104 protein-coding genes and 1 pseudogene (2 of these 105 only partly in view) are annotated in these 115,343 nt (G+C 43.2%); 55 read left to right on the top strand and 50 right to left on the bottom strand.

The genetic code is table 11. The annotated features are described in order from the left end of the window. Positions 1 to 475, top strand: the final stretch of a protein-coding gene (locus AC04MN_RS02770) for an O-antigen ligase family protein (RefSeq protein ID WP_475381658.1). The gene continues 749 nt to the left of window position 1, outside the view; only the last 475 of its 1,224 coding nucleotides appear in the window; its start codon lies beyond the left edge, outside the window; the stop codon is at positions 473 to 475. On the opposite strand, the gene AC04MN_RS02765 is transcribed toward AC04MN_RS02770, so the two are convergent. The 3 genes from AC04MN_RS02765 to AC04MN_RS02755 all read right to left on the bottom strand — a co-directional run bounded on the left by AC04MN_RS02765 (position 464) and on the right by AC04MN_RS02755 (position 3,426). Beyond that, entirely contained in the window at positions 464 to 850 is a 387-nt protein-coding gene (locus AC04MN_RS02765; RefSeq protein ID WP_475381657.1) for a YkgJ family cysteine cluster protein, read from the bottom strand. The genes AC04MN_RS02770 and AC04MN_RS02765 overlap by 12 nt on opposite strands. A gap of 78 nt (positions 851 to 928) precedes the next feature. Further along, positions 929 to 2,092, bottom strand: coding sequence for a polysaccharide deacetylase family protein (locus tag AC04MN_RS02760; RefSeq protein ID WP_475381656.1), 1,164 nt, complete (start codon positions 2,090 to 2,092; stop codon positions 929 to 931). Next, positions 2,089 to 3,426 (bottom strand): GumC domain-containing protein, encoded by a 1,338-nt coding sequence (locus tag AC04MN_RS02755; RefSeq protein WP_475381655.1) that lies wholly within the window; start codon positions 3,424 to 3,426, stop codon positions 2,089 to 2,091. The genes AC04MN_RS02760 and AC04MN_RS02755 overlap by 4 nt, the downstream gene beginning before the upstream one ends. A 238-nt stretch (positions 3,427 to 3,664) precedes the next feature. Here AC04MN_RS02755 and AC04MN_RS02750 point away from each other — a divergent pair, with 238 nt between their 5' ends. Next, the gene (locus AC04MN_RS02750) at positions 3,665 to 4,735 is read left to right on the top strand and encodes a hypothetical protein (RefSeq protein WP_475381654.1); all 1,071 of its coding nucleotides are present in this window, start codon (positions 3,665 to 3,667) and stop codon (positions 4,733 to 4,735) included. 35 nt (positions 4,736 to 4,770) lie between these two features. Further along, positions 4,771 to 5,517 carry a hypothetical protein gene (locus tag AC04MN_RS02745; RefSeq protein ID WP_475381653.1) on the top strand — a complete coding sequence of 249 codons (747 nt, stop codon included), beginning with the start codon at positions 4,771 to 4,773 and terminating at the stop codon, positions 5,515 to 5,517. A gap of 12 nt (positions 5,518 to 5,529) precedes the next feature. On the opposite strand, the gene AC04MN_RS02740 is transcribed toward AC04MN_RS02745, so the two are convergent. The 10 genes and pseudogenes from AC04MN_RS02740 to AC04MN_RS02695 all read right to left on the bottom strand — a co-directional run bounded on the left by AC04MN_RS02740 (position 5,530) and on the right by AC04MN_RS02695 (position 13,351). Beyond that, positions 5,530 to 6,435: a transposase gene (locus tag AC04MN_RS02740; protein WP_475381652.1), complete on the bottom strand. Its 906-nt coding sequence runs from the start codon at positions 6,433 to 6,435 to the stop codon at positions 5,530 to 5,532. Between the two features lie 80 nt (positions 6,436 to 6,515). Next, a pseudogene (rfaE2, locus tag AC04MN_RS02735) lies at positions 6,516 to 6,983 on the bottom strand (D-glycero-beta-D-manno-heptose 1-phosphate adenylyltransferase); the annotation flags it as partial. A 10-nt stretch (positions 6,984 to 6,993) separates the two neighbouring features. Then, positions 6,994 to 7,737, bottom strand: coding sequence for an RDD family protein (locus AC04MN_RS02730; RefSeq protein ID WP_475381651.1), 744 nt, complete (start codon positions 7,735 to 7,737; stop codon positions 6,994 to 6,996). A 14-nt stretch (positions 7,738 to 7,751) separates the two neighbouring features. Then, positions 7,752 to 8,552, bottom strand: a complete 801-nt coding sequence (locus AC04MN_RS02725; protein ID WP_475381650.1) for an RsmE family RNA methyltransferase — start codon at positions 8,550 to 8,552, stop codon at positions 7,752 to 7,754. A 2-nt stretch (positions 8,553 to 8,554) separates the two neighbouring features. After that, on the bottom strand, positions 8,555 to 9,472 hold the full coding sequence (locus tag AC04MN_RS02720) for a 50S ribosomal protein L11 methyltransferase (RefSeq protein ID WP_475381649.1): 918 nt from the start codon (positions 9,470 to 9,472) through the stop codon (positions 8,555 to 8,557). Next, positions 9,469 to 10,074: a hypothetical protein gene (locus AC04MN_RS02715; protein WP_475381648.1), complete on the bottom strand. Its 606-nt coding sequence runs from the start codon at positions 10,072 to 10,074 to the stop codon at positions 9,469 to 9,471. Before AC04MN_RS02715 ends, AC04MN_RS02720 begins: the two co-directional genes overlap by 4 nt. A gap of 82 nt (positions 10,075 to 10,156) precedes the next feature. Continuing rightward, positions 10,157 to 10,456, bottom strand: a complete 300-nt coding sequence (locus AC04MN_RS02710; RefSeq protein ID WP_475381647.1) for a hypothetical protein — start codon at positions 10,454 to 10,456, stop codon at positions 10,157 to 10,159. Between the two features lie 55 nt (positions 10,457 to 10,511). Beyond that, positions 10,512 to 11,420: an EamA family transporter gene (locus AC04MN_RS02705; RefSeq protein WP_475381646.1), complete on the bottom strand. Its 909-nt coding sequence runs from the start codon at positions 11,418 to 11,420 to the stop codon at positions 10,512 to 10,514. Between the two features lie 30 nt (positions 11,421 to 11,450). Then, the gene (locus AC04MN_RS02700) at positions 11,451 to 12,347 is read right to left on the bottom strand and encodes a pseudouridine synthase (protein ID WP_475381645.1); all 897 of its coding nucleotides are present in this window, start codon (positions 12,345 to 12,347) and stop codon (positions 11,451 to 11,453) included. Beyond that, entirely contained in the window at positions 12,302 to 13,351 is a 1,050-nt protein-coding gene (locus AC04MN_RS02695) for a hypothetical protein (protein WP_475381644.1), read from the bottom strand. The genes AC04MN_RS02700 and AC04MN_RS02695 overlap by 46 nt, the downstream gene beginning before the upstream one ends. A gap of 97 nt (positions 13,352 to 13,448) precedes the next feature. Here AC04MN_RS02695 and AC04MN_RS02690 point away from each other — a divergent pair, with 97 nt between their 5' ends. After that, positions 13,449 to 13,955, top strand: coding sequence for a hypothetical protein (locus AC04MN_RS02690; RefSeq protein ID WP_475381643.1), 507 nt, complete (start codon positions 13,449 to 13,451; stop codon positions 13,953 to 13,955). 158 nt (positions 13,956 to 14,113) lie between these two features. Next, the gene (locus tag AC04MN_RS02685) at positions 14,114 to 16,030 is read left to right on the top strand and encodes a methyl-accepting chemotaxis protein (RefSeq protein ID WP_475381642.1); all 1,917 of its coding nucleotides are present in this window, start codon (positions 14,114 to 14,116) and stop codon (positions 16,028 to 16,030) included. Positions 16,031 to 16,080: 50 nt separating this feature from the next. On the opposite strand, the gene AC04MN_RS02680 is transcribed toward AC04MN_RS02685, so the two are convergent. Next, positions 16,081 to 17,910, bottom strand: coding sequence for a protein-disulfide reductase DsbD family protein (locus AC04MN_RS02680; protein ID WP_475381641.1), 1,830 nt, complete (start codon positions 17,908 to 17,910; stop codon positions 16,081 to 16,083). A 59-nt stretch (positions 17,911 to 17,969) separates the two neighbouring features. On the opposite strand from AC04MN_RS02680, the gene motA reads away from it, so the two are divergent. Continuing rightward, positions 17,970 to 18,875: a flagellar motor stator protein MotA gene (gene motA, locus AC04MN_RS02675; RefSeq protein WP_475381640.1), complete on the top strand. Its 906-nt coding sequence runs from the start codon at positions 17,970 to 17,972 to the stop codon at positions 18,873 to 18,875. A 59-nt stretch (positions 18,876 to 18,934) separates the two neighbouring features. Continuing rightward, the gene (locus AC04MN_RS02670; protein ID WP_475381639.1) at positions 18,935 to 19,933 is read left to right on the top strand and encodes a flagellar motor protein MotB; all 999 of its coding nucleotides are present in this window, start codon (positions 18,935 to 18,937) and stop codon (positions 19,931 to 19,933) included. Positions 19,934 to 19,960: 27 nt separating this feature from the next. Here the strand turns inward: AC04MN_RS02670 and AC04MN_RS02665 are convergent, their stop codons facing one another. Further along, the gene (locus AC04MN_RS02665; protein ID WP_475381638.1) at positions 19,961 to 20,650 is read right to left on the bottom strand and encodes a TorF family putative porin; all 690 of its coding nucleotides are present in this window, start codon (positions 20,648 to 20,650) and stop codon (positions 19,961 to 19,963) included. 56 nt (positions 20,651 to 20,706) lie between these two features. On the opposite strand from AC04MN_RS02665, the gene AC04MN_RS02660 reads away from it, so the two are divergent. Beyond that, positions 20,707 to 21,549, top strand: coding sequence for a 3'-5' exonuclease (locus AC04MN_RS02660; protein WP_475381637.1), 843 nt, complete (start codon positions 20,707 to 20,709; stop codon positions 21,547 to 21,549). Here the strand turns inward: AC04MN_RS02660 and AC04MN_RS02655 are convergent. After that, complete coding sequence (locus tag AC04MN_RS02655; protein ID WP_475381636.1) at positions 21,546 to 22,481, bottom strand: signal peptidase II; 936 nt, start codon at positions 22,479 to 22,481, stop codon at positions 21,546 to 21,548. The genes AC04MN_RS02660 and AC04MN_RS02655 overlap by 4 nt on opposite strands. Before the next feature lie 97 nt (positions 22,482 to 22,578). On the opposite strand from AC04MN_RS02655, the gene dacB reads away from it, so the two are divergent. Beyond that, positions 22,579 to 24,003 carry a D-alanyl-D-alanine carboxypeptidase/D-alanyl-D-alanine endopeptidase gene (gene dacB, locus AC04MN_RS02650; protein ID WP_475381635.1) on the top strand — a complete coding sequence of 475 codons (1,425 nt, stop codon included), beginning with the start codon at positions 22,579 to 22,581 and terminating at the stop codon, positions 24,001 to 24,003. On the opposite strand, the gene gloB is transcribed toward dacB, so the two are convergent. The 8 genes from gloB to AC04MN_RS02610 form a co-directional block, all read right to left on the bottom strand. Beyond that, the gene (gene gloB / locus AC04MN_RS02645) at positions 24,000 to 24,698 is read right to left on the bottom strand and encodes a hydroxyacylglutathione hydrolase (protein WP_475381634.1); all 699 of its coding nucleotides are present in this window, start codon (positions 24,696 to 24,698) and stop codon (positions 24,000 to 24,002) included. The two genes, dacB and gloB, sit on opposite strands and share 4 nt — an antisense overlap. Positions 24,699 to 24,778: 80 nt before the next feature. Further along, the gene (locus AC04MN_RS02640) at positions 24,779 to 25,405 is read right to left on the bottom strand and encodes a TetR/AcrR family transcriptional regulator (protein ID WP_475381633.1); all 627 of its coding nucleotides are present in this window, start codon (positions 25,403 to 25,405) and stop codon (positions 24,779 to 24,781) included. Positions 25,406 to 25,536: 131 nt separating this feature from the next. Continuing rightward, positions 25,537 to 26,013 carry a hypothetical protein gene (locus AC04MN_RS02635; RefSeq protein WP_475381632.1) on the bottom strand — a complete coding sequence of 159 codons (477 nt, stop codon included), beginning with the start codon at positions 26,011 to 26,013 and terminating at the stop codon, positions 25,537 to 25,539. A 189-nt stretch (positions 26,014 to 26,202) separates the two neighbouring features. Continuing rightward, entirely contained in the window at positions 26,203 to 27,447 is a 1,245-nt protein-coding gene (locus AC04MN_RS02630) for a M14 family metallopeptidase (protein WP_475381631.1), read from the bottom strand. Positions 27,448 to 27,514: 67 nt separating this feature from the next. Then, positions 27,515 to 27,775 (bottom strand): PilZ domain-containing protein, encoded by a 261-nt coding sequence (locus AC04MN_RS02625; RefSeq protein WP_475381630.1) that lies wholly within the window; start codon positions 27,773 to 27,775, stop codon positions 27,515 to 27,517. Positions 27,776 to 27,869: 94 nt separating this feature from the next. Then, a complete protein-coding gene (locus tag AC04MN_RS02620; RefSeq protein WP_475381629.1) occupies positions 27,870 to 28,379 on the bottom strand; it encodes a dihydrofolate reductase in 510 nt (169 codons plus the stop codon). A gap of 2 nt (positions 28,380 to 28,381) precedes the next feature. Beyond that, positions 28,382 to 29,176 (bottom strand): thymidylate synthase, encoded by a 795-nt coding sequence (locus AC04MN_RS02615; RefSeq protein WP_475381628.1) that lies wholly within the window; start codon positions 29,174 to 29,176, stop codon positions 28,382 to 28,384. Between the two features lie 76 nt (positions 29,177 to 29,252). Next, the gene (locus AC04MN_RS02610; RefSeq protein WP_475381627.1) at positions 29,253 to 30,113 is read right to left on the bottom strand and encodes a LysR family transcriptional regulator; all 861 of its coding nucleotides are present in this window, start codon (positions 30,111 to 30,113) and stop codon (positions 29,253 to 29,255) included. A 95-nt stretch (positions 30,114 to 30,208) separates the two neighbouring features. Between AC04MN_RS02610 and AC04MN_RS02605 the strand changes: the two genes are divergently transcribed. Both AC04MN_RS02605 and AC04MN_RS02600 read left to right on the top strand, forming a co-directional pair. Further along, on the top strand, positions 30,209 to 30,919 hold the full coding sequence (locus AC04MN_RS02605; protein WP_475381626.1) for a pirin family protein: 711 nt from the start codon (positions 30,209 to 30,211) through the stop codon (positions 30,917 to 30,919). Positions 30,920 to 31,093: 174 nt separating this feature from the next. Further along, positions 31,094 to 31,597 carry a hypothetical protein gene (locus tag AC04MN_RS02600; RefSeq protein WP_475381625.1) on the top strand — a complete coding sequence of 168 codons (504 nt, stop codon included), beginning with the start codon at positions 31,094 to 31,096 and terminating at the stop codon, positions 31,595 to 31,597. A gap of 111 nt (positions 31,598 to 31,708) precedes the next feature. Here AC04MN_RS02600 and AC04MN_RS02595 read toward each other — a convergent pair whose 3' ends face one another. Together AC04MN_RS02595 and AC04MN_RS02590 are read right to left on the bottom strand one after the other, a co-directional pair. After that, on the bottom strand, positions 31,709 to 32,131 hold the full coding sequence (locus AC04MN_RS02595) for a cytochrome b562 (protein ID WP_475381624.1): 423 nt from the start codon (positions 32,129 to 32,131) through the stop codon (positions 31,709 to 31,711). 122 nt (positions 32,132 to 32,253) lie between these two features. Beyond that, a complete protein-coding gene (locus AC04MN_RS02590) occupies positions 32,254 to 32,718 on the bottom strand; it encodes a CBS domain-containing protein (protein WP_475381623.1) in 465 nt (154 codons plus the stop codon). A gap of 301 nt (positions 32,719 to 33,019) precedes the next feature. Here AC04MN_RS02590 and AC04MN_RS02585 point away from each other — a divergent pair, with 301 nt between their 5' ends. Further along, positions 33,020 to 33,688 (top strand): hypothetical protein, encoded by a 669-nt coding sequence (locus tag AC04MN_RS02585; RefSeq protein WP_475381622.1) that lies wholly within the window; start codon positions 33,020 to 33,022, stop codon positions 33,686 to 33,688. Positions 33,689 to 33,723: 35 nt separating this feature from the next. On the opposite strand, the gene hpt is transcribed toward AC04MN_RS02585, so the two are convergent. Genes hpt through AC04MN_RS02570 form a run of 3 tightly spaced genes read right to left on the bottom strand, consistent with a single transcriptional unit; the run spans position 33,724 to position 36,073 of the window. Further along, a complete protein-coding gene (gene hpt / locus AC04MN_RS02580) occupies positions 33,724 to 34,254 on the bottom strand; it encodes a hypoxanthine phosphoribosyltransferase (protein ID WP_475381621.1) in 531 nt (176 codons plus the stop codon). An 11-nt stretch (positions 34,255 to 34,265) separates the two neighbouring features. Further along, positions 34,266 to 35,045, bottom strand: a complete 780-nt coding sequence (locus AC04MN_RS02575; protein WP_475381620.1) for a uracil phosphoribosyltransferase — start codon at positions 35,043 to 35,045, stop codon at positions 34,266 to 34,268. 14 nt (positions 35,046 to 35,059) lie between these two features. Continuing rightward, on the bottom strand, positions 35,060 to 36,073 hold the full coding sequence (locus tag AC04MN_RS02570; RefSeq protein ID WP_475381619.1) for a hypothetical protein: 1,014 nt from the start codon (positions 36,071 to 36,073) through the stop codon (positions 35,060 to 35,062). Positions 36,074 to 36,174: 101 nt separating this feature from the next. Here AC04MN_RS02570 and rsmH point away from each other — a divergent pair, with 101 nt between their 5' ends. The 3 genes from rsmH to AC04MN_RS02555 are packed head-to-tail and all read left to right on the top strand — an operon-like array spanning position 36,175 to position 39,425. Beyond that, complete coding sequence (rsmH, locus tag AC04MN_RS02565) at positions 36,175 to 37,119, top strand: 16S rRNA (cytosine(1402)-N(4))-methyltransferase RsmH (protein WP_475381618.1); 945 nt, start codon at positions 36,175 to 36,177, stop codon at positions 37,117 to 37,119. Next, entirely contained in the window at positions 37,079 to 37,471 is a 393-nt protein-coding gene (locus AC04MN_RS02560) for a histidine kinase (protein ID WP_475381617.1), read from the top strand. Before rsmH ends, AC04MN_RS02560 begins: the two co-directional genes overlap by 41 nt. A 1-nt stretch (position 37,472) precedes the next feature. Then, positions 37,473 to 39,425 carry a penicillin-binding transpeptidase domain-containing protein gene (locus AC04MN_RS02555; RefSeq protein WP_475381616.1) on the top strand — a complete coding sequence of 651 codons (1,953 nt, stop codon included), beginning with the start codon at positions 37,473 to 37,475 and terminating at the stop codon, positions 39,423 to 39,425. A 23-nt stretch (positions 39,426 to 39,448) separates the two neighbouring features. Here the strand turns inward: AC04MN_RS02555 and AC04MN_RS02550 are convergent, their stop codons facing one another. Continuing rightward, positions 39,449 to 40,144: an alpha/beta hydrolase gene (locus AC04MN_RS02550; protein ID WP_475381615.1), complete on the bottom strand. Its 696-nt coding sequence runs from the start codon at positions 40,142 to 40,144 to the stop codon at positions 39,449 to 39,451. Between the two features lie 27 nt (positions 40,145 to 40,171). Here AC04MN_RS02550 and AC04MN_RS02545 point away from each other — a divergent pair, with 27 nt between their 5' ends. The 16 genes from AC04MN_RS02545 to AC04MN_RS02470 all read left to right on the top strand — a co-directional run bounded on the left by AC04MN_RS02545 (position 40,172) and on the right by AC04MN_RS02470 (position 59,679). Beyond that, complete coding sequence (locus AC04MN_RS02545; RefSeq protein ID WP_475381614.1) at positions 40,172 to 41,692, top strand: UDP-N-acetylmuramoyl-L-alanyl-D-glutamate--2,6-diaminopimelate ligase; 1,521 nt, start codon at positions 40,172 to 40,174, stop codon at positions 41,690 to 41,692. Positions 41,693 to 41,702: 10 nt separating this feature from the next. Then, complete coding sequence (locus AC04MN_RS02540) at positions 41,703 to 43,136, top strand: UDP-N-acetylmuramoyl-tripeptide--D-alanyl-D-alanine ligase (RefSeq protein WP_475381613.1); 1,434 nt, start codon at positions 41,703 to 41,705, stop codon at positions 43,134 to 43,136. Positions 43,137 to 43,231: 95 nt separating this feature from the next. Further along, positions 43,232 to 44,308 (top strand): phospho-N-acetylmuramoyl-pentapeptide-transferase, encoded by a 1,077-nt coding sequence (gene mraY, locus AC04MN_RS02535; protein WP_475382952.1) that lies wholly within the window; start codon positions 43,232 to 43,234, stop codon positions 44,306 to 44,308. Positions 44,309 to 44,317: 9 nt separating this feature from the next. Then, entirely contained in the window at positions 44,318 to 45,706 is a 1,389-nt protein-coding gene (gene murD / locus AC04MN_RS02530) for a UDP-N-acetylmuramoyl-L-alanine--D-glutamate ligase (RefSeq protein ID WP_475381612.1), read from the top strand. Between the two features lie 25 nt (positions 45,707 to 45,731). Then, positions 45,732 to 46,175: a hypothetical protein gene (locus AC04MN_RS02525; RefSeq protein ID WP_475381611.1), complete on the top strand. Its 444-nt coding sequence runs from the start codon at positions 45,732 to 45,734 to the stop codon at positions 46,173 to 46,175. Between the two features lie 82 nt (positions 46,176 to 46,257). Then, complete coding sequence (gene ftsW / locus AC04MN_RS02520) at positions 46,258 to 47,406, top strand: putative lipid II flippase FtsW (RefSeq protein WP_475381610.1); 1,149 nt, start codon at positions 46,258 to 46,260, stop codon at positions 47,404 to 47,406. Further along, positions 47,403 to 48,476, top strand: coding sequence for an undecaprenyldiphospho-muramoylpentapeptide beta-N-acetylglucosaminyltransferase (gene murG, locus AC04MN_RS02515; protein WP_475381609.1), 1,074 nt, complete (start codon positions 47,403 to 47,405; stop codon positions 48,474 to 48,476). Before ftsW ends, murG begins: the two co-directional genes overlap by 4 nt. Beyond that, the gene (gene murC / locus AC04MN_RS02510; protein ID WP_475381608.1) at positions 48,473 to 49,837 is read left to right on the top strand and encodes a UDP-N-acetylmuramate--L-alanine ligase; all 1,365 of its coding nucleotides are present in this window, start codon (positions 48,473 to 48,475) and stop codon (positions 49,835 to 49,837) included. The genes murG and murC overlap by 4 nt, the downstream gene beginning before the upstream one ends. Further along, positions 49,834 to 50,730: a UDP-N-acetylmuramate dehydrogenase gene (gene murB, locus AC04MN_RS02505; protein WP_475381607.1), complete on the top strand. Its 897-nt coding sequence runs from the start codon at positions 49,834 to 49,836 to the stop codon at positions 50,728 to 50,730. Before murC ends, murB begins: the two co-directional genes overlap by 4 nt. Positions 50,731 to 50,766: 36 nt before the next feature. Next, the gene (gene selD, locus AC04MN_RS02500) at positions 50,767 to 51,828 is read left to right on the top strand and encodes a selenide, water dikinase SelD (RefSeq protein WP_475381606.1); all 1,062 of its coding nucleotides are present in this window, start codon (positions 50,767 to 50,769) and stop codon (positions 51,826 to 51,828) included. Further along, the gene (gene mnmH, locus AC04MN_RS02495; RefSeq protein WP_475381605.1) at positions 51,825 to 52,988 is read left to right on the top strand and encodes a tRNA 2-selenouridine(34) synthase MnmH; all 1,164 of its coding nucleotides are present in this window, start codon (positions 51,825 to 51,827) and stop codon (positions 52,986 to 52,988) included. Before selD ends, mnmH begins: the two co-directional genes overlap by 4 nt. Before the next feature lie 129 nt (positions 52,989 to 53,117). Further along, the gene (locus tag AC04MN_RS02490; protein WP_475381604.1) at positions 53,118 to 54,902 is read left to right on the top strand and encodes a CHASE4 domain-containing protein; all 1,785 of its coding nucleotides are present in this window, start codon (positions 53,118 to 53,120) and stop codon (positions 54,900 to 54,902) included. Positions 54,903 to 54,985: 83 nt separating this feature from the next. Next, positions 54,986 to 55,726 carry a cell division protein FtsQ/DivIB gene (locus AC04MN_RS02485; protein WP_475381603.1) on the top strand — a complete coding sequence of 247 codons (741 nt, stop codon included), beginning with the start codon at positions 54,986 to 54,988 and terminating at the stop codon, positions 55,724 to 55,726. Between the two features lie 181 nt (positions 55,727 to 55,907). Continuing rightward, complete coding sequence (gene ftsA, locus AC04MN_RS02480; protein WP_475381602.1) at positions 55,908 to 57,182, top strand: cell division protein FtsA; 1,275 nt, start codon at positions 55,908 to 55,910, stop codon at positions 57,180 to 57,182. A 53-nt stretch (positions 57,183 to 57,235) separates the two neighbouring features. Continuing rightward, entirely contained in the window at positions 57,236 to 58,927 is a 1,692-nt protein-coding gene (gene ftsZ, locus AC04MN_RS02475; RefSeq protein ID WP_475381601.1) for a cell division protein FtsZ, read from the top strand. 2 nt (positions 58,928 to 58,929) lie between these two features. Continuing rightward, positions 58,930 to 59,679, top strand: a complete 750-nt coding sequence (locus tag AC04MN_RS02470) for a UDP-2,3-diacylglucosamine diphosphatase (protein WP_475381600.1) — start codon at positions 58,930 to 58,932, stop codon at positions 59,677 to 59,679. Between the two features lie 19 nt (positions 59,680 to 59,698). On the opposite strand, the gene AC04MN_RS02465 is transcribed toward AC04MN_RS02470, so the two are convergent. After that, the gene (locus tag AC04MN_RS02465; protein WP_475381599.1) at positions 59,699 to 60,418 is read right to left on the bottom strand and encodes a hypothetical protein; all 720 of its coding nucleotides are present in this window, start codon (positions 60,416 to 60,418) and stop codon (positions 59,699 to 59,701) included. 137 nt (positions 60,419 to 60,555) lie between these two features. On the opposite strand from AC04MN_RS02465, the gene AC04MN_RS02460 reads away from it, so the two are divergent. Then, positions 60,556 to 61,104 (top strand): NUDIX domain-containing protein, encoded by a 549-nt coding sequence (locus tag AC04MN_RS02460; protein WP_475381598.1) that lies wholly within the window; start codon positions 60,556 to 60,558, stop codon positions 61,102 to 61,104. A 37-nt stretch (positions 61,105 to 61,141) separates the two neighbouring features. On the opposite strand, the gene AC04MN_RS02455 is transcribed toward AC04MN_RS02460, so the two are convergent. From AC04MN_RS02455 to AC04MN_RS02430, 6 genes are all read right to left on the bottom strand, one after another. Then, complete coding sequence (locus AC04MN_RS02455) at positions 61,142 to 62,410, bottom strand: acetyl-CoA hydrolase/transferase family protein (RefSeq protein ID WP_475381597.1); 1,269 nt, start codon at positions 62,408 to 62,410, stop codon at positions 61,142 to 61,144. Positions 62,411 to 62,520: 110 nt separating this feature from the next. Next, positions 62,521 to 62,892 (bottom strand): hypothetical protein, encoded by a 372-nt coding sequence (locus tag AC04MN_RS02450; RefSeq protein WP_475381596.1) that lies wholly within the window; start codon positions 62,890 to 62,892, stop codon positions 62,521 to 62,523. 10 nt (positions 62,893 to 62,902) lie between these two features. Then, positions 62,903 to 64,597 carry a DNA repair protein RecN gene (gene recN / locus AC04MN_RS02445; protein ID WP_475381595.1) on the bottom strand — a complete coding sequence of 565 codons (1,695 nt, stop codon included), beginning with the start codon at positions 64,595 to 64,597 and terminating at the stop codon, positions 62,903 to 62,905. 15 nt (positions 64,598 to 64,612) lie between these two features. Next, positions 64,613 to 65,491, bottom strand: coding sequence for an NAD(+)/NADH kinase (locus AC04MN_RS02440; protein ID WP_475381594.1), 879 nt, complete (start codon positions 65,489 to 65,491; stop codon positions 64,613 to 64,615). Between the two features lie 21 nt (positions 65,492 to 65,512). Further along, a complete protein-coding gene (locus AC04MN_RS02435; RefSeq protein WP_475381593.1) occupies positions 65,513 to 67,555 on the bottom strand; it encodes a M3 family metallopeptidase in 2,043 nt (680 codons plus the stop codon). A gap of 219 nt (positions 67,556 to 67,774) precedes the next feature. Next, the gene (locus AC04MN_RS02430) at positions 67,775 to 68,362 is read right to left on the bottom strand and encodes a hypothetical protein (protein ID WP_475381592.1); all 588 of its coding nucleotides are present in this window, start codon (positions 68,360 to 68,362) and stop codon (positions 67,775 to 67,777) included. A 201-nt stretch (positions 68,363 to 68,563) separates the two neighbouring features. Here AC04MN_RS02430 and AC04MN_RS02425 point away from each other — a divergent pair, with 201 nt between their 5' ends. After that, complete coding sequence (locus tag AC04MN_RS02425) at positions 68,564 to 69,094, top strand: hypothetical protein (protein WP_475381591.1); 531 nt, start codon at positions 68,564 to 68,566, stop codon at positions 69,092 to 69,094. A 14-nt stretch (positions 69,095 to 69,108) separates the two neighbouring features. Further along, positions 69,109 to 69,846 carry a hypothetical protein gene (locus AC04MN_RS02420; RefSeq protein WP_475381590.1) on the top strand — a complete coding sequence of 246 codons (738 nt, stop codon included), beginning with the start codon at positions 69,109 to 69,111 and terminating at the stop codon, positions 69,844 to 69,846. 3 nt (positions 69,847 to 69,849) lie between these two features. On the opposite strand, the gene AC04MN_RS02415 is transcribed toward AC04MN_RS02420, so the two are convergent. Together AC04MN_RS02415 and AC04MN_RS02410 are read right to left on the bottom strand one after the other, a co-directional pair. Beyond that, the gene (locus tag AC04MN_RS02415; protein WP_475381589.1) at positions 69,850 to 71,646 is read right to left on the bottom strand and encodes an AMP-dependent synthetase/ligase; all 1,797 of its coding nucleotides are present in this window, start codon (positions 71,644 to 71,646) and stop codon (positions 69,850 to 69,852) included. A 35-nt stretch (positions 71,647 to 71,681) separates the two neighbouring features. Next, positions 71,682 to 73,745, bottom strand: a complete 2,064-nt coding sequence (locus AC04MN_RS02410; protein WP_475381588.1) for a protein kinase domain-containing protein — start codon at positions 73,743 to 73,745, stop codon at positions 71,682 to 71,684. A 64-nt stretch (positions 73,746 to 73,809) separates the two neighbouring features. Between AC04MN_RS02410 and coaE the strand changes: the two genes are divergently transcribed. Next, the gene (gene coaE / locus AC04MN_RS02405) at positions 73,810 to 74,418 is read left to right on the top strand and encodes a dephospho-CoA kinase (protein WP_475381587.1); all 609 of its coding nucleotides are present in this window, start codon (positions 73,810 to 73,812) and stop codon (positions 74,416 to 74,418) included. Here the strand turns inward: coaE and AC04MN_RS02400 are convergent. Next, on the bottom strand, positions 74,415 to 74,978 hold the full coding sequence (locus AC04MN_RS02400; protein WP_475381586.1) for a hypothetical protein: 564 nt from the start codon (positions 74,976 to 74,978) through the stop codon (positions 74,415 to 74,417). The genes coaE and AC04MN_RS02400 overlap by 4 nt on opposite strands. Positions 74,979 to 75,030: 52 nt before the next feature. On the opposite strand from AC04MN_RS02400, the gene AC04MN_RS02395 reads away from it, so the two are divergent. Beyond that, positions 75,031 to 76,218, top strand: coding sequence for a PorV/PorQ family protein (locus AC04MN_RS02395; RefSeq protein WP_475381585.1), 1,188 nt, complete (start codon positions 75,031 to 75,033; stop codon positions 76,216 to 76,218). A gap of 68 nt (positions 76,219 to 76,286) precedes the next feature. Here AC04MN_RS02395 and AC04MN_RS02390 read toward each other — a convergent pair whose 3' ends face one another. After that, positions 76,287 to 77,042 (bottom strand): hypothetical protein, encoded by a 756-nt coding sequence (locus tag AC04MN_RS02390; RefSeq protein WP_475381584.1) that lies wholly within the window; start codon positions 77,040 to 77,042, stop codon positions 76,287 to 76,289. Positions 77,043 to 77,204: 162 nt separating this feature from the next. On the opposite strand from AC04MN_RS02390, the gene AC04MN_RS02385 reads away from it, so the two are divergent. From AC04MN_RS02385 to AC04MN_RS02365, 5 genes are read left to right on the top strand one after another with little or no spacing between them, the layout of a single operon-like run. Continuing rightward, complete coding sequence (locus AC04MN_RS02385) at positions 77,205 to 78,296, top strand: PorV/PorQ family protein (RefSeq protein ID WP_475381583.1); 1,092 nt, start codon at positions 77,205 to 77,207, stop codon at positions 78,294 to 78,296. 3 nt (positions 78,297 to 78,299) lie between these two features. After that, entirely contained in the window at positions 78,300 to 79,361 is a 1,062-nt protein-coding gene (locus tag AC04MN_RS02380) for a hypothetical protein (protein ID WP_475381582.1), read from the top strand. Beyond that, the gene (locus tag AC04MN_RS02375; protein WP_475381581.1) at positions 79,354 to 80,475 is read left to right on the top strand and encodes a hypothetical protein; all 1,122 of its coding nucleotides are present in this window, start codon (positions 79,354 to 79,356) and stop codon (positions 80,473 to 80,475) included. The genes AC04MN_RS02380 and AC04MN_RS02375 overlap by 8 nt, the downstream gene beginning before the upstream one ends. Positions 80,476 to 80,477: 2 nt before the next feature. Continuing rightward, positions 80,478 to 83,198, top strand: coding sequence for a PD-(D/E)XK nuclease family protein (locus AC04MN_RS02370; RefSeq protein ID WP_475381580.1), 2,721 nt, complete (start codon positions 80,478 to 80,480; stop codon positions 83,196 to 83,198). Beyond that, positions 83,174 to 86,284: a UvrD-helicase domain-containing protein gene (locus AC04MN_RS02365; RefSeq protein WP_475381579.1), complete on the top strand. Its 3,111-nt coding sequence runs from the start codon at positions 83,174 to 83,176 to the stop codon at positions 86,282 to 86,284. The genes AC04MN_RS02370 and AC04MN_RS02365 overlap by 25 nt, the downstream gene beginning before the upstream one ends. Here AC04MN_RS02365 and AC04MN_RS02360 read toward each other — a convergent pair. The 3 genes from AC04MN_RS02360 to AC04MN_RS02350 are packed head-to-tail and all read right to left on the bottom strand — an operon-like array spanning position 86,253 to position 92,499. Beyond that, entirely contained in the window at positions 86,253 to 86,645 is a 393-nt protein-coding gene (locus AC04MN_RS02360; RefSeq protein ID WP_475381578.1) for a hypothetical protein, read from the bottom strand. The genes AC04MN_RS02365 and AC04MN_RS02360 overlap by 32 nt on opposite strands. 2 nt (positions 86,646 to 86,647) lie before the next feature. Further along, positions 86,648 to 91,576, bottom strand: coding sequence for a zinc-dependent metalloprotease (locus tag AC04MN_RS02355; RefSeq protein WP_475381577.1), 4,929 nt, complete (start codon positions 91,574 to 91,576; stop codon positions 86,648 to 86,650). Positions 91,577 to 91,602: 26 nt separating this feature from the next. After that, entirely contained in the window at positions 91,603 to 92,499 is an 897-nt protein-coding gene (locus AC04MN_RS02350) for a hypothetical protein (protein WP_475381576.1), read from the bottom strand. Between the two features lie 238 nt (positions 92,500 to 92,737). On the opposite strand from AC04MN_RS02350, the gene udk reads away from it, so the two are divergent. From udk to AC04MN_RS02335, 3 genes are all read left to right on the top strand, one after another. Beyond that, positions 92,738 to 93,388: a uridine kinase gene (gene udk, locus AC04MN_RS02345; RefSeq protein WP_475381575.1), complete on the top strand. Its 651-nt coding sequence runs from the start codon at positions 92,738 to 92,740 to the stop codon at positions 93,386 to 93,388. A 64-nt stretch (positions 93,389 to 93,452) separates the two neighbouring features. Then, entirely contained in the window at positions 93,453 to 94,214 is a 762-nt protein-coding gene (rnhA, locus tag AC04MN_RS02340; RefSeq protein WP_475381574.1) for a ribonuclease HI, read from the top strand. Between the two features lie 3 nt (positions 94,215 to 94,217). Next, entirely contained in the window at positions 94,218 to 95,000 is a 783-nt protein-coding gene (locus AC04MN_RS02335) for an SDR family NAD(P)-dependent oxidoreductase (RefSeq protein WP_475381573.1), read from the top strand. Positions 95,001 to 95,026: 26 nt separating this feature from the next. Here AC04MN_RS02335 and AC04MN_RS02330 read toward each other — a convergent pair whose 3' ends face one another. From AC04MN_RS02330 to nadB, 3 genes are all read right to left on the bottom strand, one after another. Continuing rightward, positions 95,027 to 95,632 carry a hypothetical protein gene (locus AC04MN_RS02330; protein WP_475381572.1) on the bottom strand — a complete coding sequence of 202 codons (606 nt, stop codon included), beginning with the start codon at positions 95,630 to 95,632 and terminating at the stop codon, positions 95,027 to 95,029. 13 nt (positions 95,633 to 95,645) lie between these two features. Next, positions 95,646 to 96,500: a lysophospholipase gene (locus AC04MN_RS02325; protein WP_475381571.1), complete on the bottom strand. Its 855-nt coding sequence runs from the start codon at positions 96,498 to 96,500 to the stop codon at positions 95,646 to 95,648. 78 nt (positions 96,501 to 96,578) lie between these two features. Next, the gene (nadB, locus tag AC04MN_RS02320) at positions 96,579 to 98,195 is read right to left on the bottom strand and encodes an L-aspartate oxidase (RefSeq protein WP_475381570.1); all 1,617 of its coding nucleotides are present in this window, start codon (positions 98,193 to 98,195) and stop codon (positions 96,579 to 96,581) included. A 126-nt stretch (positions 98,196 to 98,321) separates the two neighbouring features. Between nadB and AC04MN_RS02315 the strand changes: the two genes are divergently transcribed. Genes AC04MN_RS02315 through AC04MN_RS02265 form a run of 11 tightly spaced genes read left to right on the top strand, consistent with a single transcriptional unit; the run spans position 98,322 to position 110,435 of the window. Continuing rightward, positions 98,322 to 100,421 carry an ATP-binding protein gene (locus AC04MN_RS02315; protein WP_475381569.1) on the top strand — a complete coding sequence of 700 codons (2,100 nt, stop codon included), beginning with the start codon at positions 98,322 to 98,324 and terminating at the stop codon, positions 100,419 to 100,421. Further along, entirely contained in the window at positions 100,418 to 101,899 is a 1,482-nt protein-coding gene (locus AC04MN_RS02310; protein ID WP_475381568.1) for a GGDEF domain-containing protein, read from the top strand. The genes AC04MN_RS02315 and AC04MN_RS02310 overlap by 4 nt, the downstream gene beginning before the upstream one ends. 22 nt (positions 101,900 to 101,921) lie before the next feature. Further along, on the top strand, positions 101,922 to 103,109 hold the full coding sequence (alr, locus tag AC04MN_RS02305; RefSeq protein ID WP_475381567.1) for an alanine racemase: 1,188 nt from the start codon (positions 101,922 to 101,924) through the stop codon (positions 103,107 to 103,109). Further along, positions 103,109 to 103,936 carry an MlaE family ABC transporter permease gene (locus tag AC04MN_RS02300; protein ID WP_475381566.1) on the top strand — a complete coding sequence of 276 codons (828 nt, stop codon included), beginning with the start codon at positions 103,109 to 103,111 and terminating at the stop codon, positions 103,934 to 103,936. Before alr ends, AC04MN_RS02300 begins: the two co-directional genes overlap by 1 nt. After that, a complete protein-coding gene (locus AC04MN_RS02295; RefSeq protein WP_475381565.1) occupies positions 103,936 to 104,694 on the top strand; it encodes an ABC transporter ATP-binding protein in 759 nt (252 codons plus the stop codon). The genes AC04MN_RS02300 and AC04MN_RS02295 overlap by 1 nt, the downstream gene beginning before the upstream one ends. Further along, positions 104,691 to 106,052 (top strand): MlaD family protein, encoded by a 1,362-nt coding sequence (locus AC04MN_RS02290; RefSeq protein ID WP_475381564.1) that lies wholly within the window; start codon positions 104,691 to 104,693, stop codon positions 106,050 to 106,052. Before AC04MN_RS02295 ends, AC04MN_RS02290 begins: the two co-directional genes overlap by 4 nt. 38 nt (positions 106,053 to 106,090) lie before the next feature. Next, positions 106,091 to 107,875, top strand: a complete 1,785-nt coding sequence (locus tag AC04MN_RS02285; protein WP_475381563.1) for a tetratricopeptide repeat protein — start codon at positions 106,091 to 106,093, stop codon at positions 107,873 to 107,875. Beyond that, positions 107,872 to 108,507, top strand: a complete 636-nt coding sequence (locus AC04MN_RS02280; protein WP_475381562.1) for a hypothetical protein — start codon at positions 107,872 to 107,874, stop codon at positions 108,505 to 108,507. The genes AC04MN_RS02285 and AC04MN_RS02280 overlap by 4 nt, the downstream gene beginning before the upstream one ends. Next, the gene (locus tag AC04MN_RS02275) at positions 108,504 to 109,478 is read left to right on the top strand and encodes a 3'-5' exoribonuclease YhaM family protein (protein WP_475381561.1); all 975 of its coding nucleotides are present in this window, start codon (positions 108,504 to 108,506) and stop codon (positions 109,476 to 109,478) included. Before AC04MN_RS02280 ends, AC04MN_RS02275 begins: the two co-directional genes overlap by 4 nt. Continuing rightward, positions 109,465 to 110,001, top strand: a complete 537-nt coding sequence (cysE, locus tag AC04MN_RS02270; RefSeq protein ID WP_475381560.1) for a serine O-acetyltransferase — start codon at positions 109,465 to 109,467, stop codon at positions 109,999 to 110,001. Before AC04MN_RS02275 ends, cysE begins: the two co-directional genes overlap by 14 nt. Then, positions 109,998 to 110,435, top strand: a complete 438-nt coding sequence (locus AC04MN_RS02265) for an Mpo1 family 2-hydroxy fatty acid dioxygenase (RefSeq protein ID WP_475381559.1) — start codon at positions 109,998 to 110,000, stop codon at positions 110,433 to 110,435. Before cysE ends, AC04MN_RS02265 begins: the two co-directional genes overlap by 4 nt. Here AC04MN_RS02265 and AC04MN_RS02260 read toward each other — a convergent pair. From AC04MN_RS02260 to AC04MN_RS02250, 3 genes are all read right to left on the bottom strand, one after another. Then, on the bottom strand, positions 110,416 to 112,230 hold the full coding sequence (locus AC04MN_RS02260) for a methyl-accepting chemotaxis protein (protein ID WP_475381558.1): 1,815 nt from the start codon (positions 112,228 to 112,230) through the stop codon (positions 110,416 to 110,418). The genes AC04MN_RS02265 and AC04MN_RS02260 overlap by 20 nt on opposite strands. A 152-nt stretch (positions 112,231 to 112,382) precedes the next feature. After that, positions 112,383 to 114,962, bottom strand: a complete 2,580-nt coding sequence (hrpB, locus tag AC04MN_RS02255) for an ATP-dependent helicase HrpB (RefSeq protein WP_475381557.1) — start codon at positions 114,960 to 114,962, stop codon at positions 112,383 to 112,385. Positions 114,963 to 114,971: 9 nt separating this feature from the next. Next, positions 114,972 to 115,343: the 3' portion of a hypothetical protein gene (locus AC04MN_RS02250; protein ID WP_475381556.1), read on the bottom strand. It continues 12 nt past the right edge of the window; the window shows 372 of its 384 coding nt (coding positions 13–384); its start codon lies beyond the right edge, outside the window; its stop codon occupies positions 114,972 to 114,974.

The raw sequence follows: 115,343 nt of genomic DNA, 5'->3' as shown, positions 1-115,343 counted from the left end.
CGGAATTTTCTTTGGGCCAATGACCGTCAATTACCTAGAGGGCATTGCCCGAGGTGAGCGTGCTTTAATGGAACGGGAAGCCCAAGACGGAGTTGCATCGCGGATGGAAGAAGTTGAAAGAGGCTGGGAGCTATTTCAGTTAAATCCCTGGTTGGGTTCGGGACTGGCTTCAAAATTTAGTAATGGTGATGAGACATCCGTTGATAAATACAATGCCAACAAAGACCCCCATAATATCTTTGTGAGTGCTGGCGTGATTGGCGGATGGGCTTTTTTAGTGTATTCGATATATGCTGTTATTATTTTGTTGATTGGAACTATGAAAGGCCTTGCTAGTAAAGACTCTTCTCAAAGAATGGTCGCGATTTATTTAGCGACACACCTTCCGATACTCATTATTTATCATGTCCATTTATCCCCAGGAGGCGTTGCCGATAGAATCTACTGGCTGTTATTTGGACTATTAGCCCTTTGAATTTATTTTAACTCCGGGGCAGAAACCGGGGCGAGGCCCAATTTCGGGGAATTTTCGGCAGACATCAGGTCGACGATCATAGACTTTGCAAAGACGCGTTTTAGAGTCTAAGAAATAACAGTCTTCATTGGCTTGTTGAGACAGCATAAATAAGTCGGTGCCCTGCCGATAAGAAACAACAACCTTTTCTTTGATAAGTCTTTTTGCCAATTTTCTGACTGAGGTTGCCGCTTCATCTTCGTCAGTCAATCCCAGGCGAATGAGATCTGAAAGCTTGACCTCGACAGGCATAGTACAGCAATTGCCATAACATCCTTGGCACATACCTTCTTTGTAGTGTTTCCATGTCGATGGACGATCTTTATGAACTTTCATGATTGCTTTTTATAATCTATATTTGAAAAAAAACAAGCCCCGGTTGGAGCTTGTTTTCAACGGACCGTTTAAAAACTCTTAAGGCATCGGACGTTTTTTAACAAGTGGGCTATTTAAACGAGACGTCAGATCTTCGGGCTGAAGCAAAACAATACTGTAGCCACGAGTGTGCAATTCGCGAAGGATTGCAGGTAATGTCTCCGCAGTCTTTCTTTGAATGTCATGGAAAAGCACGATACCGCGACCAAATTTTTCAACTTCAGTGATTACTTTCTTTAAAAATTGCTCGTTCGATTGAGCTCTCCAGTCTTCTGTATCAATATTCCAGCCGAATTCTCCAGTGCCTGTTTCTTTCAACATATTTGAAAGTGCAACAGAAGTCTCTCCGTATGGGAAGCGGAAGAAAGGATCTACCCATCCTAAAGTGTCATAAGCTGCTTGGTGGCCCGCTTTAACTTCAGCAATCGCTTCATCTTGAGTTAAGTTGCGACCATTGCTTTTAGCACAGGCCAAACTTGTTCCCAAGCAGGCATGAGTATTACTGTGCGTTCCGATAGAGTGACCTGCTGCTGCCACTTGTCTTAAGGTATCCGGATTTTGTCTGATGTTTTTTCCCATGGAAAAGAAGACTGCTTTGGCATTTACTTCAGCGAGTGCTTTTAAAATGATGGGGGTATAGACACCGCTAGGTCCATCATCAAAAGTTAGCACAACTTCTTTTTTCTTCACGTCACCGGCCCAAGCTTTGTAGCCCTTGGATACATCGCGTTTTTGAACATTATCGGGAAATTTAAAATTATTTCCCGAGGCACTCCAGTTCATGGCATCGACTGAAACCGGTAAAGACTTTCGTTGAGCTTCAGCATACTTATCTAGGCGAACGATAAGACTCTCTTTACAGGCGGCGATGATACTCTCGTTAATTTTACTGCGAATTTCATTTTCAAATAGAGTTAAATTGGCATCATCAAGATGGCTTAAATCGTTACAGGTGCTGCTTTTTAAATCTTCGCGAGCCTGCTCTGAATTTTCAAGCATCATATTCATTTGAATATTCGCAAAAATTCGAGTTGGGTGCACATCGGAAGTTTCCCATTCAATATGCGACTTGGCGGCCTTATTTGCATCAGACGATTCGTTAATTCTAGTGATAGATGCTTTGTTAGAACACCCCACCAGTGTCGAGCTTGCCAATGCAAATATAAGCACCTGTTTTTTACCAAAAGCTTTGCGAGAAATCATGATTTAGCCTCCGATGAACTATCGTCGATAATGTCAGTGTCCGTTTTTTTAATGTTATTTAAACTAAACTTAATTTTAGAATTTTCGATAATCACGCGCGGATCAAAGCTGTGATCATTGAAGATAACCAGATTTCTTTCGGCTGTGCCTGTGATTGTTTCTGGATTCCACAAGAATCTAAAGTACACAATCAAGCTTCCAATAATCTGAGATAGAATCGCTGCGAGGCCTACTAAAATCATGAGCCCAACCTGGGGGGCTGTTGTCTCAGGAGTGGCTCGTTCTAAAATTTCAAATCGAGTTTCGATAGAAAGTTTTTGTGCTTCTAGGCGGGATTGGGCCTCTGAAAGCTCTTTGAATTTGGCGAATTCAATTTCAGATTTCTTTTTAAGGTCTTGAACCATTTGAGCGGCAAAAGGCATCTGTTTTGTTTGTTTTTTCAATCGATCAATCGAGGCCTGAAGCTGTCCAAGTTTACCCTGCAACATTTTATTTTCGATACGTAAAGCTTCAATACGTCCACCTACTCCGTAAAGTTTGCTTTCACGGCTAGAGGGGCGTCCTTGCGCAAGCATTTCAATCATTTTATTATTTTCTGCAATTTTTAGTTTTAACTCATTTGCGCGGACTAAAAGTTCGGAAACATAGTCGCCCATTTTTGACTGGGAAGCTAAAGGCAATAGGTCTTCATCTTTAGCTTCGTAGTTTGCAAGTTCCTTGCTGATGTTTTTTAGGTTTTCTTCAGCCTGACTTTTTTGAGTCACGATAAATTTATCGACGGTTTGAATGTCAGAAAGTTCACGCTCTTTAAGTTTTATCTGGCTCACTTCCAAGGCCGCGTTCGTTAAGAAAAGGGCAATGTTTTTATCAGCAGATTTAGCAGAAATTTTTATTTGAAAGTCTGAGTCCAATTTTACCTGAATTGAAGCTGCCAAGAATGAAACCGCGCTTTCAGACTTTAAGATATTTTGAACCTTTTTAAATCCATCGACCTCATCAAGTGTGATCTTGGCCGACTGGCCACGTATCATCGCCTTTTGAGCCAAAAGGGAATAGAATTCTTGGGTTTTTAGGTATTCTAAATGTTTGGTTAAAACAGTATTTCCCTTTTTTCCATCTTGAAGGGATTTGTTCATTCCATAAAAGCTCGCAGAAAAAGCCTGAAGTCCCGAGTTTTGGTTGTCATTAGAGATAATCGACCCTGATGCCACATAAGGCACCTTCCAGATGTAAACAGCTAGAGAAACAACTAACAGGCCCAGAAACAAAGCCGCAAAGCTTTTCCACTGGGACAAATAGAGTTTAAGAATATCGCCTGGTTTTAAGGTTTCCATACGGACGGACTTTAAGCAGAAGTTGTGCCAAATTAAGGCAGTTTCTAAGCGTCTACATTTGAGATGGCAAGCGGTGTATGTCTTGGGGATAGACATCTCCTGCCGCAAAAAGGCTCTGAGACTGAAGATTCTTCTAGTTGTTTCTTTTTAAGGCGCTCAAATCGAATTTACCAGGGGCTCTGTATGCCAACTCGGCACGTTCGATGCTTTATATATAGATATAAGCAAGGAGCTCAATATGAGAAACCTAGATAATAAAATCGAATTTGCAATTGGTGTAACAGCAGTCGTGTTGTTTGCCAGCCTAGGTTACTTCTTGAATGGAGTTAAAAGTAAGTCTCCTGGCGAGATTTTAAATATGGTTTATCAGATGCCCCGTCCTTCAAACTATTCGGCGGCAGGTTTTGATTTAAGCGGTCGTGAAGTTGATCGCGAATACGTGAATCCATTTCTAAAGAAGAAGAACGAAGCGAAGGATAAAAAAGCTGATGGGATCAAGAATGTAAATCAGCCTTTGAATGCCTCTAAAGAGGCTGCTGCTAAAAAAGCACAAGCTGCAAACAAAAAGAACGATAAGAAAAAAGGTGAAGTCTCTGTTAGCGTGGTAGAGAAAGACGAAAATGGCTTGTCGGGTTCTGCAGAGGAGAACTTTCAACCTGCAATCGGTAGCAATGTAAAGATGATGGCTCCTCAGACTGCTAATGCAGAAGAATTAGATAATACAAAAAAGAATTTGGATCGTGATAATCAGATGTCGCCTGATCAGTGGAGATCTTTACTAGCGGCGCAGCCGACAGCTAAGAATTTGAATCTTTTGGTCGCAGCATTTAATCAGAAGCAAATTGATGAAGCTGCTTACTTTACAATTATTGCAGATCTACTTTCGAATTCGAAATCCGAAGTTCAAGTTTTAGGTGTGTATGGAGCCAATGCCGTTCCTTCAGCAAAGTCTTTTGCCTTGCTAGCCCAAGCTGAATCGAGTCTGTCTCCAGAGGCGGCGTCACAAGCTAATAAAGTCATGGCGGGTTATTCGAAAAGCGCTCGTCAAAGCGCCATCATGAAAGTGATGGGAAGCGGTGATTCTGTTGTGGTTACTAAAGCGATTTCAGTTCTGATTGCAGGATATGAAAATGCAAAAACAGAAGTGGGCGGAGACCGTGGCGATCGTGGTGAAGTCAGTGAGCAAGCATTGGCGTCATTTTTAAAGTTCGTCCCGGTTTTGCGAAGTCTGCAGGGGAGCTCTGATTCTAAAGTTTCAAGCGCAGCGAATCAGGCTCTAGGTTTGTTTAACGTAGTTGCCGCGAACTAATAGACAGAAATTCCAAATTATCGTTTAATGAACCCATGAAGAATGCGATTTCATGGGTTTTTACTATTTTAATTTTAGGCTCGTCCTATTCTTATGCCGAAACCATTTTACCAGTCAGCTTAGATAAAAGTGATCGTGTGACGATGTTATCTATTTTAGGTTTCGGAACAACGCCAAAGTTGATCTCAAATCCCTATCCCCTAGGCGGATATAAGGGATGGGAACTTGGGCTGAGCTCCGAGTTTTTATCGATGGAAGAAATAGCGGGTTTGGGAGTTGCTCCATCTGGAAAAGTTCTGACCAAGGGAGACTTTAATTTCTATAATCTGAGTTTTTCGAAGGGTCTCTTTGAAAACGTTGATACGACTTTAAGTTTTTTACCTTCTTTGCAAGGAGAGGGCGTATCCGGAATGGGATTCCAGTTGCGGTGGGCTTTTTACGAGTCTCCTTATATGCCGATGGCTTTAAGTACGAATATATACGGCGGCAGTGTTAATATCCAAAGTCTTCTAGGTTCTGATTCTTTGGGAGCTGATTTACTTTGTACGATGTCTTTAGAAGATATCGCTCTGTATTTTGGATTCGGTTACGCCAAGGTGATTGGTCATTTTACAGGTGGAAGTTCGGGAATTACTGACGACAACGAAAGACATGTTGAGGCAGTTAGCAGCAGCCATTCTTTGTTTGGACTTTCATTTCAGGTTTCCAAAATGCTCTTTGCATTTCAGGTCGATCGTTACCGAGACCCGGTTTACGGCGCAAAAATCGGCTTTAGATTTTAAAAAACTGCCCCCTCAGCCTGCGGCTGGCGGAGGCAGAATTCCAAGATTTTGATTGTGATGAACGGCCATCAATGCAAAATGCAAATCTAAAAATTCAGGCCTTTTTGTCGTATTCCAAGTTCTTCGAATCAAGCGACTGATTTTGTATCTGGCCATGGCTGCTGTATGGTTCAATGAAAATAGTGGATCAAAGCCAATTTTTTTAAGTTCTCCCTGGCCCACGACGGCGGACTTTCTTCCTTTATACTCTTGGTGTTTACAGTCTTTGAAAACCCTCTTTATATCATGCGGGTAAAAGGTACTCATATCCGTCTTAATCAAACTCCCTGGCATCACGAACGGACGAATCCGATTAAAAAGCCGCATCCGAGCTGCGGGCCTCTCGTCCTTTCGTTTTCCGTATTTTTTGACAGAGACTTTTGCGAGAAGTCCTTTGGCCGGCATTCGAGCAATTTCAAAACCAAGAATCCGCCGAGTTCCCTCTTCAACCGCTAAGGCAATCGAAATGGGTTTACACTTTGTATGTTCAAAGGTTTCCATGTCATCAAATTGCATCGCCGTGACGGGGCCTAGCTGCCTATTTTGAGTCTCCAAAAGCTCTTTCGCCCTGGCTCCGGTAAAAATCAGTTTCCTGTGAACGGTCTTGCGATTCACCTTAAGAACCCGCGCAGTTTCCCGCATAGAGACTCCACTTACAAGCTGGCGAGCAACCTGTGAATTGATTTGTCTTTTCTTTTGTCGATAGCATTTCCCCAAAGTAGCTCGAGAGAAGTGCTTGTTGCAAACAAGGCAAAAATAGCGCTGCACTGATTTACGATCAGAACTTCGATAGTATTTTCCATCTTTTTTGATCCGAATTTCTGACGAGTTTCGGTTTTTGAATTTAGTGATTTGGCAATATGGGCAATGTAATTTCATAAAAGGAACTAGGCGCAATTGTTGAGCCTAGTTCTTTGAAATAAACGATAGCTTTAATAGGACCAACCCGGGCCGCAGGCTCAGGGGGCAGTTTTAGATTTATTGATTAGGTTTGTCGTGGATTTGCCATCCACAAACTGCAGTGACATAACTTGGCCGCCATTTTCCATGACAACATCAGCGCCGACGATGGATTCGATTTTCCAGTCGCCACCTTTGACTAAAATATCAGGAAGTACTTGTTTGATTAAATTCAGCGGCGTGTCCTCGGTGAACAGGACCGAGAAGTCCACGCAGCCAAGTGCTGCTAGAATTTCAGCTCTGTCATTTTCGATTTGTACTGGGCGAGTAGGGCCCTTAAGTCTTCGAACCGACGCATCTGAGTTCACTCCTACCACAAGGATATCACCCAGACGACGGGCCTCTTGAAGATAGCGAACATGACCTACGTGAAGTAGGTCAAAACAGCCATTTGTAAAAACGATTTTTTTGCCAGCGGAGCGAAGGGGGGCAAGTTTGTCAGCGATATTTTCAAATTGAGCTACTTGCCCCATCTATTTAAGCCTTTTTGTAAAGAACTGCTCCCGTTACTTTGCCTGCGATATCTTTTTTCAAAATATTGGAGACAAGTGGAAGCACGAAAAATCCAGTCAGAATATTTAGTAAAGTTCGAGCGGCTACGCGATAGCCATAAGCTATTTTGTTTTGTTCTTGGGGTTGTCCAATGCGTTGATCAAAAGCCCACTCACCTGGAGTACTGCCCATGATAAAACGATTGAAGGTCATGTAAACAACCGTCACTAGTGCAAAAATAGATGCCGTAGCTGCGTAGATCCAAGCGCTTGAATTAGGATTCGTTAAGTTACCGATCAAGTCGACTCGCGTGATAACCAAAAGGCTGATCATACACATAAGGCTTCCGGCAATCACAAGCATTGCATCCAAAAAGATAGCTTGGCCGCTAACTGTGGTTGCAACATATTGATCTTGAGCTGGCTTTTTGAGCACTTCTTTCGAGTTCTCGAAATCAAGACGTTTGTTGTTCTGAAGAGTCTTAAGAATTTCATCGACTGCTTTGCTTGTAGAGGTCTCTTCAACGATGGATTTGTTTTCCAACGCAAAATTTTTGCGAGGAAGAGGCGGAGATAAAGGATCCACAGTGTCTGTTTCCAGAAGATCTAAACCACTGTCTTTTAAAATGGGATCTAGGTGAGAATCCATTTTAAATTCAGCTTTCTTTTTGTGAAAGCCAAGTCCGTCCGTGATAGGTTTAAATTCGAATTCATCGAAGGGGTCTGTCATGGCCTCTCCTTTTCTCAGTTCATGAGGTCGAATTCATACTTTAGAGCCGAGACCAGTGCGATGCAAGCCGTTTCCACTCTGAGTACCTGCTTGCCGATCGTAACTGGCTCAAGTCCATGGCGTCGAAATTGTTCAACTTCTTGAAAAGAAAAGCCACCTTCGCTGCCAACAATAATCCAAATATTTGTAATATTGTGGACTGGACTATTGTCGGTACCTGAAACGTGTCCGTTTTTTTCAAAATTGCCCCTTACTTTTTGCAAGTAAGTCTTAACGCCATGGGTTGATTCACCCTCATAAGCAAATAGACCCAGGTTTTGGTCGTTTTGGTTAATTATTGTGAACAATTCTTCGAAAGGGATCGGAGCGTGAATTTTCATCAGATCGCCGCGACCACTTTGTTGAGTTGCAGAGCGTACGATTTTATCCCAACGGTCCGTTTTATTGGTCGAAATTTTATCTTCTTTTCTTAGGAAGCTGAACTCACTGAAAAAAGGAGTGATGGATTTTACCCCCATTTCAACCGCTTTTTCCATAATTGCATCCATGACGGGAAAGCGAGAAATCGAAAGCGCAATATGAATATGTGGAGTCGGCAAAGAAGGGATTTGTCTTTCTTCGTGAATGATCGCAGAAGCGGCCTTTCGGCTTACTGAGGTCACCTCGACAAAGTACGCTTTTGAGTCTTCAGTAAGTACTTCGAACTTGGATCCCACTTGTTGGCGGCAGACGTCAAAGATATGGTGAAGAACATCACCTGTGAAGTGAACTTCATTACCTTGAATATCTTTTTTTTCGATCCAGTAACGACGCATCTTTATACTTCCTCGGTCGCAACAGAAGACTGAACCCAATACCCAACCCATTCGTCTTTTTCAATGCGACGAACCACTTTTAGGTTCTTTGATTTTTCTATGAAGTTTTCGAAGAAGTGATCGTCACGTTCCTCTAGAATTCCTGTCAGTAAAAGATGGCCTCCGGGCCGCAAGACTCTTAAGAGCTCTTGTCGAATATTAATTAAGACTCCATCGATAATGTTGGCCACCACGACGTCGTATTGCCCCTTGGTTTCTTCAATTAAAGAATCTGGAACTTCTATTTCATCTAGCTTATTTAGTTTTACATTTTCTCGGGCAACACGACGGGCTTCAGGATCAATTTCGATGCCCTGAACCAAGCCAAATCCAGACATTCGAGCCAGCATCGCTAAAATTGCGGTTCCAGTTCCGACGTCTAAAAGAGTCCAGTCTTTGACTTCACCTTTGTGAGTTTCAGAAAGCTTATAAATAAAATGCGCCATCATTTGTGTTGTGGCGTGCGTGCCAGTTCCAAAAGCCATGCCTGGGTCGATATAGATCGGACGTTGGCATTCTGTGGGTTGTTTTAGCCAAGACGGAACGATCCAATAGGGGCCAACAAGTTTGGAAGCTTCGAAGCCTTTTTTCCACTCTTCAAGCCAGTCTTTTTGTTCTTCTTCGTGGATAGTTGACGAGATTTCGGGGCTAATCTCGGAGATAGCTTTAAAGAACGACTCCTCGGGCTGAGTTTCGAAAAACACGTCCATTTCGTGGCGAGGTCCATCGATGACTTTCGCGTCGTAGGTAAGATCGGGTTGGCTAAAACGCAAAGCTTCGGTGACTCCCGAAGCTTTGTGTTCAAAACATGTCGTAGTTAATATGTCTTCCAGATGGGCTGGAACGTGACTCAAGCGAACTCTAAAATAGTTATTACTCATAGCGATCTGGTGTTACCAGAATCCGCTGTTTTTTCAAGCATTTCAGATGGAACTTCGGCCTTTTCGGCAGCTTTTACAGGCGTCGCGGGCTTTGTCGTATCCCCCGGGGGTGGCGTAGCGGCTGTGGCCTGAGAAGGTGCTGGCGTCGGAGTCGGAGTGGCTTGTTGCGCAGGCGTTTCTAGTTCTGCGCTTTGAGGGCGTCGGCGTTTTTCGATATAGGCGCCGCCCAGATCAATTTTATCTCCAGTCATAATTCCGGTTTGTTCTAGCATTGGAGCCTCTTCCCTAGAGATAGGCTCCCATTCTCGAGCAACGGCGATTTTATTGTAGACCGCAATAATTTTAAGTTTGCCGACGGGGATTAGTATCTCCCCAAAAGATTGGCTTCCGCTAGCATCGCGGACGGAGACCTTTCGAAGCGCCGTAACGACAAGATTCTTCTTAAGGCCCGAACCTTCCCCAGCATTGATATAATAGTCACGGTAGACCGGTTCGACCTCTGACATCGGGATATTTCTGCGAACATCAATTACGGCAAGGTCCGCGGCCTGACAGAGGACGCTCCACCCCGAGAGAAATAAAAAAAGAAGCTGATTTTTCATAAAACCCTTTCCGTGGTTTCAGGCTTATCAGCTTCGTTATCGGTTGAATTTAAATGTATCTAAATAAGACTTTCGTGAAGAACTAATTGCCTTCGTTAACTAAAGATCCTTGGACAGAGCTATAGACCGTATAGCCATCCGCGGTTGTATGCTTCATCCCAGAAACGTAGGACCCTAAAGAGCTCTGAACGTAATAGATGTTGGCTCCGGAGCCTGCAGTTCCAGTTTGTTGAGAACCTGAAACTAATCCTGTTGTTTTCGCCGCACTGGCAAAAGGATCTATTTTTTCGACGGCTTGATTCAGGGATGTCAGACGAGCGTCCATTGAACAGGCCGAGATGAATGCGGATAGACCGACAATAACGAGCAAAGAATTTTTCACGATCGAATCCTCCTACTTGATAATTTATCGGAATTTTTTGATTAAATCTTGAGGCTTAAAAGAGTGTCTCGCTTTGAGACGAATGGATGTAGGTTTTTACGAATAAAGAGCCGATTAGGATGCCCGCTCCCAGGAACTGGGTCCAGGTAAAGCTTTCGTTCCAGATAATGACACCCATGATGGTTGCGGTCACGGGCTCGATCATAGTTAAAAGTGCAGCTTCCGAGTTCTTCATTTTTTGCAGCCCTGCAAGGACTAGAGTCAACGGTAGAATGGTGCAAACCAATGCGATCCCGACGATTGCGAGGCCGCCAGTCGGTGTTAGTTTTAAAATATTGGGGAAGTGAGGCTGATGCCAAAAGTTCAAAGCTAAAGCCGAAAAAGTGATCACATACAGGCTTGAAGTGATGGGGCGAATAGTTTTTTGAAGTCGTCCGCTTACGACGATATAAATAGCATAGCAAAGAGCCGACCCGAGGCCTGCTAAAATAGCCGCAGCATTGGTGACTGAAATATGCCCCCACAAAAGTAGGGATAATCCCATGGTAGCTATGGCTAGAATGATCCAATCCATTTTTTTGATTTCTTCGTGTTTAAATAGGGCCGAGATCAGTGTCACCCAGATTGGATAAGTATATAGTAGCATTGCAGCCAGCGCGATGCTGACTCCTTCGATGGCAGTAAAATAAAGTGTCGAAAAAACGGCATATCCAAAGATGCCAAGAAGCGCCGAAATTAAAAGCTGAAACCAGCTGATTTTAATCCAAGTTGGATGCACCAGTATGAACCAGGCCCATAACAAAAGACCGGCAAGAGCAAAGCGAAAAGTCAGAAGCTCTCCGATGCTTAGCCCTGCTGAGTAGGCCAATTTTCCGAAGACCCCTAAGAAGCCGAAAGCAATGCTTGCGATTATTAACTGAAGGCGGCCTAGATTACTTGAAGAAATTGGAATTCTAAATTTCATCGTCGACCGTCCTTTGGTTATAACAAAATATTATGGACTATTTTTTTTAATTTTCAATTTGGTTGATGGCTTGGCATTTCTTTTTGCCACTTTTTTAGCGCCAGACTTTGCAGGCTTCTTTGCCATTGTCTTCGGACCCTTCTGACCTTTTTTGATCAGCTTAAGTTCTTCAGGAAGATCTGGCATAAAGATACGCTCGATAGCTGCTTGATTTAAAAACACGAGCTCACCAACAGGAAGTGCACCAAGGCGAAGACGGCCGATGGCCACTCGTTGAAGCTTCATGACGTCTAACCCGATTTTGGCAAACATCTGGCGAACCTGACGGTTTTTTCCTTCTGTAATTACGATTTTGTACCAGTCATATTTATCAGATTTTTTGTCGCCCGTTGGCTTGATCTTTTCGATATGTTTAGCGGAAACACGTCCACCGATGATCGAAACGCCGCGGCGAAGTTTATCAATATGGTGAGGTTCGGGTTTGCCACTAAGCTTTACTAGGTATGATTTTGTGACTTCCTTTTTTGGGTGAGTGACTTGGTTTGCAAACTCGCCATCGTTGGTTAGTAGCAAAAGTCCTTCAGAGTCCCAGTCAAGACGACCGACGGGAAAGACGCGAAATGGGATCTTATCAAGATAGTCAGCTACCGTCGGGCGTCCATGAGGATCGTCCATCGTTGTAAGAACGCCTTTTGGTTTGTGAAACATAGCATAGATCTTTTGTGAAACAACCTTGATAGGTTTGCCTTCAACCATGATTTTATCTTCTTGTGGATCTACTTTAATCCCAAGTTCGTAGACTTTACGGCCATTAACGGTGACAAGACCGTCTTCAATCAGGCGATCTGCGGCTCTGCGGGATGCAATTCCACAGTCGGAAATTAGTTTGTTAAGTCGTACTTTGTTATCGGCGTTATTCTCAGACATTCTTCATTGGCCTCTGTTATAGATTTGGACGATCGAATCATTTCCTCAGCCAGCTTTTCAGCATTAGGTGCCGGTCGAGCGATTTGGCTGGCGTGACGAAGGTCTTTTATCAGAAGAGCCAGAAGTTTGTCACCCAAGAAGACATTTTCCAGGGCGGTTTCAGCTTGGTTGAGGACAATAGAGGACCATTTCAGTGCCTCAGAGTTGCCCTGTTGAACCAGAGCACAAGTTCTTTCAAGCTGAGAAGTCAGATCTTGGTAAAAAGGGTCTGAGCGTCGGTCTAAAAAGAACTGCTCTAGGCGTTTAATCGGGTATAGAAGGCGCGTTTGCTCTTTAAGGGGGTCATTTTTAAGTTCCAAAAGCTTTTGGAATACGTAGCCTCGAATGAGCTGCCCTGTGACTCGATCATTTTGCACCTTAAACTGCGCCGTAATATAGGGGGCGACCTCAATTTTCTGAGTTTTTGAAGGATCGAGCTCTAATTCTGGAGTGTAAAAAAGTCCAAGATCTCGGCGCAGGGGAACCAGTTTACCCTGGCGAACCGTAAACTTTTTATCAAAAGTGCGAACATCCAGGCTTCGGTCTTCTTTTAAGATGATCGCAATGGCCCGTTTGTTTTGGTCAGAAACAATGCGAATCTTGTCTCCGGCAGCATACTGCGTTTTTAGGTACTCTTGAACCAGCTCGACAAGGTCTGAAAACTGTTCGATCTCTATGAGTTGTGAAAACTGTGGAAAATGAATCGGGGATAGATCGAATTTTTGTTGGTAAAAGCCATTAAAGTTTTCCAGTAGGAACTGAACTTCGTGTCCTAAAGGATTCTTATTTGTCGCCCAATGTGGGTAGTCCATGCAATAGGCAAAAAACAAATCAATAAACTCGGGGGTGAGTTCTTGTTCGGGGGCTCCATAGCCACGCAAAAAGTTGAAAAAGCAAAGACGCGTAGGCGTGTTTTGCGGATTAAGATCCGATACAAATTTGATGAGTTGTCCGACTTTAAGCATAATTCTGGTTAAACATTATGAATGTTTGAATTTTGTGTCCAGAGAAATTATCCTAGTTATGGAATTGACATCGTGAATGATCAGCTTGGAGTGGGAAATGCAAAAGGAATTGAATCCAGATTTGTTCGGCGAACGTAAAGTGACTCAAAAAACGACCCAGAATCAACCCGCAGGGGCCTATGCTACTCAGGGGGCGGATTGGCTATCGATGGATCGCCAGATGATGGATCTTCGTACCCAGATTCAACACATCGTTGAACAGGTCAATAAAATGGCGGCGAACGTCAATGAACAGCTTAAAAATACGACAATGCGTATGGAACGCTTCCAGCAGCAAATGACTCGTCTCGAGCAAAACCACAATGGATTGGCTCAAGAGTCTGGTCAAAAAATTGCGCAGCTCAATCTTCGCATGCAAGAAAAGAAGGCCCTTGAATTGAAGGTTCAAGAAATGTTGGATCGTCATAATAACGTGGTCCGCAGTTTTGAAGTGCGTATGACTCATTTGCAAAAATTGCTTTCTGAAAAAGAGGCGCAAGCTGCAGCGGCTCAACAAGCATTGAATGAAACAAAAATGGAAATTGCCCGCTTAAAACGTCTTTAATCTCAATTTAAAACAGATTGGGTAAAATGAGAAAACCTCAATCTGTTTGGTTGAGGCTGGACTGGACTAGACAGTACATTACCGCAGTTTAAATAATTATGTGTGATTTGATGCCTTAATATTGAAGTGTTTGGAATTTTCAATGTTAAGGAGATCCTATGTTAGGTTTTTCACGGCTTTCTTTACGTATGCGGTTGTTGTTGCCAATTGTGGCTTTGGCCGTTCTTATTTTTTCTGCGATGACATTCTTTTCTGCTCTTCGAGCCAAAGAGTTAGTGACCGGCGAAGCGAAGCAGCGTTTGGATCGCGAGGTTAAAAGCGCCGCCGGCGAGGTTCGTCGGGCATTAGAATCCCCACTTTATGTAGCTAACGGTTTGAAAGTGCAGATTGATGAAGAATTGGCTCATGGGGAAACCGATCGGACACGTATCATTCATACAATCCGTGCCCTTATTGAAGCCAATAAGAACCTCATTGGTGTCTGGGTCGGAAGCAAGGTCAATGCCTTTGATGGCAGGGACGCCGAGTTCTTGAAAAAGAATGAATTCCATAATGATTCGGGCCGATTTATTCCTTGGTATGCTCGTGCTGGAAGTGAAATTAAATATGCGCAGCTAACAACGGACGGAGATGGCGCACTTGATGAAGCTGCGTACTACAAGCTTCCAATGGAGCGTGGTAAAGCCACGATTATAGAGCCTTATATCGATAAAGTGGACAATGTTCCAACGATGATGACATCGTTTGTAATTCCTGTTCGCAAAAAAGGCGAAATCATCGGGGTCGTTGGGGTCGATGTCGCATTAAGTGCAATGCAAAAGATCGTGAGTGATTTAAAACCTTATCCAGGAAGTACGGCGTACTTGTTGTCTTCCGATGGAAAGTTTGTTTCTCACCCACAGACTGATCTTTTAACGAAGGAAGCTAGCTTCTCGCTCTTTAATTCGGAAATCCTTGAATCGGTAAAGAAAGGGGAATCCTTCGAAAATCTTGGTAAAGACCCTGACGGGACCGAGTATTTTGTGAACACGGTTCCGATTGTCGTTGGCGACACTGGGCAGGTATGGTCCTTGGTCTTAAAGACACCGGCGAGAGAAGTTTTGTCAGCCGTAACCCAGCTACTTATGATCATGGTAGTTTCTTCAGTGGTAGGGCTTTTGGCAATGGTGGTGACGGTCTTCTTGATTGGTCAGTCTATTAGTAAAATCCTTACTCAGATTTCTCACGAATTGGGTGGCTCTTCGGATACAGTGACCCAGGCTATCGAGCAGCTTTCAATTGCGGGTTTATCGTTGTCTCAGTCTTCTAGTTCTTCCGCTGCTTCGCTAGAAGAGACCGTGGCCTCTTTAGAAGAGCTGACTTCTATGGTTAAAATGAACTCGGATAATGCGAAGCAAGCGGCCGCTTTATCAGCAACATCGACAGAGTCTGCCGTTCACGGTGAAAAAGAAATGCAAGAGCTAGTTTCGGCAATGCACGAGATCTCGCAATCATCCAAAAAAATTGAAGAGATCATTAATGTTATTGACGATATTGCCTTTCAAACCAATCTGTTGGCTTTAAATGCTTCCGTAGAGGCGGCCCGAGCTGGAGAGCACGGTAAAGGTTTTGCTGTTGTTGCGGATGCAGTTCGAACTTTGGCGCAAAGGTCAGCATCGGCAGCCAAAGATATCACCTCACTGATTCGCGAGTCCGTAGAGCGAATTGAAAAAGGAACTCAGCGCGCAGATAAATCAGGCGAGGTGCTAAAAACCATAGTCAATTCCGTTAAAAAAGTTGCAGATTTAAATAATGAAATCGCTGCAGCTAGCGAAGAACAGTCCCATGGAATTGGGCAGATTTCGAAAGCGATGAATCAACTTGATCAATCTGTGCAGTCGAATGCGGCCTCATCTGAAGAGATCGCTTCGACCGCCGAAGAGATCCGTTCGCAGGCGCGAGTCATGAACCATGCAACTAACGAATTAAGAGTGGTCGTAAACGGCGGCGAGATGTCTGGACAATTAGAGGCAGGGCATGAGCCTCAATCATCAGTCGATGAACTGTCAGAAGCGAATAGTAAACAGAATGTCTAAGTATTAGTTGCAGTTTTAAATAAAAGAAGGCTTTTAGCGAAGGCCTTCTTTTATTTTATTGCCTCTTGAAGTCTCAAAGAGAAATCTCTTGGCTCTTCAAATTGAGTCAGCGTCAGGCGAGACTGCCAGATTCCAGACTTATCAAAGAACAGAATCGTTGGTAGGCCTTGAATTCCGTATTTCTTTTTTAATGCCTGAAGTTCGGGGCTGTCTTTTGTGGCGTCGAATTTTAAAAAAGTAAAATTACTTGCCAGTGATTCAATCACAGGATCTGTGAAGGTTTTCTCTTCCATTTCATGGCAGGCGGCACACCACTCGGCCCAAAAATCTATGACTATGGGTTTTCCAATCTCTACGGCTTTTTGAAATTCAACTTCGCTGTAGGCTTTCCATTCGATTTTTGATTTCTGATTGATCGATGCACTTCCAACTAATTGACTGTAGATATAGGGCCGAAGATTTAGGACGCCTATAGTTAAATATGCAAAGCCAACAAAAAGTATCGCTTGCATCATGCCTTTGCGAATATGGTGAAGAGTGTTTTTTGAAGACATGAATGCGCCAAATGCGCTTGCGACTATTACTAAACCTAACCCCAGTGCTATGTCATGCCAGCGGCTTGGAATAAGAAGTCCAAGGTAGTAGTAAAAAGCTCCTAGCATCAGTGATCCTAAGCTGAACTTAAATAGATCCATCCAAGGACCGGAGCGAGGAAGCTTCTTGGCAAGCTCGCTGTAAACTCCCAGCACCAAAAAAATCAGTCCTAATCCTAAAGCGTAAGTGAACAAAAGAATAAATCCTAAAAAGGCATTCTTTGTGACCGACACATAGGTCAAAATTGCAACTAACACTGGGCCAACGCAAGGACTGGCAACAATGCCGGCAAATAATCCTGTAAGATAAGCGCCAATGGGATTTGCTTTAGTTTTCTTTGATCCAATTTTATTTCGAATAAAAGCAGGCATCTGAATTTCAAAAAGACCATACATTGAAAGAGCCATAGCGAAAAGCAGTAAGCAGATACCAGCAAGGACGAAAGGATTTCCTAAACTTGCGCCGAAGACACCTCCACCCAAAGCAGCCAACACACCGAACAGCGAATAGGTTGTGGCAATGCCAAGAACATAAGTCAGGCTATAGAAGAAATTTTGAAGGCGGGTTCTTTTTTCAGCATGATGACCCAGAACCGCCAAGGTTATTGGGATCATTGGGAAGATACATGGAGTAAAACTAGTAAGCACACCAGCTAGAAATACAAACAGTAAACTTGGCAGGATTCCAAGGCTTAACCAATCTTGAAAGCTTTCAGAGCTTAAAAAGCTAGGTTTGTTTGCTAAGGGTTTTTGTGGGTCCGACTCTTTTAGGACATTTAAAGAGGCCGTATTTTCAACTCCGATAAGTTGAATTGGAATTTCAAAAGTTTTAGTGGTTGGAAATAGGCAAAATTGATCCGAGCAAGCTTGGTAAGTTAGCTCGGCTTTGAAGCGGGTGTAGTTTTTGTTAAATCGGTGAGGGGCCTCGATAAGAACTTTGGCCGTCGCCGAGCCAATGATTCCCTTTTTTCGTTTCTTTAAAAATTTATCATCCCATTCGCTGATTGGCGAAATCTTTAGATCCCCAGACTTAAATCCATCTGGTTCAAAAATAACTAATTTGAACTGATCCTCGTAGGCGCGATACCCCGGCGGAAGTCGAAGGTCTAGTTTCAATTCGCCGGATTGCCCAACATTCCAGACATTTGTACTGAAGCTGGCAGTGATCGTTAGGGGGTTGTTTTCGTCAAACTGCTCGGTTTGGACCTGAGACCATGCCAAGCTACAAAATACCGAGAGTCCAACAATAGCACCTATGAGTTTTGAACCGAAAAAAGTGGATGTCATAATAGGTCTATTCTACCCCGACGACAGACTAGATTCAATGGCAACCACTTAATAGTTCAGTGTTTCAAGCCGATATAAAAACTGAAGAGGTACTACACATGGGATTTGTAGGTATTATAGTCGTATTTGTCATGGTTTTTGGCGCCTTCATTATTGCTGGTGGTCATATCATGGTCATTGTGAAGGCAGCTCCAATTGAGTTGATGATCATCATGGGAGCCGCGTTTGGAGCCTTCATCATTGGTAACCCAATGAAGACGATAAAAATGAGCTTCAAACTTGGAATTCATGCTCTGACAGCCAAGGGGCCTTCAAAGCAAGATTACACAGAACTTCTGCAGCTGCTGTTTCAGCTCTTTCAGGTCTTCAGAAAAGAAGGACCTCAAGGAATTGAAAAACATATTGAAAAGCCTGAAGCCTCTGACATCTTCAAAGCTTATCCCAGCTTTATGAAGAATCACCACGCGGTTCACTTTCTTTGCGACACGATGAAGATCACCTTATCAGCAGAACTTTCTCCGTATGACGTAGATGATCTGCTAGGTAACGATATTAAAGCAATTCATGCTGAAGAGCATGCGGCTCAGCACGCCATTCAGAATATGGGTGAAGGGGTTCCGGGACTTGGTATCGTTGCCGCGGTTTTGGGTATCGTAAAAACGATGGGTCACTTGACCGAAGGGGTTGAGGTCATCGGTAAACTAATCGGTGCCGCTCTGGTTGGTACGATGTTAGGGGTTTTCCTTGCTTATGGATTGATTGGTCCTACGGCAGGAAAAGTGGCTTCGGATTTAGATGCTGAAGGCCGTTATTTAGAGTGCATTCGTCAGGCGATGATTGCCCTTCAACGTGGAGCCCCGCCACTGGTTTGTGTCGAGTACGCGCGTCGTTCGATCACTCCAGAGGAAAGACCTACGTTTGAAGAAATGGATAAAGCGACTAAAGAGGCTAAGAAAGCCGCCTAGTAAAATAGGATCAGGCTCTGTAGGGAAAAACTTTGCAGAGCCGAACACGGAGTGGAGTTATGGCAGAAAAGAAACCGATGATAGTTATCAAAAAGATCAATGTGGTCGGTGGAGGGCACCATGGTGGTGCTTGGAAAGTGGCGTTTGCTGACTTTATGACTGCGATGATGGCCTTCTTCCTGGTTATGTGGCTATTGGGTCAATCGGATTCAACAAAGAAAGCCGTATCGGACTATTTCTCGACTCCTTCTGTGATTGAATATAACTTTCAGAACTACGGCGCAGAAATCACTCTTGAAAAACTCTTTCTTGATTTGGTTAACGAGCCATTAAAAGCATTTCAAAGTTTCATGGAGCCTGCAGATAAAACTCCTAATTTGCTAGATATGGGAAGTGCAAAAGTTGTTGCGTCTTATATGGCCGAACAATTAGGAGAAATCGCCAAAAATACGATCGTTCATGAAGACGGATTTCAGTTTGATCTTCCTGATGTCGAGCTTTTCGAGCGTGGCACCTCAGTGCCTACTGCAAAGTTTGTGGTGATTATGGGTAAGGTTCGAAGTGTCGTCAGCGGTCTTAAAGATGCGACAATCGAAATTGATTCAAGAATGTTCGTTCAGGCCGTGCCGGATCAGAATCCAGAGACCGCATTAAGGGTCGCCTCAGAGCGATTGGATATTGTTCGCAATAAAGTTTTGGCCTCTCTAGAAAATAACAGCGTGTCTGTAAAAGGCACAACGAATGTCAAAGAGAAAAAAGGCGAAGTGGATCCCGCTAAACTTGTTGGGATGATTTCAATTCGAGTAAAGATGAATCCATTGGATTCAGATGGTAAGCCCAGAAGAAAGCTTGAAACAATGTTGGGGCCATCGAAAGTTGACATGAAAGCCTATAATGATCTTGTAAAAGATGTGAATCGTCGCCAGCAAGAGCGCGCTAAAGAGAAGCAAGAGTTTTTAGAAAGTATTGGCGCAAAGCCGAAGAAGCAAGAGGCGGAACCTCCTGTTAAAGAAGGTTATGACCCGAACTTAGCGAATCCAGCAGATGAGGCCTTGTAAGGGCCTCTTTCTTTTAAAAGTGAATGATTAGAATTCAGCCTTGGCTGCTAGAATAAGAAAGTAGCCACTGCGCTCGCCAACCTTAGTTGATGTTCCAGTGACTCCAGCAGACCAAGTGATTTGAGGCCCTTTATTTTTTAATGCCACCGCCATATCAAAGTAATCCCCAACAGCTGTGGATTTAGTTTGAGTATATCCTACGGTCGTATCAAGCTTCCAATCCCCGAAAGCATTGAAGTCCGTTCCGAAGCCATACCAGGTGCCTCCGCTGGCGGTGCCTTCCCAGTTGCTGAATTTTTCGTAAGAGGTTCGGAAACCAAATGTATCTAACGTGAAGCCGAAAATATCCCCGTTCCGGGCGGAAGACTTGAAATATTTATCCATCGTATATTTAAGGGTCAGGTTGGCATTCGGAGAGAAAGTGATTTTAATATCAGATAAAACTTTAAGGTTGAAGTGTGCATCTTCGTTAAGATAGCTCACATTGGACCCCGAAGTGCCGATTCTAAACTGCGACCCAAAATTAAACCAAAACGAAGCTAAGAGTGCTGGATCCTTCTTTGTGTGCGTGAGCCCGCGCTGGATGTAGTTAGTCATCAAAGTGGCATCGCCAGACATTCTGAATGTTGGAGCCGTGCCTGCACCAGTTTGCGCTTGGCTTGTGACCGATAAAAGAATAAAAGCCAGTCCGAGGGCTTTGCTAAGTAATTTTCGCATGGACCTTCCCATGTTGGATAACTATAATAGTTTGACTGAAGCAAAGAGCAAACTCAATGACAAATATCGATCTGAATAAACCGATTTCTGAATACACTTTTTTAGCCTTTGATCTGGAGACCTCCGGAGCCTATCCTGTGGGATCTGATATTGTCGAGTTCGGAGCGGTAAAGTGGCGAGGGGGCCAAGAGGTTGGACGCTTGCAGTTTTTGTTTAAACCTCGAGAGCCGATGAGTGACTTCAATATGAGTATTCACGGTATTACCAACGAGATGGTGGCAGAAAGTCCATTAATTGGTGCCCATATAAAAGAGATTCACGAGTTTTTTAAAGATGCTGTCGCTGTTGCCCATCATGCTCCTTTTGATATGGGTTTTATGGCGGTCGAGTTTGAACGAGCCCATTTGCCATTACCTACAGAGCCCGTATTGTGCACGTCACTACTAGCCCAGCGCTGGATTACTGGAACGGAAAATGTACGACTTCAGACTTTGGTCAAGCACTTCAAGTTAGATGGTGGAGCGGCTCATAGAGCCTTTGACGATGCGAAGTCTTGTCTTTTTGTACTATTCGAGATCATGAAGAAAATGGGACCAGAGTATACTCTGCAAAAAGCTCTTGAAAGTATGGGCAAGCCTTTGCATTGGCAGCTTTATTCAGTATTTGGTCATCCGGATCGACGTTTCAAAAATCTTTGCGAGGCTATCTACACCCGCAGAAATGTCGAGATGGTTTATCAAAAAGGCGGTGGTGGGCGAACTGAGATTCGTCTAGTGCGGCCCATCGGTGTGGTTAGAAATCCCGATGGCGATTATCTTTTAGCGCATTGTTTGAAGGATCAGGCTGATAAAAGATTTTATATTTCAAAAATTTCAGATGTTGTCGTGGCTTTAAGTTAGTTTCCGTCTTCATCCTTATATTCTACAACCTGAACAGTTCGTTGAGCTTTAATCTCGGCAAGACGTTTTTGGACTTCTTCAGCAAGCTCTTCTAAATGTTTAAATTCGTCTCCGGCGCGAAGCTTCAGCCCTTTTGCATTGCCTTGCAGGGCTTCGTCCAGAAATCTTTCAAATGCATAAAGTGGACCGGCAATGCGGTGGGAAATTAAGCGTCCGACAGCAAATAGAATCGCGCAGAAAGCAAGGCAGATAATCACGAAGGTGATTATATACGGGCCTAAAAACTTATTGAGCATCTGTGGATTGTTTCCAATAAGTTCTGCAATTGTGACTCTCATATAGGTGTAGGAAAATACCAAACTGATTGTTGTAAGGGATAGGCCCACTCCCATTAAAAACAAGCTATATTTAATTTGAAAACGATAATTGACCCAATATTGCTTGCGAACATTGTTTTCTGGCCATAGCAATTCCCCTTCGCGAATCACAGCCCATACGATCATAAGATAGCCCACCCACTGAAGGGCATCTGCAATATTGAAGGCAGGGGAAGACAGCTGGGGAGTTCCCACGACTATAAAGTCGACAACATATCCGTGGATGATTCTGTCAGTGACGTTTCCAATAATTCCACCAATCAGGGTGCTTAGGCCCGCACGTAGAGTCAGTGATTTAATTGGCAAAAGATATTGTATAATAGCGTAGGTGCATAATAGAAAAGCGCCGCCGGTGGATAAAGAAACAACCCGAAGTACTGCCGGTAAGTCCGAGAACAAGCCCAACATCGCTCCGTGGTTATGATGAAGCATAAAGTGTAGGTATCCAAACGAGCGCACTCCAGTTAATGTCATCGCCCACTCTTTGGTGATAAAATCAGATAGCCAAACAAAAATCAAAGGAAGGACAACTAAAAACCATTCGCGCTTTTTCATATTCCTAATGCTAACTTTCATGTCGGGTGCTGGGCAACTTGCACTTGCTTGCCATGCCTTTAGTCGATAGCATTTCATGGAATATCAAGGATGTATTATGAATAAGTTTATCGTTTTGACGTCGATTATTTTATCAGTTCAGTTCTCTGTGGCTTTGTCGGCTTCCAGTGGGTTCAATCAAAAATCCTTTGAAGAAGTGGCGGCTAAGTACAAGATTAAACTTTCAGATTTAGGGGTTAAAGCGACCATCGGTGAAGGGGAAGATCAAAAGACTTTAGTCGAGGTAAGTCCGAGTCAAAAAATGATTCCCGCCTCCATTACAAAGGTTGTGACGGCTTCAAGCTTTTTGGAAAATGTACCTCCAGGAACAAAGATAAAAACGAAATTGTTTGGTGACGGCAACATAAAGGGTAGCACTCTAAAAGGAAATCTCTACTTAAAAGGCGGAGGTGATCCCTCTTTCGTATCTGAAAATATGTGGTTTTTGGTTAACGCCTTTTTGCGCTCTGGTGTTCGCGTGATCGAGGGGGATCTTGTTGTTGATGATTCATTATTTGATAATCGCAGATACGACGAAAGTCGCCAAAAAGAGCGTGTAGATCGTGCTTACGATGCGCCTGTTGGTGCGATGTCATTTAATTGGAACTCTGTAAATATTTTTGTTCGCCCGGGGGATTCCGTTGGAGCTAAGGCGGAGGTATTTATAGATCCTGAAAACGATTATATTCAGTTAACCAATAAAGCGACGACTTCAGCTGGAGCCGGTAATAATTTGATAGCGGATCGCAAAGATTTGAAAGAGGGCGATTTAATTTCTGTGGGCGGAAAATTAGGGGTTAATAGTCCCGAAATTGCAGTTTTTAAGAATATTACAAGTCCCGATTTATGGGCTGGCTCAAATTTAAAATCTTTTTTAAAGCAACGAGGAGTCGAAATTAAAGGCAAGATTCGCAGTGGCAAGACGCCAGATAAAGCAGTTCAGTTGGCTGAATCAGAAAGCAAATCCATTGAGCAAATGGTGGCTGATATGAATAAGTTTTCAAACAACTACGTAGCCGAAATGCTGACCAAGCTAATGGCTTCATTTGCGGGAAAGAATCCCGCAACGCTGGCTGACGGTATGACTTTAATTAACCAGCATATGAGGGACCTAAAAGTCCCTTCAACTGAATATGAATTATACAACCCATCAGGCTTAACTCGTGACAATAAGATGTCAGCAAATGCCGTGTGGATGGTTCTTAAGCATCTTCGGAACGATTTTCGAGTGCAGCCCGAGTTTTTAACAAGCTTGCCAATAGCGGGCGTCGATGGAACTTTGAAGCGACGAATGAAGAATGGAGTCGCCGAACGCTGGGTTCGAGCTAAAACAGGTTTCTTGACGGGGGTTGTGACCTTGGCCGGTTATGCTGGACGTGCAGATGGTCAGGTTGTGACATTTACGTTCATCTATAATGGCTCGGTGGATGACTCTAAGGTCCGTGCTTTTTATGACGAGGTACTTGAAAAAGTTGTTAATTAAAAAAGATTTCTTTTTTTGCGAAGGTCGGTGAATTCGGCCAGATCTTTGGATTTTAAAAATGGATTCCACTCTTTTTCTATACCTAGTAAGAGTGGAATTTTTTTTGCATTTTCGTATTCGTTTAAATTTTTCTCTGGATGGAGCGATTGAAAGAAAAGTGAATTTGCAAAAGTGTAGTCGTGCGAGCAAAAAATCGAGGTGTGATCTGGAAGTTTTGAAATTCTTTGAAGACTAGAAAAAGATTCCTCGTAGGTGCCCTTGAAAATTCTTCCACACCCCAAGTGAAAAAGGGCGTCTCCTGAAAAGAGCCATTCCTGCTTGCGGAAGTAAAATCCAATTTGTTCGGACGTATGACCTTGAAGGTTCAAGACTTCCACTTCACTTGAAAGAAGAGAGAAAGGGTCGTTCGGACTAACTATTTGTGAGTAGAATTTTTTAACATTCTGCGGTCCTCCAATAACTTGGATTCCAGGATGATTTTTTAGTAAGCGCTCTACCCCACCTATATGGTCGTCATGTTCATGAGTGACTAGAATCCCTTCTAGTTTTAGTGATCTTTCACGCAGAAAGTATTCAACAGTGGTGGCTTCGCCGGGATCAACAACCCAGCACGAAGAATCGTTGTGAATAAAAAAGAGGAAGTTGTCCTCGAATATCGGCTTTATGGTAACTTTGATGCCCAGCTTTTCTGACATATCTACATATTATTCTATTTAATAAAAATAAAAAAGCCCTGTAGAAACAGGGCTAAAAGTGTCGTAGGTGTGTGCATTTTTTAAGGAGTTACATCGAGATACTTTAAAAACAGTGTCTCAATTTCATTAAGTAGCGCCTCATCCTTGTCAAACTCGGGGTGATTGATTGCAAAACTGTTCATCATACCGATAAATGTATTGATGAAGACGAACGAGATCTTTTCAGCATTTCTGCCGGGAAGGGCTGGAAGAGCTGATTTAGCCATATCTTCAAAATACTGAGTTTGCTCGCGAAGGTAATTCGAATCTGCAAGGTAATATTGAACTGTTAATAGTTTCGAGCGCAATTCTGCATTTGCTTTTAGTACATCGAAGCCAAGGCGGATCATCGCGCGAACTCGTTGATCAGGACTTAGCCCCAAGATTGAAGGCATTCTGTCAGCAGCAAGTTGGCGGTCTTGTTCGTGCATCTGCTTAATAACAGCCAACACAACAGATTCTTTGTTTCCAAAGAATTGGTACAAAGACCCAATGCTGACTCCTGCCTCTTTAGCAATTTTGTCAGTCGTGATGTTGTAGAAACCTTCTGTTAGTAGAAGACGAGAACAAGCGTCGAGGATCGTCGTTACTGTTTGACGAGATCTTTCCTGAGTTGGCGTCTTAAGGACAATTTTGGTTTTTTTGGTCTTTTGGTTCTGTTGTAACATTTTATGCAAATCTCCCTCGCAAAATGTAAGAAACTTGAGGAAGTTATGCAAGTCTGTAATGAACTAGACTAGGCGAAAGAGTGATTTTTTGATCCGATTCGGTTAAGGAACAGTTAAGAACAACGAGGAACTTAGTTTACCTCGGATTGGCAAAACTCTTTAAGGATCTCTGCGGTATCTGCCGGATATAGTTTTTTGGCAAGACTTAGACATTCACTCTTAATTGGAGAGGCCTTTATCTCTTCAAGGCAGTAGTACCAAGCCCGAGCTTGCAGGGATGGATTGCCTATTTTATCTGCAATTTTTTCGCAGAGCTTAGTTGTAATACTTTTGTTAAAGTCTTGAAGGCAGCTCCATCTAAAATTGTCTGCAGTGTCTTGAGCTTGAAAAAGATTACTTAAAGCAAAGCAGGATTCTGCATTCTTCACTGGATGCTTGCTTGCACATTTTAAGCGCGCCTCATCGATTTCCGAAATGTATTTAAATTTTTTGCTGGCGTTGATGCATTGTTGAAGTTCCGATGGGGCGGCCCAGGCCATCTGGGTGAATGCCATAGCTAACAGAAGTACTGAAGTGCGTAGAACTGAAAAATTAAAAAGGCTCTTCATGTTGATCGCTCCATGTGATCCCAATAAACGGGGATCTAAGGTCAATCACTATGCGAAACCAAGGCCAGCTTCGTCTACCAATATCATGGATTTTAGGTGTCTTAATTTTGGACGGTGACTTATTTGGTTAGACTTGTCTCATTTTGACACAAAAAACCCCTCGGTCAGAGGGGTTCTTTTGAATAGGATTTAAGGTCTCCAGATGGGGCCAGATTTATCCAGTACGCGGTAAGGGTTGTCGGCGTACTCAGTAAGATAAAGCACCGGTTCTAAGTTCTTATCAGTCACAGGTTGGATCACTGTCGAGCCTGGATAGAAGCCACCACTCCATTGATTTTTGGGGTCTAATTCAAAAGTGAAAGAGATGATTTTGTGTTCACCATAGGTCCAATCAGTTGTATCTCCGGATGCAATGTAAAGCTCTGAAGACTGTTGAGGGGTGTATCCATTCCATTGGGACATTGTGCGAGCCATTGTTTCGTGGACTTGTTTGTCTGTCGTGTTCTGGATGCCTTCGTATTTGTGTCCCCAAGGATACAGAATCAGCTCGGAAAACGTATGGAAGCTAAGGTTGATGGTAATGTTCGTGTTGGCTTCGATGTATTTTTTAATCGCTTGAGTTTCTGGCTCAGAAAATGGAGCTTTACCCATGTAAGTGTCCGAGTCAGGGCTTTTGCTTGAGCCTCCGGTGCCCCACATGTATCCATAGTTTCTGTTAAGGTCGACGCCGAACGAATTTCCACCATTGCGAGCGCGATTCTTTCTCCACATTTTGTATTTACCACCCTCAACATCGTACTCCATGCCATCAGGGTTGACGGTTGGAATAAAATGAATATCGCGCGAGTTGATAAGTCTAACAATACGTGGATTTCCATTTTTATATTCAGTTATAAAGTACTCAATGTAATTAAGAGGCAGCTCTACAGAGAGGTGTTCGCGAGCATGGTGTCCACCCATGATCGAAATGGCAGGATAGAGACTGGCATTTTTAATATCACCCATGATGCGGAAAAGGAAGATATCGCGACCTTCTGTCGATTTGCCAATCGAAGTGAGGCTAGTAAAACTTGGATTTTCAGATGCCAGTTTTTGAAGTTTTTGGGTCATCTCTGCATAGTTGTGATAAATTGCATCTTTCGCGGGAAAGTCCATTTGCTCGGTCAAAGGAAAGCTGACTTCAACCCAACCCAGTTTTTGCATCGCTTGTAGTTCGTCGATATTTCCGGTCGCAGTTACAAAATCCTCTCGCGTTGCTTCGATACTTAGACCTTTTGCTGCAACGACTGACCTTTCAAATTTATCTTTGGCGCGAATTTTCATCCAGTAGATCTGTGAGTCTTTTGTTGGAATGGCGTTGGATATGAATGGAATTAAAAGCAAAGCAGCAAGTTGCATCATGCACTTCGATGCACAACGGATAGTGCGGTTCATGGACCCCTCCTTGGGTTGATGCTTAAAACGATAGCACAACCAAGGTCCATCAAACAATCACAGGAGCTTATTTAGGTAGGAAGCAGACACCCATTCCCAGGCCTTTAGTCCAGATGACTCGGGCTTCGACCTTACGCTCTTTAGATAAAGTGTTCAGTTTCACGGTGACATTAACGAGTTCGCCACGTTTTGGAATAAAGTCGGCATTCGAAATTTCAAAAAATGCCCCCGTCAAAGAAAGGTTTTTCATTTGCGCAGTCATGACAGTGGGGTAGCCGTAGATTTCGATTTTGGCGTACTCTTCTGTTGCATATCTTTTGGCATTCATCGGGCCTCCCACCTTCTATTTTACGGAATAAATAGGGAAAGCCTTAGGGGGATTGTCCAAAGTCTCAATTCAAATCATCTAGCAGTTTGTAATTTTATGTAGCTTGTCGAATTCTTTTATAGAGATTAAATGCAAAGGGAAAAGGTTCGGTTCTTGGCGAACTTTCAGACAGAGCAAACTCTTGAAGATTGATTTCTGGGAAGTAGGTATCTCCTTCAATAGAGTGACCAATTTCTGTAAGGTAAATTTTGTCAGTGTAGGGCATTGCCTGCTTATAGATCTCGCCTCCGCCAATGACGAAGACTTCTTCTGGCCAAGACGGAATATGTTCTTGGGCTTTTTTTAAAGCTGATGTGAGGTCGGCAGCTGCAATCACCATTTCCGATTCGGCAATGGCCTGTGGGTTTCTAGAGATCACAATGTGCAAACGCTTTGGCAAGATGCGACCTTGAAATGAATCGAAGGTCTTTCTACCCATAATGATGATGTGTCCTTTGGTGGTGTCTTTAAAGAACTTCATGTCCTCGGGAAGATTCCACGGAAGATCGCCATTGATGCCAATGACTCTGTTCTTCGAGCATGCGGCAATCTGACTTACTATCATATCTATACCGCCACCGGAGCTTTGATTGCTGGATGAGGATCGTAGCCAACGATTTCAATATCTTCGTATTTAAAATCAAAAATATTTTTTACAGCTGGGTTGAGCTTCAGTTGAGGCAATGGGCGGAAGTCTCTTTGAAGTTGGGTTTGCACTTGTTCCATATGATTAAGATAGATATGTGCATCGCCAAGTGTGTGAACAAAGTCCCCTACTTCGAGGTTGCATACTTGAGCAATCATATGAACAAGCAATGCATAAGAGGCAATGTTAAACGGAACACCTAAGAAAATATCGGCGCTTCGTTGATAAAGCTGGCAAGATAGTTTTCCGTCAGCGACATAAAACTGGAAAAAGGCATGGCAAGGAGGCAAAGCCATTCGATCGACGTCGCCCGGGTTAAATGCGATGACCAGATGTCTTCTGGAGTCCGGATTTTTTTTGATTTGCTCGATGACATTAGTAATTTGATCAATCTTCCGACCATCTGCTGTTTCCCAAGCCCGCCATTGTTTTCCGTAGACAGGGCCAAGATTGCCATTCTCGTCAGCCCATTCATCCCAAATGGTGACCTTGTTATCCTGAAGGTACTTAATGTTCGTATCACCCATCAAAAACCAAAGAAGCTCGTGAAAAATAGAACGCGTATGGAGTTTTTTTGTCGTCAACAGAGGAAAGCCTTCTTGAAGATTGAAGCGCATTTGATATCCGAAAACACTGACTGTGCCGGTACCTGTGCGATCCATCTTTTTTGTCCCATTTTTTAGAACGTGTTGAAGCAAATCGTGATACTGCTGCATGTTCTCTCCTTAAATTTTTGATTCGAATCGGACCATGGATAAGTTAAGCAAGATCGTGGGGTGCTGTCATCAATTCCTAAAGACTGTTGTTGAAATGTCGCCAAATATGCTGAGCGCAGGGTCCCAATTCGCTTTTTTTGGGGTGCGCCATGCTTAAAGAAATCTTGATTTCTTCAGAATGCGTGAAAACTAAGCTTTTATTTTTGAGTTCATTTCGGATCATGAATTCGGGCATAAATCCCCAGCCAAGCCCTGCTAATAGGAATTGCTTCTTGCTTTCAAGGTCGTCGACGACCATTTGATTTGAACTAAATATTGCGGCACTCCTAGAGCGGTCTTTTCCTGTCGAGGCTAAAACAATTTGCGGCAGGGGATAGATCAACTCGGCTTTAATCTTTTTGCCCTTTAGTTGCTGCTTCAGAAAGTTTGGTGTGCAAACGGGCCTTAAGGTTACACGAGTGATTTCTTTGGTGCGCAGAAGTTGGGTTTCGTTGAGCAGCTCCCCGAAAGCCAGATCGGCCTGGCCATCAAGGAGCTGCTCATCCGCGCTTAGAACGTCATGAAGAATTCTAATTTCCGTCAGTGGATATTTCTGTTGGAAACTCTTCAAACATTCTGTCAGAAGGGGGAGGGGGAAGAGGGCACTTACCGCTAGGCGGATTTGGGGTTCATGACCTCTCTGTAAAAAATCTGCTGTTGTTTTTAAGTCATCTAGTTGAGCCATAAGCTCATCGGCTTTTTTCAAGAAGGCACGGCCCTGAGGGGTTAATTCGGGGCGATATTTATCTCGGGTAAACAGTGAAAAGCCAATTTCGCTTTCTAGGGAACGTATCGCATAACTGACCGCACTTTGCGCTTTATTCATGGACTGAGAAGCGGCTCGAAAGCTGCCAGTCTGCTGAATTTGTTTAAGTGTCAAAAGCTGCTCGATCGTCATAAAAATATAATGATCTAAAAGTTAGATTAAATCTATCAAAAAATTATAATTTTTTTAGATCATCTTATTTTGTATTATCTTCTCAAGAGGTAAATATGAAATACATAAGAAGATCTGAAGAACGTGGTTATGTTGAAGCCGGATGGCTTAAAAGTTTTCATACATTTTCGTTTGGCGAGTACTATGATCCTCGTTTCATGGGTTATAAGGATCTTCGAGTTATCAATCATGACTTTATAGAAAAGAACTCTGGTTTTCCTTTGCATGGCCATAAGGATATGGAAATTATCACTTATGTCTTAAACGGTGCCGTTGAACATCAGGATAGTCTGGGTAATAAGGCTCAGACAGTTGCCGGAGATGTTCAGGTTATGCATGCGGGACGAGGTATTCGCCATTCTGAATATAATCCCTCGAAGTTGGATGAGCTCGAATTGCTGCAGATTTGGATTATGCCCAAAGAAGGTGGTTTGGAGCCGGGTTATGTTCAGCAGGCATTTCCGCGGGAATCTAAAATCAATCAACTTAAGCTGATCGCGACCCCGAACCCCGAGGAAGATGGGGCGGCTTTGCAAATTCACGCAAATGCTAAACTTTATGCCGCTGTCCTTGAAGAGCAAAAGCAAATTGAGGTGCCGATTGCGGAAGGGCATGGCGTTTGGCTGCAAGTCGCGCGAGGCGAAATCAAGGCGCAGGGCGAGACCTTAAAAAAAGGTGACGCTATCGTCGTTGAAAAAGAAGAGCGTCTAAAAATAACGGGACTGGCGGCAGATTCCGAGATACTGATTTTTGATCTTTGGGGATAAGCTGCTTTGGTTTTTATTTCAGGTGGAAGGTGGAAAAATTATAGAGGCGTGAGCCCTCAAAGCGAACCTATCGTCGTTTAGGGTGTGAATATCAATATGCATAGAGCGTATTATGAATATTCATCGATTATGGTAAATAAGCGCACATCCAAAAATAAACAAAAGGAGACTAAAATGTTTAAAAAGGTTGTCGCTATTTTATTGTTCATTTCTTCAGCTAATGCAGCTTTACCAAGTAAAGAGGTAAGCAGTTTAAAATCGTATCAGTTGATTCAATTGGCGAAGGGTTACGAAGCTGCCCAAATCAAGGCGACCGATGTCTATGCGAGCGCTTACGACATTCGCAACTTGAAGAATATCAAAGATTTTAAAAAATATGCCGAGACTTTAACTTCAGCCGAGTTGAGCGAGGTTGTAGTGACTGCATCGAATAAAGAGCACCTAGCGTATGATGTAGCCAAGTTTTTAATGACGGGTGATCGCTATGTCCAGGAAGATATTTCGGGTGTTGGTCAGCTTATCCAGCCGTTGAATTCTGTAATTTTAGGTCGATCTGAAATCAAAGTATTCTGGGGTTCATCGTATGAAGAAGAGTTTAGCGCATCCCACAATGTTTTAGTAGTTTTTGATCTGAAGTCCAATGAAGTTCTAATACTGACTGTTGGATACTCCGAGTAGTCGAGAAGTTGCTTAAAAGTCTAAGACCTGAAAAAAGCCAAGTATTTAGCTTGGCTTTTTTCTTTTTGAACTCATGAATTCATCCAAAGAGCGATCCGATTGGAATAAGTACTAAGGATCAAATTGATCGTGGCCATCACGTTTGGCTTGATTCAATTGACTCATGATTGCGACAGCTGTTGCATTGTCATTAGCGCGAAACGCAGCAGATGCTTGAAGTGCTAAGTTGGCGACATTGTCTAGCTGTTGGTTGTATTCTATTGTTGCATTTGCTTTTTGCTCATCAGCCATCTCTTCGATGACGGCAGGAATAAATGTTTTTGCGTGCAAAGCTAAAGTCGATACTTCTTCAAGGACAAGTGCTGAATTTTCGTTTTGGGCTGGATTGTTCATTTGAGCAGCTACGGCTTTCATGCGAGTGCCCATCGCTTTCATCGTAGTTTTCAAAGAGTCTGGAAGGCCTTCAGAGCTCAAGTTTGCGTTGGCCGAAAAAGCAAAGCCTAGAACCATTAGCAATGATAAGAATTTTTTCATAAAAATCTCCTTTAAAGATGTCGAAGATATAATCGCATAAAAACACAGAGCCAACCTTTAAAGTTAGCTCTGTAAAAATGCGTAATTAAAGTCTTTATTTTTTGTCAAAAATTAAGGAGTCCTTAGATTCCAGCTTGGGATACCATGTTGGCTCCGGCCTGAAGCGCGGGGTTGGCTAAAAACTCTCCAATAATCCAGCGAGAGCTTTCTTCTTCGGTTAAAAACTGTGCTAAAAGCAGTAGCATATCTTCGGTCGTTACGATTCCCACGACATCGTCGTTTTTAGTGATCAAAAATGCAGATATTTTATCTTCAATCATTGTTTGGACCACTTTTTTAACACTCGTGTGAATGTCAAAAGTTCGAACTGGGCTAGTCATCAACTCGTAGACCGGCTTTTTATTAGTCGGAGCTCTGAGCAGATCTCGATCCGAGAGCATGCCAACAATGTAGTTGTTTTCCTTATCGGCAACGGGTAGGTGGCGAACCCAATTGCTGGTCATAAGTTTGTAGGCCTCTTCGGCGGTTGCATTTTTATCGATGGTTACAAGTTGTCGAGTGATATGGTCTTTCAAGTTTGCTTTCATAGAGCCTCCCATTTATTGGCTTATCAAGGGGCGTGCCGCCCTGGATTTCATTAGGTTGAGTTTAGGCGGGCCTAAGGGACATTGTGTCCCCCGAGGGTGGGAGGTCCAGTTACAGAATGTCCCCCCTCGGTGATCTCGGTAAGGTAGGTATGAAACAATTTCCGTCACTTGTCGAAAATCTGCGGGGTCCAAACAAGTTCCGGGGCAATAGAATGCGAAAGGACGCTGGCTTTTACTTTGCTGAAGCCTCTCCCAGCTAGGCATAGGCCCGGTCTTTTGCGTTTGTGATGGAGGACGTTCCATGAAAGAGTTTTTGACGGTATTTCTTTTCCTTGTGACTGTTTCGGCCCCAGCTCAGAATGGCGAGCTGCCTCGATCGACATTTCGTCATCCTACGGTGGGTAAGGCGAGCTGTGTCCCCACTATTAAAGAAGACCCGGCGGTTGTTTTGAAAGCTCATGGCATCGTTACGAAAAATCTATCTCAAACTTATGTACGATATGTTGCAGAGATCGTTTCGATGATGTCGAGTTTAGCTGGGAAAAAATTGACCATATTCAAAGGCACAGAGGTGATCTACAACCCCAAAATGGATATTGTAGCTAGGCAAACAAATGGGCCCATCGAACTTTCAGCAGAGGGAATGGGGATTAAAGCGGTCTACGTTCATGAAATTGGGCACGTTGTTGGCAATGCGAAGAATGAGCGAGGACAAACTTATTATCAGGCTTACAATTCGAAAGTCACAATGCCTTGCTATCCGACGCAGTACTCGATGGTTAGTCATGGTTATGGCCGCAGAAATGAAGAGTTTGCAGAGGTCATGACGGCTTATCTGTTGGCGCCAGATATGCTTTTGACTGGTGGTCAATATTGCCGTCAAGCTTATGATTTTTTTAGATCTGAACTTTTTACGGCCAGCTATCATCGCTGCGAAGAATCCGGCCGAATGCCCGAGCAAGAGAAATAACAAAAAAGCCGAGTTTTATACTCGGCTTTTTTTATTTATTGAAAGTTTTGAACCTGAGCTATGTAAGGAAGGTTGCGGTAGTAGCCTTGATAATCCAGGCCATAACCAACGACAAACTCGTTCGTGATTTTAAATCCAACGTGATCCATATGACATGGCACTTTCATAGCTTCAGGTTTCTGTAAAAGTGCTACAGTGGTAAGGCTTGCAGGCTTGCGGGCCTTAATGGCATTGATAAGATAATTCATTGTGATTCCAGTATCGACGATGTCCTCAACAAGAATGACATTTTTTCCCTCTAGGGGAGTTGTTAAATCCAATGTGACTTTGACTTCGCCAGACGAACTTGTTCCACCATGATAGCTCGCGACTCCGTAAAACTCGCAAGTAATGTCTGTATTGATTTGGCGAATAAGGTCTGAATAGAACATGAAAGAGCCCTTAAGCACACAAACTGCAACGACTTTTTGATCTTTGAATCTTTCTGTCAACGCAGATCCAATGTCAGCAACTTTTTTGGCGATTTGTTCTTCAGTTAAGTAAGGTTTAAGAGTTAGGTCTTGCATGCAGTCTCCGATCATACAAATGAGTTGTTCATAATTTCGCCAAATCCACCACCGCCAGGAACGATATAGTCTTTATCGTTTAAGCCGCGTTCTTGCTCCCAGTACTGACCAGGAGTGCTGTTTAAGACTGCCTGTTCAGAAAGGCCACGGTCAAGTCTTAAGGCATAGATCACGACTTCAGGGTGAGTGGTGGTAATTTTCTTTAAATATTCTGGGGTTACAATTAAGTGCAGAGCTAAGATTTTTTTTGCTGTGCCCTCGATATTGTTTTTGTAAAAGGCAATGCTGTCCGAGATCGTTGTGCCTGTGGCACCCATGGGGTCAGGAAAGATGAGATGGCTTCCGCTTATGCCGCCGCCGATCTTAGTGCCTCCGAGGTCTGCGCCGGTGACTTTGTTTTGGTTGTTCGTGGCTCTGGAAGCGAAGATATGATCTTGCCGAATGCCTTGTGGGTCTAAAAACCAATGAAGTTGCTGATAGCAAATATGGCTAGGCCAAGTTCCGGCCCGCGCTAAATTGACAACCACAGCTGATTGCGAAGGGGCGATGCGCTTATACTGCAGTGGCGCATTTGGATGAAAAGAAGTCATGCGAGTGGGAACCTCGTGTAGCTCGGTTGCAAATTCTTTGGCAATGACGTTTTGAATTAGCAGAGTATAGAGTTCTTCAACAAGTCGATTGATGTCGGGTTGAAATGTATCGGGATGGCAAAGTTTTGCTAGCAGGCCTGAAGCCAGGGGATTGTCTAACAAGTGAACGTTGGATCCGTAGTGATGACTGACTTCTTGCATACCAACCCGCCTTTTTAGCGAGTCACACTGTAAATAACGACGAACTCGCTACGCCCTGACTGAAAATTTTGAGATTTGAGGATTTTAAATACAGGAAGGGCGCTAAGTCCATCTTCATCCGCAGGAATGGACCGGCGCGGAAGAAATCCTGACACAAAAAAGACAGATTTGGGCGTTATTTCGAACATCGCGGGATAGTTCTTACGCTGTATTTCAAAACTAGGGGCCTCGCGCCAGCTGCGCTGCATGTCTAAATTGCCTTTCCACGTGTTGTCGGTCAAAGACATATCAATAAATATTTCGAAGCCTATCTTTAATGAAAGGTCATTTCTATCTTTGATGCCGGCAAACCAGTTGATGGGCTGACCAATCGTGAAGGGCTTTTTTTCTTCCGCTAAAACTTGAATTTCTTTACTTTCAATTCGGCGATCAAAATCGGATAGGATGCCTGCTTGATAGTCTTCGAAGTCGATGAATTGGCCAATGCTCTGGCTTTCCTCAAAGAGCTCTAAAAGTATTTTTCTTGGAATTTCGGCGTAAATCACACGTAGTTCGTGTTCGCCATTTTTTGAAGAAGCTGCAACGTTTCGATTGTCGAGTGTTGCCGGTGCCGACTTTGATTCCGAGGCCAACGGGGCCGTCGTTAAAGCACTGGCAGTGGGGTTTGTCGAGGCAGACTCTGCCTGAGTGGGCTGGGTGTCACTCGTACTTTCAGATGGTAATGTGTCGGCTGTTGAGGGTGTCGTAGATGAACCACTGACGTCTGCATTTTCTGAAGAGGCGATTTGAAGTTGCCCCTGAAGAAGTTGGATGCGGCTTTCGATACGTTGGTATTGTTGTTTATAAAGAAAAAGAAAGGCCGTAACCGCAATCGTAGCTAAGAAAAAAAGTTGAATGCGAGAATCACTGAAAAATTCTTTTAGAATTGATGGCTTATGCTTTTCTCGATAGGAATCCATATTGACACCGCATTGGGCGCAATATTGATCTGGCGGTTGCTCAAATCCACATCGAGGGCATTTTATCATCCGTGAAAAAACTCCTGTTCTTTCTATAGCTTAGTGGAAAGCGACTTGACGCTCAATGAATTTGTCCCTAGTTTGAAAATTGTAAAAGAAAGAGGCCAGTTGTGGATCTGACAAAAGTCGAGTTTGCCCCCGAGCACTATCCGGTATTGTGGCGAGAAGTCGTAGAGTCGTTCAAAAAATTTGAAATGCAAAAAGAAGCCGTATTTTTGGATGGTACTTTTGGAAGAGGCGGACACACAGGTCTTATTCTCAGTCTTTTTCCGGAAGCAAAAGCCATCGTGTTTGATCAAGATCTGGCTGCTATCGAATATGCAAAACAAAAATTCCCGACTGAAGTCCAGAGCGGCCGACTGCGCGTTATTCATGATAATTTTGCAAATTTTGCTAATCATAACCTTGGTCAATTTGATATGATGTTATTGGATCTTGGTGTGAGTTCACCGCAATTAGACAATGCAGATCGTGGTTTTAGTTTTAATCATGATGGACCTTTGGATATGCGGATGGATCAGACGCAAGAATTAACGGCGGATTATATTGTGAATACGGCCTCTGAGGACGAACTGATTCGTTTGTTTCAGAATTACGGAGAAATCTATAAGCCCTTCCGAGTAGTTCGCGCCCTTGTGCATGACCGAAAAACCAAAGCATTTAAGACGACCCGAGAATTGGCGAGTCTTATCGAGCGAGTAGATGGTTGGCGACACAAAGGCTTTCATCCTGCGACTCAGTACTTTATGGCTTTAAGATTGGCCGTTAACGGAGAGCTGGATGTGGTGGCTAAAGCAGTTCCCGAGATGATGAATTCCCTTAAAATGGGTGGACGTCTTGCGGTGATTAGCTTCCATTCGTTAGAGGATAGAATTGTTAAAAACTTTTTCCGTGAGTCCAAAGAATTAGGGCTGCCGGTAAACAAAAAGGTGATCGTTGCTACTCAGGAAGAGTGCGACTTAAATTCCCGCTCGCGATCTGCAAAATTGCGAGTTTTTGAGAGGGGTGCTCAGGATGAGCCAAAAAAATATTCATCAGCTAAAGCCTTTCGCTAGTGTTTTAATTATTATTTCTACTTTATTCGCCATTGTTTTTTTACAGATGGAAGAGCGCCGTGTTGGTTACGGTGTTCTTAAGCTAACCCGCGAGTATAAAAAAGCAGCTGAAGAGCGCCGTACACGGGAAGTACAGTTGGCGAAAGTCACTCGTCCCCAGTTGTTGGATCAAATTGCCAAAAGCAAATTCACGCTAAAGAAAATCGAACCTAAGCAGATTGTCCTGCTTTCCGAAGTTAAGATGCAAGATGAGGCAGCTACTGCTGTTAAAAGTTTTTTCCCTTGGACTCAGCCAACAACTAAACCTGAACCATCTTTAGCCGTTAAACCTAATGACAACAAGGAACTGTAAGTTGAAATCACGTATTTTATTTGTCTTTGCTGGATTGATGTTTTTATGGGGTGTTCTGGGGCTACGTGCGGCCTATCTTCAGTTTTTTCCTAATGATCGATTGGATGCACGTCAGTCTCGACTGTTTCAAACGGTAGTAAACCTTCAAGCACGACGCGGGGCTATTACAGATCGCGAAGGTCGTGAAATGGCGATGTCATCGGTGGTATATAGTCTTTATGCTGATCCTAAGATTATTGAAAATCGCAAAAAGGTAGCGAAGGATGTTTCTAAAATCTTAGATATTTCAAGTGACGTTGTGTTTTCAAAAATTAAAGATAAAAACCGTCGGTTTGTTTGGATTGAAAGAATGTTGGACAAGGATAAAGCCGATGCAATCAAAGCACTGGATGTTCGCGGTCTTTCATTCGTTGAAGAATACAAACGTATTTATCCAAATGAAAATCTTTTGTCTCAGACTATTGGTTTTATTGGTAGCGAAGGTCAGGGGCTTGAAGGTATTGAAAGACTTTTTGATTCTCAACTTAAAGGAAACAATCGTAAAATTTCTGTTCGTCGTGATGCGCGCGGACGTCCGCTGTTGGCGGACGGTTTGGTTTTTGCCGAAAACCCAGATGGTGATGATATTCGTTTGACCATCGACAGCGAGTTGCAGTTTTCTTTAGAGTCCGAGTTAAAAAATGCAATCGAGACTTTTGAAGCCGAGTCCGCAGTCGGTGTTGTGATGGACGCTAAAACTTCAGAGGTCTTGGCGCTTGTGTCGGCTCCGTCCTTTGATGTGAATAAAGCAAATTCGACTCCGGCAAATATCCGCCGCAACCGAGTTGTGACTGATGCTTTCGAGCCAGGTTCAACGATGAAAAGTATCGTTATTGCAGCCGCCTTGCGCGAGAAGCTTTTAACGCCAAAGACAAAATATTTTTGTGAAAATGGGACATATAAAATTGGCAAGCGTACGATCAAAGAAGCCGAGTCTCATGAAAAATTTGGCGACATGACTGTCACTGAAATTCTGCAGGTTTCTTCAAATATCGGAACCACAAAGATTGGATTTCAATTAGGCGATGATAAACTTCGTCAAGCGCTTTTGGATTTTGGGTTTGGTGTTAAAACAGGGGTGGATTTGCCTGGAGAAGCGCGAGGCATAGTGCAAGAGCTTCCATGGCATCAGCATTTGCTTTCAAATATTTCGTTTGGACATGGTATTTCTGCGACGCCATTACAGATTGCGAATGCCTACGCGGCTATCGCAAACGGAGGGGTATTAAATTCGCCATATATCGTATCCGCTGTTCGCAATGGTGAGACAGGAGAGCTAAAAGAAAATAAACCGCGTCCGATCCGCCGAGTTTTGACTGAAGAGCAAGCTCTGCAGATGCGCGAAATGCTAATGGCGGTCACTGAAGGCAAGGGGACCGGGAAAAATGCAAAGGTGCCGGGTTATTTAGTTGCGGGCAAAACGGGTACCGCTCAAAAAGTAAATCCAAATGGACGCGGCTACTTACCTGGGGCTTATATCTCTAGCTTTGCTGGGTTTATCCCCGCAAATGATCCAAAGTATGTGATCTATGTGGCTATTGATTCGGCAAAAAAATCTTACTATGGCGGAGCTGTTGCTGCTCCAATTTTTTCAAGAATTGCAAGCTATGCAGTTCGTAAAAAAGGGGTAGCGCCTCAGATTTTAGGCGATGTTGATGTCGATGCGTCCAAAGGGGGGCGAAGCCCGGCTTCTAAGGGTGTTGTGAAAAATTCAGTTAAGACGGCTGAGTTTAAAGTCGAGTCTGTTAAGTTGAGCGTTGTTCCGGATTTAAAAGGTCTTACTGGTCGTGAGGTTTTGCGACGTTTTATCGGTCAGGATGTGAAATTAAATATGGTTGGCAGTGGAAAAGTTTCTAACGTTTATCCTGCGGCAGGAAGTGAAATGCCTGCGGAAGTGACGGTAATTTTAGAATAAAAAAAGAGGCATAGCCTCTTTTTTTATTTAAATCGTTCGTCAATCCAGGGGCCTAATTTTTGAATGACTTGCATTGGAATTTCGTGAGCTCCCTTAAAGGCCAAGCAATGTCCTTTGAGTCCCGCCTGTTGAAGTAGGCCCTCGAGTTTTCTAGCTTGTTTGATTCCTAAAACCATATCGGATTCGCCATGGCTTTGGAAAAAATGACCACCGGATTTTTCAGAGATTTTTTGTTTCAGTTCTTCCTGATTTAAAATAGTTCCAGATAGTAAAATCAATCCTGCGGGGCGCTCGGGGGCGTGGGCGTAGAGTTCTTGTGCTAGCATCGATCCTTGACTGAATCCACCTAGGATAATTTTATTCCAAGGGACTCCAAGTTGTTTGATCATTTCAAAAGCCATTTCACGAACCTTAGGTAGATCTTTTGGGGTGTCTTCCGCCATGTCGCGAGTTGTGCCTGCAGCGATGGCGCGTTCGATTGCACCCATATCGATATTCCACCAAGCCCGACCTGTCCAACCAGGCCCAATAGGTACTTGCAAGGGGCCGTTGGGGAAAAGGTAATTAATTGTTGTTTTGGTGGGGAACATATCAGCCAAAGACTGAAGATCATGAGCATCTGCTCCATAGCCATGAAACAGAATCACCCAAGGGGTGTCGTTTGTTGGGGTGTCGTCATTTAGAACTTCTAAGCAATGAATCTTTCCAAGTTGTCTCATAGTGTTCTTACAGATAATATGGAGGACATGAAGCTACAAGATCTTTTTGCACCATTACACGCGCCAGAACATTTAATTCCTCATATCGAAATTAGCGGGGTTCACTCGGATGCTCGAAACGTCGAACTTGGAGGATTGTTTGTGGCAATTCCCGGAACAAAAGTGGATGGACATAGCTTTATCGAGCAGGCAATTGCAAATGGTGCCGCCGCCTTGGTTGTTCAGGATCGACAGAAAGTACCTGCGACTTATACCGGATTTGTCTTAACGGTGCCAAGTTCGCGCGAAGCGCTGGATGTTTTGGCGTCACGCTTTAACAGTGACCCTGCCGAAAATCTTTTTTGCGTCGGGGTCACTGGTACAAATGGAAAAACCTCTGTGACTTATATGATTGAGTGTCTTTTAAATTCGGTACAAAAAGAGACAGGTGTGATTGGTACGATCAATCACCATTTAAAAGACCAAGTATGGCCAAGCGAAATGACGACCCCGGGGCCGGTAGATTTGCAAAAAAGACTTCGTGAATTCAAAGAGGCTGGTGCAAAAGCCGTTGCAATGGAAGTTTCTTCGCATGCCTTGGATCAATATAGAGTTGATAGCGTTTCTTTTGATGCTGTTGTCTTCACGAACCTGACCCGTGATCATTTGGATTATCATAAGACAATGGATGCCTACCTTGAAGCAAAACAACGACTCTTTACAGATTTGATGTTTAAAACAAAAAAGGCATCACCTTTGGCTGTCGTAAATATCGATGATAAATATGGTCGACGTTTAAAGGTTGCGGATCGTGCTGATATTTGGACTTACGGTCAATTAGATCAACAGCCTGAGGCAGACTTAGGTTATCGTGTTTTAAAAATGGGATTTGATAGAACCTTATTTCTTTTGAGAACTCCTCATGGCGAGATTGAAATAGAAATTCCAATGTCGGGTGTTCATAACGTGATGAATGCCACGGCCGCGGTGGGAATTGCATTGTGGGCGGGTCTTAATTTAGAACAATGCCAAAGGGCACTGTCGCAATTTACCGGAGTCCCAGGGCGTCTTCAAAGTGTGTTGAATTCTTCAGATGTTTCAGTCTTTGTTGATTATGCTCATACTCCAGATGCTTTGGAAAATGTGTTGGTGGCACTTCAAAAGGTTCGGGCTGGGCTTGATGGGGCCGCTCAGCAGGCAAAAATATGGACGGTCTTTGGGTGTGGCGGTGACCGCGATAAGGGGAAACGTCCTTTGATGGCTCAAATGGCCGTTCAATATTCCGATGAAATAGTTATTACATCTGATAATCCCCGCACTGAAGAACCTCAAAGTATTATCGAAGATATCAAAGCGGGTTTGTCTGCTGATCAGTTAAAAAAAGCCCACGTCATAGAGGATCGACGGGAAGCCATTTTAAATTGTATCAGTAAGGCTGGCCCCGGAGACGTGGTTTTGATTGCCGGTAAAGGGCACGAAGACTATCAAATTATCGGTAGCACGAAACATCCATTCAGTGATTATCAAGTGGCTCAAGAAGCTTGTCAGGCAAGACGCAGTTCGCGGTAAAGGAGTTGGAATGAGAAAGATCAGTTTTCAAGAAATTTGTGAGGCGACCCAAGTTCAAATTCTTTCGAAGTTCGAGACTCATTATGTGGGTATTGGAACGGATACTCGGAAAGATTTAACGGGACAGCTTTTTATCGCCTTAAAGGGCGAGGCTTATGATGCACACAACTACCTTGATAAAGCGGTTGCCGCTGGGGCTTCTGCTCTATTGGTGCACGAGCTTCCCGTGGCCTTCGAAGCTTTGAAGGACAAAGTGACGATTCTGAAAGTAGAAGATACCTTAAAAGCGCTTCAAAATTTGGGAACTTGGGCTCGCAGGCAATTCAAGGGGCCAGTGATTGGAATTACGGGCTCTAATGGTAAAACCACAACCAAGGAGTTTACAGCTGCCTTGATTGGGACTTGCAAGTCGGTACACTTTAATAAAGGAAGCTTTAATAATCATTGGGGTGTCCCATTTACTTTGTTGCAATTAGATCCCAACAAAGAGGTGGCTGTTGTCGAGATGGGAATGAATCACTACGGCGAAATTACTGATTTGGTTCACATTGCCGAGCCAGACGTTGTTGTGTGTACGATGGTGGGGAGAGCCCATATCGAACATTTTGGGACCATCGAGGGCATCGCAAAAGCGAAGTATGAGATCTACGAGGCGGCTCCCGAAAAAACAATTCGCGCTTTCAATTTGGACAATGTGCACACTCAGAAAATGATGAGTAACGAGGCTCTTCGCTGGGGGACTGATGCGGCTAAGAAATTTATCAGTTTTTCGGCTCAGAACGAACAAGCTAAAGTATTTATGAAAATAGATGCCATGAGTATGCGAAGTTTAAAACTGAGTGGAAAAATTGATGGTGTTTCTGGGGCGGTCGAGGTGCCTGTTTTTGGTGAGCAAAACTTGACCAACTTGATGGCTGCCGCCGCGTTGGCAAAAGCCGTAGGCTTGACTGGCGAACAGATTTGGAAGGGGTTGGCGGCTTGCAGGACAAACTGGGGGCGCAATCAATTACTCGAGCTTCAGAGTGGGGCCGAGATGATTTTTGATGGTTACAATGCCAACCCGGACAGTATGAAAGCTTTGTTAGACAATGTGAGGCTGATAAAAAACGGTGGGAAGAAAATTGGAGTCTTTGGGGAAATGTTAGAGATGGGTGATCTATCTAATCAACTTCATCTTGAGTTGGGTAGTTGGGTTGGAAGCACAGGGTTTGAGCGAGTTTATTTTATTGGAAAACCCTCTGCGAGTTTTCAAAAAGGTTTGGAGCAGGCAGGATACAAAGGCTACTCGAATGTAAAAGAAGTTTTTGACGATACGATGGCGCAGGATTTGGTGCAAAATCTGAAGAGTCAGGATGTCATCGTTGTGAAGGGGTCTCGAGGTATGAAGCTTGAGCGTTTTGTTTTGCCTTGTCAGCCTAAGGATTTTAATCTTAATAAAGAATAGTAATTACAAGCACTTATAAAGTTTTTATTGCATCTTAAAGTTGAAGTGTGTTATATCTTCTGGGTCCATTTTTTAACCCAGAGGAACAACTTAAGATGCTCTATCAGTGGCTCTATTCTTTCGCAGATCAAGTATCGGCGTTCAACGTTTTTAGATACATTACTTTCAGAACATTTATTTCATTTTTTACGGCCTTTTTATTGTGCTGGATGTGGGGGCCGTATTTTATTCGTCGTCTTCAGCAGAAGCACTTTGGTCAAAGTATTCGTGATGATGGACCTCAAACTCATAAGAAAAAGGCGGGCACGCCGACCATGGGTGGCGGTCTTATTTTATTGTCGACGTTAATTCCTTGTTTGCTTTGGGTGGATATGATGAATCCCTTAGTTTGGGGAGTTCTTGTCGTTACCTGGGGCTTTGGATTGATCGGCTATATTGATGATTGGCTTAAAGTTAGCAAGAAGAATTCTAAAGGTTTAAGTGGGAAAGTTCGGTTGGCGGGAGAATTTTTAATATCGGGCCTGACGGTCTATGTCCTTATTAATTATTTCGGTCTGGCTACTAAAGTTTCGATCCCTTTCTTTAAGCATATCGCATTTGACCTGGGTCAATTCTATGTTGTGTTCGCGGCACTTGTGATTGTCGGAACAGCAAATGCAGTTAATTTGACTGATGGTCTTGATGGGTTAGCGATTGTGCCGGTGATTATCAGTGCAAGTACACTGGGCTTGTTTGCTTATGTGTCTGGTCACTTCGCCATTGCTCAGTATCTTCAAATTCCTCACGTGTCAGGCGCTGGAGAATTAGTTCCGGTTGCAGCCACGATCGTTGCGGCGGGGATGGGTTTTCTTTGGTTTAACGCCTACCCGGCACAGGTCTTCATGGGTGATGTTGGATCATTATCTTTGGGTGGCTTTTTGGGGACGATGGCTGTTTTAACAAATAATGAATTATTGATGGTTATACTTGGTGGAGTTTTTGTGGTGGAAGCTTTATCTGTAATCATTCAAGTGGTCTCATTTAAGATGACAGGTAAACGAGTCTTCAAAATGGCTCCTTTGCATCACCACTATGAACTTCATGGTTTAACTGAAACAAAAATTATTGTGCGCTTTTGGATCATCTCGATTTTGCTAGCTGTCCTTTCCATTGCGACTTTAAAACTGAGATAAGGTGTAAGAATGTATAAAGATACCGCGGAATTGAAAGATAAAAGAATCCTTGTGGTCGGTCTTGGTAAGACTGGCGTTTCATTGGTTAAGTTCCTTGTAAAGCACGGAGCACAAGTTACGGTGACGGATCACAAGTCGCGCCCCGAGTTATCAAATCAATTGGAGCTTTTGGGTGAAGTTCCAGTTAAATTTGAATTAGGCAATCACTCTCCGAAAATATTTTTGCAACAGGATCTTGTGATTTTGTCGCCCGGAGTTCCAAACAGTCTTAAGATTTTTGATTATGCTCGTTCGCAGGGTATCAAAGTTACTGGCGAGTTTGAGTTCTCTACAGGTTTTATTAAAGAGCCAATTGTTGCGATCACTGGAACAAATGGAAAAACGACAGTGGCTCGTTTGACCGAGGCCTTTCTTAAAGAATCTGGGATTTCTTGCTGGGTTGGCGGAGCCATTGATCGCCCAATCACCGATTATTTATTGCAAGAAGAGCCCGCAAAGGTTGTTATTGCCGAAGTTTCTAGCTTCATGCTTGAACACTGCGATAGTTTTAATCCTCAAAATATCGTATTTACAAACTTGGCCGAAAATCATTTAGATCGTTATCGCTCGTTGGAAGAGTACGTGAATGCGAAACGCCGTGTATTTAAAAATACGAATCAAGCAACAACTTCTATTTTAAATGCCGATGATAATGCCGTGGTTGAGCTTGCTCGCGATCCGGCGGTTCAGCGCGGAAGAATCATGTATTTCTCGCGTAAGCCTGCTCTAGAGCCTCAGATTATGAACATCGGTGGAGCGGTCAACATCGGAGATGAAATCCGAGTTAGAACGGGTCCTGAAATCGAGTACTATTCTATTAAGGGTATGAAAATGAAGGGGCGCCACAATATCGAAAATATGATTGCGGCGATTTTGACAGCTCGAGAGCATGGCGCAAATCGGGATGCTATTCAAAGAGTCATCGATGTTTTCTTGGGATTGCCTCATCGTCTAGAGTACGTTCGCAAGGTGGGCGGTGTATTCTTTTATAACGACTCGAAAGCGACAAACGTTCATGCCGTTTTGCGGGCACTGGATGTTTTTGACGAGAACGTAATTTTGATTATGGGTGGCAAGGATACCAATCTTAACTTCGAACCTTTGCGCAATTCAGTAAAACGCAAGGTCAAGACTTTGATCCTGGTTGGTGAGGCGAAGGAAAGAATTAACCGTGATCTTGGCGACTTCTCGGAAACGTTTTTGATTGGAACATTTGAAGAGGCCGTCTTGATTGCTTACCAAAAGTCTAGAATCAACGATACAGTTTTGCTGTCTCCGGGCTGTTCTAGCTTCGATATGTTTGACAGCTACGAAGAGCGCGGCGATTATTTCAAAGAGATTGTGAAAAAGTTTCGTTAATTGAGTCATGACCCAGGGAGGGGCTATGAATAAGCATTTTATTATTTTTGCAGCAGCAATTGGTTTGGTTCTAACTGGGTGTGCTTCGGGTCGTTTCAAAGAGCGTCAGGCTCAGCGTGACAAGGTCGCTGGTACATCAGGAATGTACTGCGAGTTTGTGAGCGGTGACGAGCATCCTGACGTTGATGTTGAGATGAACTTAAGAATGGCTCAGCGTTGTGATGCGAATAAGCCTTTTTCAATCACCGGCTACAAAAATTCTTCGGAAAACTTCGGTCTTGTTTACTGTTGTTCAATGGTAAAGGCAGAGCCGAAAGCAGCGCCTAAGTCAGTGCCAGTTGAAAGAAAAGATGATGCGGTCATTTCTGCAGACAAGAAAGCGGTAGCTCCGGCGGCAAGTTCAGCACCAGGCGACAAAAAGCCGGTGGCTCCTGCGGCTAAAGATGCGAAAGATGAGCTAGATAATTAATTTGCTAGTTATTAAGAATAGAGTCTAGGTTTGCTAGACCCTGGTGAAACTCCTGATTAGAATTCTAGTCAGGAGTTTTTTTATGCTACGCTATCTTAATTCCAGTCTTTTTTTGGCCATTATCGCTTTAATCGGTATTGGTTTAGTGCAGGTTTACTCTTCAAGTTTTATTTTTGCGACTGAATCATTTGGTGATGGATTGTTCTTTTTTAAGCGGCAGCTTCTTTTTGCATGTATTGCATTTGGGGTTATGGTCGCGACAATTCATATTCCTTTTGATTTAATTCGACGCTGGGGTTTCCTGATGTGGGGGGTGGCATTTTTTATGATGCTACTTACTTTTGTTCCAGGCATTGGGGTTCGTGTCGGTGGTGCTTTGCGATGGATTCAGCTTCCATTCGGTTTGCGTTTTGAGCCTTCTGAACTGTTAAAGATCTCTTTTAGTATCTTGTTTGCAACTTTGTTGATTCGGAATGAATCTTATTTGCAAAGAGTTAAAACGCACTGGTTGATTTTAGGTCTTTTGATTCCGATCGGAGTATTGCTAAAACAAAGAGACTTCGGATCATTTGCCATCATTCTTGCTGTGGGTACGGCTTTGCTTTTTTCGTTCGGTTTGAAGTGGCGTTATATTGTTGTCGCCTGTGCATCTGTGGTGGGAATTTCAACAGCTTATATTGCGACTCACCCCTATGCGAAGGCGCGAATCCATGGTTTTTTAGATCCTTGGGCTGACCCCGAACAGAAGGGCTTTCAAGTAATTCAATCAATGCTAAGTTTTTCGTCAGGGGGCTTGACTGGAGCAGGTCTAGGTAAAGGCCAAGGGAAGTTATTTTTTCTTCCTGAGGCACATACCGATTTTACGTTGGCAGTTTTTGGCGAAGAAATGGGTTTTATTGGTTTTGTTCTTTTGCTTTCTTTATATGGCTTTGTAATTTTTAGAGGTATTCAAATCGCGGTTCGCACTGAAGATACTTTTAAGCGAGCGATGTCTTTGGGACTCTCTCTCACTTTTGCACTTTCGGTATTCATTAACTGTGGTGTTGTGATGGGACTGTTGCCAACAAAAGGATTGACGCTTCCTTTTTTAAGTTACGGTGGAAGTTCTTTGGTGGTATTTGCTTTCATGTTTGGGCTGATTTTGAATATCGAAAATAGTTTTGAAGATGACAGCTTCAGTCGAAGATACACAGCACAAGGTGTGCGGCACCGGGAACACAATTTAAAATGAGTAAAAAGAATATCATTATTGCAGGTGGGGGCACTGGCGGCCACATTTATCCTGGAATTGCTATGGCGCGAGCTCTTCAAAAAGAAGATCCCGAATTAGAAATTCATTTTGTTGGCACCTCCATGGGATTAGAGACAAAAATTATTCCGCGCGAAGGGTTTCAACTTCATCTGATCGAAAGTGGAAAATTGAATGTTAAAGGAAATCCTTTACTCAAGCTCAAGACCTTGTTGAAGCTGCCTTTGGGGCTGCTTCAATCCTTGCGATTGCTCTGGGAGTTGAAACCTTTGTATGTCATCGGTGTCGGTGGTTATGCCTCGGGGCCGATGGTATTGGCCGCTAGTATCGTGGGTGTTTCCACTGCGATATGGGAGCCTAATGCGATGCCTGGAATGGCGAATCGTTTGCTGTCTCGTTTTGTTGATAAGTGTTTTGTGGTTTTCGAGGACGCCAAAAAATATCTGAAAAATGATGAAATTCGCGTGACCGGGATGCCGGTTCGCGAAGAGATCGAAAAGGCCACCAAGTCGGGGAATCAAACCCATGATTTTCACCTTTTAAGTTTTGGTGGCAGTCAAGGATCGCGTGTTATCAATAACTGTCTTCAGGCGGCTATCCTTAAGGGAGGTGAATGGACTCAAGGTCTTGAGGTCGTTCATCAAACAGGCAGTTTGGATTTCAAGGTGGTAAGTGAAAAATATCAAGACTGTGCGGTGAAGGTTGAGGCTAAAGAATTTATTTTTGACATGCCGACCTATTACCAATGGGCAGATATTATAGTTTGTCGCGGTGGAGCAAGTTCGTTGGCCGAGGCCGCGGCATTCGGAATTATTCCCATCGTTATTCCGTTACCGGCTGCTGACAACCATCAACAGAGGAATGCGGAAAGCTTGGTTGCGAAAAATGCTGGTCGCATGATCTTGCAGGATGAATTGACTCCGGAAAGATTGATTGCCGAGGTGCAGAGTCTTCGTAGTAACAAAGAATTGCGTCTGCAGATGGTCCAGAATATAAAGGGCTTTTATATAGCAAATGCGGCCCAGAGTATCGCTAAGGAAATTTTATCATGAATCTACAAAAATCAAAGTTTCACTTCGTAGGAATCGGCGGTATTGGAATGTGTGGCCTTGCCGAGTTGCTTCACAATATGGGGGCACAAGTCACGGGAAGTGATGCTGCAGAAAATGCCAATACAGAACGTTTGATAGAATTGGGAATTCAGGTTCACAAAGGTCATGCGGCCCAGAATGTAGGACAAGCTGATGTTGTGGTGTACTCAAGTGCCATTCATTTTGGAAATCCAGAAATTGCAGAAGCGCGCTCTAGGCAAATTCCATTGATTCCTCGGGCTGAAGCCTTGGCTGAAATTATGCGCCTAAAAAGAGGCGTGGCTGTCGCCGGAACCCATGGAAAAACAACAACGACTTCTTTAACGTCTGCAATATTTTTGCAGGCTCAATTGAATCCTACTATCGTTGTTGGTGGCCGTTTTGATATGATCAAGTCGACTGCTTTGTTGGGTGATGGGGATTGGTTAATCGCTGAAGCCGACGAGAGTGATGGTTCGTTTCATAAATTAAGTCCTGAAGTCGCAATTATTACGAATATCGATTCGGACCATTTGGATCATTTCAAAACTTTTGAAAATCTACAAAAGGCCTTTCATGATTTTGCTTTGAAAGTTCCTTTTTATGGAATGACTATTGTCTGTGGTGACGACTCTGTTGCGCGTTCAATTTTCGAACACTTTCCAAAACGAATTTTATTTTACGGATTTGATTCTAATAATGATTTGGTTATTGAAGGCGAGAACGGTCGCTACAAGCTATTTCATAATGATCGAATGAAGGGTTCTCGTGATCTATTAGGTACTTTCCAAATGAAAGTTCCTGGTCGTCATAACGCTTTGAATGCCGTCGCTGCGATTGCCGCTGGTATGCATGCCGGAATTGCATTTGAAATTTGTGCTCAAGGAATTGCACGTTACGAAGGCGTAGATCGCCGCTTTCATTATAAGGGCGAAAAAGCTGGAGTCATGGTCTATGATGACTATGGCCACCATCCCACAGAAGTCCGTGCCGTTATGCAAGCTTTCCGAGAAAAATTTCCTGATCGTCGCTTAGTCGTTTATTTCCAACCCCATCGGTACTCTAGGACTCAGCACTGTTGGCATGACTTCACAAATGCATTTGCGCAGGCGGACGTCGTGTTGATGGGTGATATTTATCCGGCCGGAGAGACTCCAATCCCAGGTATTACAGGTGAACGGTTGGCGCAGGATTGTAAGCATCCAAATACGAGTTACTTTGTTCGTGATGAGCAGGCCGCTGATAAAGTTGTTGCTGGCTTAAAATCTGGAGATGTTTTCATAACATTAGGAGCTGGTGATGGTTGGAAACTGGGGCTTAGTGTATTGGAAAAAATAAAATGATTATTCAAGAAAACGTTCAGTTAGCTGAATATACTTCGTGGATGGTTGGTGGAAGCGCGGATTTTTTCTGTCTGCCCCAAACGATTGACGAATTAAAGAAAGCCCTGTTGTGGGCCAACGATCAAAATCATCCGGTGACGATTTTAGGTGGTGGAACTAACGTTTTGGTCTCAGATAGAGGTGTGCGTGGGCTTACGATTTGCCTGCGAAGATTTTCGGGACATGAGCTTGACCAGCGAGATGGTCGACTTCATATCACGGCTTTAGCGGGAACTGCAAAGTCCGAGCTTTTAAAAATATTCTTGAAGCACAAGTTAGCACCGGCTTTATTCTTGGCAGGATTGCCTGGCGATGTCGGAGGAGGCATCGTTATGAACGCGGGCGTGGCTGAAATGTTGACACCTCGAGAGTTCGTAGAAATCACAGATTGGGTCGAAGTTCTTCGTTTTGAAAATGGCCATTTTCATTTTCATCGATTTGACAAACACGAAATCGATTGGAAGTACCGTCACAGCTTCGGATGGCAGCCGGGTATAATCACTCGAGTGGGTTTATCGTGGGAGCTCGTTCCCGACGCAGATATTTTGGAGAAAGTGAAGCAGGCCAATCGCACTCGTTTGCAAAAGCAGCCTTTGGATATGCCAAGTTGCGGATCTACCTTTATCAATCCTGAGGGGCACAAAGCGGCGCAACTAATAGATTCTTGCGGGCTTAAAGGGTTCACGATTGGTGGGGCACAGGTTTCTTTAAAGCACGCAAATTTTGTCGTGAATTTAGGTGAGGCAAAAGCGGATGATATGTGGGCCGTTATTAATCATATCAAGAATGAAGTTCTGGCAAAGACGGGTGTAAAGTTAAAAACAGAAGTCGTCTTAGTAGGAGATTGGAACTAACTTTTCTTTGTGCTGAGCTGAGCTTAGAGGTGTAGATTGAATAAAGAGATTAAGCTGACTCAGACTGTGCAAAAAGGTGGCTGTGCTGCAAAAGTAGCTGCCGCTGAGCTTAGAAAAATTCTAGATAAAGTAAAATTTCCATCTCCTCATCCTCAGTTGATGGTGGACGGTGGTCTCTTTGATGATGCCGCCATTTATCGGGTTCATGCAGACTTAGCCTTGGTGCAGACTCTCGATTTTTTTACTCCAATTGTAGATAGTCCTTATTTGTTTGGACAAATTGCAGCCACGAATGCATTAAGTGATGTTTATGCAATGGGGGGAGTTCCGAAAACAGCGATGGCAATACTGGGATTCCCATTGATGGTAATTTCTCCAGAAGTTGTGGTTGATGTGCTTCAAGGGGCGAGTGATAAAATTCAGGAAGCTAGGGCTAATTTTGTTGGTGGGCATTCAATTGATGATGACACATTGAAATTTGGACTTTCGGTCACAGGATTTGTGCACCCAGAAAAGATCTGGACCAATGCGAATGCAAAGGTGGGAGATTACTTAATTTTGACGAAGGCGCTTGGGACGGGAGCCGTAACCGCGGCTTTAAAGCGACAAGTTGTTGAAGAAAAGGAAATTTCCGAAGCACTTCAAAGTATGAGCCAGCTTAATAACGTCATTGATTTTTTGTCCGAAGATTCTTTAAAGGCCATTCATTCAGCCACAGATGTGACAGGTTTTGGTCTTTTAGGACATTCTTTGCAGATGGCTAAAGCGAGTGGTGTTGGTTTAAGTTTTCAGCCCTCTGGGCTTCCGGTTTTACCAAGAGCAATGGAGTTTTTAGAAAATGGATATCTAACGAAAGCACATCGTACGAATCGAGAGTATGTCAGTGAATTGGTTGATTTTGGAAATACCTCTTCTTTGCAGCAACTGCTGATGTTGGATCCACAAACAAGTGGTGGCTTACTGCTGGCGGTTTCTCCAGACCGCGTGGCATTGGTGCTGAAGGAAATCCAAAAAAGCTTTGCATCGGCTCGGGTCGTTGGGCGGGTATTATCTGGAGATTCTATAGGGATACGTTTTAATGAAAGTAATATTGATTGAAAAGTCTTAGAGTCGATCAAGTCCTAAACATTCTTGTTTCTGGAACACCTTTATTGGACGTGAGGGCTCCCGTTGAATTTTTGGCGGGTTCGATACCCGGGGCTGTGAATCTGCCCATACTTGATGATGAAGAGAGGCGCATCATCGGAACGACTTACAAAAACCAAGGCGCCGATGCGGCGGTCGCTTTAGGTTACCAACTGGTTTCCGGAGAAAATAAATCTGTAAAAATTAAGCAGTGGTTAGATTTTTTAAATAAATATCCTGATGCTATTTTGTACTGCTTTCGTGGAGGGCAGCGATCACAGATTACGCAGTCCTGGCTTTCACAAGAAGGTTATAACATTCCAATAATTGAGGGGGGATATAAAGCCGTTCGTCAGGCGCTAATTAAGGTTTACGAGGATAGTGAACGATATCGCCAACGTCTGGTGACGGTAGTGGGGCCGACGGGAGTTGGCAAAACGGATTTTCTAAATGTGGTCAGTCCCTTTATATCAACGATAGATCTAGAAGGAATTGCCAAGCATCGAGGCTCCGCCTTTGGTTCTGTAGAGGCTCACGAACAGCCGACTCAGATCAATTTCGAGAACGCCCTTTCTTTGGCAATATTAAGAATTTTTGCGTCGGAAAACTGGTCAAATGGATCCTCGATTTTGATTGAAGATGAAAGCAGATTAATTGGTAGGCGGGCCTTACCCGAGCCGTTGATGCAGGCGATAAAGGAAGCTCCGGTAATTTGGCTTGAAGAGCCATTGTTGTTAAGAGTAGAGAATATTTTTAGAGATTATATCATCAATACTTCAATCGGTTCTTGGCAGCGCGCTCAGAGCTTGGGTGATAATAGTGGGGATTCTCTAAATCAATTATCACAACAGGCGCAGAATAGGCTTTTGGGATATCGACAATCGCTTGTTTCCATTCAAAGAAGGCTTGGGGGCTTGTTGTTTTCTGAAATCATGAACGATCTAGATGAGGCCATTCAGTTGACTTTTTCAAGCTGTGAGTTGGATCTTCACAAGCGCTGGATTGAAAAACTTTTGGTCAAATACTATGATCCAATGTATCTCTCTTCTTTAGAGAGACGGTCTCTAGATGTTGTGTTTAAAGGGAGCTTTGAACAAGCGAGATCGTGGATTGAGAAGTCGAAAAGAGCATGATCCTATTTTGATCCATCGTGGGTTAGCCCCAATCTGGGGCGAGATTGTTGCCTCACATTACAGGTATAGAAGAACTTGGAAATAAGTTCTATTCTGTTTCTACAAAGTGCGCCTTTGTAGGGATTTGTTATGAAGTTGACCGCAAAGATTTTATTAAGTGTTTTGCTGGGAAACCTTGTTGGATTGGTTTTTCTATATCAGTTTCACTTTTATTTGATGGCAAAATTAGAGGGCGTTGTTCAGCTTGAGGCTGCGGTTCAGACGAATCAATCCTTTCAGGCTGGTATTGAACTTTTGAAGAATGGCCTTCAGTCAAAAATTGTTGATTGGGCAAATTGGGATGATGCCTATCAAGCCGTGCAAAGCCCCGAAAAGCAGGTGGGGTTTTTTAAATCAAATTTCCAAACCGAGTCTATGGTAAATGCGGGTGTCCAGCACTTGGCAATTTGGGGTGGTGATCGGCAAATGATTTATGGACAACATCTTGTAAAAAATGGCCAAATAAATTCAGAAAGTATCGATAAAGAGATAACTCAGTATGTAGAAAAATGGTTTGCAGCAGATTTTCCACAAAGTCGAGTTGTTTTGATAAAGACTAGAAGTGGTATTGCCCTAATTCAGATTTGTGCTGTTCGAAATGTTAAAGGCGATTCTAAGCCCTTAGGGGCTATATTAATGGGCTACGACTTTAATGTAAAAAACTTAGAATTTCTTTCTTCGACTCTAGGGCGTAAAATATCCTTCCAGGAGGCCCCTTACCTTTTAGGATCCGAAAATATTTTATATAAAGCAATTTGGAAAGACCAGCGCTCAATTTTGAGCGTGCAGAAGACTTTATTTAATAATGATGGTCAAAAAATTGGGTATTTTGTAGCTTCCGATGATTTGCGGGGCCAAGAATACATCACTCTTATTAAGAAATATTTCTGGTGGGGTGCTTTTTTTGTTATGGCACTTTCTACTGGATTGATCGTGGCTTCAATATTTCAATTTGTTATTAAGCCTCTTAAGTCCGTTCGGAAACAGATTTATAAACTTTATGATGGTGACCAGAAATCTACAATAGAGGTCAGTTCGGCTGATGAAATTAATGAGTTGATAAAGCAATTAAATATCTCTAAGCGTGAGCACTTAGAGGATCAGGAGCACCTTAAGAAAATTCAAGATAGGTTGGTGCTTTCCAACTCGCGATTGGCGACGACTGAGGTGTCGCAAAGTCTAGCAAAAGAGTTGAATATGCCATTAGCGACGGCAAAAGTGACGGCCGAGGTTTTGGTTCAAAAGTTTCGTAGGTCAAAAGATTTTGATGTCGACATGTTAAGCGAAATTTTGAAGCTCGATCTTCTAGTTAAAAAAATTTCGAAATCTGTAGAGTATATGATATCTGAAGATGGAGGTGTTGCAGAGGCTGCTCGTCTTGATGTTGAAGTCGATGAAATTGTTTATGAGTTGGAACAAATCACGATTGAGCGTTTAAGCCGAAAGAACATCAAGTTGGTCAGGCGCCGAATTGATCGAGGGGCTGTGCGAGCTCCTAAAAAAATGTTAATTCAGTCTTTATTGGGGCTTATTTGGAATTCAGAAGAGGCGATCTCTGACGATGGCGTGGGTGATCTTGGTGGGGATAAGGAAAAATGGATTCAATTCGATGTTCGCGCGATGGGGCAGTTTGTACATTTTAGAGTTACAGATAGTGGAAGTGGTATTTCAGAGGAATTGCAGCGACAAATGATGGAGCCGTTCTTTTCAACGAAAGAACATGGATCGCATTCGGGATTGGGATTGGCGGAGATTCGAAAGTTTGCAAGGCAGCTTGGTGGGGATCTTTTTTATGAGTTAGAGATGGGGCATACTTCTTTTGTTTTGGTTCTGCCGTTGCAAAATAAAATGGATGTGTCTCGAGCTGCCCTTTAGTCTTGTTTGAGGGCTGGACTTTTATCTTCTTCGATTCAGAGCTATGATAAAAGAGCTCGTCAGTTATCTATCCGGAGGCGAAGTTGAAGAAGTTGATCATTCGTTTGTTTGTTGCATTTGTCGTTATTCCAGCTTCGGTTTTTGGCGTGCTTTTTCATCTAAATAAAAATGGTTTTTTCAATCTTCAAAATTCTCAGTTAAAAATGGATGTCATTCCATCGGGGCAAGAGGCTTACTTTCTTCCTTTACAAGCGCAATTAGAAAACTCTTTGCAGGTGTTCAAAGGAAGATCTTTATGGAAGCTTTCCTTGCGTGATGTGAAGAAATTCATTCAAAAAAACGACTGGGTTGAGTCTGTTCAGATTAAAAAAAGTTGGCCTCACTCTTTAGAGATTTACGTTAAACCGGTTGACGTTCAGTTTGTTGCAAAGAGCGAAGCAGGGCAGGTCGTTCCGGTTTCAAGCCGGGGCAAGGTGCTGAAGCCTGTGTCAGTGACTCAAGCGCCGGATGCGATTTTGATAAAAGAAGATCTATTAAAAAAGACCGATGATCGCTTAAAGATGTTAAAAATGATTCAAGAGGTCCCTGAAAAAGGCGCCTTTAGTCGTCAGGCGATTTCTGAAGCCCGCCTTGAAAAAGATGGCTTTTGGGTCACTTTAATGCGAAGTGGAATTGATGTAAAATTAGGCAATGAGCAGATCGCACTGAAGTCGGCTCGAGTGTCTAAAGTTGTGGAATATCTTGATTCTCGCCAAATGGATGCTCGCGTCATAGATGCAGATCTATCAAAGAAAGTTCTTGTCAGGTTGCAGCAGGCTCCCTAAGCTTTAAACAGGACGTCTAGTCCAGAGACCAAGGTCAAGAATGCTTATGTTTTGTGCATAAGTCATGGAGGACCTTAATTTCATGGACTTCAAAGATATCGAAATGATTTTGATATCTGCGGATAAGCAGCATGTAATGCAGCCTGTTTATACAGCTTGAAGTTCTTAAAGGGACTTAGGGATGAGTACATTAAAAGCAAAAGCACCTTTAGTGGCCGGCTTAGACATTGGTTCAACCAAAGTCTCTTTTGTCATTGGGACGGTCACTCCTGAGGGTAAAATCGAAATTGCCGGTGTGGGAACAGCTCCTAACACGGGCATTCGTCATGGTGTTGTCGTTAATATTGAAGCGACTACAGATTCGATTCGTAAAGCCAAAGAAGAAGCCGAGTTGATGTCTGGATACTCTGTACAAGAGGTTTGGGTTTCGGTTGCTGGCAACCACATTACATCCTTTGATTCTAAGGGGATGGTTGCTATCAAAAATAAAGAAGTGACTCATTCAGAAATTGACCGAGTTATTGAGGCCGCAAAAGCGGTGGCAGTACCAGCAGACCGTCAAGTTCTTCATGTTATTCCACGTGATTTTAAAGTCGATGGGCAAGATGGAATTTCAGATCCCATCGGGATGTCAGGAATTCGTCTTGAGGCCAACGTGCATATCGTGACCGGAAGCCAGACAGCTTTAAACAACTCTGTAAAATGTGTCGAGAAGGCTCAGCTTAGAATCGCTGGCTTGGTCTTAGGCCAATTAGCTTCTGCATATGCTGTCCTTTCCGAAGATGAAAAACATCTTGGAGTTGCCGTTGTTGATATGGGTGGCGGTACTTGCAATGCGATTTACTTTGTAAACGGAAGCATGGCGCACTCTTCAGTCATTCCTGTTGGTGGACAGCACTTCACTCATGATGTCGCTGTGGGGCTTCGAACTCCGCAAGTTTCTGCAGAGATACTAAAGAAAAAATATGGCTGTGCGATGGCGACGTTGGTGAATGAAAACGAAACTATCGAAGTCGAAGGAGTTGGTGGACGAAAAGCCCGCGTGATTCCTCGTCGTGAGTTGGCCGAAGTTCTTGAGGCGCGTGCTGAAGAAACTTTAAATTTGATTGCGAATGATATCCGTATGAGCGGGATGATGGCTCTTATGGGAAGTGGGTTGGTGCTTACTGGCGGTGCCAGTCAGTTGGATTCACTTATTGAAATGGGTGAGTTTATTTTTGACCTTCCAGTTCGTAGAGGCCTACCAACGCAAGTGGGTGGCTTAACGGATGTTGTAAAGGGTGGCGAATTCGCAACTGCAGTGGGTTTGATCTTGTACGGCTTTGCTCAAAGAAAAGAAGCCTACATTCAAGCAGCACATCAGCGTGCAAATCAACAGGGTGGCGATGTCAACCTGAGCGAGTCTTTAGATGGCGTCGCTAAAAAAGTAAAAGATTTTTTTGGACAGATTTTTTAGAAATTTTATCGCGGGACGGGTGGGCATGAGGCCTGCCTTTAAAAGGGGGATAAATGTTTGAGTTGGAAGAAAACATTAATATCGGCGCAAATATCAAAGTAGTCGGCGTCGGTGGCGGCGGAAGTAATGCCGTTTCAACAATGATCGAAGCTGGCATGGGCGGCGTTGAGTTTGTTGTTGCTAATACTGATATTCAAGCGTTGAACGCAAATAAAGCATCTACCAAGATTCAATTGGGTCTTGATTTAACTCGTGGACTTGGTGCGGGTGCAAACCCAGATGTAGGTCGTCGAGCTGCGATCGAGTCTTATAATGAAATCGTTGAGAAGCTAGAAGGTGCAGACATGGTTTTCGTTACTGCCGGTATGGGTGGCGGAACGGGAACTGGTGGAGCGCCAATCGTAGCTAAAATTGCTCGTGAGTTGGGTGCTCTTACTATCGGTGTTGTGACTAAGCCGTTTATCTTTGAAGGTAAACGTCGCATGAAGCATGCTGATGGTGGTCTGAATGATCTAAAAGAAAACGTAGATACTTTGATCGTGATTCCTAATCAAAAGCTGCTTTCAGTTGCTGGCGATAAAACTCCACTTTTGGAAACCTTCAAAAAAGCTGACGAAGTTCTTCTTCAAGCAGTAAAAGGTATCTCGGATCTTATTAACATTCGTGGTTTGATCAACTTAGACTTTGCCGACATTCGCACCGTTATGGCGAATAAAGGTATCGCTATCATGGGCACAGGCTCTGCAAAAGGTGAAAACCGCGCAGTCGAAGCAGCAACCGCTGCGATTTCTTCTCCGCTATTGGAAAACATCAAAATCGAAGGCGCCACTGGCATTATCATCAATGTTACGGGTGGTTCTGATCTATCGTTGCATGAAGTGAATGAAGCTTCGATGTTGATCACTGATGCAGCTCACGAAGATGCTGAAATCATCTTTGGTGCGGTTATTGATGACAGCATGGGCGATGAAATCCGTGTTACAGTTATTGCGACGGGATTTGAAGCTCATGATCGCAAATTGACTCAAGATACTTTAAATCAGATCAATCAGCTTCAAAGCTTTTTGAATCCAAATCCTCCAACAATGAACTTCCAGAATCAGAATATGATGCCTGCGAATAATTCGTTTCAAGGGGCTCCTCAGTATCAGCAGCCGATGAATAATCAAATGTTCAATACGCAGATGCCGCAAGCGCCTGCTTATCCGAACACGACGATGCCTCAGGCTCCAGCTTATCCGCAAATGCCACAAATGCCTCAGATGCCGTTGCCTCCAATCAGCGCAGTCCAATCTCAAGTTGCAAGTTTTACGACTCAGCAGCCAGAAATGTCAGCTCCTGTTAACACGGTGGCTTCTATGCCGAACATGATGGTACCGCCAGTTCAAGAGGTGACAACTATGACTCCTCCGGTGGAAGCGGTTCCTGCTCCGGTGGCTCAACAAGCTGCTCAATCAATTGCGGCTGAAGCACAGCTACATACTGAGGCGGAACCGATTGCTCCAGTTCAAGAGGCAGTAAGTCCGCGCGATATGCTTTTGGCAAAATACAAGGCATTTAAAGAAAGCCAAGACTTAAAGGCTCGTCACAATAACCCAGAGCAACTGACAATGAATATGGATCAAAATTCATTAGAGGAAGCTCGCAAAATGGCTCGTGAAGTTTTATCTTCTCCATTTGCTAACCAGAATCTTGAAGTTCCTGCATTCATCCGCAAGAAACAAGGTTTTGATTTAAATAGCTAATTGTGAAAGCTTGGTTTCTATCTGACATTCACTTGAAATCAGCAAAGGGGCGCAACGGAGAAATCTTGTTGCGCTTCTTGCATTTTCTCGAGTCCCAAGAGCCCTCGGAAAACGCGTTATTTTTGCTAGGTGATATTTTCGATCTATGGGTTGGTGGGCATCAATTTTTTGTGAAGAAGTATTCCGAGATCGTGCAGTCTCTGGGGCGATTGCGTGAAAAGGGAGTTCAGATCGTATTCGTCGAGGGAAATCACGATCTTCATGTTGATTCTTATTTTTCAAAAAAATTAAAGATTCCGGTGTTTGTCGAAGCTCAGTATTTTCAAATAAATGGACTGACCGTCCGAGTAGAACACGGTGATTTGATAAATCTGGATGATAAGGCCTATTTGCGCTACCGCTCGGTGGTTCGCCATCCCTTAGTGCGTCCGTTGGCGAATTTTATTCCGGGTTCTATTTGGGGTAAAGTTGGCAATAAGGCTAGTGAAAAAAGCCGCAAAGTGAGTTCTAAATATCATCAACAAAATCAACAGCATTTAGTCGATATGATTCGAAGCCATGCTCATCGAACTTTAAAGAACGAGCGGCCTTTTGATATTTTAGTCTCCGGCCACATGCATGTTTTTGATGAGTATCAATTCTCTGAATCCGGTCGCCAGGCTATCTCATATAACTTGGGCTCCTGGTTGGAGCCCGAAGTGCGAGTTTTGTGTTTAGAAGGGCAATCTGCCCGCTGGGAAACTTTAAAGTAGAAATCTTAAGAGGCCTTGGCTAAAAGCCAAATGTCCAAGCGATAGCTCCGACAATACCTGACATCGTCGTTTTAACATCTGAATTTGAAGCCTCTAGTTCGCTTGAATTGTTACACTGTGAAAAACCATTTCCGGTAGTGCAACTTCCAGACGAGACGACACTACGCTCGATAGGAAGGTAGCGTGTATTGCCTTCAATCGTGATGCAACTTGCTTCAAATACGCAAAAATCGACACCAATACCTGCGGTGGCTCCGAAGGCTCCGCCTTGGAATTTAAAGTTATCAGTGGTGTTTTTCCAAGATCCGCTCAGGTTTCCGTAGCCAACTCCACCTTGCATGAAAAACTTAATATAGGAATTTTCAAGTGGGGTGAGTCTCATCATTGGAAAAAGCGTATAGCCCGTAAGTTCATATTTGCCTGAGCTCTGCATAAAGTAGCTGGGTCTAAAAACAAACGAAATCATGCTGTTGTCGAAGCGATAGATGTAACTACCAAATACTTCGTAAGCACTTCCGAAATTCTTATTGTTCGTTGATTGAGCAGTATTGGCATCGTCGATAGCTTGGTTTAGGTCCGTTTGATCTGCTGTGGTTAAACCAAAGCCAACGTTGAGCTGGATGTCTCCACTAAGGCCTTTACGGCCGCCTCTTCGTTGTGCTTCTGATTGATCGGCAATGAAAGTCAGGGCTAGAACCAGAGTAAGACTTAAAAAGCCAAAAGCCTTTTGCATCGTCATAAAAATCCTCCTGATTTATACTCAACTACTAGACTGATTCAAGTTGAACTCCGTCGCAACTGAAGGATAATTAATTTAGACCAAAGCCCTTTAAATCGTAGGTCGGGCTTTGAATGTCTCATATTGAGAAGGATGCAATGACAAATATAAAACCCTCATCTTTGGTAGAAAAAACGGTCTCGTCGGAACAGATATTTCAAGGGTATTTTTTGAAAATACAAAAAGATGAAGTTCTGACTCCTGATGGAAAAACATCATTCAGAGAGTACATTAAGCATCCGGGGGCTTCGCTTGTAGTGCCAGTTTTGGATGATGGCAATGTTGTGATTCTTCGGCAGTATCGTCATGCTTGCAAACAAATCTTTTGGGAGTTTCCAGCAGGAAAGATCGATAAAGGTGAAGAGCCTGTGACAACTGCGCATCGTGAGCTTCAAGAAGAAACCGGCTATAAAGCCGAAAAAATGCGTTATCTTACCTCTATTCATCCAGTCATTGGTTATGCCGATGAAATAATTCACATTTATCGGGCCGAAGCTTTGACCTATGTTGGTGAAAATCTGGATGAAGGCGAGCACGTCGAAGTATACATGAAAAGTGTTCCTGAACTTATGACAATGGTTCGTCGAGGCGAAATTACAGATGTAAAAACTCAAATCGCACTTTTTTGGCTCGAGCGATCCTGGTAGTTGTTTGGGGGTAAGTTGGATCGCAAAGAATGAACAGCTATTTCTTTTTATGAATTAAGTGCCATTGTCTTTCTAAGTTTTCTCTATCCTCGGGGTGAGCAATTTGAATTAAGGCTTTGGCTCTTTCGGATAAGGTTTTTCCAAATAGATACGCAACGCCGTACTCCGTAACAACGTAGTGAACGTGATAGCGTGTTGTCACAACGCCAGCGCCTTCTTTCAGCATTGGCACAATTCTAGACATTCCTTTTTTTGCTCGAGCCGTTAATGCAATGATGGGTTTTCCACCTTCGCTGAGGGCTGCGCCTCGAATGAAATCCACTTGGCCACCAACGCCCGAAATTATATTTGGTCCGATCGAGTCAGCACACACCTGTCCTGTCAGATCAATTTCTACGGCCGAGTTAATTGCCGTCACTCTTTTATTTCTGGCGATGACGCTTGGATTGTTAACATAGCTGACGTCGAGCTGAATAATGCTGGGATTGTCGTTAATAAAATCGAAGACCTTCTGACTACCTGTAATAAAAGCGGAAACAGTTTTTCCGGGATGAATTCGTTTTTTTGCGTTATTGATAATTCCTTTTTCAAGCAGTGGCAAAGCGCCGTCAGACCACATTTCGGTATGAATACCTAAATTTTTATGATTACCCAAAGCAGCTAGAACCGCATCTGGAATGGCTCCAATTCCCATTTGTAAAGTCGCGCCATCTTCCACAATTTCTGAAACATTTTTTCCAATAGCAATTTCTTCGGGATTTAAGTCTTTAGGAAGGCTCTCGTGTAAGGGTGCATTGACTTGAACCTTGAAGTGAATCTTTGAATCATGAATGATGCCGTCACCATGGACTCTGGGCATCTGGGGATTAACTTGTGCGATGACAATCTTAGCTGTTTCAACGGCGGCCCGGGCCACGTCGATGCTGGTTCCCAGCGAGCAATAGCCGTGCTTATCGGGAGGGGAGACATGGATTAAGGCGACGTCGAGGGGTTTGATTCCTTTACGAAATAAACTGGGAATTTCAGACAGAAAGCAGGGAATATAGTCGTTTTGTTCGAAGTCAATGTAGGGACGCATGTTGGCCCCGACAAATAGATTCGACGTAAAAAAGCTATTTTTATATTTAGGGTGGGCGTAGATCGGATCTCCGTGAGTGTGAAGATGCATGATTTCAACGTTATTTAATCGATCCGCGTGGGCTATGAGTGCGTTAATTAAAACGTCAGGAGTTGCCGCTCCACCATGAATGAAAACTTTATGATTACTTTTAACTGCCTTCAAGGCTTCGAATGCATCTACGAACATTGGGGACCTCATCTGTTATCTAATTATTGATAAGATAGGGTCCCTTGAAAATCCATGACGATCATCATGTTATGATTTTTTATCTTCAATAGCTTGGTTGGCTAGAGTAATTACTTAGGATTGATCAGCACTTCCAGGCGTGCGTTGTCGGAATAGCCTTCTGAATCCGTCACTCGAATATCACAGTGGCGAAGCCCGTTAATTCGGGGATTCATTTGAACATTAAACTGACAGATGGAGCGGGGAGGGAGCGGGAGTTGGCAAGAAGCTTTATCAACATCAAAAATTGGAAAGCATCCAAAATCATCTATGCGAATATTGACGGTACGAGGGCCGATGTTCATGAATCGTAAAGTTTCAATGGCAGCCAGGCTATTTACTGTTGTATCTGGAAAGCGAACGTAATTTCGCTCTAAGCGTACTGCAGCCTGAAGTTCAATTGATATCAATAAAGCAAAAACCAAAAGTCCAAAACGAAACATAAAAACCTTTTTAAATTGTTTGGCTTAAAAGCTCTTCAGCGTGAGCCAAAGATGTCTTCGTGATTTTTTCGCCAGATAGTAAGCGAGCGATTTCTTGAATGCGCTCTGTTTTCTTAAGTTCTTTGATCTCCATAGCGACTGAATCTTTCTTCGGAGACTTTTGAATGAAGAAATGAACATCCCCACAGGCAGCCACCTGAGGAAGGTGAGTCACGCAAATCACCTGTTGTCCAAGAGCGATCGCTTTTAGCTTTTTACCAACCTTCTCTGCGGTTTCACCGGAAACACCAGTGTCAACTTCATCAAAAAGGTATGTCCGTGGTTGGGCACCAGATCCAACCACTCGCTTAAGAGATAAAAGAATGCGCGAAAGTTCCCCGCCCGATGCAAACTTTGCTAATGGACGTTTGACGTCTTTAGACGAGGTTTGGCTTAAAAACTCAACCTCACTAGTACCGGTACTGGTAAAGAGCTTGGTTTCGTCGACTTGAATGTGGAAGGTCACACCTTTCATATTTAAGTCAGCAAGCTCTTTATTTACGCTATCAGCAAGCAGCTGAGCTCCTGAGCTGCGGCGTTTGTGAATATCGGCGCCTAGGGTTTTAAGTTCTTTTTCGATGATAGCGATTTCTTTCTTTAGATCTGCAATTTTGGTGTCAGAATTTTGAAGATTTCCAATTTCAATCTCCATCGAAAGAAGCGCATTTAAAATATCATCAATGCTTGAGCCATACTTCTTTTGAAGTTTTCTTAAGTCACTCAATCTGGATTCAATTTGTTCAAGTCTTTCAGGGTCTGCATCAATTTTCGAAATATACTGGCGCAGGTCATAAACCGTATCGTCGATCAAAGTCTTTGCTTGCTCAAGGGCGTCGATTTTTGATGCCAAGACTGGATCAATACTTGCTATTTCATGTGCTTTTTTAATGACGGCATTTATTCGGTTAATTGCTGAATCATTGTCACCGTAAAGGGCCTCTTCGGCCATATCCACAAATCCACTCAGGCGAGCCGCATTTTTTTGTTTCTTTACTTCAATTTCAAGATTGTGATCCTCACCAGGTGAAAGATCTAGCTTTGCAATTTCGTCGCGCTGATAAACAAGAAAATCCAAGCGCTGCGCTTTTTGTTGGGCATTTGATTCGAGTTTTTTTATTTCTTCTGAAATTTCAGAAAGTCGTTTAAAGGACTTTTCAAATTGTAGGCGCTTGTCCCAGGTTCCAGCATATTGATCTAAAACATCAAGATGGTAGGCTTTTGACATCAAGTTTTTGTTTTCATGCTGCCCGGTCATTTCAATAAGTGGAGCCGAGTGTCCAGCAACTTCAATCAATGGGGCAACAATGTCTTGTAGAGTCTTAAGTGTATTAAGGCTGCCGTTCATGTAGACTCTGGATTTATCTCCTTGAGAGATCACACGACGAACAATGAGAAGATCTTCTTCGATTTCGATACCCATAGATTGCAAGTGTTCTTTGACATCTGGGCGAGAGTTTAAGTCGAACGAGCCTTCGACGGTGGCTTGTTCCGAACCTGTGCGAATACTGTCGGATGAGGCCTTGGCTCCCATCATCAGGGCCAGGCTCTTTAAAAGAACGGATTTGCCGGCGCCAGTTTCGCCGCTGAGGATGTTAAGTCCTTTGCCGAATTGGATATGCAAATTTTCAATGATTGCGAAGTTGGTCACTTTCAACTCAATAAGCATAAAGACTCCCTGTTCTTAACGATCGCCGAAGCGAAGTTTTTCGCGTAAAAGATGAAAAAAATTGTGATTCGGGGCACGAACGACCCAGTGATCAAACTGTGATCGACTCACTACGATTTCGTCTTCAGTCGTGAGCTCGGCCATTTTTTGACCATCAACAATAAGGTGGGCTTTTAAATCTTCGCCCGTAATTTTAAATTCGATTTCTCGGTCTTCAGGGAGAATCAGTGGCCGCGAAGTAAGGCTGTGCGGTGCCACTGGTGTTAGTACGAAGGCTTTCACTTCAGGATGAAGCACCGGGCCTCCTGCGGCCAGGTTGTAGGCTGTCGATCCCGAAGGACTGGATATGATCAAACCATCCGCACGAACATCTTTCACCAGCATTTTTTCGACATAGATTGAAGTATTGATGAGCTGCGAGTGAGAGCCTCGTTCTATAACAACATCGTTAAGAGCGTGAAACTCATCGCGCATCTTTCCTTTACGATAAACTTGCGTGCGGATCATCGAGCGCGCACAAGTCGTCATTTTTCCCTTTAATGTTTCTTCGACAATTTTGAAGGTTTCTTCTGCATGATGGGCCGTTAAGAAACCAAGATTGCCCATATTAAATCCAAGGATAGGAACTTGTTTTTCCCCTAGAAGGCGAACTGCGCGAAGATAGGTTCCATCGCCTCCCAGAACAATCACCAGGCCCATCTTTGCCAACTGCTGTTGGGTCTTGATGGGTTGAGTGCCTGTGAGAGTTTTCTGCTCGGGAGCCGTGAACACTTTATAGCCTCTTTCTGAAAGCCAGGCGGCAAGCTCAATGCCTAATGCGACCGCTTGCGAGGTTCGCAAGCGGTAGACAATAGCGATATTTTTGCTGGCAAGAGAAAGCTTCTTTTTCTTCATGCTGTCGAATCCTTCTAAAAATTAAATCAATCCATCGCGGCGTAGAAGAGCTTTTGGATCTGGTTCGCGTCCACGGAAGCGTTTGTAAAGATCCATTGGGTGCTCTGTGCCGCCCTTAGAAAGGATATTCTCTTTAAAGCTTTTTGCAACTTCTTGGTTGAAGATTCCTTTTTCCATGAAGAACTCGAAGGCATCTGCATCTAAAACTTCGGCCCACTTGTAAGAATAATATCCTGCCGAATATCCGCCTGCAAAAATATGGCTGAATGCGACCGAGGTATTTGTGCCAGGGACTTTCGGGAATAGACGGACTCCGGCTGTCGCTTTTTCTTCGAACGCGTCGACATCATTAATGGTCGACGGGTCTGTCGAGTGCCATGCCATATCTAAGATTCCGAATTGAAGCTGTCGGCAGCTCATCCAACCTGCTTGGAATTTTTGAGATGCTTTCAATTTTTTAATAAGATCCATCGGCATTTGTTCGCCAGTTTCATAGTGTTTAGCAAATAGGGCTAGGCCAGCTTCTTCGCCTGTCCAGTTTTCGAAAATTTGAGAAGGTAATTCTACGAAATCCCAGAAAACACTAGGGCCACTGACTGATTGGTAGGTTACGTCTGATAATATGCCGTGCAAGGCATGACCAAACTCATGGAATAAAGTGCGGACTTCATCATAAGTTAACAGAGAAGGTTTAGTCGGTGTTGGTTTCGTGAAGTTGCAGACGATACTTACATGAGGACGTACAATTTTTCCTTCAAAAAGACCTTGGCCGCGGAACTGAGTCATCCAAGCGCCACCTTTTTTGGTTTCACGAGGGAAAAAGTCTGTGTAGAAAAGGCCCATGTATCTTCCAGAAGAGTCCTCGTAGATTTCATAAGCTTTGACTTCGGGATGATAGACCGGAATGTTTTTATTTTCTTTGAATGTTAAGCCATACAATTTTTTTGCGTGAGCAAAAACACCATCGACGACATTCTCAAGTTTGAAGTAAGGTCTAAGATCTTCTTCATTGAAAGAATATTTTTGTTCTTTTAGCTTTTCGGAAAAATAAGCAAAGTCCCAGGGTTGAATATCTGTCAGGTTCTCTGTTTGCTTTGCAAAGTCGATCACTTCTTGAAGATCTTTTTTTCCAGCAGAAAATGACGCCGTCTCAATGGTTTTCAAAAACGACATTACGGTTTCTGGTGTTTGCGCCATTCGTTCTTCAAGGACGAAGTTCGCATGAGTTTTATAGCCAAGGATGTTGGCGCGTTGATGGCGAAGTTGAATAATTTTTTTGATGACCTCTTGGTTATCGTATTGATCATTAAAGGCTTTTGAGGCGTAAGCGCGCCACATTTTTTCACGAAGGGTGCGGTTTTTCGCATAAGTCATCAACGGCAAGTAAGAAGGGAAGGTCAAGTTGAACATCCACTTTCCTTCGTGCCCCTTTGTTGTGGCCAAGTGAGCAGATGCTTCTAACGCTCCTTCTGGAAGTCCTTCAAGATCGGACTTATTGTCGATGATCATTTCGAAAGCGTTGGTAGCTTTTAAAACATTTTCGGAAAATTTTGGTCCCAGGACTGAAAGCTCTTGGTCAATTTTGCGAACTTCTTCTTTTTTCTCTGCAGAAAGAAGTGCGCCATTGCGGACGAAGCTTTTATAATGCTTTTCAAGAACCGTTTTTTGTTCGGTAGTTAGGTTCAAGCTTTTTTGATTTTCGTAGACCTCTTTGACTCGTTGGAAGATGACAGGGTCTAAAGAGATATCAGAACTGAAGGCTGTTAATTTTGGATAGATCTCTGTCGCTAAAGCTTGAAGTTTTTCGTCAGCATGAGCCACTTCCATGTTTCCGTAGACGCCTGCAACGATTTTCATCAAGTCGTCTGCGCTTTCTAAAGCAGCGATAGTGTTTTCAAAAGTCGCGGGTGCCGTGTTAGTTTTTAAGGCTTCGATGTTCTTGCGTGCTACGCGAATCGACTCTTCAACAGCTGGAAGGTAGTGTTCAACTTGGATTTTGTCGAATGGAACCGCTTGGTCAAAAAGCGAGTTTGGGCTCAAAAAAGGATTGGCAGTCGTGGTCATAATTCCCCCGGTTTTAAAGTTCAAAACCTTCCTACCACACCCCCCAAAAGGGGTCAGGTATTGTTTTCTAACCGGGGTGCATTATATGTCCGATTTTCGAATGGATTGAGGGGGCGTTAGCCCCCCTCTTATTTGCGGCTCAATAAGTTCGAAATCCGCCGCTGATTCCGAACTATAAAATTAACGCGATATGGTTAGAAAAAAACACCTGACCCCTTTTTAGAGGGGGGTGGTGCAGATTCCGATTGGGGAGCCGGAAACTGTAGGAACGCAGCGATTTGTGCCGCCGCAAGAGTTTGCCTGATTGACGAAACATGATTGAGTCAAAGTCGTCATGTTGCACGAGGCCGCATAGTCGCCCCCCTGCATATTAGATACTTGAGGGATATTAACGTTGTTGTTTGTATAAACAGGTGCTGTGTAAGCATAGGTATACGGGTATCCGTAGTAAGACCAAGTGTTATAAACAACAGTGAACGACTGGAACGGGGCCAGATAGTTAGAAGCAAGACATCCCAATCCCCAAGATGGATTGTAGGTCGGAGAATATCCCGATGGACAGCTACAGAAATACCCGTTCGAAGAGATTCCATTATAGTAGTACTGAGGATAAGCCATCCAGCCATACATATAATACGAATTGTAATTCTGTTGAGGGCAATAGGTCGTTCCGTTCAAGCAACGGGGATCCAGCGGAGTCGTCGCCTGAGTTGTCACAGTGTTTGAATTATTACCCGAGTTGGTCCCAGGGCAAGCCGTAAGAGCCAAGGACATCAAGGTCATCAGTCCTAGAAGAGTTTTTTTCATAACAAAACCTCCACGCGAGTGAATAAATAGAGTTCGTTCCAAAATGTTACAAACTTTGTGCCGAGAGTATAAAATGCTCAAATTCTCTATATTTCTTTTGAGGAGGTTGGGAGACGTCAAAGTTTTTGACAGAGGCCCTTTAGAGTCGTTTAATTTTAAAGTCGAATCGAGTTTAAATCGTAATCATTAAGGAGGATGTTTATGGTAGCAACAAACGAAAAAGTAAAATTTCGCATTCTATTTTCGAAGGCAATCTTTGTTTTGTTTGCTTTAGTCGCTCTTCCCTATCAAGGCCAGGCTGCGGTACCGAACCGTCCATTGCAAGGCAAGGGTGTACAGGTCGGAGGCTTAGCCGGAACTGGGTTTACGCTGTTGAATGTTTCTAAAAATATTTTGGGCTCTACCGAAAGAATTATTTTTGATATTGGTGAGTATAATGGTCAGGATCACAAAGGTTGGCCCGCTTATTATCATGTCGAGCTTAAGGATCAACCTAGCAAGCAGGTCGTTATCGACCTGGCTCAAACTCCGAACTCGCGCGTGGATGAAAGTGTTTTAAAAAAGGTATTTAAGAATTCCAAATATATCGGCCGTTCGCAAATTGTATCCGACCCCACCGAACCCAATATGACTGTTATCTTGGATCTGAAGAAGTCCGCCGAGGTAAAGGTCTATCAAGTAGAAGGTAAAAAAACGACAAGTAAAATTGTTATTGATGTTATTTCCAAATAGAAGGAGTTCGTTCAATGAAGCAATTCGCGTTTGGGATTGGTCTATTTTTAGCGAGCTTCGCAGCCCAGGCGCGAGTCTTTGATCTTACCAGCGAAAAACTGGCGAGTTATTTAGTATTTAATTTAGGCAATAGCACAGTTGGCAAGTCTTTATACGAGAACGAAGCGAATACTTCTTATACATATTCCAAGAGTGTGAAATACAACACGGGAGCCGATTTTGGTTTGCTATATGCAACCTCTCTTTTGAATTATCGTTTTGGTTTTGAAATTTTGAAGCCAGATTTAATTAAAAGTGAAACTGCAATGAACGGAGCGACCGAGGTCTACAAGTTGAACTCTGAAGTTTTGATATATGCCCCAAAAGCAGGGGTCGAGATCAACCTCAGAAAAAGTAATCGTGACCGTTCTTTTTTGTTTGGGGCTGTCGGGACAGCCTCTTTGTCGGCCAAGAATGCGTACTCGGCATCTACAATTGCGCCAGTTGGAGCACACGATGTTGAGATGACGGGGAGTGGGCAGTTGCTTAACTATGGTTTAGGGCAAGAAGGGACCCTGACTGATACCACAACTTATCTTTTTGAGTTTGGCTACCGCAGTTTGAAGTTTGATAAGCTAAAATATAAATCTGCCGTGACGACCTTTTCTGGAGCCAAAGTAGCTGGCGAGACCGTATTATCGGGTTCCTCAAATCGATCTCTGGATTTATCGGGCTACTATATCGCAATCGGCTTTCGCATTTATATGTATTAACGACTATTCGTAAAGACTTTCGATTTCTTTGATGTACTTGGCATCAAGGACCTTGCGTTTCAGTTTCAAAGAAGGTGTGAGGTCTCCGTCTTCGATTGTAAATTCGACAGGTAAAATCTTAAATTTTTTAATCGACTCAAAGCTGGCAAGCTCTGCGTTTGCTTCAGCAATGACTTTTCTAACTAGGTCTTCGATCTGTGGCAGCGAGCAGAGCTCTTTCCAATCAGTGAAGCTGATGTTGTGGGTTTGCGCCCATTCTTTTAGAAATGCTGGTTCCAGAGTCAGCAAAGCCACGATGTATTTCTTTTGATCGCCATGGATCAAAGCCTGTGCGATAATTGGGTGTAATTTTAATAGCCCCTCGAGACGTTGAGGTGCCACATATTTTCCACCAGCCGTTTTAATAAGATCTTTCTTTCGATCAGTAATCTTAAGGTCTCCGCCTGGAAGTATAATTCCAATGTCACCAGTATGAAACCAGCCATCGGTGAAAACCTCTTTGGTCGCACCTGGATTCTTATAGTACTGATGCATGACTTTATGGCTTTTGACTAAGATTTCCCCGTCGTCGGCAATTTTAATTTGAACTTCGCCAATGGGCCGTCCAACACTGCCAAAACGATAATTGAAGGGCGTGTTGACGGTGATAGCTGCTGTGGTTTCCGTTAGACCGTAGCCCTCTAATATTAGAACATCGGCTGCATGAAAAAATTGAGAGATCTCTCGTGCTAAGGGGGCGCCGCCACTTATGGCAAAACGAAGGCGGCCACCAAAAGCTTGGGTGACTTTTTGTAAAACCAACTTCCGTGCAAGTTCGTATTCGGCCAGAAGTGGTAATGGTATAATTTGTCGAGTTAGACGTAAGTCACTCACTTTGTATCCAACGTTGACCGCCCAATCAAAAAGGCGTTTTTTGATTTGATTCGAATGTACCGAGGCTAAAATTGCAGAGTGTATTTTTTCAAAGATTCTTGGGACTGACATTAGAAAAGTAGGTCGAATCTCTAGAAGATTTTCTTTTACTTTTTCTATAGATTCGGCGAAAGCCATAGTATGTCCGATATAGACATGGCCCCAGTGTTCGATGCGACCAAGAACATGGGCTAATGGAAGGAAGCAAAGACTGGTGTCGGCTGCAGTGGCTCCACAAAGTGGAAAGGCTTCTGACACTTCCGAAATCACCTGAAGGTGATTTAAGACAACCCCCTTGGGCTTACCAGTTGTTCCCGACGTGTATAGCAGAGTTGCCATATCGTCAGAGCGTAAAGTTCCAAGTTGATCTAAAATATGCTTTTCAGATTTTTTTTGATGCCGTCCTTTATCAATCAAGCTTGCCCAGTGCAGGTCGCGGGGATGATCACGCATTTCATCAAAATAAAAAACATGCTTCACGTGTGGGCATTTATCTGCCACTTGCTTCCACAATTTTTCTTCGTTTTTGCTTCCAATAAAAAGTACTTTTGCTTCCGAGTCATTTAATATGTACAGAATGTCGTCAGGGGTGCTGTTTGGATAGATTGGAACAGTAACAGCTCCATTGGAAAAGATCGCAAGATCGCTGACAGTCCATTCGTAACGAGTCGCCGATAGGATTGCGATGCGCTCGCCTTTTTTAATATTCAATTGGTGAATACCACATGCTACTGCCAAGATATCAGAATAGTATTCAGGCCAAGACTTTTGCACCCATTGCTGATTTTTTTTAAACTGTATGGCGACAGGGTTGTGTCTGCGAGTGGGCATTTCAAGAATGCTTTGGGCAATAGTTTTCTTAAGTATTTCGTCCGAAAAGTTAGTCATGAAGTCATCCAGTGTTGCAACAGTCAGAGTTAGCTTTATTTCGCGTACGCCTTTTTAAGGCGGTCGATGCCCTCTAGGTTTCCGCCCTGAACTTTAATTTCGAAAAATGTATTTTCTTTCTTCTGAACAAAAATTTCTTGATTGCCGTAGATTGCAAATCCGTCAGAAATTTCTACTTGGTTCTTGCCTAGCTTGACCAGATATACCTGATCATCTTTTTTGGAAGGTACTTTGCCGTTGATTAGTACTAGATTTGTGCCGGCCAGTTTTACAGCAGGTCTAATCCGAACTTCAACCAGTTCATTCTCTGGAGGAATTTTGAAATGACGAGTATTTGCTGCCTCTTTAAAAATTTGCGTTGTTTCGTAAGGCTCAAAACCATTTTTTTCAAGTCTGATTTTGACGGGCTTTCCAGCTTGTACTGCGGCTCGAACCGGTGAAATACCATAGTCTTGGCCGTCGATTAGAATACGATCAACTTCAGGGTTTTCGGCGTAGATGGTTAAGGCAACCATTTCTAAAGGGTTGGAGGCCGATTTCGAAGCCATCTGAGCAGATTCTAGATTAGAATCTGTTGAAGCTGCCGCCGAGTCAGTGGCGGTGGACCCTGTATTTGCGGTATTACTTGAGCCTGCAGGTTGTTCTGCAGATCGAGGCGTTCTTTGCGGAGCCGTTGCCTGTCCTATAACTTTAGGACTTGGTGAAAAAATACCTTTGTTCCAAGCAAGGAACGCGGCCGAAGCTAAAAAGATGGAAAGAGCCGCTGGAACTAACCAATTAGATTTTTCCGTAGGGCGTGCTCCAATGCGAGTTCCAACCTTGGTGTGACTTATACTTGTTGATGTTTTTGAGCCTGATGGTGTAAACCCAGTTTGAGTTCCAGAGCCTGCACGTGTCAGTTGAGTTTTAGAGCGAAGGTCACCAGTGGTGCCAGTTTGTGTTCCGCCACCTTTGATAGATCCTAGGTCCACTTTGATATTTGCTGAAGTGTCGATGTTCAACACTTCGCCTTCGTCACGAGTCTCATCAATAATTGTGCGATCTATATTAGCCTTCGGCGGAGTTGGAATTTCAGTTCTTGTATTGCCAACCAAGGTTTTTTCGTTTTCAGGAGTATCTGCTATTTTGACTTTTGAGAACTCAACGCGCTTACGTTGAATCTCTAAGAATTCAGATGAGAAAGTTTCTTTCATGAAAACGGCAAAATCATGCGGAGAGAATTCCGGATAAGCTGTGTTTAAAAATCTATTTAAATCACGATGGAACGATGCCGTCGTTTGATAGCGAAGAGACTTATCCTTAGCCAGCGCTTTGTGAACAATCTTTTCTAGCTCGTTGGGAACACTTGGGTTTAATTTTCTGATTGGTGGAATCTGACACTCGCGAATCTTTCTTAAGATTGCGGCTTCGTTGCTTGCAGTGAACAAGCGATCGTTGGCTAAAAGTTCCCATAGCACAATACCTAACGAGAAAATATCGGTCGATGAATCGATGTACTGCCCGTCAGCCTGCTCTGGGCTCATGTATCCATATTTACCTTTGAGGGTGCCTGCTTTAGTTGCTTCCAGCTGAGTCTCGGCTTTGGCGATTCCGAAGTCGATCACCTTGACTTCACCATCATAGCTGATCATCAAGTTTTGTGGACTGACGTCTCGATGGATCACATTTAAAGGTTTTCCGGTAGAGCTGTCGACTCCGCGATGGGCATGATCCAAACCGGCGGCTGCTTCTTTAAGGATATACACGATTTGATCAACAGAAAGAGCGTTATTTTGTTTTTTTAGTTCTGTTGTAATTTGGCGAAGGTTTTTTCCTTCAAGATAATCCATTACTAAATAGAACTGATTACGTTCAACGCCGAAGTCAAAAATCGAGACGATGTTCGAATGAGTTAAGTTCACAGCGATTTTTGCTTCTTCTTTGAACATTTCTACGAATTCGGGATTTTCAGAGTACTGAGGTAGGATTCGTTTGATCGCTACGAACTTGTTAACGCCTTCAGCACCTGTTGACTTACTTAGATATACCTCTGCCATCCCGCCACTTGCGAGTTTTTCAAGAAGAATATATTTGCCGAACCGTTCGAAATTCTGAGACATTGAAGTTACTTCCTCGTATATTCAATATCGGGAAAATAATCAGAATTCTTAAGGAGTTATTGATATGAAGTGGGTAGGGCTGACCGGAGGTATTGGGACTGGAAAGTCGACAGTCGCCTCGTTGTTAGGACAAAGGTCTGTCCCGGTGATTGATGCTGATCAGATTGCGAAATCTGCTTTAGCGAGTGATTCTCCTGTGTTTTCAAAGATCTTAGATGCTTTTGGTCAACAGATTGTAGATCAAAGTCTAGGGCAGATTGATCGTAAGAAAATGGCCGAGGTCGTATTTGGTGATTCGGAACAAAAAAGGAAACTTGAAGGGATTGTCCATCCTTTTGTCCAGACTCAAGTCCAGGCATTGAAGCAGCGATATGCAGCGCAGGGGACTCCGTTGTTGATTTATGATGTGCCCCTTTTATTTGAAAATAACTTACAAGATCAGTTCGATGGAGTGATCGTTGTTCACTGCACGAAAGAGAAGCAAGTCCAACGAATTTCTAAACGTAATCCCGATTGGACTGTTCAGCAAATTGACCAACGAATAAAAAATCAGTGGCCGTTAGAGGAAAAGATTCGAAGAGCGACGTGGGCGATAGAAAATAATTTAGGACTTGGTGAATTAGAACAAAGACTTGACGAAGTCTTAAAGCAGATACGCTCGGGGAAATCTTAAAGAGAAATAACGTATCCGATATTAGCCAGAAGTTCGAATCCCACAACTGATGCGCCCAATCCGACTTCGCATTGAACTCGATCGTCGTAATCCATAAAGTTTTGCCATCCAATGATAGCTCGGGCTTGAAACCTTTTGAGTGCAGCGATGGCGGCAGGTCCATCTTTAGCTGGAAGGTACATGCCAAAGCTAGTTTTGTAATAGGTTTCCCAGATGGAATCACTAAGTGCTGGCCAGCGACGACCGACAAAGACACCAGCCATGGCTTTGGAGTGAACGGTTAGGTCGACTTCGACATTTTTAGGGTCGACGGTGTTTCGATAGTTTAGGTTGAATATGAAGGCCGTATCCGTCTCGCCTTTTTCAAGGATGGACCCCATCGACAGCCCAACGCCTAAAGTAAAACGATTTTCCCGAAGGGCGTTGGGATTTCCAGGTTCATCAAATTGTGAGTCTTGAATTTTAGGGGACTCAATCGTGCCCGTGATTACAGGAGCCGCATGATTGAGCTGAGGCATTAGGACTAAGGTCAAAAAAAACAAATATAAAGAAACTCGCATATATTCGATTATATTTTATCTATACAATTTTGGAAGCTGTTTGGAGGTTTAGATGCATAAAACTGCCTTAAAGGCCCTCATTATTACTTCAACCTTGACCTTTAGTTGTGCTACTTGGGCAGAGGATCCATCGGTATCTTTCCGAATTCATCATCAGTATCAATCAGTGCGCGCAATGGGAATGGGTGATGCCTTTGTGGCTGTTGCCAATGACTACTCTGCTTTGTTTTATAATCCAGCCGGATTGGCTCGGCGCGAAGATTCCGAGATCAATTTAAGTCTTGAAGGTGGGTTGACGCCAAAGTTTATAGAATTTGGAAAAGATCTTTCTGATGCTTCGCAGACTCCCGGAACAGATTCCGCCAAACAAGAGGCCATCATGAGTGCGATTCAAAAAGTATATGGCGAGACTTATGGTTTTCGCTTTACCCCAATGGCGGGAATTTGGGCTCGTCCGAAGTGGGCTTTAGGAGTCATTCCTTTGGATTTGAGCATGGAAGTGATTCCGCATCAGCAAGTTGGTCCTTCTTTAGATACAACGGTTTATGCAGATACAACGGTTGCTATGGCTTGGGCTCAGGACGTGCATTGGCTGTCGAATGCTAGAACATCGATTGGCGTGACTGGTAAGTTCGTGAATCGGGGATTCTTTTCGAAGGGAATTAATGCCATCGAAATTGCTGCCGATTCAAACTTAATTAAAAGCACAGACCTAAAGGAAGGCTACACCGTCGATGCGGATGTCGGAATGATTGTGACTCCTGAAATTCCTGGCGAGGGATGGTTTTGGCAAGCGATGAAGTTGGCCCGTCCATCTTTTGGGGCAGTTGTTCGAAATATTGGTGAAGTTGGGTTCGGTCAAAGCTTGAAGCTTTTTAATAAGGAAAAATCGGATAAGCCCGAGCGTTTGTATCGCGTGATCGATTTGGGATCTAAATTTGAACTTCCGCAGTTGGGAATCTTTAGCGGTCGAGCGGTCGCTGATATGCGGGATATAATGCATCCTCGTTTTAGTCCTCGGAAAGGTTTGCATTTAGGAGCTGAATTTGACTGGCGAATGGCTTCTTGGTGGAAGGGGCAATGGCGGGTAGGAGTTAATCAAGGTTATTTTACTGCCGGTTTTTCTGCTTTGCTTGGTGTGTTTAATCTAGATTTAGCAACCTACGGGGAAGATGTAGGAACGTACACAACACCAAAGCAAAACCGTGTTTATCAGATGAAAATGAGTTTGAATTTTTAGATCATTTCAGTTTAAAAACAAAAAAGCCCGAGATGAACTCTCGGGCTTTTTTATTTAAGGCTTATTTTTTAAGGAATGCTGGTGTTAGCAATATCTTCCAATAGGGCATCACCGACTCCTTGAGGGTTCGAGCCACCGCCACCATTCGTAATAGCTGTTGAAAGCATATTGCAAAGATCTTCGTTGGCCGAAGAGCTTGCACAGCTGACGTCATAGGTTGCGATGACAACTTGACCGATGGCCGTTTTTAAAGAGGCGCTGCTTAAGTTTCCGTCAACGACCATCGCAGTTACGCAATTCGATAGATTGTAAGCACCACCTGATTTAGCGCACTGAGCTTGGCTGGTTCCGGCGCCATCGTTACCAGCTTCAATGATTGCCATTGGAATATAGGCAAATGCCGAAAGAATTGTTGCGCCCTTTCCGCCAGAATTCCGGCAATATTGAAAAGTATTTTTTGCATTTAACGCATCTTCTGTCACATTTGCGCCAGTTGTAAAAGTGATCGCACTCATGAGTGCGGTTGTATCTCCGTTATTTAGGTTGGCCATCTTGGAAGCTATATCAGATGGATTTGTAAATCCCTCTCGCATAAAATTAGCAGAGCAAAGAATACTTTGTGCGCCCGTTGAGGTCAGCCCTGACACTTTTGATTTGCACGCGGCGATTCCCGTAGAATCTGATGATGAAGTGATTTTGTCTAAACAAGCTTGGGCATCTGCAATTTTATCAAGGTCTGTAGCTTTTCCACAAGATATCAGAGATACGCCAAGGCCGATTGTTAGCAAAGACTTCGCAGTAAAATTTTGCAGATTTAATGACATTATTCCTCCATGAATTAACAGAATTATTTTCCCTGAATATTCGTTAAAATGTGAGTTTAATAATAGCAAACCAGCCCCATGACTGGTTTAGCAAGTCCATTGGCCAGAAAGAGCCCGGACTAGTCTCAAAATGACCAGAGTCCTGCCGATAAGTTCGACATCATGAAATGGATTTCATCGACCTTAACTTTTATATTTATTTTCTTTTCTCTTCTATCCAGCGTAGAGGCGCGCGAGCGTTTCGAATTCTATAATGGCGTTCGTTGTTTGGGTATGGGGGGAGCTTGCATTGCAGTGACCAATGATGAAACTGCGTTGGCTATAAATCCTGCGGCCCTAGGCAAGGTGCGAGACTTTTATGGTACAATCTTTGACCCCGAAATCGAACTGCCAAACAAATATTTAAACTTTAATCAATCAGCATCTATTTCTAATCCTTGGGAGCTATCGAAGGTTAAGGCCAGTCTCGATGCCCGAAAAGGCGAGTACTACTACTCACGCTTGCAGGTGATGCCATCATTTGTGGGAAAAAATTTTGGAATAGGATTTCTTGGTAACTATCAACTTGGCGCTGTCGAAAGCGCTGACGGCGCGACAATAGACACATTCTATCGCAATGACATGGCTTTTCTTTTAGGATACAATCTTCGATTTTTTGATGGCCGAGTGAAGTTGGGTCTAAATGCAAAATTAATTTCTCGTATCGAATTGGACAATGTGACGATGTCTTCGGCAGCATCGACAACCCTAAGTTCAAACCCTTCAACGGCTGAAGGAGTTGGTTTGTCAACGGATGCGGCCTTGATTTTGGCAGCTCCATGGACGTGGATTCCGACTTTTGCGGTTGTGGCCCGAGATCTTGGGGGTACTTCTTTTGATAAGATGTCAGGTATCCGTATGACCACGACGTCTCGACCTGGAACTGTCAAGCAGACGGTGGATGCTGCGGTTGCACTGTTTCCTATTCACAACAATGGGGTGCGATCGTCGTGGACATTTGAAATGCGCGACGTTCTGAACGCGTATCAAATCGATAACAAAAATAAGCTTTATCATGCTGGCTTTGAATTAAATTTTTACGATGTTGCGTTTTTGAGGGCAGGGTATAATCAAAGTAAGTATTGGACGGCGGGCTTAGAGTTGGCTTCCGAGAGATTTCAGTTTCAGGTAGCCTCTTATGGTGAAGAGTACGGCGATGCCACGACGTCGAAAGAGAATCGCCGCACGGTATTTAAATTTGCATTGAGGTTTTAAAGAATGATGAAAAGATGGACCGCTATTTTAATATGTTTTGTCCTTACCGCAAGTTGTGGACAGAACCCATTAGGCGAGCTTAACACGGGAAGCTCGGCGGCGGCACTTTTGGAACAAATGAAAATTGATCTGGATAATGGCGATTATGATGAGGGCTATTCAGTAGCGCAAAATTTGATCGGCCGCTATCCAGGAAATGCGACGAGTGATGACTTTAAAAGAACTTATGGTGGAATCCTGGCTGGTCAGTGTGGATTTATCTTTACAACTTTTGTTTCAAATCTTGGAAGTGCTGCCGGCGCGACTCTTTTTCTAAAGCTAAAAAATGCATTCAGCACGGTCACTGTTAACGTCTCGAAGTGCACTTTGGCACTTTCAACGATGAATAGTCTTAGCAACCCAACTTCGTCGGATCGCTTGAATAAGCTGATTCTGCATCTGGCAAATATCGGGATTATATTGAAGGCGTCCTCTGTAGCGCCTGGTTTAAATACTTGTACAATCACGTCGCCGATTGCGGCGAATGAGATTTCTAGTACGAATATTAAGTTATTAGTTGCTAGTTTTGGCTCTGTTATTCAAAACGCAAACGATATTGCCAGTTCAATTAGTGGTGGTGTCGGAGGTCTTGATGCTTTAACTGCGGTATGCAACCCGGGCGCGGGGGCGAGTGCGGAAGAAATTGCATTGGCAAACATTCTTAATCCAATCTGTTCGTCGACAGACGCAAGCACTGTGACGGCTCAATCTGCGGCGACATTTCGCAGGCTCTTAGCAGATTCCACAATTGGCGTGGGATCCTGCGATATCGGTAATGATATGGCGATAGTTCGTGATGGTAACAATGATGGAGATACCAACGATGGGCTGGGGATTGACTTGGTCAATAGCGCAAATTTAGCGGTTCAAAGTAATTATTCTTGCTGTCCAAATTTGAAGTACAATCTAGGTACCGAAGATTCTTTGGAGGAGTTACTGGCGGTAATGCCGCCTCTTCCGGCTCCTCAGCAGGTGCCACCAGGTGGACCTGATATACCGCTGACTTCTGGAGTTAGCGATGATTAGGCTTGTATTATATATTGTAGTTTTTTCTTCTATAAATGGCCTGGCTTGGGCGGGGGCGGTTCCCGAATACAATCGGTCGATTCGGGCATTGGGGATGGGTGGCGCTTACGCCTCTATAGTTACTGGGAATGATATTCTTTATTACAATCCGGCAGCTTTGGCTTACAATGATGAATTGAATATTGAGCTGGTAAATTCAGGGGTTGGAGTCAATGGATTGTCGGTCGTTCAAAAAGTGCAAGATGCTGGGGATTTATCGGATCCAGTTAATCAAGCAAAACTTATGGGAACTCATTTGTGGTTAGGGGCCAACGGTCGTCTTTCATTGATTGCTCCTTATTTTGGCCTGGCTTTAGGAACCGAATACGAAGCGGATATGTATTTTCGAAATCCTTCTTTTCCAGAAATTCAGACCTATTTTAGAAATGACACCGACACACGCTTCTCTTTTGCTCATGGCCTAGGAGATAAAGGGGCTGTTGGGGTTACGATCAAGCGCGTAGCCCGATGGGGCGGTGATACTCTGACGTTGCCTATCACTGCTATTGCCGATCCGACCAGCCTGCAGAATATTCAGGATAACTTTGCGAACAAAGGAACTGGTTATGGCGCAGATTTGGCTATGATGTATAAGTGGGACGGTTTAATTTCTCAAAATTTTGCTGTGGTATTGCATGATATAGGAAGTACCGAATTTAAGAAAACAGCGGGTACTGATAATCCATCTCGAATCAAAGATAATTTGGTTCTTAGTTACGGGATGGCGATGGATCTTCCGGGTTTTGATTGGACGGCTGCGGTGGACTATCGACACGCCAATACGACGGGAATAGATTCTTCCAAAAAGTTACATATTGGCTCTGAGTTTTCATTGCCTTTTATCGATTTAAGAGTCGGAGCGAGTCAGGGCTATATGTCCTATGGCGTCGGCATGAATCTTTTTCTGCTGCGCCTAGATGCCGTTATGTACAAAGAAGAAATCGGAGCTTACGCGGGGCAAAGTGGTGATGATCGCGTGATGGTTGGTTTGACGCTTGATTTAGGCTTTGATGCAAACTTCAATTTCGTGGATAATAAAACCGGTAAGAAGCTAAAACTTAAACAGCGCCGGTAATAATGCTTAAAGTAATTCGAATTTCAAATCGATCGCAGGTTGATGCGATCTTCAACTCATTTGATCCACTAAGTACGACGTGGTTAGTTTCTGATTTGCGTACAAAGTTTGAACTTCAAGAAAACATACTGAATAAATATGGTTCTTACATTGACGAAACCGTTTATCGTGCTTCGGACTTATGGAAGCTATTATTACGACGTGCTCAGCCGGACCTAAAAATTGTCAGTGATCCTTTTATTCGGTCGTTAATTCGATCGCTCTTAGATCAGAATACCGAGTTATTGCAAGGATTGAACTCGTCTTCAGAAGAAACCATTTATGCGTATATTGAACAAATGGCGGCCATTGTTTTTCATCCGCAGGGCACCGAGGACTTAAATCAGTGGTTTGAGCAGCACCCCCAAAGCGAGCAGAAGTGGAAGAAGTGGTACCTGGCGGCGCGATGGATGGTCTTACAGCTTATGGGGCAACATAAAGTGCTATCGCAGCGTTGGATAGGGCCAGTTCTTTTGGCAAATATCCAGGTTGAAAATTTTTGGGATCGACCATTAGTGATAGATCTAGGAGCCGAGCTTTCAAAGACGGAAGCCGAGCTGATTCGTGCACTTTCGCGAGTTGTGGATGTGGTAGTTCTTTCACCTTACCCAAAATGGAGAGAGGACTTCAAATATCTTTTACAGCCCTATGATTTTTTAGAGGCAGAAGCTCAAGAGGTTATAAAGGTAGATCTTGATCAAGCTGTGCCCGTAGCGTCGGCGAAATCACAAACCGCTTTGCGTTTCTCGGGTATGTTGGCTGAAGTTAAGTTTGCAGTTGGACAAGTCCGAAAGTGGTTAGATCAGGGGATTTCAACTGCAAATATATTGGTGACAGCGCCAGACATCGAGTCCTACTGGCCCGTTTTAAAGTCATTTCTTGATGTCGAGGGGATTGCAGTTAATAAATCTTTGGCGGGCAAACTACAAAGTCTTCCGAATTTAACCAAATGGCTTTCTCAGATTCGGATTCGCTCAGGAAGATTAAGTGCTACAGACTTAGAGATTTCCTTCTACGAGTCAGAAAGAGCATCGCAGCTTCGGTTCGAGAAATTTAAAGCATTATTTAATACTTTATACGTTGAGGAAGACTTAAATCGCCATCAACTTTTGGTAGATGCTTTTAGTGGTAAGTTTGATCAACAAAAAATTGTCTCCCGGGATGAATTTGTGGCTCAGTCTTTAGTTTATTGGTCAGGCTCTGATTCCGAGCACTTGCAGGTTGTGCTTCGAGAGTTTTTAGCAAATGCAGTTTCTAATATTCGATTAGAATGGAGCGAATGGCTGAAGTATCTGGAATCAATTGTTGCTGTTAAGGAGTGGACAATTCAAAAAGCCGATCTCTTAGGTATTACGGTAACAAAACTTGCATCTGCTGGTTCTAATCAGTTTAGTCATCGGATTTTTTTGGGTTTGGTAGAGGATCAACTTAAAGCCAAATCAAAGCTTCAGTTGGATGGTAAAGAGTATTTCGAACTCGCTAAGGACTTGGGTTTTGTTTTAAATAATCCAGATTTTAGCGACCTGGATTTTGAGTTGAAGTGGATTTCCGAAAACCCTTCCAAAGTAGATTATTATTGTGTTGGTTTGTCAGATTTCACGGGTAAGTTGCAGGCCCCTTCAATGTTTTGGTTAGAAGTAGCAAATCATTTAGGTGAATCTCACGAAAGACTATCTGTACCAGATTCTGTGCGATGGGATGAAATTCAGACACAGGCTGTAGCTCGTCCAGGACGAATGAGTCAAGATCTGGGACTTGAAGAGCAAGATCGAATTTTGGTTTCGAAGGCGTTATCGTTGTCACCTAGTGGTATCAAAGACTATCACCAGTGTCCTTTTGTTTTTGCTGCAAGTCGCGTCTTTAGATTGGAAGATCATCCCGACATTGATCTTGATGTCGACCCAAGAACAAAAGGAAATTTAGCCCATTACTTGTTCGAGCAGCTAGGTAAAGAGCCCATCCGTTTCGACTGGAGCGATGCAGAGATTTTGGAGGTTCTTGAATGTGGCAGGAAAGAGAAAGAATTAGTGTTTGCCGCAGAAGAGCTTTGGATTCCAATGCGGCAAAAATATTTGAATTTAGCTAAAAGGTTTTTAGCATTTGAGAATGAACTGCGGTTACGATTTCCGAATTTGAAAACATTATCGGCGGAAAAGACGGTTCAGATTTGGTATAGCAAAGAGTCTCGTTCATTTAGTTTTGAAGCGTCCGAAAGTTCCGTGTTAATATCTGGTCGAATAGACCGGGTCGATGGTGATGGCAAGCAGATGGTGGTCATCGATTATAAATCAAGTGGTGCATCGGCTCCATCGACAGCAAAATGGATCGAAGAATGCGAATTACAGATGCCATTTTATATGTGGGCATTGGAAAAGCGTCAAGAGCCGCCTTTTACTGGCGAAGTCGATGCCGCTCTTTACTATATTTATCGTGATTTTAGTTTAAAAGGCTTTGTGGTTAATGAAAAAGCAGGCCGCCTTTATCAAGGAATAAAAACCACGAGCCGAAATAAGGTACAAAACGATCAGTCGGGCAAAGAGCAGCTTTTTAAGTCGTTCGAGGAACAGGTCGTTGATAAAATTTTAAAAGTTTCAGATGGAATTTTTGCACCAAAGCCAAGTGATGTATCGGAATGTTCTAAATGCAAATGGAGACGTTTATGTCGAGCCCCTCATCTGAATTAAGATCTTTCAGGAAAACCAAGATATTGAAGGCGGGGGCCGGTGCAGGTAAAACGACAACTCTGGTTCGTTTATTTTTAGATTTTGCTGTGGATTTTAAATTAGATCATGGGCGATTTCCAAAAATCGTTGTTTCTACGTTTACCAGAAAGGCGACGCAGGAACTTAAAGAGCGTCTTTCCAATAAAGCTCTAGACATGCGTTCAAATAATGCTTCCGACTCGGATTTGCATAAATCGGTTGTACATGATCTTTTTGAGTACGTCTCAACTAAATCTTTAGTTCATATCTCAACTATTCACGGTGTCCTAGGTTTATTTTTGGCAAGATATGGTTATATGCTGGGTTTGACTCCTGATTTTAAGATTGTTTCCGATGGGGATCTTAAAAGGCAGGTTCGCAGGCATTTAAGAAAGATATTGATTTCGAAAGCTGAATGGCGCGACCTTTTAGAGGAATTCGATTACGCCGCACTTGAAAAAGTGGTGATTGAGAATTTTGATTCTTCGCTAGTGTATCCTGATCTAAAACGTGCTGATGCTGTTTATCTTTTGAACCTAAGAGAGCAAAAATGGCAGATTTTGCAGAAGGAAGCTGCCGAAGTTTTTACAGCTATTCGCAATCAGACTGAGGGAACTAAGTGGGCAGAATATACAGAAGCCTATTTGAACCTATCCTGGAATAAAGGCTACGAGGCAGTGCGATTGGAATTAGAGCAAGATGAGCGTATTCCTAGAAAGCCGCCATTTAAAAGGGAAAAACCTCCATTTGACGAAGCCTTGCACGAGGACCTAGAAGCTTTACGTAAGAAGATAGACAAATTTTTAGCGAACGATGCATGGAGTGAGGCAGCCATTTCCCGCAACGATCAGGTTTCCAGAACTGTCGGCGAGGTTTGCGAGATATTTAATAAAGAATTTTTAAAAGAAAAGTTAGAGCTTGGCCAGATTTCGATGCGGGATATGGAGACCCTATCTTTGCATCTTCTGCGAACTCATCCAGATTCAGCAGTTCAGTTTTCGAAGGATTGGGATTTTTGGATGATTGATGAGTATCAAGATACAAGTCCTATTCAAGTCGAATTATTAAATAAATTAATCGGGGATCGTCCGGCTTTTTATGTCGGAGACCCTCAACAATCGATTTATCTTTTTCGAGGGGCCCGCAGTAAAGTCTTTCAAGAAAAAGTAGAGCAGATTCAGTCATCAGGTGGTGATTTTGAGCAAGCTGTGAATAACTACCGCTCTCATAAAAATGTTCTTTCTGTTTTTAACGAATACTTCACTCGAATGAGTCCTCAATTCGGTAAAATGACGGTACCTCAAGAGAAAGTTTTTTCTGATTTGAGTTTTCATCCATTGGAATTCTGGCTGACGGACTCTGACGAAGCACAAAACCTTGCGGTTATTCATAAAATACAGAAGGTGCTTCAATCGGGAGTTTCAGCGGAACAAATTTGCGTGCTCGGCCGTACAAATAGTCAACTGGAAGATCTGGCTCGACTGTCCGTCGAATACGGGCTTCCGGTTCAGCTTCATGCCGGAGGAAGTTTTTTTGAGCGTCGCGAAGTTCAAGATATTTTGCAGATCATGAAGGTTCTTTTAAACCCTCATGACAATGCAACGTTTTTAAGTGTTTTAAGGTCCCCGTGGTTTTTTGTCGAAGACTCTGAACTCACAAGCTATTGTCATAAATTCGAAAGCTCATTTTATTTAAAAGCATTGGGATTGACAGCCGGAAAGGCGGATCATCCCGCTCAGCAAATTTTAAAATATCAGCGTCGAGCCGAGGAAGTTGGTATCACTCGAACCTTGATCGAAATTATTCATGATAAAGAATTGATTAGTTATAGCCAACTGTTAGATCCATCGGGGCGACGAGAGGCAAATATATGGAAATTGATTTCGATGTTAAGTCAGGAAGAGCGACGGCCCGGATTTAATTTTTTAGATTTCGTTGACGAAAAAACGGGTAGTCGTGATCCCGATACTGCGTCCGAAGATGGAGACGCAACTCCGGTGATAGAACCGAAGCGAGTGAATTTTATGACAGTGCATGCTTCTAAGGGTCTGCAGTTTGAACATGTGATGGTCCCGTGGATGGATAATCGCTCTAGACCTTATGTGGCTCCAGTTTACATGGTTGATGAAATGACGGGGGTTTGGTCTATCAAGGTTAAGGATTCTGACTCACAAGAGTGGGTTTCATCAGGATTAATAGAAAATCTGGCAGAGGCAAGACAGCTAGAAGAACAAAAAGAGACCGAACGAGTTTTTTATGTCGCATTAACAAGAGCTATTTCGGGTATACATTTATTTTGGAAACATGCAGACAAGCTTGGTGGATGGGCGGCACTTTGTCCCTTTGATGTCTCTGAGGGGATTCATGAGTTTGAAAGTTTCACTTATTTAGTGCAAAGAGATATTCCAGAGCCGGAAAGAAGTAAAACTACTGAACGAATCCGTTTGCCAGTAAGAGCCCGCTATCAGAGCGATGCTACAGTCCAAGTTTTATTGGATTCAGACAGTGTAACGTCTTTGCTGGAAAAGCAAATGAAAGCAGCCAGTCAGTCCCATCCCAAAGAGCGAAATTTATTTGCCGGCTTGCAAAGAGCCCAGCAGGGTACTGATGCCCACCGCATATTTGAATCTTTAAAGTATTCAAATTTGACCGAGTTGCTGGTGGATCAAGATATTGAAACCCAAAAGGCTTTACAGTTTATTTGCTCAGAAAATGAAGTCCCATTGTCCCGGATTATTCAAAATGGATTTGCCGAGTGGGGATTTGCTATCAAAGAAAATGGACGACGTTTTCAAGGACAAATTGATTTATGGGGTGTCGTTGAAGGCGTTTGCTACATCGTTGATTATAAGACTGGTTCCCAGCGATATAGCGAACAGGCATTTAGGCAGCTTGAGTTTTATGCCTGGTGTTTATTGAAAATGAAGAAAGCGCAGGATATTCCCCTTTGTCTAGCCGTTGTTTATCCATTCGAACAAACTATAAAGCGACTAGACTATGGAAGAATTGAATCTATTAAGGGTAAAGTCGAAGAATTTATCGGCATTGGAGTTGCGCCCAAGCTTTGAGTTCTTTTGATTTTGATTTAGCAGGATTAAACCAAACTGGATCTTTTGGCATATAGACGTCGCGCATGACATGAGGATTGAATTGCGACTCAAAAGGGATTCCTTCACAAACCCCTTCAGTTCCATTATCCGAGGTGTACCAGTCCGCGTAGCTAGCTTTAACGATGGTTTCTTTTTTATTTTTATCGATGCATTTGTATTCGCATGTCCAACTTCGTCGTGTTCCGTACCAAGTTTCTTCAAAAAAAATATACTTTTTTGAATAAATATCTGGAAGACATCCGCAGGAAGCGGCCATTGCAGCAAGTGGGCTTGCTGCAATGGATGCAATTATCATAAGTTTAATCCAGATTCTATTCATAATTATCTTGCGTACTCAGGGTTCGTCATCATCGTCAATTTGCTCAAGAATTCCATATTCTTCATTTGTAAACCGTACTTGAACTCTGTTTGGCCACCGGATGCAATTTGACCTACAACTTGACCAATATCAGCAAGTGGAGTGTTTTTGCCTTCAAATTGTTTTGCAAAATTAGCCACCACTGTTGAAGTTGCCTCTTGAGCGAAGTCTACAAGTGGAAGTGTTTTGCCAATTTCTTGCAGTTGACCTTTAAGCCCAACAATCACATCTTCAGCGCTTGCAGGAACCAAAAGTGCAGTCAAGGCACCCGTGATAATCTGCTTGTTCATCTCATTGATCAACTGAGCTTGTCCCTCTGCGCTCAATTGTGGGTTTTGAGCTGCCAATTCATCAGAGATCAGTTTTGCAGCCTTGATTTCTGCCACCAAAGTATCAGTTGCAGCCTTCAATTTAGCCTTTGAATCCGCAATCATCTTTTTATCTGCCTCTGAAGCTTTGTTACCCTTTAAGCTTTCGATTAAAGAGATTTGTAACTGTGCTGCAGACATTTGTTGCATGATCGGTGAAAGCTTATCTGAAACTTGCAAGAAATTGTTCAATTCAGCAGCGCCTTCTAGCAATCCTTGAGCAACGGCCGCATTATCAAGAGCCCAGAACATAACCTTGGCAGCAGAAGTTGACTTCACACCAAGTTGGCTTAAAGATAGACGATCTTCAGGTCCTTTGCCGATAGTTGTTCCAACTTTGAACAAGTTTGCAAAGTTGTCTTTATCGCGCAAGGCATTGGCTTCAAGTCCCAACACAGAGTTGATTGCAGCGTAAGCTCTCATCGTTGGAGAAATTATATTCTCTCCTTGTACGGGTACAAAGCCACCTTCTTTTGAAAGGATCATTGGTCTTTGTTCATTTGCAAGGATAGACATCAAAGTATTCACTGCAATGCTCTTGTCTGGAGTGTCCATTCCCAAGAAATACTTTTCAAAGTCTAGGAACGAGAACTCAACGTTCGAATTCCAGTATTTGAAGTATGGCAAACCTTTCAAAGTTAATAATTGAATTGCTAGCACTTTATCGTTTTCAATTCCGATTGTACTTAAGCGATCCGGTGACATTGCCTGATCTGCCAAGCTCTTTCTTTCGAACACGATAGGCGTCACTTTGCCTGATTGGTCCTTATTCGCAGCCACATCAAGTTGGAACGGGAAGTCTTCACGTACTCCTGCAGTTTGGTCTGGTGTGTACACAACGCTTGTTAAGAATAAGTAAGCTTTCAACGAGGCCTTGAAGTAGTCTTGGATCTCATCTTGAGGCTTATCTCTGTTAACTGCTAATGTATACATAAGTTCGTCGAAGTATTGGCGTAATGAGATCATTGTTCTCATTGTTGAACCAACGGCGTAAGACTTTGATCTTAAGTCGAAATTCAAGCGATCCCAAGCGTGGTAAGCAGCAACGTGATTTTCTTTGTAATCAGCGATCAAATTATCAACGATTTCTTCCGCAGATCCACCGACGTCGAAGCGCTGACATGTAGGCTCATATCCAACATGGATATCAGTACAATATTTGTAAGGCTTCAATAGACCCATGACATCATACTTAGTTAGATTGATCCATGAATTCTTGAGCTTCTTAACTTCTTCAACATGGACGTATTTTCCATCAACAAGGTTGGCAAACTTGCTCTTCACAGTAGCTAGGGCTTCAGAATCTTGGTTGATTTCAATCAAACCAGTATGAGCGGCGCGTAGAGCGTGAGAGTCGTACTCACCAATTCCGCCCCACTGCAAGTTCGCAGGCTCAATATAATCCATGATCGAAGAATAATTCGTAATTGTGTTTCCGCTACTATCCTTCTTCCAGTTTGCTTTATCGTAAGAAGCGATAAAGTTGTGTGTTAAACCTTGAGAGTGACCCATTTCGTGACCAAGGTCAAAGTATAGAGCTCGCTTCAAGGCCTGATTAAAGTCAGCACCTGCGTACGAGAAGTTCAATGACTCGCGGCCAGAGAATTCAAGAACACAGCCGTTTTGCTTAGCAATTTTTGCTCTGATCTGATCACGAACCTTCATTGCGGCAACGCGGTTCTTCAAGACGTTGCGATTGTGTTCGGACATCTTGTTGCCCATTGAGTTTAGCATCTCTTCAGCTAGGATGCCTTCAACATCTAGCATTCCTGTATCAGCTTTTTCAATCGAACGACGAAGAGCTTTTTCGACCCATGCCGTTTCCATGTTTGCTGGTGCAAACTTGAAGGCTCCAATGCCACCCAATGCTTTACGGTCGGCAACAATTTTAGCTACCTGTGATTTAACAATATTCACTCTGCGAAGGCTCGAGTTGATATCTACGGACTTTACTTGGCGCTTTTCACCTTCAATCTTGGCTAACGAAGATTTTAAAGACTTAGTGAATTTAGCAAGTTTAGCAGCACCTTCTTGAGCGTCGCTTGCGGCACCTGCTGGAGCTACTTTAGCAGCCTCAGTTTTTTCCAATTGCACGACTGCCTCTTTCTCAAGGCTGATAACTTCTTCTTGGTACTTGTTAAGATTTTTCAGGCCACGACGTGCACCCTCAACAAACTTAGACAAATTACCAGCGTAGATGATCAGTGAGTCAGCGACAACGATACCAGAGCGATTGTTAAAACCAACCTGAGAAACACCCAAGACGCCGTGGTTATCATTGATTTTATTTTCAAAGTGGATGATGTTTTTGTCTAGATCACCAAGATGACCAGTCACACCAGCATCGCCTTCGAATTGCACCTCGATATAGTTTCCATTACGTTCAAAGCCTTTTACGCCTTTGAAAGCTTTTGAGTATGCATCATTCCATGCTTGGATAATTTCTTTGATTGTTTCTTTGTAAAGCTCACGGCGCTTTAAATCATCAGTAGGCAAGTTAGTAACTGTGTAAACAAGCTTGCGGCCGTTACGGAAGTCCTGAACAACTGGAATATCCAATTGTTGGCCTTCACGGCTGTAAGATCCACCTTCTTTTGTCGGGTCAAACTTACCAATTGTCCATACGCCGTAACCCATCATGTTTTGAGCTGGGAATGGAACGCTAGGTACGAAAGACTGATCCTGGTGGTTCTGATGCTTTGTTGTATCTTTTTTCAGGAAAGAAATGCGCTCTTGTAGACGAGCCGTCAACTGAGCTGGCAATCCACCTGGGTTGTAGTCATTCGCAGCACTATAGATTCCTACGCAGGCTTCGGTAGGAGCCAATGCGGCTTTGTAACTGAATGTGAAGTTTAGTACACCTTCATTCATGCGCATATCAACATTAGACACGACTTGGTCTGCAACGCCAGCCAAGCATCCGCCGCCGCCGTAGTAGGCGACAGGAGAGTGGGTCGCTGGTAACATATTGTCAGTCCAGCTCATTGCAATGTATTCTGCATTTTCTTTATTCGTTTTTACCCAACGCGGGAAAGCGTACGGAGTACCACGCGAATCTGCCACTTCGCGACGAAGATAGCGAACTGGGATCGTCATTAAGTCTTCAATATCGTTATCGTTGGATCCAGTTTTAAACTCAATAATCTTGTCAGCTCGTCGAACAACAAGTCGTTGATCTTCAAGATCGAATTTAACGATTAATAACTCAGAAGCTTCACCCGGCATAAACGTCGTAGAAACTGGCGCATCAGCTAAAGTTCGACGGAAGAAGAATTCTGCATTTTTGATATCTGCCACGCGAAGAACAGTCGAAGAGTCGTAAACTTCGTCTGCGGTAACGCGACGTGGTTCAGCCATCTCAGGAATATGAACTAGGCCTACAGAGTCTGTATAAGGAACAGTTTCGATACGAGCAACGGCACCTTCAGATCCAAAGCGATCTGCGGGTGGCAATTGAACACGAACGAATGCAACAGGAACCACAAAGCGGTAGATAGTTACGCAGTCATCAGTTGGTGACTTGCCTAGTTTAGTGCGAAGATCTGCCGAGCACTCTTCGATACGGCCTCGCGCAGAACCGGTCTTAAGTAACTGAAGTTCTGTTTCAGACAACTTTGATTTTTCTGTGATTTCAAAAATATTTAAACCGTCATCATCAACAGAGGTCATGACAACAGCATCATCACGAAGATCTGCTTTAACTTTAAAGTTAGTGCGCAGTTCTTCCATGCGCATAACTTTGCCATTGATGCTTTTTACAGAGAATGTGCGGTCAAGTTGTTGCTTGTCCGAGACATCAAGACCTACAGGATTTAAAGAGTCTTTTCTTGGGCTAAGCTTAATATGAGTTGCTTGATCCCAATCAGTTTCTTTCAGCTGAAGATTTGAAGTTTCTTCCTTTAGATCATTTTTAACTCTTTGTACAATACCTTTGCCGATAACTTCATATTTGAAAATAGGCACAAGATATTTTGCTGTCGTGTTTTGTCCTTTAGATAAAGTTAGCTTTTTGATTTCAGAAGCTAGCTTTTCACGTTCCGCTGCTGAACGAGTCTTTTGGATTTTTTGAGAAAGGACTACTTCTTGGCGAGATTTCGCATATTGTTTTTCCAGCGTTGATAGCTCGTCCAGACCAGTAACTTCTTTCCAGGCAGTGACATGGCGGCGGTCAACTGTAAAGACGATAGGCATTTCCGATTCTTTTTGTCCCGTGACCTCAAGGCCATCAAACATAAAGCGCAGGCGCTCGGGAACTTTTGCCGATTCAACTTCGACCAATCCTTTTTCAGAATAAGCCTTGAATTGGCTAACACCATCATTTTCAAGGACTCGTGAAGAAGTCTTTAATGAAAACTCGGCTTTATCTTGTTCGATATTTCCAAAATCAGAAATTGCGAACACTTGTTCAGCTTCGGTTTCAGAGAAAGTGGCGTCTCTTTTCTTAGTACATGCTGTCACCGACAAAACAGCCGGCAAAGCGTAAAGTAGAAGAGACTTGGATATTTTCAGAGATTGGAACTTCATATTATTTTCTCCGTTCTTTCTCAAAATTAGAAACCAAATGTCACTGATCCATAAACCAGTGAGCTGTTCTCGTTAAGTAATGCAATGTTTGAGCCACGACCATCGGGTTTAAGGGCATTTCCGGAATTAGAGTGTCCCAAAGCGATATTCGTCGAATCACTTAATTGGTAGCCAAGCTCTTCTGTGTGTTGGAAGGCTTGTTTCATGTAGCCCTGGTAGGTCCACGCATTTTTATTGATAAATTCAATAGATAGCGCAAATTTACCAAGCTCTTTTCCGGCCGAAATGGTTTGTGATAAAGAGTATTTGTTCAGTACGGAGCCGTTAATATTGGTGTCATACTTATGGATATTTTGACCGCCACCGATTCCTACTAGAAAAGACCAACCCGGAGCAACCTCGGGATTTAGGCTCAAATTGAGACCAGTGCGAAGCCCTACAATCAAGTTGTCACGGGTTGAAGATGCCTTACTTGTAGGTAGTATTGCCGAAATTGAGCCTCCCAATTTCCAATTCGATCCCACTTTGGTAATGGGACGTGAAAGGGATAGTGAGGAGTCTTCGGGGGTATTGTTTGCGGAATCTTTTAGATCCTGAGAATAAGCTGTCGAGAAGGAAAGTGTACTTTTTGTTGTGACCTTCAAAGATCCTTTAAAAGAGTAGGTCATCCGTTCAGACATTGTTCCGTCTTGAAAATCAATCATGTTTCGCGATCTTGAGATGTTTATCATGCCCGAAAACAAAGGCGGCGCTTTAAGGGCTTCTTTGATTTCAGCCTCAGTCGTAGTACTGGTCTGAGCTGTCGGGAGTTGTTTATTAGAGTTAGCAGCCAAAGAGGGCGACGATAGGAAAAAGAGCATCGAAAATATCGAAGTCAGTTGTAGAGCTGAATCCATTTTTTTACTCGCGCGTCTTAAATTCATTTTCACATCCCTCGTAAAGGTGGTCGCTGGTGTCATTAGTCCACCTATTCCGCCAAAGACCTAATATGCGAAGGATGTGCCATCTTATGTTCCGGATTTAGGGGGCGACTTGTGTCTAAGCTTTTTACAGCAGACCCAATTGAGTCCTTTCTATTCTACAAATTCAAAAGTCTTTGCAGAGGTTCGAGAACATTTTTGCTATAACTTTCGGATTGCAGAAATAAGAAAGGCTTATGGGATGAATCAAGAAATTTTTGTTCTAGGAGTGGCGGGCGGAAGTGGATCTGGTAAGACTTATTTTGCAAAAGATCTAGTTCAACGGATGGGGCTCGAAATTTCGACTTTGGTTTATCAGGATAATTACTATCTAGATCAGTCAGGACGTTTTGATCACGATGGCGGGTCAGTTAATTTTGACCATCCTTCGGCATTAGATTTTTCTTTATTGGCTGATTCTTTACGGCAGTTGAAGCAAGGCCAAAACATTCAAATGCCGATCTACGATTTCGCTACTCACACTCGATCGGAACAAAGCATTCTGGTTAGGCCCAAGCGTTTGGTTATTGTGGATGGCATTTTGATTCTTCACTCGAAAGAGGTTCGAGAGGTTCTAGACGCGGCCGTATTTTTCGATACTCCAGAGTTGCTTCGTTTTCAGCGACGACTAGAGCGAGACGTAAAAGAGCGAGGTCGCACGGCTGAAGGGGTTTTTAATCAATTTTTCAAACAAGTACAGCCGATGCACGAAGAATATGTTCAACCTTCGAAGCAATATGCTCGGTGGGTTATTCAAGACTTTGAAGAATACGAAGAAGGCCTAATGGAGGTCGAAGGGTTTTTGAGAGTTATTTTAGGCCTAGAGTCCTTCGAACGCAGTCGATCTATTTAGTCCCAACGATCGGCTACCGCATTGTGTATTTCGTAATTCGGTCTTTCAAGATACAGTGGTTCCTATGACCGAATCTGCAGAATCTAAATTATTGCCATCTATTATTGTCTTTTCGGATGGAGCTTGCTCTGGCAATCCTGGGCCGGGGGGCTGGGGCACCGTCATCGTCCTTCGTGATGCTTCTGTGAAAGAACTTGGTGGCGGCGACGAGGCAACAACGAACAACCGTATGGAAATGATGGGAGTTGTTCGGGCTCTCGAGTATCTAAAAGGCACTCCGGGGCCGATCGATTTTTATACTGATTCGGTCTATGTTATTCGCGGCATTACCCAGTGGATTTGGGGATGGCGCAGAAATGGTTGGAAAACCTCCGATGGAAAAGAAGTTTCGAACCAGGATCTTTGGGAACGTTTGAGTGCCTTAGTTCAGTCGCGAAGTGCTTTGGGTAAAATCGAATGGAAGTATTCTCGGGGGCATATCGGTATCCCTGGTAATGAGCGTTGCGACGAAATTGCAGTGGCCTTTTCGAAAAAATATTATATCCCTTTGTTCGAGGGTAGCATCTTAAAATACTCGGTTCCAATTATGGATCTTCCCGAGAATACAGATTTGCCAGAATACAAACCTAAAACTGAAAAAGTCGCAGCTTTTGGCTATTTATCCAATCTTGGTGGTATAGTTTATATGCACAAAGATTGGGGCGCTTGCGAGCGAAGAGTAAAAGGTCAGTCTGGGGCTAAGTTTAAAAAAGTTCTTTCACGCTCGGAAGTCGCTGAAGTTTTAAAATCGTGGGGGCTTTCGTCTGATCACGAAATAAAGGAATAGGTTATGGAAATTACGGGTCGTAAGGTCGTTGTTACCGGAGCTAGTCGTGGAATTGGTCGGGCTTTTGCTAGAATGTGTGCTGAAAATAAGGCGCACATCATTTTGGTAGTTCGCAAGCAGGATTCAGATTTTGAAAAAGAGCTATCGAATCTTGGGGCGGCATCTGTAGAAACTCTACTTGCGGACTTAGTTCATCGTGCAGAGGTTGAGTCGCTTGCTGAAAAATTAAATTCTCGGCAAATTGATATTTTATTTAACAATGCAGGATTGCTGACGGGTGGTTTGATTGAAGAACAACCGCTTGATGATATTTATAATATGTTGCAAGTGAACGTAAATGCACTGATTCACTTATCTCGAGCGGTGTTGCCGGGAATGGTGTCCCGTCGTCGCGGAAAAATTATTAATAACTCTAGCGTTTCAGCCTATATGCATTTTCCTTGCGCTAGTACTTATGCTGCTTCAAAAGCAGCCGTCGCGGCATTTACGGATTGTATTCGGGTCGAGCTAAAAAACACCGGAGTTGATACCTTGTTGTTAATAACGCCTGGGATTAAGACGGATATGTTTGATGATATTTCGGTCAAATATGGAAAGAACTTAGAAGTTCCAAAAGATCACATATCACCGACTCAGTATGCGGCCATGATTCGAGAGGCTATTTTGAACGATGTAGCGGTTTTGAGTCCATCAGGTTTGACTGCCGTAGGTCTTTCTGTTGCTAAGTATGTTCCTCGAGTCTTCGAATTTGCGGTCACGAAACGCTTTCAAAGACAAAGTAAATAAAAAAAGGAGCCAAGCGGCTCCTTTTTTTATTTGTTAATATTGAAGTCCAAGCTAACCGAGGTGATCGGGCCTGTTAGCGTAAGTTTTGCATCCGACTTTTCCAGTGTGTTCGCTGCAACTGGAAAGCTAATTAAGTAAGGAGTGCTGAAGCTATTGTGCTCTGGATAGAAAGCTTGAATTTCCGTTGTCAGAAGCTTTATTTTAGCTGCTTTGCCTTCGTAGCGCTTTCCATTAACATCTAAGAAGATTTTCCACAGAGTTTTATTCTTGTGAAGATCGTCGTGCTTTTTTTCCGGTGTAAAGAAGCTAACGAAAACCTCAGTCTCTTGACTAGTCTTTGTCGCAGATTTTGCGCTTTCCTCGTCAAACTTTGGTTTGTCCCATTGATACATACGAGCATTTTTTTGCAAAACGGCTGCGTTCATTGAAGGTCTTAGTAAAGTCGCTCGGATGTTTAGAGTGTTGTAAAGACCGCTGTAGAGTTCTTTGCCAGCCGAGTTCTTATCTATCGCCTCTTGGTATTGTTCGTCTGAAATCAACGTGACGCCGGAAATTTGTGTTTCTGGAGTGCTGGCGCAGGCAACCAGCAAAGATCCGATGATAACAATAGATGCTAGAAATGTTTTTCTCATGGTGATCCTTCTTTTAGGCTTTCTTCGCTAAAACTTTATCTAAAAACTTTTTTAGGTCTTGGTAAACTGTTTGACGATGAACATCGTTAAACATTTCATGTCGGGCCTGAGGATATACAAAGATTTCTTTTTCAGTACTACCTAAGCCAGAATAAAATTTTCGATTGGCTTCGGTGCTAACGACGGGGTCATTTTCAGGCAAAAGAAAAAGAGCTGGAAACTTGATCTCTTGTGCTTTAGCGTGGATATAATCCCAGGTTTTCATAAAACCAAGGAATGCCGCGGAAGAAATTTTTCCATGTCTGTAGGGATCTCGTTCGAATTCTGCGATCACATCTGGATCCCGAGTGAGCATGTCATTGCTAATCTCGTTGCCTAAAGCCAATTTAGGGACAAGTTTATTCATAAGCTCGGCGCCCTTTGTTTTCCAAAGTGGAATGGGAAGAGCTAAGCCCAGTGCCGGCGAGCTGCAAACGATCGCATCAATTGGCAAATGAGGGTTGTCGATAATGGTTTTAAGTTGAATCAATCCACCCATTGAGTGACAAAGTAATACGATGGGACCTTGGGGGCGATCAGAAGAGTGCAGAATTTTTTCTAGAAAAATTTGATAGTCTTGAATGTACTCATCAAAATCACCAACGTAGCCGCGAATTCCATCCGAGCGGCCATGGCCTCGAAGGTCCCATGCATATATCGTCCATTCATCATTTTTAAAGAAGTCTACGAAGCGATGATAGGATTCTGAGTGCTCGCCTTGTCCGTGCGTGATAATGATCGTGCCTTTGGCGCCTTCTTGCTGCCAAGACTGAAAAAATAATTGTGTATCTTGATGCCCTTTAAAGAAGCCTTCGAATCTTTTATACATGAGTCTATTCTGAGATAGTAATTTAGATAAGGCAAGTCCTCTGGCATTTGGATGATGTCTAGGCCAGAGGACAGGAAGCTAAGATTTCGACTTCCGAAGACCGCGCAATATGATCGTGTCTTGTGCGATCGGAGCACCTTTATCCGTCGGTGCGAATGGGTAATCAATATTGTAGTTGATTCCTCGACTTTCCTTACGGCGAAGGGCGCATTCAACCGAGAGCTCGGCAACAATTGCAATATTGCGCAGCTCTAGAATATCTGGATGAAGCTTCATGTTAGAGTAGTACTCTTTGACTTCGTTCAGAATGTTTGTGAGTCGGTGTTGTGCGCGTTCAAGGCGTTTATTCGAGCGAAGAATGCCAACATAGTTCCACATCAAACGACGGATTTCTTCCCACATGTGATTGATCACAATCATCTCATCAGCATCCGTCTGATCAGGGTGGGACCAAGGCTGAGGATCTTTGGAATAAACAGGTTCGTGCACTGGGCCTTGCATGATTGCGGTCGAGGCATTGTGGGCCATAGTTAAGCATTCTAGTAAAGAATTCGAGGCCAAGCGATTAGCTCCATGGAGGCCCGTGCAGGCGGTTTCTCCTATGGCCCAAAGTCCAGCTAAGTCCGTTTTTCCATTTAGATCGGTTAATACTCCGCCGCAAAGGTAATGAGCTGCGGGGACGACAGGGATAGGTTGAGTCGCCATATCAATGCCGTACTCAATGCATTTTTGATAAATCGCAGGGAATCTATTTTTTAAATAATCTTCCTTATGGTGGCGCATATCTAGGTAAACACAATCTGCCCCCGTTTTTTTCATTTCAGCATCTATCGAGCGGGCGACAATATCTCGAGGAGCTAGTGAGCCCAGGGGGTGATACTTTTTCATGAAGGCAATACCTTGAGAGTTAATAAGTTCTCCGCCTTCTCCGCGCAAAGCTTCAGAGATAAGAAAATTGCGGCTTTCACGATGATACAGACAAGTCGGATGGAACTGCATAAATTCTAGGTTGGCAATGCGTGCGCCGGCTCGATAGGCCATTGCAATGCCATCCCCCGTGGCTCCGCTCCAGTTTGAAGTGTAAAGATATACTTTTCCGGCGCCACCAGTTGCGAGGACCGTTTGGCGTCCCATCCAGGCTTCCACTTCGCCGGTGTTTTTATTTAAAGCATAGACTCCAACAACGCGAAGAGGAGTCATATCTGTTGGGTCGACCATTTTGTTTAAAATCAGATCGATTGTGAATCGATCTTCAAGAAGTTGAATGTTTTTTTGTTCGCGAACTTTTCGTAGAAGACTTCGATGAATTTCTAAACCTGTTTGATCTTCAAAATGAAGAATGCGTCGGGCACTGTGCCCACCTTCTCGGGTTAGGTCTCCTTCAAAATGAACGCCCCAGTTTATTAAATCTTTAATTCGTTCAGGGGCTTGCATCACGTAATTTCTAACAGTGTTTTCATTGCAGAGCCCGGCACCAGCGACCAAGGTGTCTTGAATGTGGTTTTCGAAACTGTCTTCTTGTGAAGTCACTGCGGCGATGCCGCCCTGAGCCATAGAGGAGTTTGTGTCTGGAGCTTTCTCTTTCGTGAGGATCGTAATGTGCAGCTGAGGTGCACTTTCCGTCATCTTCAGAGCGAAAGCCAGAGCGGCAGTTCCGGAGCCAATAACTAACATGTCGGTATGGTGGGTCTTCATAGCTGTATTTTTATGCCTCTTTTTTGTGTTTGGCAAAGGAGGATTGCTTGATTCTTTGCACTTGATAAAATTACAATAAATACAAGGACTTCGAATTAGATTTCAAATGATGCAAGGATGCTGTTCATGAAATTAAAAATTTTGTCTGTTATGGTTCTCATGAGCGTGGGATTCCTCGGTGCTTTTTTGTGGCGCGTGGATTCGTTTATTCAGAGTGACCGACAGGCGTGGTTTGAATCTCAATCGCGTACTCAGTCCGCGGCTATCGAGCAAACCTTACTACGAGAGTTGCGAGCCACTGAAAAGATTTTAGCTTCAAATTTAATTTTGACCGGGGGGCTTCAGCAAGAGCCTGACTGGAAGGCATTGGCTCCGTATTTTTCAATCGTTGAAGTGAATCTACTCAATCCGGTGAGTCCGGTTGTTGAAAAGTTTTATAGTCAGTCTGGAAGTGTTGCAGCTCAATGGGATAAAGCCTACTTTGAGGGAGCTCTGTCGGGAATTAAAAGCCAATCACTTAACGGCGTGAGATTTTATATTAAACCATTCAAAGACAGCGGTAAAACTTCTTGGGTTGCTGTGATGTTTGTTGATGGAAAAAAGGGGATTGCACTTTTTGCGCCTGGTGAAGTCTTCCAAAGTTTGATCGATGCTCAGCGTGGCGGATTCACAAATCTTCAACTTGTTACCGAGCTTGGGCTTTCAGCGGCTCATGACGAGCCAATGTACATTGGTTCTTTGATTAAAGATGATCCAATTTACAAAAAAAGCCGCCTAGCTGAAGGGACGGCGGGGTCGGGGGTTTTCTCGAGCTCTAACGAAGTTTCCTATTTCGGATCTTGGGCTAAAATTTCTCAGACGAATCTGAAGATTATTACCAAGGCTTCCATGGATGAGCTAACAGGAGCACGCTATAGAGTTCTTCTTCAGATGGGGCTTATGGGAGCCGGCATATTGATGGTTTTTATCGCGGTGATGGTATGGTTGTTAAATCGCATTCAAACAGAGTTTAATCGTGAAATTATTCGCACTCGAGCAGCGGCTGTAGCGGGGATTAAGCCCGCAACATCGTCGGCCCCGGTTGTTGTGAACCCCGTAAATCAAGATTCTACCACGAATTCTCAAAAAGAAAAAATGCAGGTCTACTCTAGGATTGCATCTTCTTTGGGGCACGAAATGCGATCTCCTTTGTTAGCAATTTTAGGCTATTCGCAAATGATTATGGCTAAGCAGCCGCAAGCAGAAGTCAAGGAAGCGACGGAGAGTATTATTCGCGAGAGTAAATTGGCGAAAGCGATTTTAGATAAGCTTTTTGCTTTTGCGGGCGAAGGCGTGATGGAAAAACATCCAGGGAAAATTGATTCGGCGGTGCTAAGAGCTCTTCAATCTTGTGAACCTTTGTTTGCCCGTAAGGGGGTGAAGGTGAGTAAAGAGATTGAAGCCGCGGAAGCAAACATGCCAATCCACGTAGAGCAACTGACGAAAGCTTTCGAAAACATTCTAAATAATGCCGTAGAAGCGATGGATCGCTTGCCTCACAATAAGGAACTCTCGGTCTCTGTTAAAAATGTAGCTGGAGCAGTACGAGTACTTATCAAGGATAACGGAGAAGGTATTGATCCGGTGAATTTGGAAAAAATTTCGGATCCATTTTTTACGACTCGATCTTTTCAAAATCACGTCGGTCTTGGGCTGACTCATTCGGCGGGTGTGTTCAGGGAACACAATGGTGAAATGACAATTCAATCTGAATTAGGAAAGGGCACTCAAGTGGAAATGAATTTTAGACCTCCAGAGGCCCCAGCAAGTTTAAAGCCTGAAAAGAAAGTCGAAGAGCTTCCGCAAGCCATGGAAGTGCCAGAGGCGGATGTGCAGGCCTTTCAGCAAAAGGTTGAAGAAGCTTTAGCAAAAAAAGGCCAGCCAGATTTAGATCTTGATGTTGATCAGCTATTGGAAATGCCGGCTAATGAAAGCCGGCAGAAGATCGAAGACAAAACGATAGTTTTAGAAACGGTCAATGATGATAAAACTCCTGCATTACAAGAACAAGACATCATCAAAGTTTTAGAGGCTCAGCCGGTGGATGCAATGCCTTTGAATGATGAAAAAACGCCTTTAAATTTTGTGGATCGTCCTGATTTTGTCATTCCTAAAAAGGCTTCGAAGTTGGATGAGATTCAGTTTGAAATTCGTCGACCGGGATCTCGAGAAAGAGGACTGTCTTGAATATTCGTGACCATAGTTCAAAATTTACTATCTATGTCTTCACGGGAGATGTGAATATGGGGGCGTCAGCCAAGGTTTTCTTGTCGAAAGCAGGCTACGACGCATATTACTTCCAAGAACTCAATGCGATGATGGATCGCGTGCGGGAACACACTCCGCATATTGTGGTCTATACTACATCGACATTGCCAGGCTCTTTAAGTAACTTTGTTCGCAATGTTTTAACTTTAAATGATGAAATAAAGTTTATTGCGGTGTCTTCGATCGCCCAGTTTGACATCTTAGCCCAATACAATGATTTGGGACATGTGGATGTGATCGAGGATGCTGATGTTGCCATCGAAAACCGTATTGTATGGTCCGTGGATCGCGCTTGTGAAAAAATTTATCTGACCTATCAAAATGAATATCTGGTGGATAAAGTTCACGAGGCAGATCAAAAAAGGCGAGAAGCCGAGGCAAACTTAGAGCCCTTAAAGACGGCTCAGCAGCAGGCAAGCATTGCGGTGTCGGTTCGCGTTTCCGAGTACATGGCTGCGGCTTCAAAAGAAGAAATTGTTCAGAAGTTTATGTTGGGGCTTGGTGGCTTCCGATGTGTTTACTTCAAATATTTGCCCTCGGTGAAAAGCTTTGTAGCGACCCATAGTAATGGATTTCATGTTCAAGACATCCAGGGGGTGGGCTCCCAATTATCCGAAGCGGAGATCAAGGATTTACCTACGCAAATTTCTGTCGGACTTCTTCCGCCATCGTTCAACTCAATGCTTGTCGAGGCTTTCCGTTTTAATCCGCCCCGGGGTTGGCCACTGTTCGTGCAAAATAATTTAGAGGGAATTGTTGTTTACTCGGGTGATGTTAATCCTATTCAACTTCAGGTCGCCAGCGAAGAGTTTAGTTTAATGCGTTTGGTGTATTCGCATTTTTCTCTAGAGAAAAGAGTCGATGCTTTAGAGGTCTTGGATCCGGTGACTGAGGTATTAAATCGTCCGGCCTATTTGAAGTATCTGCGCGAAGAAATGGATCGAGCTCGCCGATTGCGGCATCCGTTGAGTGTCGTTAAAATTGCAATGGATGACTACTTTGAAATTGAACAAACCCAGGGCGAGCATACTCGAGATCAGCTGTTGAAAGCTTTGGCTGCATTGATTGCCAAAACCAGCCGAACGAATGATAAAACAGCGCGCACGGGAATGAATGAATTTGCAATGATTTTGCCACACTGTACAAAAAAAGGGGCTGCGTTGCGTGCCGAGCGGCTTAGAAGAATCGTTGAAGGGTCGTCTTTATTAGAAAACGGAGTCAAAGTTTCGATAAGTCTTGGTGTAAGCGAGTTTCCAACGCTCTGCATGTCGGCTGATACCTTGGATGAGTCCGCATCAAAAGCCTTACTGCATATTTCCGATAAAGGTGGTAATAAGATCTGCCTTTTCAAGGCTCCGGATAATCACAAGCCGGAATTTGAAGTGACCATCGAGTAAAGAAACAATTGGGTAGGTAGTTATGTTTAGAAAAACTTTTGCAGAAATTAATTTGGATTCTTGGGCTCATAATCTTGGGCTGCTGCAAAAATCTTTTTCCGATGCTCCATTGTTGTGTCCCATGATTAAAGCAGATGGCTATGGTCATGGAGATGTCCAGTTGGCTCGTGTTGTTGAAGACATGAAGTTGCAAAGCATGGGGGTTTGTCTTTTAGAAGAAGGGCTAAAGCTTCGGGCTCATGGAATTAAAAATCAAATTTTGGTGTTTCGCAGCTTTGATGAAGTTGGGGCGCGCGCACTGGTTGATGCGAATCTGACTCCGGTCGTTAGTGATTGGACTCAGATTAAGGCACTTGAAATGGTTGTTAATAAGCCTTTAGAAATCCATTTGAAATTTGACACTGGCATGAATCGGCTTGGATTTAATCCTGCAGCGGCTTTAGAGCTGGCGGCTTATTTTAAAGCCCATAAGTTCCTTAGAGTTAAAGCGATCTTGACCCATCTGTTTAACGGAGAGGACGCTTGTCAAAATGATGGCAAGAGTGCTGCTCAGTTAAATCAAATGCTGAATCTGCAAGAGTTTTTTGCCGGACAAGATATTTTCATGCATGCGCTAAATAGTGCTGGTGCTGCGGCTAAGATGAAGCTGAAGCAGCACGGTGATGTTGGAAATCCTTTGATGAAATACAATTGGGGATTGCGGCCTGGAATCATGACCTACGGATCGAATCCACTTCCTGGGCAAATTAATTTGGACTTAAAGCCTGTCATGAATTTTCGCTCTGAAGTTTGTGCTGTCAGAGTATTAAAGGCTGGCGAAAGTGTATCATATGGAGGAACGTTTGTGGCAGCCCAAGAGACCTTGGTGGCCGTTGTTCCTGTCGGTTATGCCGATGGCTATCACCGAGTGCTTTCTAATAAAGGGCAAGCTCTGATCTGCGGAGAGCGCGTACCTCAGGTTGGAAATGTTTGTATGGATTATATGATGTTCGATGCAACCAGTTTGCTAAAGCAAAATAAAATCCAAAATCCCGATGGACTGTTGGGCAAGATGGTCACCTTGTTTGGAGTTGACGAGAATAATAATTTTTTATTGGCGGACGAGTTGGCAAAACACGCTCAGACTATTTCGTATGAAATAATGACCAGTCTCAGTGCACGAGTGCCTCGAAAGTATTCAGGGTCCATCGTTGAAAAGTGGGGTAAGTAGTGTCCATCAAAGAGCGGGTAGTTTCGATCAGCGAAGTGTTTTACGATCTGACGGTAGGAACTTTAAAAAGTCTGGCGTCCGAGGTGGGGCTGATCTCGATATTTTTTGTTGAGTCTTGGCGTTTGCTTTTTGCTAAGCCTTCTCGTTTTAATGAAATCGTTCGACATATGGAATTTATTGGAAATCAAAGTTTAGGTATTATTACTCTGACAAGTTTATTTACCGGCTTAGCTTTGTCATTTCAGATCTATCTTGGTTTTAAACTCTTTAACGCCGTGAACATGGTGGGTCCCACTGTTGCGTTAGGAATTACTCGTGAATTAGGACCGGTATTGACGGGGTTGATTGTAGCAGCGCGTGCTGGTGGTGCAATGGCGGCTCGAATCGGAACCATGAGAGTGAACGAGCAAATCGACGCTTTGGATGTTATGGGTGTAAATACGAAGCAGTACTTGGTTTCGCCGCGCTTAATTGCGGCCCTAATTTGTATGCCTCTATTGACGGCCGTTTTTGATTTTGTCGCGATGCTGGGTTCTTACGTATTGTGTGTTAAATTGGTTGCTCTTGATGAGGCTGTGTTTTGGCAAAAGATTCGCGACATTGTCGAGGTAAAACATATTAATGAGGGGCTTTTTAAGGCAACGATATTTGGTTTGGTATTTGCGTTGATTTGTACCTACCGTGGCTTCAATACAACAGGTGGAGCAAAAGGGGTTGGCGATGCGACTAACCAAGGTGTGGTGCAGAGTATGGTTATGATCATCGTTCTGGATTACTTCCTAACAAATCTTATCAGGGTATTTTATTTATTGATGGGGATGAATTAATGGAATCTGCAATAATTTTCGATGACGTTAAGAAATCCTTCGATGGTGGAAATGATTTTGTATTAAAGGGCATTAATTTAAAAGTTCCTAAGGGAAAATTGACTGCCATCATTGGTTTTTCTGGGACGGGAAAATCTGTGATGTTGAAGCATCTATTGGGATTGTATAAGCCAACGTCAGGAAATATTAATGTCTTAGGCACTGATATAAGTACCCTAAGCCCCGACGAATTGACCAAGTTCCGTTGTAAATTTGGTGTGCTTTTTCAGTCAGCTGCATTGTTTGATGATATGACTGTCTTGGAAAATGTATGCTTTCCGCTTATCGAGCACCGACGTCAGCTTCGCAAAGAGCAGGTCGAAAGTATTGCTAATGAAAAGCTAAGATTGGTTGGTTTGGATCCGAAACATTATCACAAATTACCGAGTCAGATTTCTGGGGGAATGCAGAAGCGAACTGGGCTAGCAAGAGCGCTCGCCCTAGATCCAGAAATCCTTATCTACGATGAGCCGACGACGGGTTTAGATCCCATTCTTACTGAAATGGTGGATAATCTCATATTGGAGACCCATAAATTACGCGAGGGGACAACGTCGATTATGGTTTCCCATGATTTGTCGGCGGCCTTTAGAATCGCGGATTACATTGCCATGTTAGATAGTGGTCGTGTACTTTTGTTCGGAACTCCTGAGGACTTTTTTAAGACCGATATAGAGTTGGTAAAACGTTTTGTAGCTAAAGGAATGAAGCATCAATGAGTTTGCTACGTGCTGCTGAATTTAAAGTAGGTGTATTGGTCCTTGCTGTGGGCTCTCTTATTGCATTTATGTCAATGCAAGTGAGTGATGATCCTAGTTATCTAAGTCGATCAAAGTCAGCTTGGTTTGTTTTAAATAATGCTGGCGGACTTATCAAAAAATCTGCAATCAAGTCTGCGGGGATTCCTGTCGGAGTCATAAGTGATATTCGTTTAATCGATGGTAAAGCACGCATTGATATTACGGTACGTTCAGACGTTGTTTTAACAACTTCGGCTACTGTAGAAATCAAATCCCAGGGGATCTTGGGGGATAAGTACGTAGAGGTGAACCCAGGTTCACCGTCAGATCCTGTACTGCCTGATGGTGCGCAGATTTTAAATGTAAAAGACAAAGGATCTTTAGATAACTTAATTGCGCAAGTTTCTAATGTGACCGAATCTTTGGGTGAAGTGGCTAAAAATTTAAAAGAAGCAACGAGTGAAGATGGTACTCAAGCGCATATTTTGGGGAGAATAGTTAGAAATATCGAAAAGATCACGACCGATCTGTCTCAAGTTACTGCCGAAAATAAAGATAAAATCGGCGATATTGTAGACCGTATCGATAAGGTGACTGCTGATATCGATGAGGCATTAAATCAAAGCCAAGACTCTAATTTGAAAGCAACTTGGAAGCGGGTTTCGTCAACTGTTAAAAATCTTGAAGAAATAACAGATAAAATTAATCGCGGCGAAGGCACTGTCGGTAAGCTTATAAACGATGAAACTACAGTTGAAGAACTGAACACGGCAATTTCTGGTGTGAGTTCTATGTTGGATACCGCCAGTCGCATTCAAACTGGCTTTGATATCAAGGGTGAGTACTTAGGAAAAGCGGAAGAGTTTAAGACCTACATCGGTATTCGTATTCAGCCAGGCTTAGATCGTTACTATTACTTAGCTATTGTTGATGATCCCGCGGGCGTAGTCGAGACAACGGATGAAACCATTACCGGGACAACATCTTCAAACACAACAACTGTTAAAACCTACCGTGGAAAGACCAAGTTTACAGCCTTATTTGCTAAGAATTTTTGGGACTTCACATTGCGTGCCGGTATTATTGAAAGCGCTGGTGGTTTAGGGTTGGACTATCATTTTTTCAAACGTCGTATGCAGTTTACAGTTGAAGCCTTCGACTTTGATCAGACGATCTTGAAAGCGGCTCTTAGTATGAAGGTCGCCTATGGCGTATATGTTACGGGCGGATATTACGACATCTTGAATAAACAAGGTAAACAGCAAGGATATCTTGGTGCGGGCTTAATGTTAACAAACGATGATTTAAAGTTGTTGTTAACAAAATCTCCGTTTTAATGTTTTAACTCCAATTTTATAGGAAGCACACGGGAGTCATGGAAGAATCTCTTGATCGCAAAAAGAAAGATTGGCTTGTCCGTTCTTCGATGAAGATCTTGGGCCCCTATGACTATGACGAGATAGTAGATTCTCTTCATCGGCATCAAATTTCTATAATTGACGAAATTAGAAATTCAGATTCTCAGTGGGAGTACATTCGTGAGCACGCTCTTTTTGAAGATTTAGTTCATCAGCTTCGGGCTCAGCAAGAAAACTCGTCAGAAACAACCTTAGCAAGTAAAACAACGACGGGTATTACCAAGACAAAGAAAATCGGAATGACTCGTACAGATCTGACTCCGTTGACATTGGATGATGATACGACTCCACTTCCGGTGTTTGATACGGGGCCTATGATCAAGGATATAACCCCGTTAGAGGAAGTTCAGACGCCCCTAACGCCACCTAAGCCTCATCTTTCAAATGTGAGCAGTTCCTATGGAGCTTCTAGCGATCAGCGTTTGATTCAGCGATTTAAATCTAAAAAGCGCTGGATGTATTTAGCCGCAGCAGGTGCGATCACTGTCATCTTAGGTTCTGCCTATGCCTACAATCTTTATAGGCGAACTATCAAGCTCGAGCAGCAGGAAGAGTTGCAGGCTCGAGGTCGTTTGTGGGTGACTCAAGGGTTTTATGCAAAAGCGATGGATGCTTTTCGTAAAGCGCAAAGTGTTGCTCCGTTATCCCGTGAATCTGAAATCGAGATGGCCTTTTTGTATATTCAGGAAGATCGTCCTTTGGAGGCTCGCCGTATTTTCGAAAGCCATTTGTCCAATGGCAGTTTGAATAAAGATGAAGTGTCTTTAATTAATAATGGCCTGGGTTTGTCTTCTTTCAAAGAGGGTGACTACTCTAAAGCAGCCGACTATTTTGACAAAGCGTTGGCATTTAATCCTAATAATTCTGAAGCGAAATTGAACTATTTGATTCTGAAGTATCATCGGAAAGAAAATCAGTCAGCCTTAGTGGAGAGTATGGATTTTGTTAAAAAGAATCCTAACTCAAGACAAGGGTTGACGATGTTAGCTCTTATAACTCGGGAGTCTTTGAATTATCAGTCGGATGATTTCTTACTTAAAGATGTAGTTGATAAGGTTAAGTCTCAGTTAAACAAGTCTCATGAGCTGAAAGAAATTTTAGCATTTCAAGTTTTGAACTTAATTCATAAGTTAGACGATGCAACAGCTGTTGACGAGGCTCTAGCAGGAGTGTTTTCGACAAATCCATTTTTTCTAGAGCAATTTGCGTCAAATTTGCATGTCGATCAAAGATATTTCACTTGGAGTTCGCATTCTAATGAATGTCATAAGCTCTCTGATCAACTACCACCTCCAAAGTCCAAGCTTGTTAAAGCTATTTGTCTAATCGAAGAACAACGAGAACTAGATGCTGCTAAAATTGTAGAAGAGTATCTGCGAGAATTTCCCGAAGACAAATGGGCTCAGACCTTGAAAGTCAGCTATTTGTTCAAAATCGGAAAGGTGGCCGAGTCCTTGGTTGCATTGGATAATTCTTTAGCCAAAGAAGTTCCAATGGGGCTCTATGTTGGGCTTCGTGCTTGTATAGAATCCGATGATGCTCGATGTGCAATGGAAAAGGCGACGGCTATCTATTCGGTTGATAAGTTAGATTCTTTTGGTCTTTACGGTATGGCGTGGTCACTTGAGAAGCAGGGCAAGCAGAAGCAAGCTCTTGAGTATCTATCGCTATCTTTAAGATTTGACCCTGGCTTTTTGCCTGCAGTTGAAATGCAGTCTCGAATAGAGGGGATGTCTCGATGAGGCATTTAGCAAAAGCCACTTTTTTGGTCGCAATTATATTAGCAAGTGTCTCTTGCTCAAAAAAAGATTTATTTAGATCAGAACATCCTCAGGTATATGTTGCTGAAGAGTTGCCCCAAGATATCAAGGTTCCACTTAAAATGTGGGATTTTTTTACCGGCGACTCTGATGGCTTTATCTTTTCAGAGGTAAAGGTTTGGTTAAAAGATAAAAACCCTGGTGTCTTGAAGGATCCCGGTATCGCTATAGAATTTCCCAAGGGTGGTGGTGAAGTCGATTTGGCAAAGTTCATAGCTAATGAAAATGGCAGTTTTTATGTTGGTTTTGATTTTCCTGAATTCGAAGGTGCCACTATGAAGAAAGTACTTTTTATCAGTCGTTCTAAGAAGCGACGTATTGATGGAGAAGTTTGGGGTTCGGGCTGTAATAAAGCCGTTGATGTGACAACTCAGTTTTTAAAGTCGATGGAAAAAAACGAAGGAATTAAAGTAAATACAACCCGGCATCGCCACATTTCGGTAATAGGTGGAACTTTTATTCTTGCAGCGACGAAGGATGGCCAGAATTTTATTACTCAGGTTACATTTACAGATTCGAGTCATTTAGATTCCTTATGTACGGAGGCTCCATGAGCAGTGAACTTAACAAACAGTGGATTCGAGAGCTTCAAGACAAGTCCAATGTGGACTCGTTTTTTTTAGTTAAAGAGAAGCACACCGGTGTTGGAAAAAATGGCCGATTGTTTATGAGTCTTCAAGTTGGGGACAGGACCGGCGCAATTGATGCGCGCCTATGGGACCGAGTTGAAGAGCTAATGGGGCAATTTGATATTGGGGACGTCGTAAAGATAAAAGGAATAGTGCAGCTTTTCCAGAGTCGCAAGCAGTTGGTTGTTCATAAAATTGAAAAGGCTGATCAGCACGGTTTTGCAAGCGCTGATTTTATTCCAGAGTCGAATTTAAATGTTCAGGATCTTTTTGTCGAGCTAAGCAATATCGTTAAGCAAGTGAAGAATGATCATATTCGGCAACTACTAACTGACACTTTGGAAGATCCAGAGATTAAACCAAAGATGTTACAGGCTCCGGCAGCAAAAAGTATTCATCATGCTTGGAAAGGTGGCTTGTTAGAGCACATACTTTCAATCTGTCACTTGATGAACTTCATGGCTTCCCACTATAAGTTTCTGAATCGCGATTTTTTGATCTTTGGCGCAATTTATCATGATATCGGTAAAATCTGGGAGCTGACATGGGAAAATGGCATTGGTTATACAGACCGGGGCCGATTGATTGGTCATCTTCATATGGGTTGCGAACTATTAGATAGAAAGTCGTCACGAATTCTAGGTTTTGATGATGAACTTAGGGATCGTTTAAAACACATTATATTAAGCCATCATGGGAAGCTTGAGTTTGGCTCTCCAAAGCGTCCCAAGTTCATCGAAGCCTTGGTTGTTTCGATGATTGATGAATTAGATTCTCGCATAAATTCTGTCCAAGGATTTATCGAGAATGAAAGGGCAGGGGGAGATCATTGGTCGCGTTATAGTGAACTTTATGATAGATACTTCCTGCTTGAGGACATGAATGAAAAATTCTGATAATCAAGTTCAGTGTTGCATTGAACTTTTAAGGACATATAAAGCGTACGATCCAGCAGCTAAATCGCTGCTAGAGATCGCTTTGTTATATCCGGGGCCCAAAGCAATATTTTTTCATCGGATTGCCCATTTTCTTTATAGACAAAATTTTTTCTTTTTGTCTCGGCTGACTCAGGAAGTTTCTCGCTGGATGACGGGAATCGAAATTCATCCGGGAGCTCGCCTTGGTCGCAGACTTGTTATCGATCATGGCATGGGTGTTGTTATAGGTGAAACGGCAGAAGTGGGTGATGACTGTATCATTTTTCACGGCGTCACTTTAGGTGGTTTGAAGTTTGATCCAATTAAGCGTCATCCAACGGTGGGGAGCCGGGTGCTAATAGGAACTGGAGCTAAGGTGCTAGGGCCGATCAACGTCGGAGATGGAGCTCGTATTGGAGCTAATGCTGTTGTCACCAAAGATGTTCCAGCAGGAGTGACCGTTGTCGCGGCAAGTCCTGTTTACCTGGAGAAAAAGCCATGAGACCACTAGCGGCTTGGCTTGAGGAATATGCACAAGGGCATCAAAATCCCATAAATATAGTTATTCATAAAATATGTGTGCCTATCATTTTTTTTACGGTGGTGGGATTCATCAATCTTATCCCATACTCTTTGGGGCCGATCAAAGTCAGTGAAATGATTATTTTTTTTGCGATGGTTCGGTACTTGGCCTTTGGGAAGCGTGCATTTGCAATCATGTTCTTGTACACGACTTTTTGCATGGCGATTATTCACAACTGGAAAATTAAGGCTGGTACGGACTCAACCTTAATCTCTTTATTGGGTTTGTTTGTTGTCGCTTGGATAGGTCAATTTGTTGGTCACAAGATCGAAGGCAAAAAGCCATCGTTCTTTAAGGACCTTCAGTTTCTTCTGATAGGCCCTTTGTGGATTTTTAAGCGACTTCTCCGTTAAGTACCTTCACTGTACTGGTCATAACATGAGATTTTTCTTCGATTTCTCCGGCGGTATTCACAATCTCTTCAGCCTGGGATGCATTTTTTTGCACCATTGAATCAATATCATTAATTGAAGTGCTGATGAGGTTAATGCCTGTTGATTGCTCAAGACTTGCAGCTGCTATTTCTTTATTTAATTGTGAAACCTTGTCGATACTAATCGAAATTTTATGCAAAACTTCACCATTTTCTTGTGCAGTTTTGGTTCCATTTTTGATTTGCTGGACGCTGGTTAGAATCAACGTGCTAATGTCTTTTGCAGCCGATGCAGAGCGCTGAGCTAAAGAGCGAACAGCGTCAGCAACAACAGCAAAACCCTTTCCATGTTCTCCTGCTCGTGCAGCTTCCACCGAGGCATTCAGAGCAAGCAAATTGGTCTGAAAGGCGATGTCGTCAATAATACTGATGATCTCTTCAATCTTCTGAGATGACGATTCAATTCCATTCATAGTTAGAATTAGTTTTTTGATCTCTTCTTCGCCAGTTTGAGCAAGTCCCACGGACTCCTGAGAAAGCTGAGCTGCTAGCTGAGCATTTTCAGTATTGAGCTTAACCATCGAAGTTATCTCTTCCAATGAAGCAGCCGTTTCTTCAATAGATGCGGCCGCTGCCGTGGAAGAGTCTGCAAGCTCTGATCCGGTCTCATTTAGTTGGGCAATCGAATTTGAAATCAATGAAGCCGAGTCCGTGAGGTTATTCGATAACTGGGAAATTTTTCCCGATGATCTTTTTGCACTAAAGAAAACCGTCAACATCAGTATAATTAAGGCCACAACAGAGCATGCTGCTTGCTTTTGAATTCCTTTGTATGCTGGCGCTAAAATAGTGCTCATTGGTGTTTCTAAAACTAGAAGCCACTGTTGTTCTAAATTATAAATAGGAACGGGTATAGTTATATAAAGGCTGTTTGCGCCGTTTTTACTTTTCAGCTCGATTGATTGGATCTTGGCCTCTTTAATAAGTGCCATAACCTCTTCTGGTCCTTCAAAAGGCTTCATTAAGCTATCGACATCAGGCGAAGATACCACAACTTGAGTATCAGTCAGAAGATAGGCTCTTGTGTCCTCAAAAGGCATGACCTTAGAGACCATTTCTTTGACTTGGTCTAATGACATATCGACACCAATGACACCTAAGAATTTATTATCTTTTACGACCGTGTAAACGGCAGAGGTCATGAAGACTTTTTCTCCGTTAACAACATCGCTATAAGGTTCTACCAAAAGATTCTTCATCGTTTTTTGTGGCTGAAAGTACCAGTCACCGAAGTCGGGGGTTTCGGCATTTATCAAAGTTTTATAAATAATTTTGTCACCTTGTCGAATCCACCAAGGAAGAAAACGGCCAGATTGTTCATGCTGGGCCGTGTTTTTGTATTTTTCATCGGAAGTGTCGAAACCATTAGGTTCAAATCCTGCCCAAGTGGCCAAATAATTGGGATTGGCTTTTAATGTTTGTTCTAACTCAAGAATAGATCTTTCTCGACTCTGAATACCTTTTTCTATTTGCATAGAGATATTACGACCTAAAAGTTCGGCCTGGGAAAATGGGCGGTCGATATACTGCTTTATCTCTTGAGCAGAGCGCTTTCCTGTTTCTAGAGTTGTATCGATGGCTTTGGCCTTCGTCATTTTAAACAAATCAACAGATTCGATCCAAGCTAATCCAAGCAAGACGGCAAAGCCCACGACGGCAATTGGCAATGTTAATTGCTGGGCAATCGACATATTTGATAAGTATTTTTTGAACATTAAATACTCCGCAGTTCTTTTAACAAAGTTGTTAATTTTTTTTTACGAAGTACTTATCGAGTGATCAAAACAGAAATAAAACGGTATAAAGGTCTAGTTTATTTAACTTTTTGCAATGCAAGTGTACTGGCTTTTATAGCGAATGCTAGATGTTATTTGCGCGGACGTCCTTTGGCCTCGGCAATTCCCAACTTGGGATCCTCTGGCCACTGATGCTTAGGATACTTAATACGAAGTTCTTTACGTACTTCTGGATAGCCATTTTGCCAAAAACTTTTTAAATCTGAAGTTAGCTGTACCGGTCTATAATTCGGCCCTAACAAATGAATGGTAATAGGAATTGAATTTAACACCTTAGGTACGGCTTCCCAACCGAAAATTTCTTGAATGCGAACTTCCAGGTAGGGATTCTTATCTGGAGGATAGTGAACTTGAATCCATGACCCGGATGGCACCTGAAGTTTAGATGGAAGTCCTCGGGTGATGAGCTCATTCAAATTTTCTGATATTTTTTGATCAATTGCCCAGTCGAAATTCTTATCTATCAGATCGTTGATTTTTGTTTCCCCAACAGAGACTAGATCAATAAAGTCTTCAAACCACGACGAATCAAAAGTCGTTTGTTGATTCTGGTTCGAAATTATAGATACAACCTCATTCATAATTTCGTCTGAAACATAGTCGGCATGAGTCTTTAAAAAGACTAGTTTTGTTTGAAACTCGTTAAGGCTTTTATTGTTTTCGGCAAACCAATCTTTCCGTTGTTTTAGAATCTGAGGAATTAATAATTTCAGCTGAGAATCATCAAGGGGCTTCAAAGAGCCATCCTCTAAAGGCAAGCCCCAAAGTGATTTGACTTCTTTATGGAAGTACTGATTCTTTGAATCGTCGAACATCAGCTCTTTTTGATTTTGAATAGTCGAAGAAAATTGGTTCAAAAGAAAATTCTTAGGTATCGAGTGGGCGATGCTGATCATTGTATCGGCCGAGTTTCCTGTTTCTACTCCATCTAGGGCAAGAAAAAACTCCTGGCTTTTGGCGAGAGAATAAGGAGCTAGGCTAATTCCACGGCCAGAGCTCATTAAAGCTCTCTCACCTTTTCCTCTTCGTCTGCACAAACGATCTTTAAATGCTGAAAGAAGAAGTAGGTGAACATCTTCTGTCGTCCAGCTATGTTTTTGGTGGACCACTTCACGGCGAGCCTGAGCCTGAATAAGTTGTTCAAAGGCTTGTTTTATAGTTTGCAGTGCCAGGGTCGAGACGCCGTGAAGTCTTTTGCCTTCCAGAAACTCTTCAAGTATGTGAAGTCGATAAACGAGATCACTTTCAGTTTCTTCATGAATGTTGAGGTGCTGTTCGCGAATAAGGAAATCTTTCTCTTGAAGTAGCACCACGATTTTGACTCCTAACAAAAACTGCTGCCGATTTTCAGCCTCCCAAAGGAGCTTAGATAAGCGAACAGATAGAGGCCACTTTAGTAGCTCTTTTCCCATTTTGGTGATTCTGTTCTCTGTATCTAAGGCGTCGATGCTTTGAAGATAGATCTGACTTTTTTTTATGTGCAGACTTGGCGGCGCTTCAAACCAAGTGAATTTAACAAAATCCCGAATATCTTGAGATGCTAAAAACAAAAGGCTATCAGTTAGTTCGGTACGTAACAGCTCGGGCATTTCAAATGGACTCATCGAATGTTCATCCATCTTGTGCCACATTCGAAAACAAAATCCTGGTTTTTGTCGAGCGGCCCGCCCAGCTCTCTGGGTGGCTGAGCCAGTGGAAATCCGCGAAAGTTCTAAGCGCGAAAAGCCAGTCTTGTAGTCATGGCGCATGACCTTTGCTAGGCCGCTGTCGATAACGCAATCAACTCCATCAATGGTTACAGAAGATTCAGCGATGTTCGTGCAAAGAATTAAAGACTGCCCCGAAGTTCTTTTGAGTACTTTCTTTTGTTCTTCAAGGGACAAAGATCCATGTAGAAATTGAATCTGTATGGCACTAGGGACGGCCGTAGAAAGTTTATCTGCGGCTCTTTGTATTTCCGAAACTCCGGGTAAAAACACCAAGATGTTATTTTCGGTTTTTTTCAGGGCCTCTTTGACGGTTTCCGCTAGGCGATCATAGAAGTCAAAATTAGTTTGTAGTAATTGGGGCGTTTTAGAATAGCTAATTTCAAGTGGGAAGATCTTTCCCGGAACCGAAAAAATTGGAGCATTCCCTAAGAAGGCAGAGATCTTTTCAGCATCTAGAGTTGCGGACATGACGATGAGCTTTATTGGATGCCCAAGTTCTTGCATCTCGCGAATAAGGCCCAAAGCTAAATCAACGTGCATAGAGCGCTCATGAAACTCATCAAGAATTATGGTGTCGATACCATCAAGATTTGGATCTTCAGCAATTTTTTTTGCAAGTAGGGCTTCGGTCATGAAAATAAGCTGAGTTTGCTGCGAAGTTTTATTTGCAAATCGAACCTGGTATCCAACCTTATCCCCCAGTGTCCAATTGTTTTCCTCACAGACCCGAGATGCCGCGGCCACAGCTGCCATTTTTCTAGGCTCAAGAACCAATATTTTACCAGAGCACTGTCCCATCAAGGCGGCGGGTAGACGAGTGGTTTTTCCAGCTCCAGGCGACGCCGTGATTACGACATTCTGATGGCTTAGACATGAGCTTAGAATGTCGGGAAGAAAGTCATCTATAGGAAGCGGAGTAAGGTTTGTGGACTTTGTAGACATTTGCTGGGTCTATTTGAAGGAAACTTTGATGCGGATATTTTTTTCGTCTAATTCAGCTTCAATATAAATCGGTTTTTTTCGACGATCCGGGTCCAATGATTTCAAAGTGACCCTATGAGGATAAGACTTCATTGAGCCATTTTCAAAAGCCTGCATACCGGTCAGTATATTAAGCTGAGGCTTTCCTAAAGCAGATGCGGCTTCAATTTTTTTAATCAACGGAGTTCTACCCGCGCTGCCATCTAGAATCAAAAGATCGCTATCACTGAGCGACACTTCAATTGTTTTCGTACCCGCGACCGATGAATTAATGATTACATCTTTTGCCGAAGCGATGCGGGAGCTTAATTGGAAAATCATCGTTAAACACAGGAATTGAAG

It is taken from the genome of Bdellovibrio sp. ZFWA1 (assembly GCF_056175665.1).
Note: the sequence above shows the minus strand (reverse complement) of the source record. Positions and strands in the feature narration are given on the sequence as shown.

Bases quoted from the DNA above. Each gene is read 5' to 3' on its own strand.
- AC04MN_RS02385 (WP_475381583.1), top strand. From the start codon at position 77,205: ATGAAATGGATTTCATCGACCTTAACTTTTATATTTATTTTCTTTTCT.
- AC04MN_RS02315 (WP_475381569.1), top strand. From the start codon at position 98,322: ATGAAATTAAAAATTTTGTCTGTTATGGTTCTCATGAGCGTGGGATTC.
- AC04MN_RS02725 (WP_475381650.1), bottom strand. From the start codon at position 8,552: ATGCGTCGTTACTGGATCGAAAAAAAAGATATTCAAGGTAATGAAGTT.
- AC04MN_RS02655 (WP_475381636.1), bottom strand. From the start codon at position 22,481: ATGAAAAAGCGCGAATGGTTTTTAGTTGTCCTTCCTTTGATTTTTGTT.
- cysE (WP_475381560.1), top strand. From the start codon at position 109,465: ATGAAAAATTCTGATAATCAAGTTCAGTGTTGCATTGAACTTTTAAGG.
- AC04MN_RS02450 (WP_475381596.1), bottom strand. From the start codon at position 62,892: ATGTTTCGTTTTGGACTTTTGGTTTTTGCTTTATTGATATCAATTGAA.
- AC04MN_RS02750 (WP_475381654.1), top strand. From the start codon at position 3,665: ATGAGAAACCTAGATAATAAAATCGAATTTGCAATTGGTGTAACAGCA.
- ftsW (WP_475381610.1), top strand. From the start codon at position 46,258: ATGCTACGCTATCTTAATTCCAGTCTTTTTTTGGCCATTATCGCTTTA.
- rnhA (WP_475381574.1), top strand. From the start codon at position 93,453: ATGACCGAATCTGCAGAATCTAAATTATTGCCATCTATTATTGTCTTT.
- AC04MN_RS02290 (WP_475381564.1), top strand. From the start codon at position 104,691: ATGAGTTTGCTACGTGCTGCTGAATTTAAAGTAGGTGTATTGGTCCTT.
- hrpB (WP_475381557.1), bottom strand. From the start codon at position 114,962: ATGTCTACAAAGTCCACAAACCTTACTCCGCTTCCTATAGATGACTTT.
- AC04MN_RS02575 (WP_475381620.1), bottom strand. From the start codon at position 35,045: ATGCAAGAAGTCAGTCATCACTACGGATCCAACGTTCACTTGTTAGAC.
- AC04MN_RS02455 (WP_475381597.1), bottom strand. From the start codon at position 62,410: ATGTTCGTAGATGCATTCGAAGCCTTGAAGGCAGTTAAAAGTAATCAT.
- ftsA (WP_475381602.1), top strand. From the start codon at position 55,908: ATGAGTACATTAAAAGCAAAAGCACCTTTAGTGGCCGGCTTAGACATT.
- udk (WP_475381575.1), top strand. From the start codon at position 92,738: ATGAATCAAGAAATTTTTGTTCTAGGAGTGGCGGGCGGAAGTGGATCT.
- AC04MN_RS02415 (WP_475381589.1), bottom strand. From the start codon at position 71,646: ATGACTAACTTTTCGGACGAAATACTTAAGAAAACTATTGCCCAAAGC.
- mraY (WP_475382952.1), top strand. From the start codon at position 43,232: ATGCTCTATCAGTGGCTCTATTCTTTCGCAGATCAAGTATCGGCGTTC.
- AC04MN_RS02630 (WP_475381631.1), bottom strand. From the start codon at position 27,447: ATGAACCGCACTATCCGTTGTGCATCGAAGTGCATGATGCAACTTGCT.
- AC04MN_RS02560 (WP_475381617.1), top strand. From the start codon at position 37,079: ATGAGCCAAAAAAATATTCATCAGCTAAAGCCTTTCGCTAGTGTTTTA.
- alr (WP_475381567.1), top strand. From the start codon at position 101,922: ATGTTTAGAAAAACTTTTGCAGAAATTAATTTGGATTCTTGGGCTCAT.
- AC04MN_RS02390 (WP_475381584.1), bottom strand. From the start codon at position 77,042: ATGTCATTAAATCTGCAAAATTTTACTGCGAAGTCTTTGCTAACAATC.
- AC04MN_RS02690 (WP_475381643.1), top strand. From the start codon at position 13,449: ATGCAAAAGGAATTGAATCCAGATTTGTTCGGCGAACGTAAAGTGACT.
- AC04MN_RS02360 (WP_475381578.1), bottom strand. From the start codon at position 86,645: ATGAATAGAATCTGGATTAAACTTATGATAATTGCATCCATTGCAGCA.
- AC04MN_RS02550 (WP_475381615.1), bottom strand. From the start codon at position 40,144: ATGAGACAACTTGGAAAGATTCATTGCTTAGAAGTTCTAAATGACGAC.
- AC04MN_RS02285 (WP_475381563.1), top strand. From the start codon at position 106,091: ATGGAAGAATCTCTTGATCGCAAAAAGAAAGATTGGCTTGTCCGTTCT.
- AC04MN_RS02745 (WP_475381653.1), top strand. From the start codon at position 4,771: ATGAAGAATGCGATTTCATGGGTTTTTACTATTTTAATTTTAGGCTCG.
- AC04MN_RS02610 (WP_475381627.1), bottom strand. From the start codon at position 30,113: ATGACGATCGAGCAGCTTTTGACACTTAAACAAATTCAGCAGACTGGC.
- AC04MN_RS02605 (WP_475381626.1), top strand. From the start codon at position 30,209: ATGAAATACATAAGAAGATCTGAAGAACGTGGTTATGTTGAAGCCGGA.
- AC04MN_RS02265 (WP_475381559.1), top strand. From the start codon at position 109,998: ATGAGACCACTAGCGGCTTGGCTTGAGGAATATGCACAAGGGCATCAA.
- AC04MN_RS02620 (WP_475381629.1), bottom strand. From the start codon at position 28,379: ATGATAGTAAGTCAGATTGCCGCATGCTCGAAGAACAGAGTCATTGGC.
- AC04MN_RS02730 (WP_475381651.1), bottom strand. From the start codon at position 7,737: ATGACAGACCCCTTCGATGAATTCGAATTTAAACCTATCACGGACGGA.
- AC04MN_RS02615 (WP_475381628.1), bottom strand. From the start codon at position 29,176: ATGCAGCAGTATCACGATTTGCTTCAACACGTTCTAAAAAATGGGACA.
- murG (WP_475381609.1), top strand. From the start codon at position 47,403: ATGAGTAAAAAGAATATCATTATTGCAGGTGGGGGCACTGGCGGCCAC.
- AC04MN_RS02395 (WP_475381585.1), top strand. From the start codon at position 75,031: ATGCATAAAACTGCCTTAAAGGCCCTCATTATTACTTCAACCTTGACC.
- AC04MN_RS02330 (WP_475381572.1), bottom strand. From the start codon at position 95,632: ATGAGAAAAACATTTCTAGCATCTATTGTTATCATCGGATCTTTGCTG.
- AC04MN_RS02625 (WP_475381630.1), bottom strand. From the start codon at position 27,775: ATGAATGCCAAAAGATATGCAACAGAAGAGTACGCCAAAATCGAAATC.
- AC04MN_RS02430 (WP_475381592.1), bottom strand. From the start codon at position 68,362: ATGAAAAAAACTCTTCTAGGACTGATGACCTTGATGTCCTTGGCTCTT.
- AC04MN_RS02370 (WP_475381580.1), top strand. From the start codon at position 80,478: ATGCTTAAAGTAATTCGAATTTCAAATCGATCGCAGGTTGATGCGATC.
- murC (WP_475381608.1), top strand. From the start codon at position 48,473: ATGAATCTACAAAAATCAAAGTTTCACTTCGTAGGAATCGGCGGTATT.
- gloB (WP_475381634.1), bottom strand. From the start codon at position 24,698: ATGTCAGAAAAGCTGGGCATCAAAGTTACCATAAAGCCGATATTCGAG.
- AC04MN_RS02410 (WP_475381588.1), bottom strand. From the start codon at position 73,745: ATGTCTCAGAATTTCGAACGGTTCGGCAAATATATTCTTCTTGAAAAA.
- AC04MN_RS02670 (WP_475381639.1), top strand. From the start codon at position 18,935: ATGGCAGAAAAGAAACCGATGATAGTTATCAAAAAGATCAATGTGGTC.
- AC04MN_RS02460 (WP_475381598.1), top strand. From the start codon at position 60,556: ATGACAAATATAAAACCCTCATCTTTGGTAGAAAAAACGGTCTCGTCG.
- nadB (WP_475381570.1), bottom strand. From the start codon at position 98,195: ATGAAGACCCACCATACCGACATGTTAGTTATTGGCTCCGGAACTGCC.
- AC04MN_RS02590 (WP_475381623.1), bottom strand. From the start codon at position 32,718: ATGAAAGCAAACTTGAAAGACCATATCACTCGACAACTTGTAACCATC.
- AC04MN_RS02585 (WP_475381622.1), top strand. From the start codon at position 33,020: ATGAAAGAGTTTTTGACGGTATTTCTTTTCCTTGTGACTGTTTCGGCC.
- murB (WP_475381607.1), top strand. From the start codon at position 49,834: ATGATTATTCAAGAAAACGTTCAGTTAGCTGAATATACTTCGTGGATG.
- AC04MN_RS02350 (WP_475381576.1), bottom strand. From the start codon at position 92,499: ATGAATTTAAGACGCGCGAGTAAAAAAATGGATTCAGCTCTACAACTG.
- AC04MN_RS02275 (WP_475381561.1), top strand. From the start codon at position 108,504: ATGAGCAGTGAACTTAACAAACAGTGGATTCGAGAGCTTCAAGACAAG.
- AC04MN_RS02380 (WP_475381582.1), top strand. From the start codon at position 78,300: ATGATGAAAAGATGGACCGCTATTTTAATATGTTTTGTCCTTACCGCA.
- AC04MN_RS02525 (WP_475381611.1), top strand. From the start codon at position 45,732: ATGAATAAGCATTTTATTATTTTTGCAGCAGCAATTGGTTTGGTTCTA.
- AC04MN_RS02400 (WP_475381586.1), bottom strand. From the start codon at position 74,978: ATGCGAGTTTCTTTATATTTGTTTTTTTTGACCTTAGTCCTAATGCCT.
- AC04MN_RS02720 (WP_475381649.1), bottom strand. From the start codon at position 9,472: ATGAGTAATAACTATTTTAGAGTTCGCTTGAGTCACGTTCCAGCCCAT.
- AC04MN_RS02685 (WP_475381642.1), top strand. From the start codon at position 14,114: ATGTTAGGTTTTTCACGGCTTTCTTTACGTATGCGGTTGTTGTTGCCA.
- ftsZ (WP_475381601.1), top strand. From the start codon at position 57,236: ATGTTTGAGTTGGAAGAAAACATTAATATCGGCGCAAATATCAAAGTA.
- AC04MN_RS02740 (WP_475381652.1), bottom strand. From the start codon at position 6,435: ATGAAATTACATTGCCCATATTGCCAAATCACTAAATTCAAAAACCGA.
- AC04MN_RS02490 (WP_475381604.1), top strand. From the start codon at position 53,118: ATGAAGTTGACCGCAAAGATTTTATTAAGTGTTTTGCTGGGAAACCTT.
- AC04MN_RS02365 (WP_475381579.1), top strand. From the start codon at position 83,174: ATGTCGAGCCCCTCATCTGAATTAAGATCTTTCAGGAAAACCAAGATA.
- AC04MN_RS02540 (WP_475381613.1), top strand. From the start codon at position 41,703: ATGAGAAAGATCAGTTTTCAAGAAATTTGTGAGGCGACCCAAGTTCAA.
- AC04MN_RS02695 (WP_475381644.1), bottom strand. From the start codon at position 13,351: ATGCTTAAAGTCGGACAACTCATCAAATTTGTATCGGATCTTAATCCG.
- AC04MN_RS02325 (WP_475381571.1), bottom strand. From the start codon at position 96,500: ATGTATAAAAGATTCGAAGGCTTCTTTAAAGGGCATCAAGATACACAA.
- AC04MN_RS02640 (WP_475381633.1), bottom strand. From the start codon at position 25,405: ATGTTACAACAGAACCAAAAGACCAAAAAAACCAAAATTGTCCTTAAG.
- AC04MN_RS02755 (WP_475381655.1), bottom strand. From the start codon at position 3,426: ATGGAAACCTTAAAACCAGGCGATATTCTTAAACTCTATTTGTCCCAG.
- AC04MN_RS02280 (WP_475381562.1), top strand. From the start codon at position 107,872: ATGAGGCATTTAGCAAAAGCCACTTTTTTGGTCGCAATTATATTAGCA.
- AC04MN_RS02700 (WP_475381645.1), bottom strand. From the start codon at position 12,347: ATGTCTGAGAATAACGCCGATAACAAAGTACGACTTAACAAACTAATT.
- AC04MN_RS02425 (WP_475381591.1), top strand. From the start codon at position 68,564: ATGGTAGCAACAAACGAAAAAGTAAAATTTCGCATTCTATTTTCGAAG.
- AC04MN_RS02660 (WP_475381637.1), top strand. From the start codon at position 20,707: ATGACAAATATCGATCTGAATAAACCGATTTCTGAATACACTTTTTTA.
- AC04MN_RS02440 (WP_475381594.1), bottom strand. From the start codon at position 65,491: ATGAAGAAAAAGAAGCTTTCTCTTGCCAGCAAAAATATCGCTATTGTC.
- AC04MN_RS02465 (WP_475381599.1), bottom strand. From the start codon at position 60,418: ATGACGATGCAAAAGGCTTTTGGCTTTTTAAGTCTTACTCTGGTTCTA.
- AC04MN_RS02435 (WP_475381593.1), bottom strand. From the start codon at position 67,555: ATGACCACGACTGCCAATCCTTTTTTGAGCCCAAACTCGCTTTTTGAC.
- hpt (WP_475381621.1), bottom strand. From the start codon at position 34,254: ATGCAAGACCTAACTCTTAAACCTTACTTAACTGAAGAACAAATCGCC.
- AC04MN_RS02570 (WP_475381619.1), bottom strand. From the start codon at position 36,073: ATGATAAAATGCCCTCGATGTGGATTTGAGCAACCGCCAGATCAATAT.
- AC04MN_RS02635 (WP_475381632.1), bottom strand. From the start codon at position 26,013: ATGAAGAGCCTTTTTAATTTTTCAGTTCTACGCACTTCAGTACTTCTG.
- AC04MN_RS02600 (WP_475381625.1), top strand. From the start codon at position 31,094: ATGTTTAAAAAGGTTGTCGCTATTTTATTGTTCATTTCTTCAGCTAAT.
- AC04MN_RS02680 (WP_475381641.1), bottom strand. From the start codon at position 17,910: ATGACATCCACTTTTTTCGGTTCAAAACTCATAGGTGCTATTGTTGGA.
- AC04MN_RS02595 (WP_475381624.1), bottom strand. From the start codon at position 32,131: ATGAAAAAATTCTTATCATTGCTAATGGTTCTAGGCTTTGCTTTTTCG.
- AC04MN_RS02355 (WP_475381577.1), bottom strand. From the start codon at position 91,576: ATGAAGTTCCAATCTCTGAAAATATCCAAGTCTCTTCTACTTTACGCT.
- AC04MN_RS02665 (WP_475381638.1), bottom strand. From the start codon at position 20,650: ATGCGAAAATTACTTAGCAAAGCCCTCGGACTGGCTTTTATTCTTTTA.
- recN (WP_475381595.1), bottom strand. From the start codon at position 64,597: ATGCTTATTGAGTTGAAAGTGACCAACTTCGCAATCATTGAAAATTTG.
- AC04MN_RS02375 (WP_475381581.1), top strand. From the start codon at position 79,354: ATGATTAGGCTTGTATTATATATTGTAGTTTTTTCTTCTATAAATGGC.
- coaE (WP_475381587.1), top strand. From the start codon at position 73,810: ATGAAGTGGGTAGGGCTGACCGGAGGTATTGGGACTGGAAAGTCGACA.
- AC04MN_RS02545 (WP_475381614.1), top strand. From the start codon at position 40,172: ATGAAGCTACAAGATCTTTTTGCACCATTACACGCGCCAGAACATTTA.
- AC04MN_RS02260 (WP_475381558.1), bottom strand. From the start codon at position 112,230: ATGTTCAAAAAATACTTATCAAATATGTCGATTGCCCAGCAATTAACA.
- AC04MN_RS02420 (WP_475381590.1), top strand. From the start codon at position 69,109: ATGAAGCAATTCGCGTTTGGGATTGGTCTATTTTTAGCGAGCTTCGCA.
- AC04MN_RS02715 (WP_475381648.1), bottom strand. From the start codon at position 10,074: ATGAAAAATCAGCTTCTTTTTTTATTTCTCTCGGGGTGGAGCGTCCTC.
- AC04MN_RS02705 (WP_475381646.1), bottom strand. From the start codon at position 11,420: ATGAAATTTAGAATTCCAATTTCTTCAAGTAATCTAGGCCGCCTTCAG.
- murD (WP_475381612.1), top strand. From the start codon at position 44,318: ATGTATAAAGATACCGCGGAATTGAAAGATAAAAGAATCCTTGTGGTC.
- AC04MN_RS02295 (WP_475381565.1), top strand. From the start codon at position 103,936: ATGGAATCTGCAATAATTTTCGATGACGTTAAGAAATCCTTCGATGGT.
- AC04MN_RS02760 (WP_475381656.1), bottom strand. From the start codon at position 2,092: ATGATTTCTCGCAAAGCTTTTGGTAAAAAACAGGTGCTTATATTTGCA.
- dacB (WP_475381635.1), top strand. From the start codon at position 22,579: ATGAATAAGTTTATCGTTTTGACGTCGATTATTTTATCAGTTCAGTTC.
- AC04MN_RS02765 (WP_475381657.1), bottom strand. From the start codon at position 850: ATGAAAGTTCATAAAGATCGTCCATCGACATGGAAACACTACAAAGAA.
- AC04MN_RS02335 (WP_475381573.1), top strand. From the start codon at position 94,218: ATGGAAATTACGGGTCGTAAGGTCGTTGTTACCGGAGCTAGTCGTGGA.